A 112,084-nucleotide genomic window follows, 5' to 3' on the forward strand; every position below is an offset into this window, starting at 1 on the left:
CTCTTCAGGTGCGCCGTCGATCTGGTCGTATGCGCGGAAGTCACCAAAGTATTTGGTGATTGCTGCGGTCAATGTGGTTTTACCGTGGTCAACGTGGCCAATCGTGCCGATGTTAACGTGCGGTTTGTTACGTTCAAACTTACCTTTAGCCATAGTGGCCTCCTTAGTCTTGCGCTGGCGGGTTCACCCCGCCGGTGTTGAATCGGCGGGAGACTAATGCCCCCCGCCATTTCGCCATTAGGCGTATTTCTTCTGGATCTCGTCCGAAACGTTCTGCGGAACTGCTTCGTAGTGATCGAACTGCATGGTGAACTGAGCACGGCCGGAAGACATCGAACGCAGAGTGTTGATGTAACCGAACATGTTCGCCAGCGGCACAAACGCGTCGATAGCGATTGCGTTACCGCGGGTGTCCTGACCCTGAACCTGACCGCGACGCGATGTTAGGTCGCCGATGATACCGCCGGTGTATTCTTCCGGAGTGATAACTTCGACTTTCATGATCGGCTCGAGCAGTTTCGCCCCAGCTTTTTTCATGCCTTCGCGCATACCCATACGAGCTGCGATTTCGAACGCGAGAACCGAGGAGTCAACGTCGTGGAATGCACCGTCAACCAGTGCAACTTTGAAGTCGATCACAGGGAAGCCAGCCAGCGGACCGGAGTCCATGACCGATTTGATACCCTTTTCAACGCCCGGGATGTATTCCTTCGGAATAGCACCACCAACGATGCGGGATTCGAAGGAATAACCTTCGCCCGGCTCGGTCGGCGTCAGGATCATCTTCACGCGACCGAACTGACCGGTACCACCGGACTGTTTCTTGTGCGTGTAGTCGATCTCAGCTTCACGAGTGATCGTTTCACGATAAGCCACCTGCGGCGCACCGATGTTTGCTTCCACTTTGAATTCGCGACGCAGACGGTCAACGAGAATGTCCAAGTGAAGTTCGCCCATGCCTTTCATGATGGTCTGACCGGATTCGAGGTCAGTTTCCACACGGAAGGATGGGTCTTCAGCTGCCAGACGGGCGAGGCCTGCCGACATCTTTTCTTGGTCACCCTTGGTCTTCGGTTCAACAGCGATTTCGATAACAGGCTCCGGGAAGGTCATGGTTTCAAGGACAACCGGATCCGCAGGGTTACACAGAGTGTCACCAGTGGTGGTGTCTTTGAGACCTGCAAGCGCGATGATGTCGCCTGCAAACGCTTCGTCGATTTCTTCACGGTTGTTCGAGTGCATCATCATCATACGACCAACGCGCTCTTTTTTGCCTTTGGTCGAGTTGAGGAGGCTGTCACCCTTGCGAAGAACGCCAGAGTAGATGCGAGTGAAGGTCAGAGAGCCAACGAATGGGTCGTTCATGATTTTGAACGCGAGACCAGCGAAGGGCATGTTGTCATCTGCACGACGTGCAATGTTACGAACTTCTTCTTCGTCACCCGGTTTGAAGCCCATGTAGTCAACTACGTCGAGCGGGCTCGGCAGGTAGTCGATAACAGCGTTGAGCAGAGGCTGAACGCCTTTGTTCTTGAACGCAGAACCAGCAAGAACCGGGACGAAGTCGAGAGCAAGCGTACCTTTGCGCAGCAGAGCGCGCAGGGTCGGTACGTCAGGCTCGTTGCCTTCGAGGTATTCCATCATCGCTTCGTCGTCTTGTTCGACGGCAGCCTCGATCATCTTACCGCGCCATTCGTCAGCAAGATCTTTCAGGCTGTCACGGATGTCTTCTTGAACCCAAGAAGCACCGAGGTCGTCACCGCGCCATACCCATTCTTTCATGGTTACGAGGTCGATAAGGCCTTCGAGTTCGGACTCAGCACCGATCGGCAGAGCAACCGGAACAGCGCGAGCGCCGGTACGGTCTTCGATCATGCGAACGCAGTTAAAGAAGTCTGCGCCGATTTTGTCCATTTTGTTAACGAACACGATACGCGGAACTTTGTAGCGGTCAGCCTGACGCCAAACGGTTTCAGTCTGCGGCTCAACACCAGCGTTTGCGTCAAGAACGCAAACAGCACCGTCGAGAACTGCAAGCGAACGTTCAACTTCGATGGTGAAGTCAACGTGGCCGGGAGTGTCGATGATGTTCAGGCGGTGCTTTTCAGTGTCAGCAGTTTCGCCATCTTCGGTGCGTTCCCAGAAAGTGGTCGTCGCAGCCGAGGTAATGGTGATACCGCGTTCCTGTTCCTGCTCCATCCAGTCCATGGTGGCTGCACCATCGTGCACCTCACCGATGTTGTGGGATTTGCCGGTGTAGTAAAGAATGCGCTCGGAACAGGTGGTTTTACCTGCGTCGATGTGCGCCATGATACCAAAGTTGCGGTACCGGTCGAGGGGATAATCGCGTGCCATTGGGCTCTATCCTTAAGGCTTAGGTTACCAGCGGTAGTGGCTGAACGCTTTGTTAGCGTCTGCCATCTTGTGAGTGTCTTCCCGTTTCTTCACGGCAGAACCGCGACCGTTAACAGCGTCAAGAAGTTCGCCAGCAAGACGCTCTTCCATGGTGTTTTCGTTGCGGGCGCGCGAAGCGTTGATCAGCCAGCGGATTGCGAGGGCTTCACGACGCTCGGGACGAACTTCAACCGGAACCTGGTAGGTTGCACCACCTACGCGGCGCGAACGAACTTCGACCGACGGCTTCACGTTATCGAGGGCTTCGTGGAAGACTTCGACCGGAGCTTTTTTCAGCTTCGATTCAACGCGGTCAAACGCGTTGTATACGATTCTTTCTGCGACCGATTTTTTACCATCGATCATCAGGTTGTTCATGAATTTAGTGACAACGCGGTCACCGAACTTAGCGTCCGGCAGAACTTCACGTTTTTCAGCAGCGTGACGACGCGACATTCAAGTATCTCCTTACTTCGGACGCTTGGCGCCGTATTTCGAACGACGCTGCTTACGATCTTTAACACCTTGGGTATCCAGCACACCGCGGAGGATGTGGTAACGGACACCCGGAAGGTCTTTTACACGGCCGCCACGGATCAGAACCACGGAGTGTTCCTGAAGGTTGTGGCTTTCACCTGGGATGTACGAAATGACTTCGAAGCCGTTGGTCAGGCGAACCTTCGCAACCTTACGCATAGCCGAGTTCGGTTTCTTCGGTGTTGTTGTGTAAACGCGGGTGCAAACGCCGCGTTTCTGAGGGCAGCGCTCGAGGTGCTGCGACTTGGATCTGACGACTTTGGGCTGACGCGGCTTGCGGATCAGCTGTTGGATCGTTGGCATTGGGTTATGTCCCCTATCCTACAATAAGCGGCCCCGTAGGTCCGCGGTTTTCGACGAATGCGCGACACAAACGTCGCAGCACAAAAAGCCCGCAATCGAACCCTTACCGGAGGTGCGATGCGGTTAAAGTTACAGAGGAACAAGGCAGCATTAGCCCGGTTCATGTCCACTTCAGCTCTGATATCGGGTTAAAAGGGAATCCTCCCGTCTACCCGGATGGGCGGCGTATAGGCGGAGTCGCTGTAGCTGTCAACTGCTTCAGGCTGACCGTTCCCCAAGCGCCTTCCAGCCATTGGTAATCGCATCCACATCCAAACCAAAGCGCGACGCAAGACGGTCGGCGATCTGACCGCCAAGTGGACCCCAATCGTCGGCAAAGCGCGGACGTTTCAGAAGATCACTGTCATTCCCGAAATGAGCCCCGCGCACGAACATCAGGCGAGACGCCATCGAGACCGTCGGCATATGCGCCCAAGCCTTAATATGGTTCATATCGAGGATGCTGCGTTTGTCGTTTGGACGACGACAAAAAATCTGCGCTGGGGTCCACATCCGTTCTTTGACGTTTTGGGCCCTGACACCGTGGCGGTCAAAACCGAGCAAAATGCCATGAGCGAAATCCACACAAAGCAGTCCGCTCTGATCAGCAAGCCCATAGGACGCTTCAATCGCAGAGCGCCCCGTTTCTATGAAATCAATAGCAACGGCGTCATCATCGTCGATCCGAAACTCTGCCACGATATCCGCCGACCCATCACGATGATCGATCATCACCTCGCGGCAAATCTCACGGTGCACCCTTCCCTCTTCAGCAAAGACGATTTTGATCTGGGGCACCGACGAACAAAGCGACGTTAACCGTTCCTTGTAGGCGACAGGCATTTGATCGCCGGCAAGCAAGATCAATGTAAAATTCGGGTCGGTTTGAACTTTTAACGCTGGCAACACGATCTGTTCGAAAAAGAAAAACCGCGTTGCCATACGAGACCGGCCATAAAGTTCGGCCCGCAGTTCATTCATTGTCTGAGCAGTATGACGAAATGCCCCAACTTCGGACGGATACGAAAATCGGCACAGTCCAAGCATTTGGATGTTCAGAAGGGTCACTTGGCCTCAACCTCTGACAATTGCCGTTCACGTCTAAAGATGAATAGACCACTTCCGACCACGACCACACAACCCAAGAGAGCCAAGGTTGATGGCAATTGTCCAAAAATCACAACACCGAGGATGAGGCTGGCGAGCAAGCCGACATATCGGAACGGTGCGACAAAGGAAATTTCGCCGACGCGCATTGCCGTAACTGACATGAGATAGCCGATCAGCACCGCGGTTGCAGCACCACCCAACAATGCCGCGGAGTGCCCAGTCACAGGGGTCCATTCGATAAATATCGATCCGAAACCAGCAAATGCGGTAACGGTCCCTGCGGCAAAAGTCGCGGCGAACATCGATGGCACTTCTCTGGACATGCGCCGCGCTGCCAGATCGCGAATGACTATTAGGCCGACGGACAACAGCGCGTAGATCGAGTAGATGTTAAAACTCTCTCCGCCCGGCTGCACGATCATCAGCACACCCACAAAGCCGATGATACTTGCCGACAATCGACGCCAGCCGATGGGTTCTTTTAGGAATAGAGCCCCTGCAAAGGTCATGACCAAGGGCAAAGCCTGCAAAATCGCGGTCACATTGGCCAATTGCATGTTGAACAATGCCGTGAGGAACGTCCAAGCCGCCGCGACCTCTGCCAAGGACCGCACACAGATCAAGATGAAGTCTTGCCGCCCGAGACGAAGTCGAAGCTGGCCGAACAAACCCGCCAAAATGATCATGGCAATCGTGGTGACAATCCCGCGCAAGAAAATGGCCTGAAACAACGGCAGTTCGCCCGAGAGCGACTTCATAGCAGCGTCATTACTACTGAAGGCGAGCATGGCAACGGCCATCATCAGCGCGCCGCGAACATTGTCAGAAAGAGCTTTCATACGCCAAGCCGTAGCACCGCGATATTGGCCGCGCTAGCGCGATAATGTCAGGACACAATTTCCGATCCCCAAAACGCAAAAGGCCCCCGCAATGCGAGGGCCTTTCGTAAGATTTTGCAGTGATTACTCTTCGCGGCTTTCCGGTGTTTCGACAGCGATGTCGTCATAGCTCGGCGCGGCGAGTTTGACGGCTTCTTCTGCTTCTTCACGACGGGCTTCGAGCACCACGTTGTCACGCTTTGCAGCGATCGAACGAACGATGGCAGTTGCGCCACCGGTACCAGCCGGAATGAGACGACCAACGATAACGTTCTCTTTGAGGCCGACCAGTTTGTCACGCTTGCCCTGAACCGAAGCTTCGGTGAGGACGCGAGTGGTTTCCTGGAACGACGCAGCCGAGATGAACGAACGGGTCTGGAGCGACGCTTTGGTGATACCCAGAAGGATTGGCTCACCCTGTGCTGGACGACCGCCGCGGGCTTCTGCCTTGGCGTTTGCTTCGTCGAATTCGACCTTATCAACGGTCTCACCCTTAAGAAGCGTGGTGTCACCCGAGTCAGAGATTTCCCACTTCTGGAGCATCTGACGAACGATAACCTCGATGTGTTTATCGTTAATCTTAACGCCCTGCAGACGGTAAACGTCCTGAACTTCGTCGATCATGTAGTCAGCCAGCGCTTCGACACCCATAATTGCAAGGATGTCATGCGGCGCGGGGTTGCCGTCCATGATGTAGTCGCCCTTCTGGACAAAGTCGCCTTCCTGGACCGGGATGTGTTTACCCTTCGGCACCATGTATTCGACCTTGTGATCCGGATCGTCTGCGGACTCGATCGCGATGCGACGCTTGTTCTTGTAGTCCTTGCCGAAGCGAACGTAGCCATCGATCTCAGCGATGATAGCGTGGTCCTTCGGACGACGGGCTTCGAACAGTTCCGCAACGCGCGGAAGACCACCGGTAATGTCCTTGGTCTTCGCGCCTTCACGCGGAATACGCGCAACAACGTCACCAGCAGCGACATCCTGACCGTCTTCGATGGACAGAATTGCGTCTACCGACATCGGGTAGGTGACTGGGTTACCGTCTTCTTTGCGAACCGGTTCGCCATCAGCGCCGACCACAATGATTTCAGGTTTCAGGTCACCACCACGCGGTACGGAACGCCAGTCCGAAACGATCTTCTGGGTCATGCCAGTAGCATCGTCGGTCTCTTCACGGACGGAGATACCCGAGACGAGATCAACAAAGCGTACCTTGCCGCCCTTCTCTGCGATGATCGGCAGAGTATAGGGGTCCCATTCGAACATCTTGTCACCACGAGCGATGGTTGCGCCATCTTTAACGTGGATCTTCGTACCGTAACCGATCTTGTGCTGAGCGCGCTCTTCACCGTTTTCGTCGATGATCGCGAGAACCATGTTCCGGCCCAGAGCAATCTGTTCGCCAGCGGCGTTTTCCAGAATGTTCGCGTTACGGAACTCGACTTTACCGTTTGCAGACGCTTCAAGGAACGACTGCTGGCCACCCTGCGCAACACCACCAATGTGGAACGTACGCATGGTAAGCTGTGTACCAGGTTCACCGATCGACTGTGCAGCAATAATACCGACAGCTTCACCGATGTTGACGCGAGTACCGCGAGCAAGGTCACGGCCGTAGCAGTTTGCACATACGCCGTCGTCAGACTCACAGGTCAGCGGGCTGCGGATGCGCATTTTCTGAACGCCAGCAGCTTCGATCATGTCAGCTTTGCGTTCGTCGATCAGTTCGCCAGCTTTAACGACAACCTCGTCGGTGCCCGGACGCAGGACGTCATCAGCCGATACACGGCCCAGAACGCGCTCTGCGAGCGATGCAACAACTTCACCATCGTTAACGGCTGCTTCAGCGGTGATCGCACGATCGGTGCCACAGTCGACTTCGCGAACGATACAGTCTTGAGCAACGTCAACCAGACGACGGGTGAGGTAACCGGAGTTCGCAGTCTTAAGTGCGGTATCCGACAGACCCTTACGAGCGCCGTGGGTAGAGTTGAAGTACTCGAGAACGGTAAGGCCCTCTTTAAAGTTCGAGATGATCGGGGTTTCGATGATCTCACCCGACGGCTTAGCCATAAGACCACGCATACCGCCCAGCTGTTTCATCTGAGTAACCGAACCACGCGCACCAGAGTGAGCCATCATGTAAACCGAGTTCGGTTCCATAACAGCGCCGTTCTCGTCGCGTTTCTCAGCCGAGATGGTATTCATCATCGCGTCGGTGACTTTGTCGTTACACTTCGACCAAGCATCGACCACTTTGTTGTACTTCTCGCCCTGAGTGATCAGACCGTCCATGTACTGCTGTTCAAAGTCTTTAACCTGATCGCGGGTCTCTTCGACCAGCGTCCACTTGGAGTCAGGAATGACCATGTCGTCTTTACCGAACGAGATGCCAGCTTTGAACGCTTCACGGAAACCAAGGCCCATGATCTGGTCACAGAAGATCACCGACTCTTTCTGACCGCAGTAACGGTAGACGGTGTCGATGACCTGCTGAACTTCCTTCTTACGCAGAAGGCGGTTCACCAGCTCAAACGGCGCTTTGTTGTTCAGCGGCAGCAGGCCACCGAGGCGCAGACGGCCTGGGGTGGTTTCAGCGCGAACAATCACTTCTTGGCCGGTTTCGTCGATCTGCTTGATACGAGCGTTGATCTTAGCGTGCAGGTGAACTTCACCAGCTGCCAGAGCTTGTTCAACTTCGTCGATCGAAGCGAAGGACATGCCTTCACCTTTCATGCCGTCGCGCTGGATCGTGGTGTAGTACAGACCCAAGATCATATCCTGCGAAGGAACGATGATCGGCGCGCCGTTTGCAGGCGAAAGAACGTTGTTGGTCGACATCATCAGAACGCGTGCTTCAAGCTGGGCTTCCAGCGAGAGCGGCACGTGAACAGCCATCTGGTCACCGTCGAAGTCAGCGTTAAACGCAGAACAAACGAGCGGGTGCAGCTGGATCGCTTTACCTTCGATCAGCGTGGGTTCGAACGCCTGAATGCCAAGACGGTGCAGCGTAGGCGCACGGTTCAGCATGACGGGGTGTTCGCGGATCACTTCGTCGAGGATATCCCAAACTTCGGGACGCTCTTTCTCAACGAGTTTCTTCGCCTGTTTAACAGTCGAAGACAGACCCTTTGCTTCAAGGCGCGAGTAGATGAACGGCTTGAACAGCTCGAGCGCCATCTTCTTCGGCAGACCACACTGGTGCAGCTTGAGCTCTGGGCCGGTCACAATAACCGAACGACCCGAGAAGTCGACGCGCTTACCCAAAAGGTTCTGACGGAAGCGACCTTGCTTACCTTTCAGCATGTCCGAGAGCGACTTCAGCGGGCGCTTGTTCGCACCAGTGATGACGCGGCCACGGCGACCGTTGTCGAACAGAGCGTCAACGGATTCCTGAAGCATACGCTTTTCGTTGCGAACGATGATGTCCGGCGCACGAAGTTCGATCAGACGCTTCAAACGGTTGTTCCGGTTGATCACGCGGCGATACAGGTCGTTGAGGTCGGAGGTCGCAAAGCGGCCACCATCCAACGGTACCAGCGGACGCAGTTCTGGCGGGATCACAGGGATCACGGTGAGGATCATCCACTCAGGACGGTTGCCCGACTCAAGGAAGTTCTCAACGATTTTCAGACGCTTGATGATCTTTTTAGGCTTCAGTTCGCCAGTGGCTTCCTTCAGCTCTTCGCGCAGCTGCTCTGCAGTTGCTTCGAGGTCAATCATCGACAGCATTTCGCGGATCGCTTCGGCACCGATGTTCGCTTGGAAAGCGTCCATGCCGTAGGTGTCCTGTGCGTCGAGGAATTCTTCCTCGGTCATCAGCTGGCCGTAGGTCAGGTCAGTGAGACCCGGCTCGATCACGACGTAGTTTTCAAAGTACAGAATGCGTTCCAGGTCACGGAGCGTCATGTCGAGCATGAGGCCGATCCGCGACGGGAGCGATTTCAAGAACCAGATGTGTGCAACAGGCGAGGCCAGTTCGATGTGGCCCATACGCTCGCGGCGCACTTTCTGGAGGGTAACTTCAACACCACATTTTTCGCAGACAACGCCGCGATACTTCATGCGCTTATATTTGCCGCAAAGGCATTCGTAGTCTTTGATCGGGCCAAAGATACGAGCACAGAAGAGACCGTCGCGTTCTGGTTTGAACGTGCGGTAGTTGATGGTTTCTGGTTTCTTAATCTCACCGAACGACCACGACAGGATACGCTCGGGCGATGCGAGCGAGACTTTGATCTCGTCGAAAGCCTTAGCGGGCGTGAGCGGGTTGAACGGGTTGTTGGTCAGTTCCTGGTTCATCGTATTTCCTTACGTATCAGTGGGAAGGGGAGAGGTGAGGCGCGAACGCCTCACTCATCATCTTCCGCATCCAGGAGTTCCATATTGAGGCCAAGGCCCCGGACCTCTTTGACAAGAACGTTGAACGATTCCGGTACGCCGGCTTCGAAGTTGTCCTCACCTTTGACGATCGACTCGTAGACTTTGGTACGACCTGCAACGTCATCCGACTTAACGGTGAGCATTTCCTGCAGGGTGTATGCAGCGCCATAAGCCTCAAGTGCCCAGACCTCCATCTCACCAAAGCGCTGACCACCGAACTGTGCCTTACCACCCAGCGGCTGCTGAGTAACAAGCGAGTACGGACCAGTGGAACGAGCATGGATCTTATCGTCGACCAAGTGGTGCAGTTTCAGCAGGTATTTAACACCGACAGTGACCTTACGAGCGAACTGTTCACCCGTACGACCGTCGAAGAGTACCGACTGACCCGAGGTGTCGAAACCAGCGCGCGCCAGCGCGTCGTTTACGTCAGCCTCTTTTGCACCGTCGAAGACCGGAGTTGCGATCGGCACACCGCGAACAGAGTTCGCTGCAGTATCGATCAGCAGATCTTCGTCCAGATCAGCAAAGCCTTCTTCGTAGACTGCATCACCGTAGGTGATTTTCAGTGCATCACGAACTGGAGTCATATCGCCCGAACGACGGTATTCTTGCAGAGCCTCGTCGATCTGGAGACCCAGACCACGCGATGCCCAACCCATGTGGGTTTCAAGAATCTGACCAACGTTCATACGCGACGGAACGCCCAGCGGGTTCAGCACGAAGTCTACCGGAGTACCATCAGCGAGGAACGGCATGTCTTCGATAGGAACAACCTTCGAAATAACACCTTTGTTCCCGTGACGGCCTGCCATCTTATCGCCCGGCTGAAGCTTACGCTTAACCGCGATGAAGACTTTGACCATTTTCATCACGCCCGGCGGCAGGTCGTCGCCACGGCGGACTTTTTCGACCTTGTCTTCGAAACGTGCGTCAAGCTGGCGCTTCTGAGCTTCGTACTGCTCGTTCAGGGCTTCGACGATCTTTGCAGTGTCTTCGTCCTTCAGAGCAATCTGCCACCACTGGCCACGGCTCAGCTCAGACAGCGACTCTTCGGTTACGATAGAGTTCGCCTTAAAGCCTTTTGGACCTTTCACAGCTTCCTGACCAAGGATCATATCCTTGAGACGGGCGTAGATGTTGCGGTCCAGAATGCCGAGCTCGTCGTCACGGTCGCGAGCGAGGCTTTCGACCTCTTCGCGCTCGATCTGCAGAGCACGTTCGTCTTTTTCAACGCCGTGGCGGTTGAATACACGAACTTCAACGACAGTACCGTAGTCACCCGGTGCGAGACGCAGCGAGGTGTCGCGAACGTCAGACGCTTTCTCACCGAAGATAGCGCGGAGGAGTTTTTCTTCCGGCGTCATCGGGCTTTCGCCCTTCGGTGTGATTTTACCAACGAGAATATCGCCCGGTCCAACCTCAGCGCCGATGTAGACGATGCCAGCCTCGTCGAGGTTGCGCAGCGCTTCTTCACCGACGTTCGGAATGTCGCGAGTGATTTCTTCCGGCCCGAGCTTCGTGTCGCGTGCCGCAACTTCGTATTCTTCGATGTGAACCGAGGTGAATACGTCGTCTTTAACGATGCGCTCAGAAATCAGGATGGAGTCTTCGTAGTTGTAACCATTCCACGGCATGAACGCGACGATCACGTTCTTACCCAGAGCCAGTTCACCCATATCGGTCGACGGGCCGTCAGCGATAACTTCGCCTTTGCCAACTTTGTCGCCCACTTTCACCAGCGGACGCTGGTTGATGCAGGTGTTCTGGTTCGAACGCTGGAACTTGCGGAGACGATAGATGTCAACGCCTGGGTCACCAACTTCGAGGTCTTCGGTTGCGCGGATAACGACACGGGTCGCATCGACTTGGTCGATGATACCTGCGCGGCGTGCAGTGATCGCAGCGCCAGAGTCGATCGCAACTTTTTCTTCCATACCGGTGCCGACCAGCGGGGCTTCAGCCTGCAGAAGCGGAACGGCCTGACGTTGCATGTTCGAGCCCATGAGAGCGCGGTTAGCGTCGTCGTTTTCGAGGAACGGGATGAGCGCCGCAGCGACCGAAACGAGCTGTTTCGGCGAAACGTCGATCAGGTCCACGCTCTCCTTTGGAGCCAGCGTGTATTCGCCCGACTGACGTGTCGAAACGAATTCATTGATCAGGTTGCCATTCTCATCGAGCGTAGCGTTCGCCTGCGCAACAGTGTGGCGCATCTCTTCAGTCGCCGACATGTAGCTGACTTGGTCAGTTACTTTGCCTTCGATGACCTTGCGGTACGGTGTTTCGATGAAGCCGTATTTGTTCACGCGAGCAAAGGTTGCCAGCGAGTTGATCAGACCAATGTTCGGACCTTCCGGCGTTTCAATCGGACACATACGACCGTAGTGGGTCGGGTGAACGTCGCGAACCTCAAAGCCAGCGCGTTCACGGGTCAGACCGCCCGGCCCGAGAGCCGAAAGACGACGCTTGTGGGTCACTTCGGACAGCGGGTTGGTTTGGTCCATGAACTGCGACAGCTGCGAAGAGCCGAAGAATTCACGAACAGCAGCCGCTGCCGGTTTCGCGTTGATCAAGTCTTGCGGCATGACGGTGTCGATTTCGACAGACGACATACGTTCTTTGATCGCGCGCTCCATGCGGAGCAGGCCAACGCGGTATTGGTTTTCCATCAGCTCGCCAACGGAACGAACACGACGGTTGCCGAGGTGGTCGATGTCGTCGACTTCGCCCTTGCCATCACGCAATTCGACAAGCGCCTTGATGCACGAAACGATGTCTTCGTTACGCAGGGTGCGCTGTGTATCTTCTGCATCGAGTGCCAGACGCATGTTCATTTTCACGCGACCAACGGCCGAGAGATCGTAGCGTTCGCTATCGAAGAACAAGGAGTCGAACAGAGCCGATGCGGATTCAACGGTCGGCGGTTCACCTGGACGCATGACGCGGTAGATATCCATGAGCGCGCCGTCGCGGTTCATGTTCTTGTCGCTTGCCATGGTGTTACGGATGTATGCACCAACGTTGATGTTATCGATGTCCAGAACTGGAATATCGGTGATGCCAGCGTCGAGAAGCTCGCGCACGGTGCCGCCGATAACTTCGCCGTCTTTGTCCATCTCGAGCGTCAGCTCGTCACCAGCTTCAACGTAGATCGCCCCTGTCTCTTCGTTGATGATGTCTTTTGCGACGAACTTGCCGACGATGTGGTTAAACGGAACGAGCAGGTTCTTAACCGAACCTTCGTCGATCAGTTTCTTCACAGCGCGCGGAGTGATTTTGTCACCTGCTTTGCAGATCACTTCACCCGTTGCAGCGTCGATCAGGTCATAGGTCGGGCGGGTCCCACGCACGCGTTCTGGGAAGAACTTCGTGACCCAGCCGTTGGATTTCTTATCGAGAGAGAATTCAACGGTGTTGTAGTAGGCATCCATGATCGCCTCTTGATCCATGCCAAGAGCATAGAGAAGAGTCGTGACCGGAAGTTTGCGGCGACGGTCGATGCGCGCAAAGACGAGGTCTTTTGCATCGAATTCGAAGTCGAGCCACGAACCACGGTATGGGATGATGCGGCATGCGAACAGCAGCTTACCCGACGAGTGGGTTTTGCCTTTATCGTGGTCAAAGAACACGCCCGGCGAACGGTGCATCTGGGAAACGATAACACGCTCAGTACCGTTAACGACGAAGGTGCCGTTGGTGGTCATCAAAGGCATATCGCCCATGAACACGTCTTGTTCTTTGATGTCTTTAACCGACTTCGCACCTGTGTCTTCGTCGACATCAAATACGATCAAACGCAGGGTCACCTTGAGCGGTGCTGCGTAAGTCAGGTCGCGCTGCATACATTCTTCGACGTCGAACTTCGGCTTTTCAAGTTCGTACTTTACGAACTCAAGAACTGCCGTTTCGTTGAAGTCTTTAATCGGGAATACCGACTGGAAAACGCCTTTAATGCCTTCGCCGTCGAGCGGCATATCGGCATCGCCAGACCGCAAGAACAGGTCATAAGACGATTTCTGAACCTCAATGAGGTTCGGCATTTGAAGAACTTCGTTAATCTTACCGTAGTACTTACGCAGGCGTTTCTGGCCAAGGAAGGTCTGAGCCATGTGCTGTGTCACCTTTCGATCTCTGCGGGTCCATGTCGCCGGGGCCGCGACATTTCCCCATTGAGAAGGTTGTTCCTGTCTATTCCTGGCCCCCGTCCCAAGGGGGGCCTCCCGACTGTGGAACCTACCTGAGGAGAGCGTTTTCTAGTTAAACGTTCCGCTAAGACAGGTTTGGCTGGACCCGCGATATCGCGGATCCAGCCGAATTTGCACGACCCTAGGGGCCGAGAACAGGCGATTAGGCCAGTTCGATTTTCGCGCCAGCTGCTTCCAGCTTCGCTTTGATGTCTTCTGCTTCTGCTTTCGAAGCGCCTTCTTTGACTTTGCCGCCAGCCTCAACGAGGTCTTTAGCTTCTTTCAGGCCGAGACCAGTGATGCCGCGAACTTCTTTGATGACGTTGATTTTCTGAGCGCCAGCGTCTTTCAGGATGACGTCGAACTCAGTTTTCTCTTCAGCAGCTTCAGCAGCAGCAGCCGGGCCAGCAACCATTACAGCGCCACCAGCAGCAGGCTCAATGCCGTACTCGTCTTTGAGGATGGTTTTCAGTTCTTGTGCTTCGAGAAGGGTCAGACCAACGATCTCTTCAGCAAGTTTTTTCAGATCAGCCATTTTATGCTTTCCGTTCGATTTAAGTGTGTTCCAACGCGAGATGATTAATCCCTACGAGGGCAATTGGTTGCTTATGCAGCTTTCTCTTCGATAGTCGAAAGAATGCTCGCGATGTTCGATGCAGGCGCGCCAATGGCACCAGCGATGTTCGAAGCAGGCGCACCGATGCAGCCAACGATCGAAGCAATAAGCTCTTCACGGGACGGCATTTGTGCGACGGCTTTAACGCCGGCGACATCCAGTGCGTTCTCACCCATAGCACCGCCAAGGATAACGAGCTTGTCGTTAGCTTTAGCGAACTTGTCGACCACTTTGGCAGCTGCCACAGGGTCTTCAGAGTAAGACAACACGGTCATGCCCATCAGGTAGTTTGCGATGCTTGCGCAAGGCTTACCTTCAAGGGCGATTTTGGCGAGCTTGTTCTTGGCAACGCGTACGGAACCGCCCGCTTCACGCATTTGAGCGCGCAGGTCCTGCATTTCAGCAACTGTCATGCCTTCGTAGTGGGCAACCACTACGACGCCAGAGCTTTCAAAGATTTGGCCGAGCTCTTCGACCAGCTTCTCTTTTTGTGCTCTATCCACAGTTTCACTCCAAGTTTGGGGTTTCCCCCGGCTCAAGTTGACCCCCGAAAGTCGAGGGCCGTTCGGGTCCGTTTCAGGGTCCCGAGCCAAATCGCCCGTTCTGTAAGCGAACGGAAATTTATCTCGTTTCCCATCTCAGGAAGGAATTATTGGGGCAACCCCAACCCTCCGTCTCGGACAGGACAGGGCCGTTACAGCCCTGCCATTTCACCGCCGAAGCGGTAAAAATTCTTAGTTACCAGTCGCGGATTCAACGCTTACAGAAACGCCCGGGCCCATCGTGGAGCTGATCGAGACTTTTTTCATGTATGCGCCTTTAGCACCGGTCGGTTTTGCTTTCTGAACAGCGTCAACGAAAGCAAGCAGGTTCTCTTCGAGTGCTTTCGCGTCGAAGGAAGCTTTACCGATACCAGCGTGGATAACACCAGCTTTTTCAACTTTGAACTGAACCTGACCGCCTTTAGCTGCTTTAACAGCTTCAGCAACGTCCATGGTCACAGTGCCGATTTTCGGGTTCGGCATCAGGTTGCGCGGACCGAGAACTTTACCCAGACGACCGACGATCGGCATCATGTCCGGAGTTGCGATGCAACGTTCGAACTCGATTTTGCCGCCCTGAACGATTTCCATCAGGTCTTCTGCGCCAACGATGTCTGCACCAGCAGCTTTAGCTTCCTCAGCTTTGTCGCCACGAGCAAAAACAGCAACGCGAACAGTTTTACCTGTGCCGTTCGGCAGGTTGACAGTGCCACGAACCATTTGGTCAGCGTGACGCGGGTCAACACCGAGGTTCAGCGCAATCTCAACGGTTTCGTCGAATTTGGCAGAAGCGTTAGATTTAACCAGAGCGATAGCGTCAGCTACCTTCAGGTTCTCTTTGCCTTCGAATGCAGCGCGTGCTGCTGTGATACGCTTACCAGCCATCTTACTTCACCTCGATGCCCATGGAGCGAGCCGAACCCAGAATAATCTGCATCGCGGCTTCGATCGAGTTTGCGTTGAGGTCCTTCATTTTGGCCTCTGCGATTTCTTTCACCTGAGCAACGGTGACAGAACCTGCAACTGCTTTACCAGGGGTTTTGGAACCCGACTGAAGCTTAGCAGCTTTTTTGAGGTAATAAGATGCCGGCGGCGTCTTGATCTCAAAGGTGAAGGATTTGTCTTGGTAGTAGGTGATCACGGTCGGGCACGGAGCGCCCGGCTCCATGTCAGCGGTCTTCGCGTTGAAGGCCTTCGTGAATTCCATGATGTTGATGCCGCGCTGACCCAGCGCAGGACCTACGGGCGGGGAAGGGTTTGCTTTACCTGCAGGAACCTGCAGCTTCAGCTGACCCATTACTTTCTTGGCCATCGGCCTCTCCTTTTTCCAACACCCTCCGCACGCGTGCGTCAGGTTAATCGTTGTGTGGTCCAGCCTTACGAGCGCGCTCGCTCAGCCTCCCACGTGATAAACTCAGTACTGTTTAGTAACCTGAGTAAATTCCAGCTCGACCGGCGTAGCGCGGCCGAAGATCGATACCGTCACCTTCAGGCGCTGGCTGATCTCATCCACTTCCTCGACCATGCCGTCGAAGTCTTCGAACGGACCGTCGTTAACCTTGACCTTCTCACCCACTTCGAAGCTGATCTCGACGCGCGGCGCTTCTTGACCTTCTTCAACGCGGCCAAGGATCGCCTGAACTTCTGCATCGCGCATCGGCATCGGGCGGCCCTGAGGACCAAGGAAACCGGTTACCCGGTTGATCGAGTTGACGAGGTGATACCCCTCATCAGACATTTCCATGTGAACCAGAACGTAACCCGGCATAAACCGACGCTCAGTGGTCACTTTCTTACCGCGACGAACTTCGATCACCTCTTCAGTCGGGACCAGAACTTCATCGATTTGGGCCTCAAGACCCTGCTCTTCAACCTTGGCACGGATCTGCTCGGCGATCTTCTTCTCGAAGTTCGAGAGCACACTTACCGAATACCACCGTTTCGCCATGTCTCCGACACCTCGCCGTACTGGGCCCGTTTAGGCCGTAAATTCCATTATAACACAGCAGCTTGCGCCACCGTTCCCGGACAAAAGAAAATCGGCGCGCAACACGATTCGCCGCACGCCCATCCGGAGTTTGTGGCTATTACCGCCGTAACCCTATGATTACAAGGGGGGTTAGCCGATTTTCGCTGATGGGCGAATTAACGATTAAGGATCAAATCGTACAAACCGAAACGGATCAGCATGTCCGTTGCGGAGAAGAACAGCGCCAAAAGCACGGTCATCACAAAGACCATAACAGTCGTCAGCACGACTTCGCGGCGGGTCGGCCAAACCACTTTCGCAATCTCTGCGCGGGTCTGTTGGATGAATTGAACGGGGTTAGTCCGTGCCATGATGTATCCTCTGCGTTACGGGCCGCATTTACGCAGTTCAGGCGGGCAATTCAACCCTTGCCTTAAGCGGCACCTCAGGCGGGGCGGATCACATCAATGTCGGGAAACTGACAAATGGTGTCGAATTGCCTCTGATAATCCAAAGCCGCCGCATCCTTTGTCGCCTGATCATAAAGAGTGAACCGCGGGCGATCAGGCCCAACGGGTAACTTCTTGCGTGCGTCCATCGCCAATGCACCCTCGCGCCCCTCCTGTGCCCAAGCCATAACCTGTTCGACCGCCTGTACAGACAGACCCGCGTGCAATGTACGCCCAAACGGTTTGACCGTTCCGCCTAGCTTCCAGCGCAACATCCGTTTCATCAGGGTCGGAAAGACCTGATGGTAGTCCTCATAGCGCCACACATGCAGCGATACGTTGGGAATCGCCGAAATCGCTGCCATCATGTGAGCCCAATCAACCTGATCGGGCTGATGCTGCGCGAGAAACTGATCAGGCGGCAGAAACTTCCCAGCAAAGAGGGTTTGCGAATAAGCCGATTCTAGGAACGTGTCGGGCTGGCGGACCGCAAGGAACACGCGCACAGCCACGCCTGGAAAATTTGAGGCGAGATCCGAAATGCGTTCTGCAGCCTCACTGTAAACGGGCAACGCCAACGTGCCATCATCGCGATGCAACTGCCCCAGAAAGTTCTCTTCGGACAGCAACACGCGCCAACCCGACTTTGCTAAGAACTTGAGCTGATCCATTGGCTCACGTCGCGCTGCACGCCGCGCGCCCCAACGGGTCAAACCAAACAAATTAGGGATGTTTCGACCACGTTGACGCAAATAATCTGGACCATAAGCCCGAACGCCAGCGGCAATAATCTCTTCTTGGTGATTGAGGATCGAACGCTGCAAATGCGTCGTCGCAGTTTTGTGCGGACCGAGATGCAAGGAAAGTTCGATCTGTCGAGGCACTAAGAACTCCTCTTAGGTCCAACTAGGACCGAAGTGGCAGGGGCAGCAGGGTTCGAACCCGCGACCTACGGTTTTGGAGACCGTCGCTCTACCAGCTGAGCTATACCCCTATGGCCGAGGCGGTGATTAAAACAGGCAACAGGGGGAATCAAGGCCCCAAATTGCCTTTCGTCACAATCCTTCACTTCCGATGACGAGTAAACAACCGCCAAAGCCCTAAAAGGCTGATCTGAAGAACGAAAATTCCGACGCACCACAGGCAGAGGAGGAAGAAGGCATGAGCATTGCTTACACCCGGCATCCCGCCAACATTCACGCCAAATAGCCCCGTCAAAAACCCGAGCGGCAAGAAAACCGCTGACAACATCGATAGGACAAAGGTGTTTCTATTCACCTGATCGCTTAGTTGGCCTGACAATTCTTCACGCAACACAAGAGCTTGATCACGGAGTTCGTCCATATCTTCGGCCACGCGCGTCATCTTGAGCATTTCTTCTTCGATTTCGCGGCGCGTATCGTGATCAATCACCTTGGAGGGCGATTCTGCGATTGTCTTGAGCGCATCTCGTTGCGGCCCCACATATCGCCGCGCAGCGATCACTTGGAGGCGCAGGTTGGCCACATCCTGCCGCAAGTTCACGCCCCTCTCCCGAATAACCCGATATTCGAGGTCGTTCGCCGTCGAGTCGAGTTCGGATTGAAACTCGGAAATGCGAGCAACGAGGTCTTCTGCCAAAAGGACGAGGAACTCACCCGCTGTGGCTGGCCCCTGCCCGCCCTCCATCATCTCTTGAAGCTTCTCAATTGCCATCACCCGTTTTCGGGCAACGGTCACAATCCGATGGTCGTCGATGTACATTCGGACGGACACCATGTCCTCGGGGTCTTCGCCTTCGTTGAAATTGATCCCCCGAAGGATCACAAACATCCCGTCGCTTAGCGTTTTTGCGCGAGGGCGAGTATCGACATCCAACAACGCCTCTCTGGCCTGCAGGTCGAGATAGTCCAACTCGTGGGATATCCAATCTGCCGCATCAGGGTGTTTCCCGTCGATGTGCGCCCACGCCAGTCGATCTTCCCGCAAGGCTTGCGCGATGGTCTCATCTGCCGACGGGTCCAGCCACTGGCCGTCTTGCAAAACGCGCGAAAATAGAACGGGAGTATCTGACATGTGCGCCTCTGTTCAGGTCTGCCCCAACCAAACCAAGTCAGAACGCAAAAGAAAAGGGCCGCCCTCTTTAGGACGGCCCTTCGTGATTTTCAAATCAATCGCGAATTAAGCGAGGATTTTGGAAACAACGCCCGAACCAACGGTACGGCCGCCTTCGCGGATCGCGAAGCGGAGGCCTTCTTCCATTGCGATCGGCGCGATCAGCTCTGCCGACAGTTTCAGGTTGTCGCCAGGCATAACCATCTCGGTGCCTTCCGGCAGGATGCAGGTACCGGTGACGTCAGTCGTACGGAAGTAGAACTGCGGACGGTAGTTCGCGAAGAACGGAGTGTGACGGCCGCCTTCTTCTTTGGTCAGAATGTAGACCTCAGCTTCGAACTTGGTGTGCGGGTTAACAGAACCCGGCTTACACAGGATCTGACCACGCTCAACGCCGTCACGGTCAACGCCACGCAGAAGCGCGCCGATGTTGTCGCCTGCTTCACCACGGTCAAGCAGTTTGCGGAACATTTCAACGCCAGTACAGGTGGTGGTTTTGGTGTCGCGGATACCAACGATTTCGATCGCGTCGCCAACGTTGATTACGCCACGCTCAACACGACCGGTCACAACAGTACCACGGCCCGAGATCGAGAACACGTCTTCGATCGGCATCAGGAACGGCAGGTCAACTGCACGTGCCGGAGTCGGGATGTAGGTGTCTACGGCTTCCATCAGAGCGCGGATCGAGTTCTCACCGATCTCAGGGTCGCGGCCTTCCATAGCAGCCAGAGCCGAACCTTTAACGATCGGAATATCGTCGCCAGGGTAGTCGTAGGACGACAGAAGCTCACGGATTTCCATCTCAACCAGCTCGAGCAGCTCTTCGTCGTCTACCTGGTCAACTTTGTTCATGTAGACAACCATGTGCGGGATGCCAACCTGACGACCAAGAAGGATGTGCTCGCGGGTCTGCGGCATCGGGCCGTCAGCAGCGTTAACAACCAGGATCGCGCCGTCCATCTGAGCAGCACCAGTGATCATGTTCTTAACATAGTCAGCGTGGCCTGGGCAGTCGACGTGTGCGTAGTGACGGGTCTCGGTTTCGTACTCAACGTGAGCGGTCGAAATGGTGATGCCGCGTGCTTTTTCTTCAGGTGCGCCGTCGATCTGGTCGTATGCGCGGAAGTCACCAAAGTATTTGGTGATTGCTGCGGTCAATGTGGTTTTACCGTGGTCAACGTGGCCAATCGTGCCGATGTTAACGTGCGGTTTGTTACGTTCAAACTTACCTTTAGCCATCTGGTTGGCGCCTCGTGATTTCGGGGGCCTATCCACAGGCCCGTTTCAACATCGCGGGCGATGTATTGGCAAAAGGAACGGAAATCAAGAGTCAGTTGACGGGTTCTTGCGGAACTTCTGTCGGTGTTTCCAACGAAACCGTCCCCTCAATGATCGTCGGGTCATCCTCAAGAACCTCTGGAACGCCACCGAATTGGTCAGCGTGCTCGCGCATGTATCGCTCAATAGCCCTTGCTGCGTTGAACGCGAGCCCGTCGATCTGTTCTTCTCGGGATCGTGTCAGGCCAGAGCCCAGAATTGGCGTGCAGCACGGCTCAAAGACCGTCATTTGAATCGGCTCTTCGTTCAATTTTGATTGGGTGGCGTCCTCGATGAAGGTCACGCCAATCACCAGAACGGATTTCGGCGAATAGATCAGCGGAATGCCGGGCATGGCAACGACGTAGCCCTGAACTCCGACAGCGACATGGAACCAAGCGTCGCCATCATACCGACCGAGGCGATTCTGGATCGCGCCCTCAACGGCTGCTTTCCATTCCTCATTTGTTACATCGCGCGAAAACGGCCCTTTGGTCGGGTCATTGGCTACGGTGATATTGTACCCCATTAGGAAATTGCCGATCGGCTCGGGAGCCTCCGTAAGGTCATCGCGCATCCGCCCGCAGGCGCTCACGAGAACGCACAGGGCGAGCAGGGACAGAACTTTGCGCATCAAATGACCTCCGAATATTTCAACCTTGATCGGTAAAGGACGGGACAGCTCCACACAAGCGTGTCCAGCCTTCACATTTAGGTAAAGCGGTTGTCACGCGGGAAGCCGCGCGGCGCCATTCGACCAGACCCCGCCCGTTTGCCGAGCCACTCTGCGAGATCAGGTTCGGTGCGGGTACGGCCTGCTGGATCGCGCCACGATAGCCCTTCGGCCAGCGTAAATGTCGTCGCATCCGACAAACCACCGTCTTTGTATTTCTGCAGTCGAACGCCCTTGCCGCGACCCATTTCAGGCAGTTCATCAATCGCAAAGACGAGAACCTTACGGTTTTCACCGACAACGGCGACATGATCGCCCGCGACTGGCTTCACGACCTTTAGCACAACGCCGTCTTTGACGTTCAGCACTTGTTTGCCTGCACGGGTCTGCGCGATCACATCGTCCTCTGCGACGACAAAACCATCACCATCCGACGAGGCAACGAGGAGCTTACGCCCTGCCTTAGCCGTAAAGATGTCGACGATTTCGGCTTCGTTGGGGAGATCGATAATCAGGCGAACAGGTTCGCCCATACCGCGACCACCAGGTAGGTTCGCGCCGAGAACAGTAAAGAAGCGGCCGTTCGACCCAGCCACTATCAACTTATCGGTCGTCTCCGCATGGAATGCAAAACGCGCCTCATCACCGTCTTTGAACTTGAATTCGGAATCGAGGGCCTGATGCCCCTTCATCGCGCGAATCCAACCCATTTTCGAACAGATCACCGTTATCGGTTCACGTTCGATCATCGCTTCCATCGGTACATCTTCGACCATGCCTGCTTCGGCAAAGGTCGTTAGGCGCTGACCGCGTGGAGCGCTATTGCCGAACTGTTTGCGCGTTTCACGCAGTTGTTCGGAAATTTTCGCCCATTGTTTGTCTTCGTCACCCAACAGCTCGGCAAGCTCTTCGCGCTCTGCCAACAGCGCATCACGTTCACGGACCAGCTCCATCTCTTCGAGACGGCGCAAGCTGCGCAGACGCATGTTGAGGATAGCTTCGGCCTGAACCTCAGTGAGTTCGCCGCCTTTAGACGGCAGCGGCGACACGTAGTCTTTTTCAGAGGTCGCACGCACTCGCTTGGTCGACCAATCCTCGCCCATCAAAGCGGCTTTGGGATCGTTGTCGTAACGAATAATGTCGATCACGCGATCAAGGTTGAGGAAGGCAATGATCAAGCCTTTCAACACCTCTAAACGGTGGTCGATTTTATCCATACGGTGCTGGCTGCGGCGCTGCAGAACGTCGCGACGGTGATCGAGGAACGCCCGCAGGACTTCCTTCATCGAACACACCTTCGGCGTCAGCCCGTCAATCAGCACGTTCATATTCATGCTAAACCGAACCTCTAGGTCTGAATTGCGGAACAGCATGCCCATCATCACTTCGGGATCGACGGTCTTTGCACGCGGCTCGAGCACGATGCGAACGTCATCTGCAGATTCGTCACGCACATCAGCGAGCAGCGGTACCTTTTTAGTCTGAATGACCTCGGCCAGCTTTTCGATCAGCTTGGACTTCTGAACCTGATAGGGGATTTCCGTGACAACGATTTGCCACATCCCACGCCCTAGGTCCTCAATCTCGAATTTCGCACGCAGACGGATCGAGCCGCGGCCCGTGCGGTAGGATTCAGCGATGCTCTCACGGGTCTCAACGATCACGCCACCTGTCGGGAAATCTGGACCCGGAACGTAATTGAGCAGCGTTTCATCCCGCGCATCTGGCGCTTTGATCAGATGCAGACACGCGTCAATCAATTCGTGAATGTTATGCGGCGGGATGTTCGTCGCCATACCGACTGCAATGCCCGACGACCCGTTTGCCAACAGGTTCGGGAACGCCGCAGGTAGAACAATCGGCTCATCAAGCGTACCGTCATAGTTCGGACGAAAATCGACAGCGTTTTCGTTCAGACCATCGAGCAGCGCTTCAGCAGCAGCGGTCATCCGCGCTTCGGTGTATCGGCTCGCCGCTGGGTTATCGCCGTCGATGTTACCAAAGTTACCCTGACCATCCACGAGCGGATAACGGACGTTAAAGTCCTGCGCCAAACGCGCCATCGCATCGTAAATCGCCATATCGCCGTGCGGGTGATAGTTCCCCATCACGTCACCGCTGATCTTAGCAGACTTACGGAAACCGCCTGTCGACGACAGTTTCAGTTCGCGCATCGCAAAAAGGATTCGGCGGTGAACAGGCTTTAGACCATCACGCGCATCGGGCAACGCACGGTGCATAATCGTGGACAGTGCGTATGTCAGGTACCGTTCACCAATTGCGCGGCGAAGGGTTTCCTTATGCTCGGTAAAGCCGATTTCGGTGTTGTCTGTGCTGTCGGTCATACATGTTGTCTAACGGCTGGTCTTTTCTGTTTCCAGCGCGATTTGCGCCAAAGTCATTTTCGACCATTTTACAACACTTTCAGAGACCACTCATTCTCTGGTTTTCAATCGTGACGCTATGCGCGAAAAGTGATACATTAATCATGTTACGGTTGTGTTGGGGGATGTTTCCGTGCGTATTTTTTTGACTGCCAGTTTTCTATTTTTAGGTCTCGCGTTTTATGAATTGTCAGGCGGGGCCGATTTCGAAGCCGAAGTGCGGCCCGAACGTAGTCGCGAAGCGATTATTGACGTAACTCGCGATTCCGCTGATCTGCCAGACGGCTTTGCCTCTAGCACCGTTTTGGTGTCATTAGATCAGACCGAAGTGGCCGAAATTGCCGAGCCTACCCCAGTTCCAGAGGTTATCTTTGACGTCAGAACCGTCGCTGGTGCGGGTGTGAACATGCGGACTGGTCCGGGAACCAGCTATGGCATTTCGGCTAGGCTAGATCGCGGCACCGAGGTTGAGGTTCTCGAAACCCTCAGCAACGGTTGGGCACATTTGCGCGTTATCGAGACGGGACGCGTTGGATGGATGGCTGCACGCTTTCTTGATGAAAACGACGCTTGAGATCAGCGCGACATAAAGCGACAAGTCGGTATGACACAGAAATCCATTCTTATCACCGGCTGCTCTTCTGGAATTGGCTATGACGCCGCACATGGCCTTCGTGAAGCGGGCTGGCATGTCTTTGCCAGCTGCCGCAAAGCCGAAGATTGTGATCGCCTGAAGGCACAAGGCTTTGACGCGCCGCAGATCGACCTCGCCGATCCTGAATCGATCCGCAGTGGTCTTGCCGAAGTGCTCGCTGCCACGGGCGGCACATTGGATGCGCTTTACAACAACGCTGCCTTTGCTTGCCCTGGCGCCGTTGAGGATCTGCCCGCTGGTGCATTGCGTGAGATTTTCGAAACGAACCTCTTCGGCACCCACGACCTGACGCGCGAAGTGATCAAGGTCATGCGCGCCCAAGGCCACGGACGCATCATCAACTGTTCTTCCGTTCTCGGCCTCGTAGGTCTCAGCTGGCGGGGTGCCTACGTCTCGACCAAATTCGCATTGGAGGGATTAACCGATGTGCTGCGCATCGAAATGCGCGACACGCCGATCAAAGTCATCCTGATCGAACCCGGTCCGATCACGTCCAAGATCAGGGCAAATGCGATTCCACATTTCGAGAAATGGATCGACACCGCGAACTCCGCACGTGCCGCCCAATATGAAACGCTGAAGGCACGCCTCTATGAGGACACTGGCCCCGACACCTTCGAATTGCCCGCATCGGCCGTGACGAAAAAGATTTTTCACGCTCTGACGTCGGCCAATCCAAAGCCGCGCTATTACGTCACAACACCGACCTATCTTATGGGCAACCTCAGACGGTTACTGCCCACGCGCCTTCTGGATTGGGTGATCGCAAAAGGCTGAAACCCTTTTCTTTCCAACCTTGCGTGATACATCGGTATCAAATCACAGAGGGAGCCCGTTATGTTCAACGAGCCATTTAAGTTCATCGTCCTGATTGCGGTTGTGGCCGTAGCCCTCATTTTGATGTGGGGCCTCGGGACCTTTGGCGTTGGCAAAGCGGACTCTGGCAAGCAATCGAACAAGATCATGCGATACCGCATCTACGCGCAGGCCGTTGCGGTGGCTTTGATTGCTGCAATTTTCTACCTGCGCAAATAATTTCTACCTGCGCAAATAACAGGGGTTCAGAATGGTCGTTCTCAACAAAATCTACACTAAGACTGGCGATGCAGGTGAAACTGCTCTCGGTAACGGTAGCCGCGTGGCCAAACACTCTGCCCGCGTTACGGCCTACGGAACTGTGGATGAATTGAATGCGACCGTGGGTATGGCCCGCCTGCATGCAAGCGCCGAGATCGCGGCGCAGCTTTCAGCAATCCAGAACGACCTGTTTGACCTTGGCGCAGACCTGTGCCGCCCTGACATGGAAAAAGATGCAGACGCGCCCTACCCCGTATTGCGCATGGTCGAGAGCCAAGTTGATCGCCTTGAGGCTGAGATTGACGCCATGAACGCGCAGCTCGAACCGCTCCGCAGTTTTATTCTACCGGGTGGATCGGCCCTGTCGGCACATCTTCACCTGTGCCGCACCGTTGCCCGCCGCGCTGAACGTCTTTCGGTCGAATTGGCGAGCATGGAATCCGTCAATGACATTGGCGTGAAATACTTGAACCGTCTGTCAGACTGGTTCTTTGTTGCCGCTCGCATGGCGAATGACGCGGGCAAATCCGACGTTCTGTGGGTGCCTGGCGCGAACCGTTGATTGCCTGATTCCAACAGAATCAGTCGCCCAGACAAACTCTACGACCAATTGCTCATGCCGCGGCGCAACATAGTTGCGTCGCTAACAGTCCTATTATCATGAGCTATACGCATTGAACCGATGCAAAACGTGGCGTCTTAGCGTCTTGCCGCGTCGATTTTGCACTGTTTTCCATGTTCTGCGCTTGCTAACAACCTACCGAGAGTGTCCCTTGAGTGGCACATTTAAAAGGGAGATTACCGCCGATGAAGGTCCTCGTGCCTGTTAAGCGCGTGATTGACTATAACGTGAAAGTTCGCGTGAAAGCGGACGGCACGGGAGTTGATCTTGCGAACGTAAAAATGTCGATGAACCCGTTCGACGAGATTGCTGTTGAAGAAGCGATCCGTCTGAAAGAAGCAGGCAAAGCTGACGAGATCGTCGTTGTTTCGATCGGCGTAAAGCAAGCGCAGGAAACCCTGCGGACTGCTCTGGCGATGGGTGCTGACCGCGCAATTCTTGTGACCGCTGCGGACGACGTTCACACGGACATCGAACCTCTCGCTGTTGCGAAGATCCTCGCCGCTGTTGCGAAAGAGGAAAATCCGGGCCTGATCATCGCAGGTAAACAAGCGATCGACAACGACATGAACGCAACTGGCCAGATGCTGGCAGCGCTCTTGGGTTGGTCGCAGGCGACCTTTGCGTCGGAAGTTGCTGTTGATGGCGACACCGCAACGGTTACCCGCGAAGTCGACGGCGGCCTGCAGACCGTTAAGGTTAAAATGCCTGCCGTTATCACCGCTGACCTTCGCCTGAACGAACCGCGTTATGCGTCGCTGCCGAACATCATGAAGGCGAAGAAAAAGCCTCTCGATGAGAAAACCGCAGCAGACTACGGCGTAGACGTGTCTCCGCGCCTGACCGTTGTCAAAACCTCCGAGCCGCCGGTTCGTCAGGCTGGCATCAAGGTTGGTTCGGTTGACGAACTGGTATCGAAACTCAAAGAAGCGGGGGCACTCTAATGGCTGTTCTTCTTCTCGCAGACGTTGCGAACGGCCAATTGGCCAAAGACGCAGTATCCAAGACCGTTTCCGCGGTTGCGGCGCTGGGTGATGTGCATGTTCTCGTTGCTGGCGAAGGCGGTGACGCTGCTGCTGCCGAGGCTGCGACCATTGCAGGCGTGGCAAAGGTTATCTTTGCTGGCGACCACGGCTTCTGCCACCTTATGGCCGAACCGACCGCTGACCTGATCGTGTCGATGGCTGGCGCATACAGCCACATCGCAGCACCTTCGGCGTCGGATGCGAAAAACATCCTGCCGCGCGTTGCAGCCCTGCTAGATGTGATGATCCTGTCGGACGTGACGGCTGTTGTTGACGGCGACACATTCGAACGCCCGATCTACGCAGGCAACGCCATCCAGACCGTGAAATCGGCTGACAGCGTGAAGGTCATGACCATCCGCACCACCTCGTTCGAGGCAGCGGCTGACGGCAACTCTGCCCCTGTTGAAGGACTGAGCACTGCAGCCTCCACCGGCCTGTCAGAATGGGTTGAGGACAAAGTTGCAGCAAGCGACCGTCCAGAACTCACCTCGGCCAAGATCGTCGTATCGGGTGGACGTGGTGTTGGCTCCGAAGAGGACTTCAAAATCATCGAAGCTCTCGCAGACAAACTGGGCGCAGCTGTTGGCGCATCGCGCGCAGCGGTCGACTCTGGCTTTGCACCGAACGACTGGCAGGTTGGTCAAACGGGCAAGGTTGTGGCTCCTGAAGTATACATCGCTTGCGGTATCTCGGGCGCGATCCAGCACCTTGCTGGTATGAAAGACTCGAAGATCATCGTTGCAATCAACAAAGACGAAGAAGCCCCGATCTTCCAAGTCGCAGACTTCGGCCTCGTCGCCGACCTCTTCGACGCCGTGCCGGAACTGACCGGGAAGGTTTGATCCTTCGGGACAAATGACATAAGAACAAAACCCGCGCTTTTAGCGCGGGTTTTTTCATGACCGATTGATCAACGGAACAATCTTCTGAGCCGCAATCGCATGGGCCCTGACAGGAAGACGTTCAGCAGCGGCGGGCATCTCACCGTCTGGCACAATCAGCCCCGCGCATCCGTCTGGAAGCATGGGTTCAACCTCAACAATCCCTTTCACCAGCGGCCGCAACATTTGCACCATCGATCGCGTAATAAACATCGGGTCGCCGCGAAACGGGTCTGATCGCTGATACCAAGGGGCATTCGTGAGCGGCCGATCCGACCACCAGAGCAGCACCACACGCCGCCCGACCGTCGTCAACATTGTCCGCATCCGCGACAACCACGCCAATTCGAGCTCCGCTTGAATCGTTGCAAACCGTTTCGGTGATCGCAGGAACAGCGCGGACAGCATATGCCGCGTAAAACTATACTCGGTGAAATCGATATCAGGATAAAGCGCGCGCAACACAGTCGACGCCTCAATGAGGCGATCATTCCTGCGGGGGTGAACGCGGTAAAATCTGTTCGATAGGTTTTGAGCACCTGTAATTTGGATCACGGAAAGCTCCGCACGACGACAAAGCTCCATCATCGTGGGATCATTCAACTGAACGTCCACTGAACCGTTCGGAACCCCTAAGTTAACACAACTGCGCTTTGTTTCACGCTCGACCAAAACTGGAAGCGGCCTCTCGACATACTTCCCAAAGACATCCGTGCCGCCCACAAAAGTGATATACGGCTTGTCGGTCGGACGCTTGGGCCCGCGAAACAGTAATCGCGACCCACCATACCTACACACAGCATAATCGAGGCCCGCTGCCTCCAGTTTTTCATGTCTCATGGCTCCCACCAGTTTTCACTCACCACTGCTGAGAGTCGGCCCCAAACCTTGCCAAATGGATAAACTTGGGAATTAGAACAATGTTTAAGGAAACTGCCGCCTTGAACGTTTGCCCATTGCGGACATATGGTTCCCCAGAACAGATCAGAGGGCAAAGCCATGGCGATTAACAAAGTAGGCGTTGTCGGCGCAGGACAGATGGGCAACGGCATTGCTCACGTGTTTGCGTTGGCCGGATACGATGTGATGATGACTGACATCAGCGCGGACGCCTTGGCCGCTGCCGTCGCATTGATCGACAAGAACATCACGCGTCAAGTGTCCAAAGGTGTTGTCACCGAGGAAGACAAAGCCGCTGCGATGGGCCGTATTTCGACGACGCAAACGCTTACCGATCTTGGACCTTGCGATCTGATCATCGAGGCAGCGACTGAACGCGAAACGGTCAAGCAAGCGATTTTCGACGAACTGCTCCCTCATATCACGCCGACAACGATCCTCGCATCAAACACGTCGTCCATTTCGATCACGCGCCTCGCCAGCCGCACTGATCGACCCGAAAAATTCATCGGCTTCCACTTTATGAACCCAGTGCCAGTGATGCAGCTGGTCGAATTGATCCGTGGCATCGCAACCGATGACGAGACTTACCAGCAATGTCAGGAAGTCGTTGAAAAGCTCGGCAAAACCTCCGCAACGTCCGAAGATTTCCCCGCATTCATCGTGAACCGCATCCTGATGCCGATGATCAACGAAGCCGTCTATGCCCTTTATGAGGGCGTGGGTAATGTGTCCTCCATCGACACATCGATGAAACTGGGCGCCAACCACCCGATGGGCCCACTGGAGCTCGCCGATTTCATCGGCCTCGACACGTGTCTGGCGATCATGAACGTTCTGCACGAAGGCCTCGCGGATACGAAATACCGCCCTTGCCCGCTGCTGACCAAATACGTTGAAGCGGGTTGGTTGGGTCGCAAAACCAAACGTGGTTTCTACGATTATCGCGGCGATAAGCCCGTTCCGACCCGTTAATCACATGCGTTCAATCCCGCTATGATCGAATGGCAGGACGAAGGCGCTCTTCTTGCTTCGCGCGTGCATGGCGAGACCTCGATGATTATCGAGGTTTTTACGCTGTCCAGAGGGCGTCACGCGGGCGTAGTGCGTGGAGGTGCAAGCCGCAAAATGGCGGCAACGCTTCAGCCCGGCTCGCAGGTTTCAGTGACATGGAAAGCCCGCCTCGACGATCACCTCGGTAGTTTTACGATTGAGCCACTGCGCAGTCGGTCGGCGCAGGTAATGTCAGATAGACTTGCTCTCAGCGGACTTGGGGCGGTTTGCGCCCTACTATGCCAATCCTTACCAGAGCGTGAGAAACATGAACCGCTCTATAACCGGACTGTGCAACTTCTTGATCTACTAGGTCAGAACGACGTTTGGCCGCTCGCTTACCTGCATTGGGAAATGTCACTCCTCGATGAGCTCGGCTACGGATTAGACCTTTCCGCATGCGCTGTGAGAGGGGTGAACGAGGACCTTTCCTATATTTCACCCAAATCTGGCCGAGCGGTAAGTAAAGAGGGTGCTGGGGAATGGGCGAACCGCCTATTGCCCTTGGTGCCCGTGATGAAGGGCGAAGGCGATGCATCTGGCGGGGAAATCGCGCGCGCCCTCGGAACGACCGGATATTTCATCGAAAATCGTCTATTCGGAACGCAAACGAGCCGCGAAGTTCCCGCGGCTCGTCAGAGATTGATCGACGCAATAGCGCGTCTTGATTAGCCCAAGATACGGCGTGCGATAACCTGCGCCTGAATTTCGGCAGCACCTTCAAAGATGTTCAGGATGCGAGCATCACAAAGGATACGGCTGATCTTGTATTCCAGAGCAAAGCCGTTGCCGCCGTGGATTTGCAGACCGTTATCCGCACAGGCCCATGCAATACGCGCACCGAGAAGCTTTGCCATACCAGCTTCGAGGTCACAGCGACGATCCGCGTCTTTCTCGCGAGCCGAGAAGTAGGTCAACTGACGCGCGATCATAATTTCAACGGCCATCATCGCCAACTTGCCCGACACACGCGGGAAGTTGATCAACGATTTGCCGAACTGTTTGCGGTCAATCGCATACTGCATCGCCACATCCAGAGCGGACTGTGCAACACCGATCGCACGCGCGGCAGTTTGGATACGCGCAGATTCAAACGTCTGCATCAACTGTTTAAAACCGTTGCCCTCTTCACCGCCGAGAAGGTTTTCGCCCTTAACTTTGAAGTTATCAAAGCCAAGCTCGTATTCCTTCATCCCGCGATAACCGAGAACCTCGATCTCACCGCCCGTCATGCCTTCGGTCGGGAACGGATGTTCGTCAGTTCCCGGTGTCTTTTCAGCGAGGAACATGGACAGACCTTTGTAGTCCGTCGTGTTCGGATCGGTGCGGGCCAGCAGGGTCATCACATGCGTACGAGCCGCGTGGGTGATCCATGTTTTGTTACCAGTGATCCGATAGTCGCCGTTTTCGTCTTTCACAGCACGGGTGCGGAGCGAACCAAGGTCAGAGCCCGTGTTAGGCTCAGTGAATACCGCAGTCGGAAGAATCTCAGCAGACGCAAGTTTTGGTAGCCAGTTTTCCTTCTGCTCTTGCGTACCACCTGCAAGGATCAGCTCAGCGGCGATTTCGGAACGAGTGCCGAGCGAACCGACGCCAATGTAACCACGGGACAGTTCTTCGGAGACGACGCACATGGACGCTTTGGACAGGCCAAAACCGCCGAACTCTTCGGGGATGGTGAGACCAAAGACACCCATTTCCGCGAGTTCTTCGATGATCTCCATCGGGATCAATTCGTCCTTGAGGTGCCATTCGTGGGCAAACGGCTCCACTCTTTCCAACGCGTAACGGCGGAACTGGTCGCGGATCATCTCCAGTTCTTCATCCAGACCGGATGCACCAAACATGGTCGAACCGGCTTGATCCTGCATGATCTCGACCAAGCGGGAGCGAGCCGCTTGCGAGTTCCCAGCACACACGAGTGCAACGACTTCTGGCTGGGCAAGCGTATCCGCAACACCGAGATCAGAGAGGCGCAGAATTTCACCCTGCGACATTGGGATGCCGCCTTTGATCTGCGCGAGGTATTCGCCAAATGCGATCTGGAGAATGATCTGTTCGACTTCGCCGAATTTGCCCTCGGCATTCAAACGATCAGCCCAGCCGTGCATTTCTTTCAACGCTTCGACATATGTCGCCAACCACGCGAGGCCATGCGCAACCGACTGATGTTCCTCGACCAAACCGCCAGACACGCGACCATCGACGCTCACCTTGGATCGCACTGTGTCTTTGGCCGTCGAAAGAAGTTCTTCGAGGGGTGCAAGCGTTGCACCAGTTAGACCCAAAAGGTTCTCAAGAATGGGCGAGGTTGTCATAACGATATCCTGTCCGTCGTGGGGCATGTCGCGCTCCTTATTGTGCTAGTGCAGAGATAAACTCTTCGCAACTGCAGCGCAACTTAATTTCGTTTAGACAAAAGTCAAAGAACATAAATGTCGCGCGGGATTTTTCGTGCGAAGCGAACAACTTAGCGATATGCACCTAGCCTATGGATAGTATTTTTTCCCTGATTTCGCCCGAACTTCTGGTCTTTGCCTTCGCTGTGACGCTCGTTGCGGGCGTCGTTAAGGGGGCTATCGGATTCGCGATGCCGCTCATCATGATCTCTGGAATGGGCATTCTCATTGACCCGAAAGTCGTGGTGGCGGGGATCATTCTGCCTATCGTGATGTCCAATATTTTGCAGATCGCAAAGGCGGGTTGGGCAGAGGCAAGAGACGCGCTGCGCGAGTATGGCCTGTACGTTCTGATCGTCTGCGTGATGATCCTAATCACCTCGCAATTCGTGGCCTATGTTTCGCCTGACACGATGCTCTTGGGCCTTGGCATCGTCGTGACCGTGCTCTGCATCATTCAGATTTCTGGCGTTAAGCTGCATATCAAGCCCGAACATCGGCGGAGCGCGTCCATCGTTGCTGGGTTCTTATCAGGCACGCTTGGTGGTTTTGCGGGCACGTGGGGCCCAACAACAGTTCTTTATCTGGTTGCCGTCAACACGCCCAAGGCACGGCAATTCGTTGTTCAAGGCGTGGTGTACGGATCTGGCGCTTTCATGCTTCTAGCTGGGCACCTCAAGTCTGGAATTCTTAACATGAATACACTGCCGTTTTCCGCGATCTTGCTCTTGCCCGCATTCGCTGGCATGTGGATCGGGTTCCGTATCCATGATCGCATTGATCAGGCCTTGTTCCGCAAGGCGACCCTATGGGTGCTGCTCATAGCAGGTGTAAACCTAATCCGTCGCGGCTGGATGGGGTGACTAGGACAGAAGTCCCTCACCCGAGCAAAGCGCATCAATTGTCAGCCCAGCCGGCGGCGGCACGACATCGAATTCAGCGATGAAATGCGTCTGGCCGCCCTGCTCGACAGAGAATGACCATGTTCCGACCAGCAACTCATACGGAAAATCGAAGCGATACATACTCAGTGAATAGGTCTGATCGTTAAAGTTCGGATACCAACGCTGTTCTGTCACGCCCTCTGCCCCCATCGGCGGATGACGCACGACAATCTCAGCACCAGGGAGCGTGACGCCTTCGGCCAGACGAAGCTGCACCCCAAACCCAAGGTCAGGAATAGCTGGAACAGTCGTTGTATGCGCAATGACCTGCGGTTCGCCGCTGATGGTATCAATGACACCATTTTCGGTATTTGGCGCAGGTTCGCTGCCCGTAATCTCGTACGGGCAATGCAACCCAATGTCCCCAACAACGATGGTGGGCTTTGACCGATACCCTTCGGCAAAGGAAACGGCAGGCATACAGAACAAAGCAACAAGGGGCACATATTTCATCATGGCTGCATGGTGCCCTTTCATTGGGCGAAGTCAATAAAAAGGGCCGGACAGTTTCCCGTCCGGCCCCTCAATTTTCTGCAACGTGGCATTAGCCGATTGCAGCTGCCTTCACGTCCTCATCAATGTAAGGAACATACTGAGCAAAGTTCTCAGCGAACATTTCAACCAGTTTGTGAGCTTGCGCATCAAACGCAGCCTTGTCGCCCCAAGTCGCGCGCGGATCGAGAAGTTTCGCATCAACGCCTTCAACAGTGACAGGCACGTCAAAGCCAAAGTTTGGATCCTTACGGAAGGTTGCTTCGTTCAGCGAACCGTCCAGCGCAGCGGTGAGCAGAGCGCGGGTTGCTTTGATCGGCATACGGCTACCTGTGCCGAATGCACCACCAGTCCAGCCAGTGTTCACCAACCAGCAGGTCGCGCCATGGGATGCGATTTTTTCCTGCAGAAGCTTACCGTAGACTTCCGGACGACGCGGCATGAACGGCGCACCGAAACAGGTCGAGAAGGTCGGGATCGGTTCGGTCACGCCAATCTCGGTGCCTGGGGTTTTCGACGTGAAGCCCGACAGGAAGTGGTACATCGCCTGAGCAGGTGTCAGACGCGCGATCGGAGGAAGAACACCATATGCGTCGCAGGTCAGCATGATGATGTTTTTCGGGTGACCGCCCAGCGCAGTATCAGATGCGTTGGAAATGTAGTGCAGCGGGTAAGCGCAGCGCATGTTGTCGGTGATCGAGTTGTCTTGGAAATCAAGAACCTTGGTCTCGTCGTCATAGACCATGTTTTCGATGACGGTGCCGAACATTGAACAGGTCGCGTAGATTTCAGGCTCAGCTTCTGCCGACAGATTGATCGTTTTTGCGTAGCAACCGCCTTCGAAGTTGAAAGTGCCACGATCCGACCAGCCGTGTTCATCGTCGCCGATCAGAACGCGGTCAGGGTCAGCGGATAGGGTGGTTTTGCCAGTGCCCGACAGGCCAAAGAAGATCGCAGTATCCACTGGGTTGCCAATCGCGTGGTTGGCAGAGCAGTGCATCGGCATGATGCCTTTTTCAGGCAGCAGGTAGTTTAGAAGGGTAAAGACCGACTTCTTGTTCTCACCTGCGTATTCAGTGCCACCGATCAGGATCATCTTCTTGTCGAAGTTCAACGAGATAACGGTCTCGGTGCGGCAGCCGTGCTTTTCAGGGTTCGCCTTGAAGGTCGGGCAGTTGATGATGGTCCATTCAGGGGTGAAGTTATCAAGCTCTTCACGCTCTGGACGGCGCAGCATGGTGCGGATGAACAGCGAATGCCATGCAAGCTCGGTCACCATACGAACGTCCAGACGATGCGCAGGATCGGCACCACCGAAAAGGTCCTGAACAAAGTAGTTCTTGCCCTTCATGTGCTCTAGCATATCGGCGTAGAGAACGTCGAATTTGTCGGCTTCCATCGGAGCGTTGTTTTCCCACCAAATGGTGTCTTCGACAGACGCGGTGCGAACAACAAATTTGTCTTTGGGCGAGCGACCAGTGTGTTTACCAGTAGACACGAGAAGCGCGCCGCCGTTGCCAAGTGTGCTTTCACCTGCCTTCAACGACTGCTCAATCAGCGCCGGCTCCATCAGGTTATAATAGACATAGCCCAGTCCAGTGATGCCCTGATGTTCAAGCTTCATGGTTGGGTTGACCCGTCCGTGGTCCATTGTCTCTCTCTCCTGATTGCGGGCGATGCGCCCTAGATAGAGGTCCACATAGCACTATGATTTTTCATCAGAAAAGGCGGCTTTGTCGCAGTTAGCGCAATCATTTTCGTGTTAGCGCAACCATTTAGCGCGACCATAGTCGAGTGTGACCCGAAAGTCCTCGAACGGGTTTTTTTGGCACAATCATGTTGCCGCAAACATAGCCGAATTCAGTTTCTGATTGATTCGCTCAGCCAAAAAAGGGACAACGGTCTCAAAAAAGAGCAGTATAAAAAATCAGGCTGAAGAGGCGACACCCCATGCATCGTATTGCGTTGGTCGATGACGACCGGAATATTCTAACTTCTGTAGCAATGACCCTCGAAGCCGAAGGCTTTGAGGTCGAGACATATAATGACGGCCAGCAAGCGCTGGACGCTTTCAACAAAAAATTGCCCGACATGGCAGTGCTGGACATTAAGATGCCCCGCATGGACGGCATGGACCTCTTGCAGCGTCTCCGCCAGAAAACCACGATGCCGGTGATTTTCCTCACCTCCAAAGATGACGAAATCGACGAGGTATTGGGGCTTCGCATGGGCGCTGACGACTACGTCAAAAAGCCCTTCAGCCAGCGTCTTCTGGTCGAACGCATCCGAACCCTTCTGCGCCGTCAGGATGCCATGAACGGCATCACGCCCGAAGAGGTCGACGAAAGCAACAAGGTGATGGAACGTGGCCCGCTGACCATGGACCCCCTGCGGCACGCCGTAAAATGGAAGGGTCGTGATGTATCGCTGACCGTTACCGAATTTCTGTTGCTGCAAGCACTGGCCCAGCGCCCCGGCTTTGTTAAGTCGCGTGACCAGTTGATGGACGTTGCTTACGACGATCAAGTCTACGTCGACGACCGGACTATCGACAGCCACATCAAACGTCTGCGTAAAAAGATGCGTCAGGTAGACGACGAGTTCGGTGCGATCGAGACCCTCTACGGCATCGGTTACCGTTACAACGAAGAATAAGACATGAACTCGTCTCCCAAAATTGACGTTCGTGATCTCCGCTCGGTTCGAAAGGCCGCAGCGGACACGGATGTCTATTTGGGTGATGAGTATGTTTCGCCAGAAACAACGCTCGACCGAGAGATCGTAGACAGGCGACGCCGTCGTGGCGTGATTACCCTGAACCGATCACCGCTCGCCCGCAAAATTATCACGTTTAACCTGCTGGCTATTATGGTGCTGGTCAGTGGTGTGCTTTGGATGAACCCGTCCCGCGACAACCTCGCGTTTCAGCGGGCGAACGGGCTGGTCAATGAGGCCGAACTCATCGCTGATGTGTTCGAAGCTCAGCTCCCCGATGCGGCCCCCGTTAACCTACTGACAGGTGACGGTATCGACGCGACCGCGACCTTGCAGGGCTTGGACCTTCGCGGCGGTGTTAAGGTCTATATCTTTGATCCGTCGGAAACCTTAATCGTGACGGCGACCGCCACGATGGGCCCCGACGTGACGGGCCTCAATACCAAAGGCGGCGGCACCATCATCACCGACTTCCTCAACGGCGCGTGGGAGGGGCTTGCAAGCCTTATTTCACCCCGTTCCGCTGAACAAACGGTTGTAGACCCCGAAGTCGCAGCGCAGACTTCGGTCGCGGATGCGCTTGCCAATGGCACACGCGTGCATTCCGAACACGATAGCGCAGGCCGCACGGTGTTCCGCGTGAGCACGCCAATCCTTCAGGGCAAAACCCCCGTGGGAGTTGTCGTTCTGCAAGGAGCCGCTGGCGAACTCGACATCTTGGTCCGTCGCGAACGTGAACAAGTTTTGCAGATGTTTGTGATCGGCATCTTGGTGTCCATCGGTCTATCGCTCATCCTCGCATCCACAATTGCGAACCCGCTTTCAGACCTTGCCGCGGCGGCAGAGGCAGGACGTGACCGCAACGCACGGAAAATGTCACCCGGCAGGGTCCGCATCCCCGACCTGACCGCCCGCCCCGATGAAATTGGTCGCCTGTCGGGCGCACTTCGCGGCATGGTCGCGGCCCTTTACGATCGGATTGAGGCCAACGAACAGTTCGCCGCCGACGTTGCGCATGAGATCAAAAACCCGCTCGCGTCACTCCGTTCCGCCGTGGGCACGATGCGCGTTGCGAAACGCGACGATCAGCGGGAAAAACTGCTCGAAGTGATTGAGCACGACGTGATTCGCCTTGACCGTCTGGTGAGCGACATCTCCAACGCGTCACGTCTGGATTCCGAACTCGTCAAAGAGGACGAAGAAGATTTTGATCTTCTCAAAATGCTCGGCAACCTTAATGAATTCTTGGGTGATCAGGCACGTGACAAAGGGATCGAATACCTCACCGACCTCCCCAAAGAGTCCATCACCATCACTGGTCTCGAAGGCCGTTTGGCACAGGTCTTTGTGAACCTCATCACCAACGCGATTTCGTTCTGTGAAGACGGTGACGCGATCCGCGTATGGGCCCGCAAACGCGAAAACCGCGTTCTTGTAGTGGTCGAGGATACCGGCCCTGGCATCCCTGACGGCGCGTTGACCAAGATATTTAAACGCTTCTATTCCGAACGCCCCGAAGGCCAATTCGGCAACAACTCTGGCCTCGGCCTCGCGATTTCGAAGCAGATCGTCGAAGCACATGGCGGCGTGATCTGGGCCGAAAACATCCGCCCGACCGATGCAGATATCACCTCTGAGCCGCTCGGTGCGCGGTTCGTGGTTGGTCTTCCGGTTTAAGAGGTGTCTGACTCGCTTTGCCTCCACGCATCTTGCGTCGCTTATGATGGCCGTGCGGTTCTCATCCTCGGGAAATCTGGCACTGGAAAATCTAGCCTAGCCCTCCAACTTCTCGGTCTTGGGTGTGATTTGGTGGCGGATGACCAAACCCTGATCGATCCAGACCTGACGGCACGGTGCCCCGATACCATTGCTGGCAAAATCGAGGCAAGAGGTGTCGGAATTTTAGCTGCACCTCATGTCACGGCTAAGATCACGCTCGCCGTGGATTTGGATACGGAAGAGACCGAGCGTCTGCCCGCATGGCACAACCTACACCTTCACGACGCAGACATACCACTTTTGCGCAAGTCAAACGCCATTCACTTCCCTTTTGCGATCCTGCAGTATCTCAAACATGGGCGGACCGACTAAGCGAGATATGACATGACGTCGAAGCAGAGCATTATCCTTGTCACTGGTCCATCTGGTGCAGGTCGCACGACAGCTGTTCGCGCACTCGAGGATATCGGCTTTGAAGTCATCGACAACATGCCCCTCTCACTCATCGATCGCGTGATCGAAGGCCAGCCGCTTGATCGCCCACTCGTTCTTGGCCTCGACGTACGGAATCGCGATTTCACCGTAAATGCGGTCATCGGGGTGATTGACCGTCTGGGACATGATGAACGGTTCGACCTTCAGGTGGTTTATATGGATTGCTCGGACGACGTGCTGATCCGCCGCTTTTCCGAAACCCGTCGGCGCCACCCCCTATCGGTCGAGACTGCCCCGACAGAGGGTATTATCAAAGAAAAAGACCTGCTGATTCCGATCCGAAGCCGCGCGGACATCCTGATCGACACCACGTCGATGACCCCGCATGATTCTCGGGCGGAAGTGCAAAGCTGGTTCCAAAAACCTGACGGCCACCCCCTCGCGATTACGTTGCAGAGCTTTTCGTACAAACGCGGATTGCCTCGCGGGTTGGATATCGTGCTCGATTGTCGGTTCTTGCGTAACCCACACTGGGAACCAGAACTGCGTGCACTGAACGGCCAAGATGCTGCCGTCGTGGAATATATTGCAAAAGACGAACGTTTCGACGCATTCTTCACGAGCGTCAAAGCCATGGCTGCACTATTGCTGCCTGCCTTTGAGGAAGAAGGGAAAACGCACCTCTCTGTTGGCTTTGGATGCACCGGAGGGCAACACCGTTCTGTCGCAATGACAGAACTCCTTGCGAAAGCCCTTGCAGAAGACGGATGGCAGGTGTCAAAACGCCACCGAGAAATGGAACGCCACACGGACAGTGGGGCGGCAGATCGGGGTTAAAACGCGTGATCGGAATCGTGATCGTTGCTCATGGTGGCCTAGCAGGTGAATACCTCGCGGCGATGGAACACGTTGTGGGCCATCAAGCGGGTGTCGTTGCTATCGCAACTCGCCCCGAAGACGACCGTAGCGCCAAACAAGCCGAAATCTGCGATGCCGCCGATTCCGTTGATACCGGTGCAGGCGTTGTCATCGTCACCGATATCTTTGGCGGATCGCCCTCAAACCTTTCGCTGATGGCCTGCGGGCCAAGCAACCGCCGTATTCTCTACGGCATGAATCTTCCCATGCTGATCAAGCTCGCGAAAAGCCGTCAACGTGACGTGCCAGACGCCGTCGAGGCCGCATTGACCGCTGGACGTAAATACATTGATTGCCATCAAGTACAGAGTGACTGACTTCTATGACTGTTTCCCGCCGGCTCCAGATTGTGAACATCAAAGGGCTTCACGCCCGCGCGTCCGCGAAATTGGCCGAAGTGGTCGAAGATTTTGATGCCACTGCCACCGTCTCTAAAGATGGCATGAGCGCATCAGGCGACAGCATCATGGGTCTTTTGATGTTGGCAGCTTCCAAGGGAAGTTTTATTGAGGTCCAAACCGATGGGCCGGCAGAACTTGAGCTTGCCGATGCGATTGAGGCGCTGGTGGCTGACATGTTCGGCGAAGGCAACTGACCTAGGTCAGCCCATCAATTCAAGGACGTGAACTTTGTCAGACGTAACCCCGGACCAAACAGCGGATGAATCCAACGTGCAGGATGGGCAAAAGTTCTATGACCGCCGTAGCCTTACCTACTCCAACACATTCGACAGCGGCCTAAAGCGTAACTTTATCCGCGCGGTCGAATGGCTGACGGGCAAGATCACGATCATCCAGCGTGTTAAAAAATTCGAACGTCTTGGCGCTCCAACGGGTCAAGCATTTTGGCCTGCAACCATGGAAGCCATGGGGATCGAGCTGCAAACCCCGCAGGATCAGATCGATCGCATTCCCGCTGAAGGCCCTGTTGTGTTTGTCGCGAACCATCCGCATGGGCTCGTCGACGGGATGATCCTTGCAGACCTTATTGGGCGTCGCCGCGATGATTACCGCATTCTGACACGCTCTTTGCTGACAGGCATCGACGAGAGCGCAGCGAGCTACATGATCCCCGTGCCCTTTCCGCATGAGGAAGACGCGCAGCGTAAAATGATCGAGATGCGCAAAATCGCGATGGAGCATCTGGCGAAAGGCGGGTTGATCGCACTATTCCCATCGGGCGTCGTCGCTGCAGCGAATAAACCCTTCGGTCCCGCGATTGAGGCGGAATGGAACGTCTTTACCGCAAAGATGATCCGCACGTCGGGCGCTACGGTCGTGCCTTGTTATTTCCCGGGATCAAACTCGCGAGCCTACCAAATCGCGAACTGCATTTCGCCTACGCTTCGTCAGAGCTTGCTTTTGCACGAAGTGGCACATGCGTTCGACAAACCGCAAAAACCAATCATCGGAGAGCCGGTCTCTGCCGCGGAAGCCGCCGAGCGCAGCAAAGACCCGCGTGCGTTTATGGCGTGGCTGCGTGAACGGACACTGTCTCTCAAGGAATGAGCCTAGCTCAAACCGTCCTCGTCCAATAACGTTCGGCCCTGACGGTCCTCAACCTCGATCACCCAAAGATCGCTGTCAAAACTGCGCTGTTTCGCGACAGATACATCCACGTCTTGCTCAGTACCCTCGGCCAGCACCATCCATGTGCGCTCTCCGGTCATCATATCGAACGACCGTTGAAACGCTTTGGCATTGCCATCCAGCGTATTAAGCTTAATCAGAACAGCGCCCGCGGTTTCGTCACCGCGTGCCACGACAAACGCAGGAATATCAGCCAGCCTGAGCCGCGTTAGATAGGCCGAAACCCAAACGCCGCTGGCCAATCTCACGCGTTGCCGTCCTTAAAGTCGAGGCCCATTTCGGTGTAACGGTCTTTCTCTTCGAGCCAGTTCGGGCGCACCTTCACCTGCAGGAACAGGTGAACCTTACGGCCCAAGAACTCTTGCAGCTCTTCGCGTGACGCTTTGGATACGGCCTTAGCAGTCTCGCCACCCTTGCCCAGAATGATGCCCTTGTGGCCATCGCGTGACACATAGACCACCTGATCGATGCGGGCGGTCCCATCAGGACGTTCCTGCCAATGCTCTGTCTCTACGGTCAACTGGTAGGGCAATTCCTGATGCAAACGCAGTGTCAGCTTTTCACGGGTGATCTCTGCCGCAATCATGCGGAGCGGCAAATCCGCGATCTGATCCTCGGGATACAGCAACGGTCCAGCAGGCACCTGATCCGACAACCATGTCTTCAGCGCCGCACAGCCGTGGCCCCGCTCTGCCGAGATCATAAAGGTCTCTTCGAACGGAAATGCCTCGTTCATTTTCTGCGACAGTTCCAACAGGTCTTCGGCTTTGACGCGGTCGATCTTGTTGATGGCAAGAGCCACTTTGGCTTTGCCAACCCGTTCAGCGAGCGCCTCAAGGATCGCTTTAACACCGTCGGTCAATCCGCGATGCGCCTCGATCAAAAGCACGACGACATCGGCGTCAGATGCACCACCCCATGCAGCGGCAACCATCGCACGGTCCAGCCGACGACGCGGGCGGAACAGGCCAGGGGTGTCGACAAACACGATCTGTTTGTTGTCGCCTTCCATCGCAACACCGCGGATGCGGGCGCGGGTGGTCTGAACCTTGTGCGTCACGATCGACACTTTCGCGCCAACCATCCAGTTCAGAAGCGTGGATTTTCCAGCGTTCGGTTCGCCAATCAGCGCGACAAAACCTGCGCGGGTCTGAGTTTCGGTCATGATGATACCTTTGCAAGCAGCGACTTCGCTGCGGCCTGTTCGGCTTGTCGTTTCGAGCCGGCGGTTGATCGCTCTGCTTCACCGCTCTCCAATTGGACTTCGATGGTGAAGATCGGCTGGTGATCGGGTCCGTCGCGGCCCACCTCTACATATTTTGGCGGGGTCTGACCACGTCCTTGTGCCCATTCCTGCAAAGCAGTCTTTGCATCGCGTGCGTCTTCTTCAACGGAGTTGATACGTTCACCCCAAAGCCGCAAGATTGTTGCCCGCGCTACGTCGAAACCCGCATCTAGGTAAACCGCAGCAATCACGGCTTCCATCGCATCGCCCAAAAGCGCCTCTTTGCGACGACCGCCAGACTTTTGTTCAGAGCGTCCGAGTTTCAGCACAGCCCCGATATCCAGTTCGCGTGCTACGGCGGCGCAGGTCTCTTTGCGGACCAGCGCGTTAAACCGAGGAGCGAGAACACCTTCGGAGGCAGTCTTATCCGCAAGGAACAGCGCCTCAGACATGACGAGCCCCAGAACGCGGTCGCCGAGGAACTCCAAACGCTGGTTGTTATCGCGATGGGGCGACGACATCGACGGATGCGTCACCGCCCGAACCAATAGTTCAGGACGCGAAAACCGGTGTCCCAGTCGAGCGCTGAAGGACTCCAATTCACCAGACAACTTCATCGTACAGCTTTCAAAAAACGCCCAAGGCGCCAATTCCAGATCAGGGCGGGGCTCTGCCCCTCAAAGGAGTAGAGTATCCGAACAGCGCGCCCAACAACAGAGCCTTGGCTCACCATCCCAACACCGCCCGCCAAAACAGCGATCCGGCTATCCGCAGAGTTGTCGCGATTGTCACCCAAAACAAAATACCGACCCACAGGCACGCGGTAAATTTCTGTTGCGTCTTGGGGGCCAGCGGGCAGAATGTCCAGCACTTCATACGAGCGCCCTTCTGGCGTTGTCTCGATCAACCGCTCCTTGCGACAGGACGCACCTTGCCCAACCGCACCATTGGCACAGCGCGGCAGGAGCCGGAGAGGCCCTTGGGGAACCATAGACTCTAAGAACGGATCGGTGGTCGACTGCGCCCAAGCAATGCCATTCACCACAACCCGCCCATCCGCGATCTGCACCTCATCACCGGGCAGACCTATCACGCGTTTGAGGTAGACGTCGGTAGATCCATCAGGGCGAAATGCGATCACATCTCCCCGAGATGGATGACGTGACAGGCGGTTCACCGCGATGACGTCCCCAACGTAGAGCGTCGGCTTCATCGATCCCGCGACGATTGTGTATGGGCTCCACGCAATACGGGAGAAAGCGATTGCCGCGAGGCCAAAGGCGAGCACGTATGCCGCCATCCGCAAAGGCGTCATTTCATAGAGGCGACGCTGCCCCTGACCTTTCAAAAGAACGACCAGCATCACAACGGTGCTCACATAGGGCACGAACAACAGTGCAATCACCCAGAACGGCCAACGCATCTCGTTTAATCGCCGGACCGTATGCCCGAGGACAGGAACGACGAGCATCGACAACGCAACCCATGTGGTCACTTCGACGAGGCGGGCGCCTGCACCAAAAAGGTCGAGCAGAAGCAGCGGCGCGGCCACCAAAGCCCACACGCCATAGACTACAAACAGACGCGGGCGCGAAGTGCGCCCGGTCCAATCATAACCGTCTAGGTAAATGCGTATTGGATTATAGGATTGCCGCATCGGTCCTATTCAATTGCTTTAAAGAACCGATCGCTGCGCCATGTCCAAAACGCCAAGATAGACCGCCCAGCAGACGAAAAGATGACCCGATCCGCGCGGCCGACGATATCTTCGCGACGCACAAAGCCTACGCCAGACCCACGCACAGGATCCCATGCAACACGACTGTCGATAGAGTTGTCGCGGTTATCGCCCATGAAGAAATAGTGATCTTCGGGCACGACATAGATTTCGGTATTGTCGGTATCGACGGCTGCCGACACACGGTTTCCATCACGAACGTTTAGGATGTGGTGCGAAACGCCGTTCGGGAGAGTTTCGATATACATATCCTTGATACAGTCGGTGCCTTGCACGTCCATACACTGCGGACGTAGCTGCTGTGGACCCTGCGGACCCGCGACTTCGATGAACTGACCTGCGGGTTCGAGGCCGACAGGCTCCCCATTGATTTGGAGGTGACCGTTGATCACTTGGATGCGATCTCCGGGCATACCAATCAGACGCTTGATGTAGTCTTCGCCCTTGCCGCGATGGCGGAATACGACAACGTCACCACGTTCAGGTTCGCTGCCGAACAGACGGTCGTCAGCCCCCATAAAGGCGCCACAGAAATCATCGGGGCCAAGGTCAATGCCAAGGCTCGGCACTTTAACCGCAGGGCACGACGCATAAGAGTAGCCGTAGGCCATCTTATTCACGAACAAGAAGTCGCCGATCAGCAGCGTGTCTTTCATTGAACCCGACGGGATCCAAAACGGCTGGAACAGAATGGTACGGAATGCGCCTGCGATCAAAAGGGCATAAACAACGGTCTTTACCGTCTCTTTGATGCCCGCCCAGAGGCTGCTTTCTTCGGACATAGTCTGCTCCTGCCAGTTTGTTGAGGTTACATGCTGCCGTGCGTGGGAGGTGTCAACCCGCTGATCGGGCGGGCTTCGATCACGACAAAGGCCTGTGCCCAAGGATGATCGTCAGTGAGAGTGACGTGAATGACGGCTTCGTGACCCTCTGGCGTCATCGCCTGAAGCCGCTCTGCCGCCCAACCCGTCACACGCATAATCGGTTGTCCCGTTCCGAGGTTGGACACGGACATATCTCGCCACGAGATCCCCATCCGAAGCCCCGTGCCCAGCGCCTTTGAGCAGGCCTCTTTCGCGGCCCAGCGCTTTGCATAAGTACCAGCGGTGTCGGCGCGACGTTCGGCTTTGTTCTGCTCTTCGGGCGTAAAAACACGGTTCCGAAAACGGTCACCAAACCGTTCAAGGGTGTTTGCGATACGCTCTATGTTCGCAAGATCAGTTCCGATACCAAGGATCAAGCGCGCGCCTCATCCATCAGGCGGCGCATCTCACCGATCGCATCCGCTAACCCGAGGAAAATCGCCTCGCCGATCAGGAAGTGACCGATGTTCAGCTCCATGATCTGCGGAAGGGCGGCAACTGGCTGCACCGTTTCATAGGTCAAACCGTGGCCAGCATGCACTTCGAGCCCGAGGCCGTCGGCAAACGCGGCCATATCCGTGAGGCGTTTCAGTTCGTCGTCGCGCTCCGCGAATTTACCCTCGGCGTGATAGTCACAATACGCGCCTGTGTGCAGTTCGATGACCTCGGCACCGATGCGGTGCGCGGCTTCAATCTGACGTTGGTCTGCGGCGATAAAGATCGACACACGCGAACCCGCCTCCCGCAGTGGCGCAATGAAATGAGCTAGGCGGTTTTCCTCACGCGCCACCTCAAGACCACCTTCGGTCGTGCGTTCCTCACGTTTTTCAGGGACGATGCAAACCGCGTGCGGCTTATGACGCAAAGCGATGCGCTGCATTTCTTCGGTCGCGGCCATTTCAAAGTTCAGCGGCTTTGTCAGCGCGGCCATCAACCCTTCTATGTCAGCATCCGAGATATGACGCCGATCTTCACGCAGGTGCGCTGTAATCCCATCAGCACCGGCCTCTTCGGCCAGACGCGCAGCACGCACGGGATCAGGATATGCGCTCCCTCGAGCGTTACGCACCGTTGCGACATGATCGATGTTTACGCCAAGGCGCAGTTTACCTTTGCTCATCGGGATCTCCTGACTCGAACCGTTTGGCCGAACCCTAACGACAATTCCGACCGCCGTCAGTGCGATTTTTAGCTTATTTTGTTCAATTGCTTGAGACGGGATTTCAGACGCTTTCGACGGCTGTTCTGATAGACCTTAATCACGGGTAATGTCACGTAATACATGACGACGGCAGCGGTGAGGCCAGGAATAATGGACCCGACCGCAAACGGCAGAAACACATCCTCAAAAAAGATAGAAAGAGCATGCCAATCGGCCTTGGCGTCAGTGAATATCGCTAGAAAATTGTGCCAGAGATCGCTCCACGCTCCGCTAAACTTACCCATGAGCGACACATGAACCGTGCGATCTGGACGCGTTCCAAGCAGGAAATGCCCCATCGTCAGTGACGAAACCGCAATTGGCACATAGGTCAGCGGATTGCCGAAAAACGTCCCGAGCAAGGCGGCAGGCACGTTGCCACGCAATGTCCGCGCAAAAAGCCACGCCATGATGAAGTGCATCCCGAAGAACGGCGTGAAACTGGTAAATACGCCTGCGCTGATGCCGCGCGCGATCTTTTCAGGGGTGTCAGGCAGACGGCGCAAGCGGTGCTTTACATATTCAAACGCGCGGACCCAGCCACCTTTCGGCCAAATCAAGTGCCACAGCGACTGCCAAAGTGGTTTTCTATCGCGCCGCTTGAACACTATTTCCGATCCTCTGACGGCTTGCGGTTTCGGGACGGATCCCGAAGCCGTGCGATCGAAGATACATTACTCTCTGCCTCTAACGCCGTCATGACGCGGTGCAAATGTTCGATGTCGCGTAGGTCGACATCCACAAACAAACGGTAGAAGTCGGGCTTGCGATCGATGAAGTTGAGGTCCGAGATATTCGCAGCCTGCTCCCCAATAATCGTGCAAATCCGCCCCAAAACACCCGCATCGTTGCTGATCGTAAGATCAAGAGTAACGGTATGTTTCGGTTCGTGGCGTCCGTCTTGCCAGTGCAAGTCAACCCAACGTTCTGTCGTGTCCTCGAAATCTACCAGCGACGGACAATCGATCGTATGGATCACGACGCCCTGACCACGATAGGCGATCCCGACAATGCGCTCCCCCGGCACGGGCTGGCAGCATTGTGCGCGGGTGTAGGATTGATCACCTGTTAGACCGACGACCGCCTTGGCGCGCTCAATCTCGTCACCCTTGCGTTCGGCCAAATCGGGATAAATCGCCCGAACGACCTCGCGCGAGGTAACTTCCGCACTACCCAACCGAGCGAGCAGTTCATCAACGCTCTCAAGCGCGAGTGTCTTTGCCGCCGTGCGAAGCGCCTTTTCGGTCGCTTTTTTGCCAACGTTTTCAAAGGCAACGCGGGCCAATTCTTGGCCGAGTTTAATGTAGCGCTCACGATCTTCTTCGCGGAGCGCACGCCGAATAGCCGTTTTCGCCCGCCCAGTGACGGCAATATCAATCCATGTTGCTTCGGGCTTTTGACCTTCAGCAGTGATGATCTCGACCGACTGACCGTTTTTGAGACGAGTCCACAGCGGAACGCGCAAACCGTCCACCTTCGCTCCGACGCAGGCAGCGCCGATCCGCGTGTGGATCGCATACGCAAAGTCGATGGGCGTGCCGCCGCGTGGCAGTTTGTAAACGTCACCCTTGGGCGTGAAGCAGAACACTTGGTCCTGATACATCTCGAGCTTCACAGCTTCGAGGAACTCATCGTGATCCGTGTCATCATCCAGACGCTCGGACAGCTGCGAAATCCAGCGCACGGGATCAACGGCAAAGCGGTTCTCGACACGTTCACCGTTCTTGTACGACCAGTGCGCCGCGACGCCCGTCTCAGCAACCTCGTGCATTTCGCGGGTGCGGATTTGCACCTCAACCCGTTTACCATCACGGCCCGAAACCGTCGTGTGGATCGAGCGATAACCGTTCGATTTTGGTTGGCTGATGTAGTCCTTAAACCGTCCGGGAACCGCGCGCCAACGTTGGTGGATTGCGCCAAGGACACGGTAACAGTCAGACTCCCGCTCGGTCAGGATACGGAATCCCCAGATGTCGGACAGACGGCTAAAGCCCTGATCCTTCTCCTGCATTTTACGCCAAATCGAATAGGGGCGTTTCGCGCGGCCATAGACCTCGGCCTTAATGTCCGCCTTATCCAATTCAATCCGCATGTCGGTGGTGATCTTTTCGATCACGTCGCCGGATTCTTTTTCCAGCATAACATAGCGGCGAAGGATCGATTGGCGTGCATCAGGGTTGAGAACCTTGAACGCCAGATCTTCGAGTTCCTCGCGCATCCACTGCATACCCATACGGCCAGCGAGTGGTGCGAAAATCTCCATCGTCTCGCGGGCCTTTTGGGCCTGCTTTTCTGGACGCATGGATTTAATCGTCCGCATGTTGTGCAGACGGTCGGCAAGTTTGACCAAGATAACGCGCAGATCGCGCGACATCGCCATGAACAACTTGCGGAAGTTCTCAGCTTGTTTTGTCTGGGTAGAAGTCAGCTGAATATTGGTCAGCTTTGTAACGCCATCGACGAGTTCGGCGATTTCACGGGTAAAGAGGCGTTCTACCTCAGAAAAGCTGGCTTTGGTGTCTTCGATCGTATCGTGCAAAAGTGCCGTCACGATCGTCGCGTCGTCCATCTGTTGATGAGCGAGAATACCTGCGACGGCCACGGGGTGGGTGAAATACGGTTCCCCAGAATGACGAAACTGCCCCTCGTGCATTTCGGCGCCAAAGGCAAATGCATTACGGAGCAGTTGTTCATTAGTTCTAGGGTTGTAAGCGCGGACCAGCGCGATCAGTTCCTCGACTGTCGAAATCTGGTCCTGCCCCATAGTTGACTAGAGCCGCGATTAACGCTGGCCCTGCGCCTCCATCAATTGACGAAGAAGTTTCTCTTCGGACATGTCGTCATCAGACGGTTTGTCAGCTTCTGCACCCATCAGAAGCGCCATCGCGTCATCTTCAGGTTCGTCAACTTCGATCTGGGTCTGGTGCGATTCGATCATGCGCTCACGCAGATCGTCAGCCAGCTGGGTTTCGTCAGCGATTTCGCGAAGCGAAACAACGGGGTTCTTGTCGTTGTCGCGATCAACAGTGATCGGGGAACCAGCCGCAATTTCACGTGCACGGTGTGCAGCAAGCATCACCAGTTCAAAGCGGTTAGGAACTTTATCAACGCAATCTTCTACCGTTACGCGGGCCATAAGCGCACTCCACTCTCTGTCGTGTGGTCCTAGGAAGCCCTCCGTTTAGTCGGTCGCCCCCCAAAACACAAGTCGATTCCGAAACGTATTAGGTCACGAGATAGGGACAACTTGATCGATTTCGTCCCGAGGCAATTGTTCAAGCATTTCAAGGACGGTTTTCCCGAGGATCGGGTGTTTCCAGTCGGGTGCAACATCGACCATCGGCACCAAGACAAAGGCGCGATCCTGAAGACGAGGATGTGGTAGCAATAGCTGATCAGGCGCTTCAGCCATCTGTCGGTCGAGTGGCAGGTTGATCCACTGGCTCACTGTCGTTTCATCAGGGCACACCACGTCATCAGCCGCCAGCAAATCGAGGTCGAGCGTCCGCTGCCCCCACCGCACCGTCCGCACGCGACCAAAGTCAGCCTCAATCGCATGAAGCGCGTCCAGAACGCCTTGGATATCGAGTTCGGTTTCCACCCGAATCACCGCATTCGCAAAATCGGGGCCTGCTCCTACTGGAAAACACGGCGTACGGTAATTTTTACTTCTTAAGAATATTTTACCTACACTTTTGGATATTTCACCCATCGACTCATTGAGTAGCTGGTCTGGCGACGTAGAAAGTGACGTTACGTTAGAACCAAGGGCGATGAGCACGTTTCGACGCATAAGTGATCGTATCCTGACTTGCGATAGACAGCCAAACATCTACGTTTGTGCAAGTTTCGTCACAATACATTTCACTCACGGACTTTAGACGGAACGAATTCGGAAGGATTTATTATGTTTTATCGTGACGAGCGATTGGCGCTCTTCATCGATGGATCAAACCTATACGCGGCCGCAAAATCGCTCGGGTTTGACATCGACTACAAGCTATTGCGGAGCGAATTTATGCGCCGTGGTAAGCTGCTTCGTGCGTTTTACTACACAGCCCTGCTTGAAAACGACGAGTATTCACCGATCCGCCCGCTGGTTGATTGGCTGAACTACAACGGCTTCACCATGGTGACCAAGCCCGCCAAAGAATACACCGACAGCATGGGACGTCGTAAGGTCAAAGGTAACATGGACATCGAACTCACTGTCGATGCTATGGAACTGGCCCCTCACGTCGATCACATCGTCCTTTTCTCGGGCGATGGCGATTTCCGTCCGTTGGTTGAGGCCATCCAGCGCAAGGGCGTGCGCGTCTCTGTTGTATCGACGATTCGTAGCCAGCCGCCGATGATCTCGGACGAACTGCGCCGCCAGGCCGACAACTTTATCGAACTCGATGAGTTGAGAGATGTGATTGGTCGCCCTCCGCGTGAACCGCGCGATGACCAACCCGCATCGGCAGACGTTGAATAAAATTGGGCGGGGATTTCCCCGCCCTCTCTTTTTCATCATTCACTTATGCCGCGCCGCTGGACAGGGCCCCACCGTGCGACTACCTCTCTGACTATGACCAAATCGCCTTTGACACTGTATCTCGCTGCACCCCGCGGATTTTGCGCTGGTGTAGATCGCGCCATTAAGATCGTGGAAATGGCGATCGAAAAATGGGGGGCGCCTGTCTATGTGCGCCATGAGATTGTCCATAATAAATTCGTGGTCGACAGCCTACGCGATCAAGGTGCGGTCTTTGTCGAAGAACTAGACGATTGCCCGACAGATAGACCCGTCATCTTCTCAGCCCACGGCGTCCCCAAATCCGTGCCCGCCGACGCCGAACGTCGAAACATGGTCTATGTCGATGCCACCTGCCCTCTGGTGTCTAAGGTTCACATTGAGGCCGCCCGCCATGCGGATGATGGCCTGCAGATGATTATGATCGGCCATGCGGGACACCCTGAAACCATCGGCACCATGGGACAATTGCCCGAGGGTGAAGTCCTCTTGGTCGAAACCGTAGATGATGTCGCTACGGTTGAGGTGCGCGATCCTGCCAAACTGGCCTACGTGACGCAAACCACGCTGTCCGTTGACGACACCAAAGATATCGTCGCTGCGCTGCATACCCGCTTTCCAGCGATTGTCGGCCCCCACAGAGAAGACATTTGCTACGCAACAACCAACCGCCAAGAGGCGGTCAAAGCCATCGCCCCGAAATGCGATGCTCTTCTGGTTGTTGGCGCACCAAATTCATCGAACTCCAAACGCTTGGTCGAAGTCGCAGCAAAGAACGGGTGTTCTTATGCCCAACTCGTCCAACGCGCGTCTGACATTGATTGGCGTGCGCTCGATGGCATTCGCACCATCGGCATCACCGCTGGCGCCTCTGCGCCCGAAGTATTGATCAACGAAGTCGTCGATGCCTTTAGCGACCATTACGACGTGACGGTCGAACAGGTTGTCACGGCCGAGGAAAACATCGAGTTCAAGGTTCCACGTATCCTAAGGGTCCCAGCATGAACCGCATCCCATTCGCGCCTCTTGCTCTCGGCCTCGCGGGCCTGATCCCCTTTATCTTTGGCGCGCTAACGTCGCTCGGTTGGCTGCCATCGGTTTGGGGCATGGGTGGACCGATGTTCACTCTGGCCTACGGGTCGGTCATCCTCTCGTTCATGTCTGGTGTGCTGTGGGGCTTTGCTACAAAGACCACAGGCGCACGCGCCGCTGCGGGCTTTGCCCTCTCGGTGCTCCCCGCACTTTGGGCATTCTTCATGCGCGGTGACACGCTGTTTTCTGCGGCAACCTATCAAATAACGGGCTTTATCGGGCTTCTACTGCTTGATTTTCAGTTCTCGAAATGGGACCTGACCCCGACGTGGTGGATGCGCCTTCGCGTACTCCTCTCCACCATCGTCATTGTCTGCCTTGCGAGCCTTCTACTCTAATGCCTGATCTCTTTGCCTACACAGACGGAGCTTGCTCTGGAAATCCCGGTCCTGGCGGATGGGGCGCTCTCCTTCAGGCGAAATCGGATGGGGCCATTATCAAAGAGCGCGAACTCTTTGGCGGTGAAGCCGACACAACCAACAATCGGATGGAGCTCTTGGCCGCGATCAACGCGCTCGAAGCGCTTGAGCGTCCGTCATCCCTAACTGTCGTAACCGATAGTGCCTATGTCAAAGGCGGGATCACGGAATGGATGTGGGGTTGGAAGAAAAAGGGATGGAAAACATCCACCAATAAACCCGTTAAAAACGAAGACCTCTGGAAGCGTTTAGACGAAGCTGCCCGCCGTCACAAAGTCACGTGGGAATGGGTCAAAGGCCACGCAGGCCACCCAGAAAATGAACGCGCCGATGAACTCGCTCGTCGCGGCATGGCACCATTTAAATCCTGAACTCTGCCTTTGTGCCTCAAATATCCCGGGGGTGAATGGCCGTAGGCCAGAGGGGGCAGCGCCCCATCTTACCGTTTTTTCACCCCGACATGCCGCCCAACTGTTTGACTCTACCTGCTGATCAGGGTGATGTGAGGTATAGCGCAACGCTGGACGAGCCATGCAGATCTACCTGCCAATTGCCGAAATTTCGGTGAACATTTATCTCCTTTTGGGGATCGGGGGCCTTGTCGGGGTCCTCTCGGGCATGTTCGGTGTTGGGGGTGGCTTTCTTATTACCCCGCTCTTGTTCTTTGTGGGCATTCCGCCGGCTGTTGCTGTAGCGACCTCGGCCAACCAAATCGTTGCCTCCTCGGTGTCCGCACTTATGGCGCATATCAAACGCAAAGGCGTTGATTGGTGGATGGGCACGGTCCTCTTGATCGGCGGCCTCATCGGATCCGCAATTGGCGTCCAAGTCTTCAACCTGTTGAAAGAACTTGGTCAGGTCGATCTGCTCGTGAACCTTTGCTACGTCGTCTTTCTTGGCGTCGTGGGCGGCTTGATGATGGTTGAGAGCCTACGCGCGCTCCGCCGCAGCAAGAACGCACAACCCGCAAAACGCAAACGCCACAACTGGGTTCACAACCTACCATTCAAGGTCAAATTCCGCGTCTCTGGCCTGTATATCTCGGTCATTCCACCGCTGTTGGTGGGAATGTCAGTTGGTGTTCTGGCCGCGATTATGGGCGTTGGCGGGGGCTTCATTATGGTGCCTGCCATGATCTATGTGTTGGGGATGCCAACCAAAGTGGTGATCGGCACCTCGCTCTTTCAGATCATTTTCGTCGCTGCTTTCACGACAATGATGCACGCGATTACCAACCAGACCGTCGATATTGTCCTCGCGCTGCTACTCTTGATCGGCGGTGTGATTGGCGCCCAATTTGGCACTCGTATCGGGATGAAACTGAAAGCCGAACAGCTTCGTATTCTGTTGGCAGGTCTGGTGTTGCTGGTCTGTCTGAAGCTCGCGTTCGACCTGCTCATTGAACCGTCCGAATTGTTCTCGATCGGTGACGCGCTATGATCCGGCTGGTCACTTTCCTTCTCATGCTTTTGCCATCGCTTGCCTTGGCTCAAGAAAAACTGGTGTTGGGACTGAGCCAAGACGAGGTTTCGATCACCGCGACGTTTACAGGGTCCGAACTGTTGATCTTTGGTGCGATCAGCCGCGAAACGCCACCACCACAGAATTCTGAGTTAGGTGTCATTATCGCCGTTGCTGGTCCGAATGTTCCAGTCACGATCCGACGCAAGGAACGGGTCGCGGGCATTTGGATCAATACTGAATCCGCAAATATCGACATCGCGCCGTCCTTCTATGCTGTCGCGACCTCTGGCCCGTTGAACGAAGTTCTGCGCCCGCTCGAAGACCTTCAACATGCAATTACGTGGGACCGCGTGGTGCGCTCCGCAGGGCAAGACGCCTTTTCCACGACGGAGTTTTCCGAAGCCTTTGCACGCATCAAAGAAAGTAGCGACTTGTTCCAGATGCTCGAAGGTGCTGTCGCGCTTGAGGATGATACGCTGTTCCATACGGCCATTACGTTGCCATCGAACTTGACCGAAGGCCCCTATCGCACTCGAATTTTCCTGACGCGTGGCGGGCAAGTGATCGATACGCTGGACACCAATATTCCAGTGTTCAAGGTGGGGATGGAGCGTTGGCTGTATAACCTGAGCCGCGAACAATCCGCGCTCTATGGTCTACTCGCACTGCTGATCGCGATTATCGCGGGTTGGACCGCATCTGCTGCATTCAACGCGATGCGCCGTTAATCATCGTCGCTCTGCACGGTGAGTTTCAGTTCGGCGGCAGGCATATGCAGGTCATCCACGCCCAACGGCGCTGATGGACGCGCGAGGCGATTTCGAACAACCCAGCGCAGTTCACGTTCCGCCCGTGTGATAGCCACATAGGCCAATCGTTTCCAAAGCGGCTGCCCCGACTCTGACCTCCCCATTTTGGCGGCAACTTCGATGTCTGGCGCAAAGACTTGAACCGTGTCCCACTGGCTACCTTGCGCCTTGTGGATCGTGACCGCAGCGCCGTGCAAAAATGCAGCGCCCATGCGAGCGGCGTATGGGATAAACGGTTCCTCTTCGCCTTCTTTTTCGATCTTAACGATGCTGGCGGCTGATAGCTGAGGTTCTTCCGCGCCCATCACCCATAGCTTTGAGAACCCAGGTTTTGAGCCTGGCCCACGGTAGATCACCTGCGCACCTTTGATCAGCCCTCGCGCCTCTAGGTCGAGCCGTTTTTTGCGATGCTTCATCGGCAATTCGATGCCGTCACAGATCAGCGGCTCTCCCGGGATCAATGCATCTTCGGGCGCGCCATACGCTCCGCGAAACGCGTGGATCAATCGGATGCGCGTGGCATTCCGCCAAACAAGGACTGGTGACCGCGCCATCAGATCGGACTCAACTCGCTGAGCCAAAACGACCCTCGGGTCTTTTTCCGCTGCTTCCGCGACAAGCCGTTCGAATTTGTAAAAATCGACCGACGGGTCGGCGAGCGCGTGGGCCAAATCGAGGATCGGGTTACCCGCCTCTTGGCGGTGGATACGGTTCAGGATCAGTCGATCCTTTTCGGGCAGTTTTTCAAAGACCATTCCGCCCGTCCCTTGGACAGGTGGCAACTGCGCAGGATCGCCAAATAGCACGAGCGTCGGGAAAATCTCCTTGAGATCATCAAGCGCCTTTTGATCCAGCATCGAGCTTTCATCAATGAACCCGATATCAAGCGGGTCCTCACGACGTTTCCAACCCGTGATAAAGTCAGAGCCACGCAGCCCAGCAGCAGCAAGTGCCGCAGGGACCGAGGTGTTTATCTGATACGACGCCCAAGCGCGATCTAGCGCCACATCCGTGAGCCCCTCAATCTCGGGCCGTGTGCCTTCACCGGCGAGCCATTCGGCAATCCGCTCATATTCCGGATCATAGACGGGCGTGTAGAGGATGCGGTGGATCGTCGTTGCGGGCACACCGCGATTTCGCAAAACCGCTGCAGCTTTGTTGGTCGGAGCGAGGACCGCGAGGGTTCGACGATCTTTCTTCCGTTTACCTTCCCAGTCACCAGAGACTATTGAAACCCCCGCCTCTTTCAGCGCCTTGGTCAACTCTGCCAAAAGCAAGGTCTTACCCGACCCTGCCTTCCCGATAACGGCCATGACGGCGCTGATGTCCCCCATCGGTGGGGTCAGCAACGCGTCCGTCAGATTCACGCCGTTTGCAGCGAGCAAATCAGCGATACTATCCCAAGCCTGCGCCTGATCTTCGGAAAATTGGAGTGCCGGAGTTGTCATGGCGGGACCCTATCCTTAACCCAAGAAAGGGACCAGAGGGGTTAGGCCACCAACTGCAATCGTGGTTCAAACCCAAAGCTTTTGAGGAACCATTTTTCGGATAGTTCGGGCGAGATCCCTGCGCGATGTGCCACGCTTTCGCGCGCTTTATCATCGTAGCCCCAAAGACCCACAGCAATCATATCGCGGCCTTTCCCCGTTTGCCCCAGTATTTCGGGCGACGAACCAATCATCCGATAAATGCGCACCATCCGCGCATCAAAGACCCCGACGAAATGTCGAACGTCGAAGGCCCGCATAAGCTCACCCCCAGCCAACATAAGGGCCGCAGCCACACGACTTTCAGCATTTGGGTTCAAACAAAACCGAGTACATTCCCAGATAAAGGGACTTTGCAATTCGACCCCATCCATCAGGTCGACAAAATGGTCATTCACCATCGTCTGGCCAGTTGACGGCAAGAAACGCATTGAACCACCGTGGCTGCCATCCTCGGTTTCCCAGATAACGTAAAGCGGGTTGAGGTCGTCATACGCGTCCCTTTCCCATCCACGGTCATCGACGGTAACGTCCCAGCCTAGCCGTTCATGAAATTGAGCAGCTCGATCGCGGAACATGCTGTCCGCCAATTTCGGGTAATTGCAGAGTTGATCGCCGTATAGGTACCGCAGCATGACACATCCCTTTTCTGATCCAAGGAACAGTCTGCCGTAAAATGGTTAAACTTCGGCCTATGCACCGTTCGGTGCCTTGCCAGGCCAATCACCTGACGTTCCACGAGCGGCGCCGCCAATCACAATCAACCCTTCGGTTATTGCCTTTGCAACGGCGTGAGTTGTGTTGGTCGCACCCAATTTGAACCGCGCACTTTCGATATAGACCCGCAACGTATGTTCTGAGATCGACAACATCTCTGCCACTTGCCCACGGCCATACCCCATCGCCAAATAGGTCAGTGCATCGGTTTCACGGCGCGACAGGGACTTCACGATTTCGGGCTTACGGCCCTTCGCAATCTTCAGGGCACTTTTGTTGAAATAATGCGCAAGAAGGATCAGATCGCGCTGATGGCTCTCGGTAAATACCTCCCACTCTTCGTCCGAGCAGGTGTGTGAAACCGTAAAAAGCGCATATTGCCCGTTCGGTCCACGGATGGGGATAGACATGCCTTGATTGCCCACACCTGCCGCAATCGCTTCTTTCTGAAAGGCCCGCGCTTGTTTAGAGGACCAGTCGAGCCGTTTCCAATTCACTGGGTGAAACCGCTGATAACAACCGATGACGACGGGATCGACGCGTAGGTAGTCATTGTCTACGTAAGTCTGAACCCAATCGGTCGGATAGGTCCCGCATCCAAACTGCTCACCATCGCTGCTGATCCAATGGTAAACCGCGTGGTCAATGCGGAATTGATCACGCAGTGTCAGGATGATCGATTGTAGATCATCCAGTGTGTCCGCCTGATCCAGTTGCCCAATCAGGCTTTGTATGTTTTGCCCCATGCCCCATCAGCACTGTCTGTGCCGTCCCGATTTTCGACGCCAATTCGCGTCGCGCCACATCTGACGTGCGATCCAGTTCAGTGACGAGAGCCGGCATCCCATTGAGGTCTGCAAAGGCCCGTAGATCGTCAAGAACGTCGAGTATCCACGTTTTTCCCATGACCAGACTCCTCTGCGATGGTTAATGGAACATTAACAACCAAGCCTAGCACACAACTTCTGAACGAATTATTCGCACATTCGCCCTCCCCACAAATAGGGAGGCACATAATTCGCAACTATTTGTTCTGAATGTGACTAAAATAAAGAGGCGACCCAATCGGATCGCCTCTCGGTTGATTGTCCTAGGCCGAATCAGAGTTAGGCTTTGGACTCTGCGATAACCTCGGCAAAGGTGGTCATCCCTGTTTTCTGCGCCTGAACCAATACCGCCATGTTGCCCGGCAGGTGCTGGTTTTTCAGCATCTTCATGTGCGCTGTCGGGATTTCATCCCACGGGAAGACTTCGGACATGCAAGGATCGATGCGGCCTTCACAGACCAAACGGTTGGCCGCCGCGGCCTGCTTCAGGTGCGCAAAGTGCGAACCCTGCAAACGCTTCTGGTGCATCCATGTGTAGCGCACGTCGAAGGTACAGTTAAAACCAGAGGTGCCTGCGCAGATCACAACCATACCGCCTTTTTTGCAGACGAGGTTGGACACAGGGAAGGTGGACTCACCCGGGTGTTCGAACACGATGTCGACGTTGTTGCCTTTACCCGTGAATTCCCAAATGGCTTTGCCAAAACGGCGGGCTTCTTTGAACCATGCGTCATATTCTGGGGTGTTTACCTTCGGCAGTTGGCCCCAGCAGTTAAAGTCTTTGCGGTTGATGACGCCTTTCGCGCCCATCGACATCACAAAGTCACGCTTGGATTCATCAGAAATTACACCGATCGCATGAGCGCCCGCTGCCTTCGCCAGCTGAACAGCAAACGAACCCAGACCACCAGATGCGCCCCAAACCAGAACGTGCTGACCCGGTTTGATGTCGTGCGGTGCGTGGCCAAAGAGCATGCGGTAGGCGGTCGCCAAAGTCAGAGTGTAGCAAGCCGACTGTTCCCAAGTCAGGTGCGCAGGACGTGGCAGAAGCTGCTGCGCCTGAACCCGCGTGAACTGAGCGAACGAACCGTCAGGTGTCTCATAGCCCCAAATACGCTGGGTCGGAGAGAACATCGGATCGCCGCCGTTGCATTCCTCGTCGTCGCCGTCGTCTTGGTTACAATGGATGACGACCTCATCACCGACTTTCCAGTTTTTGACTTTGTCGCCAACAGCCCAAACGATACCCGCCGCATCAGAGCCCGCGATATGGTATTCGGCACCATGGCCGTCGAACGGAGAAATCGGAACGCCAAGACCGGCCCAAACGCCATTATAGTTAACGCCAGCAGCCATAACGAGCACGAGAACTTCGTGCGCATCAAGCTTGGGGGTTTCTACAACTTCAACCTGAAAAGACTTGTCTGGCTCGCCGTGGCGTTCACGACGAATGGCCCATGCGTACATTTTTTCAGGAACGTGGCCGAGAGGGGGGATTTCACCAACTTCGTACAGATCTTTTTTAGTCGCGGTATAGTCGAGTGCCATCGATCTAACTCCTCCAGAGGATAATTTTTGCCGCGCCGCAGAATCGGCGGGATTACCCAAGAATTATGATCGAGAGAGTAACTTTGCAACCCCACCAAAGTGCAAATTGTAATTTTATTACCTTGCGGATGCAGAAAATCCTGAAATTTACGCTGCGTCTGCACAAAAATGATGCGCAATCGAGGCTGCATAGTAGTCGAGCAGGGACCGTTCATCAGGGACGATCTCATAGGTATCACCCGTTTTTCGGATCATTTTCCGAGCCAGCATGAGCGCCAAACCTTCGGTGGCGAGCTCGGCTGCTGACCGTCGTGGCAGCGTTACACCCCGTGACCGAAGAGAGGCCAAATCAGATGCGATGGCTTCGGTAATTGAATCTTTGGAAAAGTGCCCGTTCAACATCGCACGAGCGACGAGAGGGACCGGGACGAGAGGGACCACCTTTGCAATTTTTTCCATCAACACGTCGGCTAGTTCATCAATCGAGCGATCTGGCGACGTCGCAAGAAACTCTGACAATACAATCGGCGACCCGAAGCCTACGGATGCGGTCCCAAACGGCGTGAACTTTAGCCTCACGGCCCGCCACAGTGTCGCAGGCAAGGCCAAGAGCGCTGACCATAGCGACGGCCGGAACTTGCGTTCTCCCGTTATCGCCGCGCGGATCAGTAACCGATCCTCGGGCACGCGATCATAGTTCAGCGCGACGGGCACAAAGATCACATCGCGTCCATCTGGTTTAGACGCATCCACGATGTAGCTGAGCAGCCCCATTTTAGGTTTCGCTATCGCTCCGGTAAGGCTGAGCCCGCCTTCGGGAAAGAACGCTTGAGTCACGCCGTTCTCAGTCGCCATCCGAACATATCGAGATAAAACAGCACGATAGAGCTGCCCGCGAGAGCCTCGCCGAATGAAATAGGCCCCCATTGCGCGAACCAACCACGACAAAGGCCAGACACGCGCCCACTCCCCGACAGCATAGGCAATCGTGCTCGAACTGCTGATCAGGTGGGTCACTAGCATGTAGTCCATATTGCTGCGATGGTTGATCACAAAAACAAGTGTAGCGTCGCGATCAATGGCACCGAACTCATTCTGGTCCATCGCGCCCAATCGGATTTTATACATCGACCGAGAGACCAATTTCGCGAGCCTCGCGCCGAAGCCGAAATAGACCGAAGCCGAGAAGGATGGGACGATCTCGCGGGCGTAACGTTTCGCGCGTTCAAAGGCCACGTTGTCAGGAATGCCTTCAGCCGTCGCCGCTTTGTGGATCGCTTTTGCAACATCGGGATCATAGATCAGTCGCTGGATCGTATCGAAGCGCCGGGCCAATTTGAACGGCTCAATCGGCCGCGCGAGGCGCTCATTTAGTCGCGCCACAGCACGCTCCATCCGTTTACGGAAAAACCAGCGGACGGACGGGAAAAGAAAATGCGAAGCAAAAGTGACCGCTGCAAACAGCAGGATCAGAACCAAAAGCCAAAGCGGGAGAGTAACGGGGGCATTCATGCGCCGACAGTGACCTGAACTGAGGTATAGGACAATAGGCTCACGCCGCAACGCAGCGAATTGACAGGGATGCAATCTTTCCGTTATCCATTCCCCGACGAAATAAAATTACCCGACCGGATTCTCTGGAGGCCCATATGTCGCAACCGCAGAAAGATCGCCCGTGGCTGTTCCGCACCTATGCGGGGCACTCGACCGCTGAGGCGTCGAACGCACTGTATCGTTCAAACCTCGCAAAGGGTCAGACCGGCCTTTCCGTGGCTTTCGACCTTCCCACCCAGACGGGGTACGATTCAGATCATCGCCTCGCTCGCGGTGAAGTGGGCAAAGTTGGCGTTCCTGTCTGCCACCTCGGTGACATGCGCGCATTGTTCGACAATATCCCGCTCGAACAGATGAACACTTCGATGACGATCAACGCGACGGCTCCTTGGCTTCTGTCCCTGTATATCGCCGTGGCAGAGGAACAGGGCGCCGATGTGTCTGCGCTTCAAGGCACGGTCCAAAACGACATAATCAAAGAGTATCTTTCGCGCGGCACCTACATTTGTCCGCCGAAGCCATCCCTGCGGATGATCACGGACGTTGCGGCCTATACCCGCGAAAACTTGCCCAAATGGAACCCGATGAACGTCTGTTCCTACCACCTTCAAGAGGCTGGCGCGACACCCGAAGAAGAACTGGCCTTTGCATTGGCGACCGCGACTGCTGTTCTCGATGATCTTAAGGGCAAGGTTCCAGCAGAGCACTTCCCGAACATGGTTGGCCGCATCTCGTTCTTCGTGAATGCTGGCATCCGCTTCGTGACCGAAATGTGCAAAATGCGGGCGTTCGTCGAACTTTGGGACGAAATCTGCCAAGAGCGCTATGGCGTCGAAGACCCCAAAATGCGCCGCTTCCGCTATGGCGTTCAGGTGAACTCTCTCGGCCTGACCGAGCAGCAACCAGAAAACAACGTCTACCGCATTCTGATCGAAATGCTGGCTGTGACTTTGTCTAAGAATGCACGCGCTCGTGCGGTTCAGTTGCCAGCATGGAACGAAGCATTGGGCCTTCCGCGCCCGTGGGACCAGCAGTGGTCGCTCCGCATGCAGCAGATCATGGCCTACGAGACCGATCTTCTGGAATACGATGACCTGTTCGACAACAACCCTGCCGTGGACCGCAAAGTTGCGGCCCTTAAGGCAGGCGCTCGTGAAGAGCTCGCAACCATCGACAGCATGGGCGGCGCAGTACAAGCCATCGAATACATGAAGTCTCGTTTGGTCGAATCGAATGCGAAACGCATCAACAATATCGAAGCGGGCGAAACAACCGTCGTTGGCGTGAACAAATGGCAGAATGGGGAACCATCGCCTCTCACCTCGGGCGAAGACGCAATCATGACCGTCGATCCTGCCGTAGAAGCTGCACAAATCTCTCGCTTGAACGCTTGGAAAGCAGGCCGAGACGAAGCAGCCGTTGCCAAGGCGCTAGCTGCCCTCACAGCGGCTGCGAATGACGGCACCAACATCATGATCCCGTCGATTGCGGCAGCAAAAGCGGGTGTCACGACAGGCGAATGGGCAGAAGCGATCCGTCAAGCGTTCGGCCAGTATCGCGCACCGACTGGTGTTTCAAAGAACCCATCTAACCGCACCGAAGGTTTGGATGACATTCGAGACCGCGTTGCGACAGTGACAGGTAAGTTGGGTCGTCCGCTGAAATTCATTGTCGGTAAGCCTGGCCTAGATGGTCACTCTAACGGCGCTGAACAAATCGCAGCGCGTGCCCGCGATTGCGGCATGGACATCACGTATGAGGGCATCCGCCTCACGCCCGACGAAATCGTCGAAGCCGCGAAACGCGATGATGCGCACGTCGTTGGCCTGTCAATTCTGTCCGGCTCTCATTTGCCGCTGATCGCCGAGGTCATGGAAAAAATGAAAGCGGCTGGATTGCACCACATTCCAGTTATTGCGGGCGGCATCATTCCAGATGAAGACGCGAAAAAGCTGATTGGAATGGGGGTTTCGCGCGTTTATACGCCTAAAGACTTCGAATTGAACCGAATTATGGGCGATATCGTAACGCTCGTCGATCCAGCAGAAAAAGCCGCTTAATTAAAGGCAAAATCTTTAACCAATACCCCGATTGCCAATTGTCGCATTCGGGGTATTATGCGTTTCGTATTTTAATCTTGCATTAAAGGCTCACGGAATGACCCTCAATCTTGATACCCTATCCCGTAAAGAACTCGAAACGCTTCGTGCTGATGTTGAGAAAGCACTGAGCCGCGTTGGCGCGCGCGAATTGAAAGCAGCCCGTGACGCAGCGGCCAAAGCCGCAGCTGAATTCGGGTTTTCGCTGGACGAACTGACAAGCGGAGCAAAAGCACCAAAGGCCAAAGCTGCTGCGAAATATCGCAACCCTGCGGATGGCTCCCAAACTTGGTCCGGCCGTGGTCGCAAACCCCAGTGGATCAAAGACGCCGAAGATGCAGGCAAAGACATCGCATCTTTCGCGATCTAATTTCAAAACAGCGGCGCGGTAATCCCGCGCCGTTTTGCTTTTAGGGTTCCCAGAATGACTGTTCATATCGGCGCCAAGAAGGGCGATATTGCCCCCACAGTTTTAATGCCTGGCGATCCCTATCGTGCAAAATGGGCTGCGGAGACATTCCTCGATAACCCTCGCTGCATTAACGAAGTGCGCGGTATGCTCGGATACACAGGGACGTGGAACGGCAACCCAGTGACCATCCATGGTTCGGGCATGGGGATGCCGTCGCTGTCGATTTACGCGAATGAGTTAATTCGCGATTACGATGCACAGACGCTCATTCGGATCGGATCAGCAGGTGGCATGCAAGACCACGTCAAAGTGCGCGACGTTGTATTGGCGATGACCGCTAGCACCATTGGCACGCCGTCCTCTTCGATTTTCCGTGAATTGAATTACGCGCCCTGCGCTGATTTCGGCCTGTTATCTGCCGCCGAAAAAGCAGCAGCTGAATTAGACATTACCCATCACGTTGGCGGCATTTTTTCGTCCGATACATTTTACGATGAACGGTCCGATCTGACGGAACAATTAATGCGGCATGGAACGCTAGCAGTCGAAATGGAAGCGGCCGAGCTTTATATTTTGGCTGCGCGTTACAAACGTCGTGCGCTGGCTGTTCTCACGATCTCGGACCATCTGGTCACACATGAGGCACTCCCCAGTGACCAACGTGAACGTAGCTTTGGCGATATGGTAGAGATTGCACTTCGCGCTGCTTTCACATCCTGATCGGCGCGATAAGTGCCCTGTTCATGATGGACGCTAACACGCACCTGCGCTAAGACGCTGTCGAAGCTGAAAGAGGTGTTACATGTCAGGCCACGGCAATCCTATTCCAATGATTTCCCGCAAGTGCGGACCGCTCAAGGGCGTGGCGAATGTGCCTGGCGATAAATCGATCTCGCATCGGTCACTCATTCTTGGCGCATTGTCGGTTGGTAAAACCGAAATTACGGGCCTGCTACTGGGCGAAGACGTGCTGGATACGGCTAAAGCGATGCGTGCCTTTGGCGCGACCGTCGTTGATCACGGCGAATGCAACTGGAGCGTCGAGGGCGTAGGCGTCGGCGGGTTCAAAGAGCCTGAAAACGTCATCGACTGCGGCAACTCTGGTACTGGCGTGCGCCTGATCATGGGCTGCATGGCGACCTCTCCGATCACCGCAACATTTACTGGCGACGCATCCCTGAACTCTCGCCCGATGGGGCGCGTCACAGATCCGCTGGCGCTCTTTGGTGCGAAATCTTACGGACGCAAAGGTGGCCGCCTACCGCTCACCATCGTTGGCGCAGAAAACCCCGTGCCCGTGACATACGCGACGCCAGTCCCGTCCGCTCAGGTGAAATCGGCTGTTTTGCTGGCTGGCCTGAATGCCCCGGGCAAGACTGTCGTTATCGAAAAAGAAGCCACTCGCGATCACACTGAACGGATGCTGGTTGGTTTTGGCGCTGAACTCACGGTCGAAACGACCGAAGAAGGGCGCGTTATCACCTTGACTGGTCAGCCTGAACTGAAGGCCCAAAAAATTGTCGTCCCTCGTGACCCCTCTTCGGCTGCATTCCCTGTCTGCGCGGCGATCATCACCGAAGGCTCTGACGTGCTCGTCCCGAATATCGGCTTGAACGACACCCGCGCTGGTTTGTTCACAACACTGCGCGAAATGGGCGCCGATCTGGAATACGAGAACCTGCGCGAAGAAGGCGGCGAGCCCGTTGCCGACCTGCGTGCAAAATACTCACCGAACCTCAAAGGGATCGAAGTTCCGCCTGCTCGCGCTGCCTCGATGATCGACGAATACCCTGTTCTGTCCGTTGTCGCGTCCTTCGCTGAAGGCGACACAGTGATGAAGGGTGTTAAGGAACTGCGCGTCAAAGAATCCGACCGCATTGATGCGATGGCCAAAGGTCTACGCGCTGCTGGCGTCGAAGTTGACGAAGGTGACGATTGGTGGATCGTCAAAGGTCGCGGCTTTGGTAACGTTGAGGGCGGCGTAACGGTTGAATCTCGCCTCGATCACCGCATCGCGATGTCGTTCATGGTGATGGGCATGGCGACGAACAAACCGATGTCGGTTGATGACGGCTCGCCGATTGCGACCTCGTTCCCGATCTTTGAACCCCTCATGGCGGACTTGGGCGCAGCGATCGAACGGTCCAATTCCTAATGAGCGAAAAGCCACAACGGAACTGGCGGACCATCTTTGTGACAGGCATTCTGATCGCATTTGGTGCTGTCCGCTTGTTCGAGATGTGGGTGCAAGGCGGCGCACGGCTCCCTTAAGTAAGAGGCGAACATGACTTTCACAGTAGCCATCGATGGCCCAGCCGCTGCAGGCAAAGGGACGATTTCCAAAGCCGTCGCTGCGAAATTCGGCTTTGCACATCTTGATACCGGATTGCTCTACAGAGCCGTGGGCGCGAAAGCTGCGGATGGCGTTGATCCGATTACTGCGGCCCAAACGCTGAATAACGATGACCTGAGCCGCGATGATCTGAGGTCGCTGGCGGCTGGGCAAGCGGCATCCAAGGTCGCAGTTATCCCAGAAGTCCGCGCTGCTTTGGTAGATTTTCAACGTCGCTTTGCCACGCAAGACGGCGGTGCGGTCCTCGATGGTCGCGATATTGGGACGGTCATTTGCCCTAATGCTGATGTAAAACTCTTTGTTACTGCGAGCGCCGAAGTTCGCGCCCACCGTCGGTGGCTGGAGGTCGGTGGCGACGAGGCACAGGTATTGGCCGAGGTGCGGGAACGCGATGACCGCGATATGAATCGTGCCGATGCGCCGTTGAAACCTGCCGACGATGCCCTTCTGATCGACACAAGTGATCTGTCGATTGAAGACGCTATTGCCGCCGCCGTGAATGCGATCAACGCCGCACGTTAAGCTGCGTTTTTCCGATCATACTCTGCGCGAGCACGGTCAATCTCTGCCAAGTGCTCAACAGCCCATTCGCCCATCACACCGATCGTTTCTGCAAAAGACTGGCCCAAATCGGTCAATTCATATTCGACCGTCGGCGGCACCGTTGCATAAGCCGTACGGTTCACGAGCCCGTCACGCTCTAGCTCCCGCAAAGTCAGGGAAAGCATGCGCTGAGTAATGCCCAGATGTCGCTTTAACTCGTTGAAACGCATGACCTGACGACCTTTGAGAGCGATCATCACAAGGATGCTCCATCTGTCACCGATCCGGGACAAAACACTATTGATTTTCTCGCATTGAAGCGGGCAGTGGCCGACGTCCTTCATGGTTCCCTCTTTGATACTGAGTATCCGAAATGTGCCTTCTTGAAGGCCATATTGGTCACAAATATATACCCAGTATCGAATTTATACCACCCTCCTCGAAAGGTAATAGGATGTTCTACGAAAAACTCGACTGGCGCTACGCAACCAAAGCTATGGATGCGTCCAAGGTTGTTCCCGCTGAAAAAATCGAACGCATTGTTGATGCGGCCCGCCGCGCGCCGACATCGTCTGGCCTGCAGCCGTTCCAACTGATCCTCGTGACCAACGATGATGTGCGCGCAAAGCTGTCTGCAGCCGCATTCGGTCAAAAGCAGATCACTGATGGGTCTGCAGTTCTCGTTTTTGCTGCGTGGGAAAACTACACCGACGAAAATATCAGCAGTGTTGTTGACCTTCACGCAGAAATTCGCGGCGAAGAAACCCGTGAGGCGCTAAATGGCTACTATGATAACCTCAAAGGCATGTATTTGGCTCGCGATGCTCAGACCAACTTTGAACATGCGGCACGTCAGGCCTACATCGCACTCGGTTTTGCCTTGATGGCAGCTGCCGAAGAAGGCGTCGACACGACACCGATGGAGGGCTTTGACCCTGCGCAATTCGACGAAATTCTCGGCCTCAAAGAAAAGGGCCTGAAGTCCGTCGTCACGCTCGCAATCGGCTACCGCGATGAGCCGAACGACTGGCTCGCCCCGCAGAAAAAAGTTCGCCGTTCGCGCGACAGCATCGTCACCGATGTAAAGTAAGCTGCACCTGACGGGGCAAGGTTGGATTCCGTCCTTGCCCTGTTGGGGTTTCTGCGGTAAATGCGCCCTTGTCTAAAAGCAGGGGTTACACCTGTGGACGCAGGATCAGGCAGGGTCGGACATTCCGGCCCTCTTTGTTTTGCGTTTACCGACGCCAATCAAAAGACCGGCGGATCCAACCGCTAGGCCAGAAAAACCGTGAAAAGGATTAACGCCAGATGGCTAACGTATCGATGGAGGAATTCGAAGCCCTCCTACAAGAAAGCTTCGAAATTGACACCCCGGCTGAAGGTTCGGTTGTCAAAGGTAAGGTTATCGCGATTGAAGCCGGTCAGGCTATCATCGACGTCGGCTACAAAATGGAAGGCCGCGTAGACCTCAAAGAATTCGCAAACCCGGGTGAAGCTCCCTCGATCGCTGTTGGCGACGAAGTGGAAGTGTTCCTGCGCGCGGCTGAAAACGCCCGCGGCGAAGCTGTCATTTCCCGCGAAATGGCTCGCCGCGAAGAAGCATGGGATCGTCTGGAAAAAGCATACGCTGCAGAAGAGCGCGTCGAAGGCGCAATCTTTGGCCGCGTCAAAGGTGGCTTTACTGTCGATCTGGGCGGCGCTGTTGCGTTCCTTCCGGGTTCGCAGGTTGACGTACGTCCCGTACGCGACGCTGGCCCGCTGATGGGTCTGAAGCAGCCGTTCCAAATCCTGAAAATGGACCGCCGTCGTGGCAACATCGTTGTATCGCGTCGTGCGATCCTCGAAGAGTCGCGCGCTGAACAGCGTGCTGAAGTCATCGGCAACCTCACTGAAGGTCAGGCTGTTGAAGGCGTGGTCAAGAACATCACCGAATACGGTGCGTTCGTTGATCTGGGCGGCGTTGACGGCCTGCTGCACGTCACCGACATGGCATGGCGCCGTGTTAACCACCCGTCGGAAATCCTGTCGATCGGCGAGACCATCAACGTTCAGGTCATCAAGATCAACAAAGACACCCACCGTATCTCTCTGGGCATGAAACAGCTTCAGGACGATCCGTGGGATGCAGTTGAAACTCGCTACCCGCTGGAATCGGTACACACTGGCCGCGTAACCAACATCACCGACTACGGTGCATTTGTTGAGCTCGAAGCAGGCGTTGAAGGTCTGGTTCACGTTTCCGAAATGTCCTGGACCAAGAAAAACGTCCACCCGGGCAAAATCGTTTCGACCTCGCAAGAAGTCGAAGTCATGGTTCTCGAAATCGACTCGTCCAAGCGTCGCGTTTCGCTCGGCCTCAAGCAGACCCAGCGCAACCCGTGGGAAGTCTTTGCTGAGACCCACCCAGAAGGCACACAGGTTGAAGGTGAAGTTAAGAACATCACCGAATTCGGTCTGTTCATCGGCCTGCCTGGCGACATCGACGGCATGGTTCACCTCTCCGACCTGTCGTGGGACGACCGTGGCGAAGACGCAATCCAGAACTACCACAAGAACGACGTTGTTAAGGCTGTCGTTACCGAAGTCGACGTTGAGAAAGAGCGCATCTCGCTCTCGATCAAAGCAATGGAAGGCGACCCGTTCGCTGAAGCCATTGGCGGCGTAAAGCGTGGTTCGGTGATCACCGTTAACGTAACCGCAATCGAAGATGGCGGCATCGAGGTTGAGTACGAAGGCATGAAGTCGTTCATCCGTCGTTCGGACCTGTCGCGTGACCGTGCCGAACAGCGTCCTGAGCGTTTCGGCGTAGGCGATAAAGTCGACGTTCGCGTGACCAACGTAGACAGCAAGACCCGCAAACTGGGTCTGTCGATCAAAGCACGTGAAATCGCAGAAGAGAAAGAAGCAGTAGAACAGTACGGTTCGTCCGCTTCTGGCGCTTCGCTCGGCGATATCCTCGGTGCAGCTCTGAAAGGTTCGGACGAATAAGTCCCCTTTTGAGTGAAAAAATGAACCCCGCTGTCGTAAGGCAGCGGGGTTTTTCTTTGGCGAATCGCTGCGTCAGTGCTGCGATGCAGCGTTTGTGCCCAACCTGGAAGTCGCTGCCGAAATTCCTCAATCACCAGCCAAAGGCCCGAAATTGATGCAATTTTCGCGATTTACACCCTATGACGGCTATTCCCCGATGGGTTCTGTTTTCCTATAGTCGTGCAGTGAGCAGGGTGAACCTGCCGTCTGTTTCATACCCGGGGGGTCCACGCCTATGATCAGGTCAGAACTGATCCAAAAGATCGCCGACGAAAATCCTCACCTCTACCAGCGTGATGTAGAGAAGATCGTGAACACGGTCTTTGACACCATCACCGAAGCGATGGCCGCTGGTCATCGGGTGGAGCTGCGCGGTTTCGGCGCATTCTCTGTCAAGAAACGCGATGCAAGAACGGGCCGTAACCCGCGCACCGGCGAATCTGTCGACGTCGAAGAAAAGCACGTGCCGTTCTTTAAGACAGGCAAGCTGCTGCGCGATCGACTGAACGACGAATAAGAGAACCGAATGAAAACGCTTCGCTACGCCTTTTGGGGCATTGTTGCCCTTTGTCTTGTGCTTGTTGGTTTGGCAAATCGTGACATCGTGACGATCCACGCCATGCCGAACTTGCTCGCTGACTTCATCGGCGTAGCCCCGACCGTTCAGGTGCCTTTGTTCATTGCCATTTTCTTAGGTGTCGGTGTTGGTTTGCTCATCGGATTCCTTTGGGAATGGCTGCGCGAACACAAAACCCGTTCCGAAGCCCGTGCACGTGGCAAAGAAGCAAAGCAACTTCGTCGTGAATTGGACCGTCTCCGCGATGCGGATGGCGACGGCAAAGATGACGTTCTTCAACTGCTCGAACGTTCGTAATTATGCCTGATGTCAGAGTGAAAATCTGCGGGCTGCGCGATGCGGCCAGCATTCAGGTCGCCTGCGATGCTGGAGCGGCTTACCTTGGGTTCGTCTTCTTTCCAAAGAGTCCACGCAACGTCACCATCGGCGAAGCAGCAGCCTTGGCGCTTGAGGTCCCACTTGGCGTCGCAAAGGTAGCGCTCGTTGTTGATGCGAGTGACGAATTCTTGGATGAATTAACAGCCAAAGTGCCGCTCGACATGTTGCAGCTTCACGGCAAAGAAAGCCCAGAGCGCGTGACCGAAGTGCGTGAACGCTATGGCCTACCTGTTATGAAAGCTATCGGCATTTCGTCCCCAGACGATCTGTTCCAGATCGACCTTTACGCCCAAGTCGCCGACCAAATCCTCGTTGAACCGAAACAGCCCAAGGACTCTGACCGTCCAGGTGGGAACGGCGCAGCGTGGGATTGGAAAATGGTACGGCGCAAGTATTGGACCCGTCCGTGGATGCTGGCGGGCGGCTTAAATGCTGACAACGTTGCGCAGGCAATCGATATGACTGGCGCGCGTCAGGTAGATGTATCGTCAGGCGTGGAATTGGCTGCAGGCGTAAAAGATGCCGAAAAAATCCGCGCATTTATCGCAGCAGCACAAGCGTAACGGTTCCTCCCTTTACCCCTTAGCGCATAGGCGCTAACTGTTCTGCTGAACTTCGGGGAGGCCACGATGGCAGACGATCTATTCAACAGCTTTATGAACGGTCCGGACGAACAAGGCCGCTTTGGCAATTTCGGCGGTCGGTTCGTTGCTGAAACACTCATGCCTCTGATCCTTGATTTGCAGGCAGAGTACGAAAAAGCAAAAACCGATGCGACCTTCTGGGCCGAGATGGACGATCTGTGGAAACACTACGTCGGCCGCCCTTCCCCGCTGTATTTTGCAAGCCGTATGACCGAAGAGCTAGGTGGCGCGAAAATCTACCTCAAGCGTGACGAGCTGAACCACACTGGCGCGCACAAGATCAACAACGTTCTTGGTCAGATCATCCTTGCTCGCCGCATGGGTAAATCACGGATCATCGCTGAAACGGGCGCAGGTCAGCACGGCGTTGCAACGGCAACTGTTTGTGCCAAATTCGGCCTGAAGTGTGTGGTCTACATGGGTGCGCATGACGTTGAACGTCAGCAGCCGAACGTGTTCCGCATGAAGCTGCTTGGTGCCGAGGTCATTCCAGTGACCTCTGGCCGTGGCACCCTGAAAGACGCAATGAACGACGCGCTTCGGGATTGGGTCACTAACGTCGAAGATACCTTCTACTGCATCGGCACCGTTGCTGGCCCGCACCCCTACCCTGCCATGGTTCGCGATTTCCAATCGATCATCGGCAAAGAAGTCCGCTGGCAGCTGCCCGAACAAGAGGGCGAAGGCCGGCTGCCCGATACCGTGATTGCCGCGATTGGTGGTGGTTCGAACGCGATGGGTCTGTTCTATCCGTTCCTCGATGATCCATCGGTCAATATTATCGGCGTCGAAGCTGGTGGAAAAGGCGTGAACGAAAAGATGGAGCACTGTGCGTCGCTGACAGGCGGTCGTCCGGGCGTCCTGCATGGCAACCGCACCTATCTTCTCCAAGACGAAGATGGTCAGATCCTCGAAGGTTTCTCGATCTCCGCTGGCTTGGACTATCCGGGCATCGGGCCAGAACACGCGTGGCTGCATGACATCGGTCGCGCAAAATATGTGTCGATCACCGACAAAGAAGCGCTCGAAGCATTCCAGTTCTCGTGCCGAACTGAAGGCATCATTCCTGCTCTGGAACCGTCTCACGCGTTGGCTCACGTGATGAAAATCGCGCCGACTCTGCCCAAGGACCATATCATCGTAATGAACATGTGTGGTCGCGGCGACAAAGACATCTTTACCGTTGCGCGCCACCTAGGAGTCGATATGACCAGTGGCAACGAAGGTCGCAACAGCGACTAAGTGTATGCAATACTATGATAAATCAAAGCCCCGCCATTGTGCGGGGTTTTGATTTTCGGCGCATAAACTCTGGTTTATAGCCATACAACCTATGGATCACTAGGCTGTAATAAACTCTGCGCGGATAGATCGACGGTCATTTTTCAGGCGACGCTGTCTCCACGGATTACCGTTAATTAGGGAGAGTATTATGAAAAAGATAACCTTTGCCGCTGCGATTTTGATCGCCGCATCCACACTGACCGTCAAAGCCGATCCACTGATCGACAACATCATCTCTGCTTACCAAAATGGTGGCTTCACTGGCATTGAAATCTATAACTCGGCCAGCACTGTCAAAGTCGAAGCCTATCGTGATGGCATGAAATACGAGGTTATTTATGACCGCGCGACAGGCGCAGAGATTTCGAGCGAAGTCAGAACTCGAACAGAACGCGATGGCGAACGTGGTGCCTCGGGTCGGGTTCGTGGAAGCGATGACGGCCCTTCGCACGATCTAAACGACGATCACGGTCGGAATGGTGGTCACCACGGCCGCGGCCATGACGACGATGATCACGATGATGACCACGACGACAGCCGTGATGATAGTGACGACGACAGCAATGACGACTCGTAACGCTTCGTGCTAACATATTTGGGTTCTGGCATTTTGTCAGAACCCCCTTCTGGTGAACAAATGAAATTCGGGACCCAATCTCTTTCGATTATGATCACAAGCGCCCTTTTGGCGTTTGGGGCGCCTGTGCATGCGCAGTCGATCCAAGACAGCATCGTTATGCAGCTGCAGGAGCAGGGCTATACCGACATCGTGGTAAATCGCACCCTTCTGGGCCGCGTTCGAGTCGTTGCGCGCAATCAGACCCATGAAAGAGAGCTAGTGTTTAACCCAACCACGGGCGAACTGCTGAGGGACTATTGGCGTGCGATTGGTGAAAGCAAACGATCCAATATGACCATCATCCCCCGCATTGCGGAGCTCGAAGAAATTGAATCCGACGACGATCACGACAGACACGGAAATGACGATGATCGAGAAGATGAAGAGGACGATGATCATGATCGTGGCCGTAATCGAGGTGGCAACGATAACGACAGCAAAGACGACGAAGATAGTGGCGATGATAAGGACGACGATGATTAACGGGATAGGTTCCAATTAATGGACAAGCGGGCAGTCACAGCTGTCCTCGTGGTGCAAATCATTTGCGCCACCTTTTTCCTATGGAACATCCTGTCGTCGGTCTTTGGCGTTGCTGCATTTTCGTGGCAAGTCTCGGAATATATCGAACTCGGCGCCGCATTCGGCCTTTTGATCGGTGTCGGCTTTGGTGCGGTCATCTTGCGACGGTCCTCCGCACGTGCTCGACTGGCAGAAAATCGTCTACGCGCAGCGTCGGGTGCTTTTATGGAACTCATGCACGAACGGTTCGATGCATGGGGCCTCACCGCCGCGGAACAAGACGTCGCGTTGTTTGCCATCAAAGGGCTGAATACCGCTGAAATCGCCGCGCTTCGCAATACGTCAGAAGGCACGGTTAAAGCGCAGACGAATGCAATTTACAGGAAGGCTGGCGTTACGGGACGCCCTCAGCTTCTCAGCCTGTTTATTGACGATTTGTTAGATGAAACAGCCTTTGCTGTTCCCGCTCAAGCGGCAGAGTGAGCCTCTAGGACAGCCAAAGGCACAATCTCAAGCGCCCGCATGTGAGTGGCATTCAGATTGACCAAAGGCGCGCACCCTTCGTCGGCGGCTTGCAAAAAGCGTCCAGCGCAAAGGCACCATTGATCGCCAGCTTTCAGGCCTACGAAATTGAACTCGGGCCTCGGTGTCGACAAGTCATTCCCCACGTATTTCGAAAACGCGAGGAATTCATCGGTCATGACTGCGCAAACGGTGTGGCTCCCTTGGTCCTGCTCGCATGTATTGCAGAACCCGTCGCGGAAAAATCCGGTCATCGGATCGGTGGAGCACGGAATAAGCGGTGCACCGTAAACGTTAACAGATTGGTCCATTTGAGTCATCGGGGCCTCATCACACAGGTGGGGTCCACTTAACCCAGCGGCCATGAAAATCAACACGACCCATTTTGAACCGCAGTTCACCAGGCCAAATGCGCAACGTCAGGGCTGCGCTCCCGCTTTGACCGTCAGCTTCCATCTGGAACCATGCAAGCGGACTTTCTGCAGTCGCTGCACGACCCACAGTTTCGATAATCGACCGACCACGCTCTTGGGCATCGGCTGGCAAATACTGCCAAGCCACCGTCGAATAGACCATCGTCAGGGCGCCACACGTCGTTTGAAGACTGGCATTCAACCACTCGACGGCGTCACCCTGTTCAACGCTGACATCACACAACCTGATTGCTGCCTCTGTGAGTGCCACGCGCTCGAACTGATCAGGCCAAATGTACGACTTGAGGCGCAACCGATCTAGCGGGTTCTGAACATCAATCGGGCTCAGGTCCACACCACGCCGATCTAATATCCGCAGCTCTGACCTCGGCGGATAGGGCCCTGTCCACTCAGGAGCCAACCGAACGGGACTATCGCCGTCACCATACACAGTCTCTCCCAAATACAATGCGAACCTATCCCACATGAGGTTCAAACCAGCGCTCGCACCGACTTCGAAAACGTTCATCGGGAGTTTGAACCGCTTTGTCAGCCAGTGAGAGACCGCAATGAGAACGGCAGAGCGGCGGACTTCATTTGTTTGCGGGGGACTATCGATAAACGTCGATATGAAAGGGGCTTCTTCGGTCAAAGCACGTTCTACAGCCACCCAAAGCGCATCAGGATCGGTTGCATAGTTTTCGTAGGCATCTTCCAACCCACAGCGCCCCAACATTCGAAGCGCATTCAACGCACCCACGAGCCGCAACGGAACTGAGTCTGCCGATGGCCCCATGTCACCCGGCCAATTAAACAAACGCACAGTGAGCGGGGAATTTGGTGTGAGCCTCTCGGCCAGCAGGTGCAATAGATTCGCAGTCAACGGTGACCCAAGAGCCTCGCAGGCCTGCGCCTGTGTTAAAAGAGCCTCGGGTAAGCGACCTGTCATCTGAACCTATCCACCAACTTTTCCATCGGGCTGCGGGTATCTTCCTCAACCGTCGGTTCGTTTTTAACGAGCTTTTCGGGCTTGTTCTTCGACTTCGGGGCCTGAGCCGTCCCTGTGCCAGAGCGAGGCGGAGCAACACGTAGTGCAACGGCATTTAGGAATTTAGGGCCATCACCCTCTGCCAGAGCACCTGCCCCGTCACTGATTCCACGCATCATATCATCGAGCCAATCCTGCTCTGCTTTCGCAAAATCCGACAGAACATAGCCCGCAACGCGATCTTTGTGCCCAGGGTGACCGATGCCAAGTCGAACGCGGTCATAGGCTTCACCGATATGTTGGTGGATCGAACGAAGTCCGTTGTGGCCCGCATGACCGCCGCCCGTTTTCAAACGACACTTGCTCGGCGCAAGATCAAGTTCGTCGTGGAACACGACTACATCTTGGGGCGTGAGCTTGTGAAACCGCATCGCCTCGCCAACAGACTGGCCAGATAGGTTCATAAAGGTGTCCGGTTTCAGCAGGATAACCTTTTCGGACCCCAGTCTACCTTCGCTCGTTTGGCCTTGGAATTTGGCGCGCCACGGCGAAAACCCGTGATCGCTCGCGATACGTTCCACGGCCATAAAGCCGATGTTGTGACGATTTTGGGCGTATTTCACACCCGGATTTCCGAGGCCGACAAATAGTTTCATATGTTATCCATACCGACAGGTCATAGCAGAGCCAACATATTTGCTATATACTTAGCGTGTCTGCCCGTGTAGACGGCCACCTTCGACCTTTTTTGAAAGCCTCCCTGATGATCCCGACTATTTCCGCCGCGCTATCCGAGCGTGGGTATACAACGCTGACCGATGTTCAGGAGGCTGTGCTAAATCCCGAATACGAGGGGAAAGACCTTCTGGTTTCCGCTCGTACTGGTTCTGGCAAAACAGTTGGCTTTGGTCTCGCTATCGCATCCGACCTTTTGGACGATGACGGCTCTGCTGGTCGCGCTGGCCTCCCTGTCGCGCTGATCGTTGCGCCAACCCGCGAACTTGCATTCCAAGTGAGCCGTGAGCTTGAATGGCTCTACGAGAAAACGGGTGCCGTGATTGCATCCGCTGTTGGTGGTATGGACCCTCGTAACGAACGTCGTGCTCTCGAACGTGGTGCGCACATCGTCGTCGGTACACCAGGCCGTATTCGCGACCACATCCAACGCAACGCGCTTGACCTCACGATGGCACGCGCTGTTGTCTTGGACGAAGCGGACGAAATGCTCGACCTCGGGTTCCGTGAGGACCTTGAGTTCATTCTGGCCGAAGCACCCGAAGATCGCCGCACGCTGATGTTCTCCGCAACCGTTCCGCCACTGATCGCGAAATTGGCGAAAGACTTCCAAAAGGACGCGCTGCGCGTAGAAGTTTCGGCAAAAGAACAGCAGCACTCTGACATTTCCTATCAGGTTCTAAATTGTGCACCGCATGACGCTGAACACGCGATCATCAACGCGCTTTTGTTCCATGACCCCGATAACACCATCATCTTTGCGAACACGCGCGCAGCCGTGGCCCGTCTGACGGCCCGCCTGTCGAACCGTGGTTTCCAAGTTGTATCGCTCTCGGGCGAGCTGACCCAAACCGAACGGACACACGCGCTGCAAGCGATGCGCGATGGTCGCGCCAAGATCTGTGTTGCGACCGACGTTGCCGCTCGTGGTATCGACCTTCCGGGACTTGAGTTGGTTATCCACGCTGAAACGCCGACAAACACTGAAACCCTGTTGCACCGCTCTGGCCGTACCGGTCGCGCTGGACGCAAGGGTATTTCCGCGCTGATCGCCACACCGCGTGATCGTATGAAAATCACCCGTTTGCTCAAATGGGCAAAGCTGGAAGCAGAATGGACAGAGCCGCCTAGCGCCGAGGCTGTTCAAACACGTGAAGAAGAGCGTCTGATCAACCACCCTGCATGGTCCGAAACCATCAACGAGGATCAGGCTGCGTTCGCCAGCAAACTGCTAGAAAAATACAGCGCTGAACAAGTCGCTGCTGCCTATCTGCGCCTCTATCAAGAACGTCGCTGCCCGCCTGAAGAACTGGGTGGCGTGTCTGTTGATCGCGAGAAGAAGAAACAAGAATTTGGGCCGTCGGTTTGGTTCAAGCTCTCGATCGGTCGCAACGAACGTGCGGAACCGCGCTGGCTGTTGCCGATGCTGTGCAAACAGTCTGGTCTTAACAAGAATGCGATTGGCCGTATCCGCATCAACGATACGGACACCTACGTCGAAGTTCAGGAAGAAGCTGGCAAGGCGATGGTTGCGCGCGAAGGTGCGAACCTCGAGTTGGAACAGGGCATTTCGCTGGTCGTCATGGACCAAGCACCAGAAATGGACGCACGTAAACCGCGCGGCCCACGTCCAGACCGTCCTGAGCGTCCTTCCCATCGTGGAGGTCCGTCGGACCGTCCTCGTCGCGAAGAACGTGGTGAGCGTGGTGAGCGTGGTGAGCGTGGTGAGCGTGGTGAGCGTTCGCCTCGTCCAGAACGTTTCGAACGTCCAGAGCGCAAGGACAAACCCGCAAAGTTTGATCGCCCCGCGCGTTTTGACAAACCCGATACTAAACCTCGCAAAGTAGAAGCCAAATCCGAAGGCGAAACTGGCTCTGAACCTCGCATCAAAACGCGCTGGAAGAAAGAAGACATGAAGCGCCGCGACGATGGCCGCGTTGATCGTCCGTCTTTTGCTAAGCCGCGTGCTCGCGCTGGCGACGACGCAGCAAAGAAGCCCGCAGGAAAACGCACATTTGGTGACAAACCAGCTGGTAAGAAATTCGGTGGCAAGCCTTCTGGCGACCGCAAGTCGTCGTTCAAAGGCGGCAATCCCAAAGGTGGTTTTAAGAAGAACCCAAAGAACTAAGAAAATAGGCCTCTCTTTTCGTGATCATATGTCTACGATCACCTCAAGAGAGGTTTTCTTGACGCGACCACACGGCTAAAGAGACCCAACTCATTCGAAAAATGGTGCTCTGATGTCTGTCTCGATGCTATCGACCTTTGTAAAACCCATGCACCCCGAAGGGCGCAAGTTTGTAGCAATCGCTGCAGCGATTACGGTTCTGTTGTTCCTTCTGTGGGAGCCGCTCGGCTGGATTGGCGTCGGCCTGACGGTTTGGGTCTATTACTTCTTTCGCGACCCCGTACGCGTCACGCCTGACCGCAAGGGCATTATGGTTTCTCCAGCGGACGGCGTTGTGTCGCTGCTGGAACCTGCTGTTCCACCTGCAGAGCTAGGCCTTGGCGACGAAGCCATGACCCGCATTTCCGTGTTCATGTCGGTGTTTAACTGTCACGTGAACCGCGCACCTGCTGCTGGCACAATCACAGCGGTTGCATACCGTCCCGGTAAATTCCTGAACGCGTCACTCGACAAAGCGTCCGAGGACAACGAGCGTAACGGCATCACCATCGAGCTTCCCGATGGTCGGAAATTCGGCACCGTTCAGATCGCGGGCCTCGTCGCGCGTCGCATTCTGTGCTGGTCCAAAGAAGGCCAAGAGATCGGCATTGGTGAACGTTTTGGTCTCATCCGTTTCGGGTCTCGTCTGGATATCTATCTTCCTGAGGGCGCAAAGCCGATGGTATCGATAGGCCAGACAATGATCGCTGGCGAAACTGTTATTGCAGATTTGGGCGAAGCGCCCCAAGCCTAAGGCACCTCATGAGCGAGCACGAAAACAATCGGGACACCAAGGGCCGCGTTCCTTTCGTCCAAATGGTCCCCAATATGGTGACCCTGACAGGAATGTGCTTGGGTCTCACGTCCATCCGCTTTGCCGTCGACGAACGTTTCATGCTCGCCACGTTCCTGATCATGCTCGCTGCTGTCATGGATGGCCTTGATGGCCTCATGGCGCGTCGGCTCAACTCTACGTCCGAATTGGGCGGCGAACTCGATTCGCTTTCGGATTTTGTGTGCTTTGGCGTCGCACCGTCGATCCTGATTTACCAGTTTTTCCTGAGCTCTCTTGGCGGCCTCGGCTGGATTTTCGCGCTGGTTTACGCTGGAGCGGCCTGCCTTCGTCTTGCTCGCTTCAACGTAATGAAGGACAAGCCAAAGACGGACGACGGCGAAACGCCTCATTTTGTAGGTGTCCCGTCACCAGGTGGCGCGATGCTCGCGCTGATGCCTGCATTCCTTGTATTCGGCGGTTACTTCGACGCCCACTCGATTCCTATGGTCATAGCAATTTGGCTCGGATTTGTTGGCGTACTTATGATCTCAACAATGAGGACGCTATCGCTCAAGGCCATCCGAGTTCCACGCAGCCTCTCTCGGGTCGTGCTCGTGCTTACTCTGCTCGTCGTCGGTCTCGTATTTTTCCGCCCTTGGCTACTGCTCGTATCCGTGAACGTGATCTATATCTTCATCTTGCTTGTTAGCATTGTGAAGGCGCGCGGTAACCTGTTCGCTCAGTCTTGAAGCCTGCCACGGATCAATCCTAACATCGCACTAAGTAGCAAAAGAAAACGGGGCCCGTCGGACCCCGTTTCCCTAATTCTGATGTGAAGAAGAGAATTACTCTTCTGCACCCTCTTCGTCTTCGTCAACGCCAGCCGAACGCAGACCCGACGGAGCCGAGATGTTCGCAATAACGAAGTCACGGTCGATGGTCGGCGAAACGCCTTCCGGCAGAGTTACGTCAGAGATGTGGATCACATCACCGATTTCGCGGCCTGTCAGATCAACAACGATCTGCTCAGGAATGTCGCCAGCGATAACGCTAAGCTCGACTTCCGGACGAACAACGGTCAGAACGCCGCCTTTTTTGATGCCCGGTGCAGCTTTGTGGTTTTCGAACTCAACGTGCACGAACAGGTTCACACGGCTGGTGCGCTTCAAGCGCATGAAGTCGATGTGAGTCGGCAGGTCTTTTACAACATCGCGCTGAACGCCACGGCAGATCACACGTACATCTTCCTGACCTTCAACTTTCAGGTTGAACAGGGTGGACATGAAACGGCCCTGCTTCAGTTTCTGAAGCAGTTTGTTGTAGTTGAAGTTCAGCGGAAGCGGATCTTGTCCACCACCGTAAACGATACCCGGAACGAGCCCATCACGGCGAGCTTGACGAGCGGCCCCCTTGCCTGTCCCCGTACGTTCCGTGGCGATAAGATCAGGAATCTCACGTGCCATCTTGATAATCTCCATAAGATGAGGGGCCGCCCTCCAAGGGTGTGCGACCCGATGAAGCCGCGCTCTTACACGCGAATCCCCTTTTTGGAAAGGCCAAAATCGCTCCTTGGTAAAGAGAAAACACCTTGGATTATCTTGCTATTTAAAATGATTCTAAATTTAATGCGCGTAAATTCTGGGAGCGCATTTATGGAAACCATTCTCAACGGCACACTGGGCGGTCTGGTCGCAGGCATTGCGACGGCCTTGGGCGCTGTTCCGGTGTTAATTGGGAAGACACTGAGCCAACGCGCCAGCGATACGCTTTTAGGTTTCGCAGCAGGCGTGATGCTCTCGGCATCCTACTTCTCCCTGATCCTGCCAGGGATTGATATTGCGACAGAGCAATACGGCTCTACCTTGATCGCCTCCCTCATCGCTGGCCTTGGGATCGCCCTCGGCGCTGCATTTGTCGCTTGGCTGAACTCGTCGTTGCCCCATGAACATTTCATCACAGGGCAAGAAGGCGCCGACACTGCTGCGATGGGACGCATCTGGCTCTTCGTCATTGCAATCACCATCCACAACTTCCCCGAAGGCATGTCGATCGGCGTAGCCTTTGGTGACGGCACAACCAGCGGCATATCGGTTATGACAGGTATCTCGCTCCAAGACATGCCCGAAGGCCTTGCTGTTGCCGTTGCGCTCATCGGGCGCGGCTATTCGAGGTGGAAGTCTTTCCTCGTTGCCGCCCTGACCGGCATGGTCGAACCTATCGGCGCACTGATTGGCGCTAGCGCAGTTTCCGTCACCCACGAAATCCTACCGCTAGGACTGACATTCTCTGCAGGGGCAATGCTGTACATCATCAGCCACGAAATCCTCCCTGAAACGCACCGCAACGGGCATCAGAACCGTGCTACCACTGGTCTTCTCTTCGGTCTGATCTTGATGATGATCCTAGACGTTACTCTGGGATAAAGAGACGGGCACTGTGACCGCACCGCCCTCGAGCGCAAGTAAAATCCGCCATACTGCCTTTGTGCTTTAAATATCCTGGGGGTCTGGGGGCAATGCCCCCAGCGACGCTTGCGTCGAAGCGCCTTGCAGCCTAGAAGCCAATCGAGCAATTTCAGGAGGGTCCGATGGGATTCAAGATGGGTATCGTGGGTCTGCCGAACGTCGGCAAATCGACCCTGTTTAACGCGCTGACGAAAACGGCAGCGGCACAGGCTGCAAACTTCCCCTTCTGCACCATCGAACCGAACGTCGGCGAAGTGGCCGTCCCCGATCAGCGCCTTGATGCTCTGGCCGAAATCGCTGGCTCCAAACAGATCATCCCAACACGGATGACATTTGTAGACATCGCTGGCCTCGTCAAAGGCGCATCCAAAGGCGAAGGTCTTGGCAACCAATTCCTTGCCAACATCCGCGAATGTGATGCTATCGCCCACGTTCTACGCTGCTTTGAAGATGATGACATCACGCACGTTGAAGGCCGCGTGGACCCTGTCGCCGACGCAGAAACCATCGAGATGGAATTGATGCTCGCGGACCTAGAGTCGATCGAGCGTCGCCTACAAAACATCGTCCGCAAGGTTCGCGGTGGCGACAAAGAGGCTGTTGAACAGGAACGGCTCCTGAAACTCGCGAAGGACGCAATCGAAGCAGGCAAACCAGCCCGCACCGTCGAGATTTCGGAAGACGACCAGAAGCAGTGGAAGATGCTGCAACTGTTGTCGACCAAACCTGTCCTTTATGTTTGCAACGTCGAAGAAACCTCTGCTGGCGCAGGCAATAGCCAATCGGCTCGCGTAGCTGAAATGGCAGCGGCTCAGGGCAACAGCCACGTTGTCATTTCCGCTCGCATCGAGGAAGAAATCAGCCAGCTCGACAACGAAGAACAGGAAATGTTCCTCTCTGAACTAGGCCTCACCGAGGCAGGTCTCGACCGTCTCATCCGCGCTGGCTATGAACTGCTTCACCTGCAAACCTACTTCACTGTTGGCCCGAAAGAAGCCCGCGCATGGACCATCAAAGAAGGCACGGGCGCTCCCGCTGCTGCTGGCGTGATCCACGGCGACTTTGAACGTGGCTTCATCCGCGCTGAAACCATCGCATTCAATGACTACATCCAGTTCAAGGGTGAAACTGGCGCTAAAGAAGCTGGTAAAATGCGTGCGGAAGGCAAAGCATACATCGTCCAAGACGGCGACGTGATGCACTTCCTCTTCAATACGTAAGATTGGCCGAAAAATCCGTTCTATCGTTTGAGGGCGCGGGGCAAACCTGCGCCCTTAACCATTCATACCAGTCAGAATGCATCGTATCGCGCAGCAACTCTGGCCGCTCAGGCGCCTGCGCTATTGAGACATTGCCCTGAGTGCAACGAACCATCCTCTGGGGCGTATAAATAACCCAATCAAATTCGGAAAACTGGCGCTGATACTTTGGCAGCGCCAATTCCAAAGGATCATGCGGCACATCGCACCACCCAGCAAAAATACGCCGCCCAGCCTGTCGCCCCACCTCATGCAAACGAAGATCGCGGCCCAATTTTCGATGCGCTCTCAATACGTCATTTTCCATTTCGAGAAGCCGTAGGACGTCTGGGTCGCAACGATCTCCGACCAACGACGGCTGGAGGCGTAACCGCCACGCCAAACGATATAGCAGGTCAAACCTTGCTGGATCCGAATGCCACACGGCGGTTTCAGTCAAAATGACAAAGCGTTCCGGCACCCGAGCCTTGTAACGCTCATCAGGCAATGTCGGCACCATCTCCGTCGCCCCAACCGCCCACTCCACAAATTCAGGTGCGATGCGCGCCGACAGCAGGCGCCGTGCAATCCGACGCCATGCTATGGCCGTTCCAGAAAATGGGAGGGTAATCGAATACATGGCGGCATACATTTTTGTTCATGATATGTTCTTTTAAGCTATACGCAAGATGTCTTAACCATTTCGGCCACGAAAACTTTCTGCCAGAGGTGCCTTGTTTTCCTTCAAAGCCATCGCTAAACGGGTCGACGGAGACGTGGCCGAGTGGTCGAAGGCGCTCCCCTGCTAAGGGAGTAGGCGAGGAATCGTCTCGAGGGTTCGAATCCCTTCGTCTCCGCCATTATCTGGCATCGTTATTTGGACTTACTCTTTGGTCCCATCGCAGCAAATCTGTGCTACGACAGACCGAGGAGGAGCGATGTCATTTCTTGAAATTCTCGAATACTCGTCTGTGTTTATCTTTGCGCTGACTGGTGCGCTGGTGGCCAGTCGTGCGCAGCTCGATCCAGTTGGGTTCTTTTTTATCGCTGCTTTGACTGCGGTCGGCGGAGGTACCGTTCGAGACCTTTTGTTGGATCGAAACCCTCTGTTTTGGATCGACAAACCAATCGTTCTCGTGATTGCCGCGGTCGCAGCAATGGGCACTTTCTTTACAGCTCACCTACTTGAAAGCCGTTTAAAAACATTAACTTGGCTAGATGCTGCCGCTCTCGCGGTCGCCGTTCCAACGGGAGTTGGCGTGGCCGTGAACCAGTCTCAGGAATGGCCAATCGTTTTGATTATGGGCGTGACGACAGGATGTTTCGGCGGCTTGATGCGCGATGTAGTTTGCAATGAGGTCCCGTTGGTCCTCAAACAAGGCGAACTATACATCTCAGCAGCATTTATCGGGGCCGCGGCGGCGATGCTTGCGATTGGCGCAGGGATCACGCAACCCATCGCGCTGATGTTGTGTGCTGGCGTAACGTTTGCGCTGCGGGCTGGGAGCCTCGCTCTTGGATGGTCGATGCCTGCCTACAAGAGCCGCCCACCCCGCCAGTGATTATTCTGGATTCACCATACCCCAGAGTTCGGGCGGAAGTGTTTTGACCGCAAGCACCACGGCAACACAGGCGAAAAGCCAACCACCTGGTCGTGTAAACATCCAGATAAGAAACCAAATCATGAAATTCAGCGCCATGCGCGGCAATCCCATGAGAAGGAACATCAGATGTGCTCCGGCAAAGTCATGCCGCGGAGGGCATCTTCGGTGCTAACGGGCTTTTTGCCTTCACGTTGAAGGCGGGTGATCTCTACCGCGCCCTCACCACATGCAATGGTGAAGCCGTGCAGCACTTGCCCAGCTTTGCCGTTGCCGTCGGCCAGTTTGGAACCGAGAAGTTTAACCCGTTCGCCATTCACGTCGCACCACGCGCCAGGGAACGGCGACAGGCCACGTATCTGTCGGTCGATCACTTCGGCAGGCTGCGACCAATCAATGCGCGCCTCTGCTTTGTCGATTTTGGATGCGTAAGTCACGCCATCTTGTGACTGGACCTCAAGGGTCAGTGTATCCAATCGTGACAGAGCCTCAACGATCAGTTTTGCGCCCATATCGGACAGCCAATCATGTAATTGCCCTGTCGTCTCTTCGGCACCGATCGCGGTAGTCTGACGCATCAGAACTGGACCAGTGTCCAATCCAGCCTCCATCTGCATGATACAGACGCCCGTCTCAGCATCACCCGCCATAATCGCGCGGTGAATGGGAGCAGCGCCACGCCAGCGCGGCAGCAAAGACGCATGGATATTGAGGCAGCCGTGTTTCGGGGCCTCCAAGAGGCTTTGCGGAAGGATAAGCCCATAGGCAACCACAACAGCAACGTCTGCCTGTAGCGCCGCAAACGCCGCTACATCCTCTGCGTCTTTAAAGTTCACAGGATGACGAACGGGGATACCGAGTTCTTCTGCACGAGCCTGAACGGGGCTTGGACGATCCTTTTTACCACGACCTGCTGGGCGCGGAGGCTGAGAATAAGCTGCGACAACCTCGTGGCCCGCATCGACCAGCGCCTGCAAGACTGGAACCGAGAAGTCAGGGGTCCCCATAAACACAACGCGCATTGGATTATCCGTTCAGTTTCTTTGCCTTACGGATCAGCATATCACGCTTCACCTTCGACAGATTGTCGAAATACATTTTGCCGTTCAGGTGATCGATCTGATGCTGAACCGAGGTTGCCCATAGGCCAACAAAGTCGCGATTTTCCATTTCGCCATGCTCGTTCAGGAACCGAACAGTGACCGCACGCGGTCGCGTCACCTTGGCCGAAACACCGGGCAAATTCGGAGAGGCTTCTTCATGGTCGCGGGGCTGAACGGAAGCATGGAGCACCTCGGGGTTCGCCATTTTCACAGCTTTGCCACGCTCGTCCGAACAATCAACGACAGCCAAACGCAGGTCGATACCCAACTGAACTGCAGCGAGGCCAACGCCCGGCATTGCATCCATCGCCTCGACCATCTCAGTCCAAATGGCGCGGATGTCATCGGTAATGGCTTCGACAGGTGAAGCAGGCGTGCGCAATGACCGATGCGGCCACATGACGAAAGGACGATGCGCCATCAGCCGCGCGCCAATTCGCGTTTTAGTTTTTGCATTTTGCGCGTGATCATCTGCCTTTTGAGCGGCTTCAGGTAGTCGATGAACAGCGTGCCGTTGAGGTGGTCGATTTCATGCTGAACGCAGGTCGCCCAGAGGTTATCGAACTCTTCCTCAACCGTCTTACCGTCCAGATCGAGCCAACGGACGCGCACCATTTTCGGGCGTTCAACTTCGGCGAACTGGTCGGGGATCGAAAGGCAGCCCTCTTCGTAGACGTTCTTTTCGTCCGACTCCCAAATGATTTCAGGGTTGATCAGAACCATCGGATTCGGCTTTGCCTCTGGATCACGCTGTGCATCCATGACCAGCAATCGGTTCAAGATACCAATCTGCGGTGCCGCTAGCCCGATACCAGGGGCATCATACATGGTTTCAATCATATCGTCGGCCTGCTTGCGGATTTCTTTCGAAACCTCTGCAACAGGGTCAGCAACCTTTTTCAGGCGCGGGTCGGGATGGATCAAGATGGGTCGCAATGTCATGCTCGGCATGTAGCGTTTCCCGTGCGATCCCGCAAGGATTGGCTCACCACTGGACCTTTGGATCAGATCAAAGCAAACATTGGCGCAAAGCTGGCCTGAACTCTGGAGATCCCAATGAATTTCGACGAAATCATCGACCGTCGCGGCACCCATAACGTCAAATGGGACGAGATGCAGGCCATCTATGGCGTATCTCCTGATGATGGCCTCGCAATGTGGGTCGCCGACATGGACTTTGCCGCGCCCGATTGCGTGCGTGACGCAATCCGCAATCAGGCAAACCACGGCGTGATGGGATATTTCGGAAACGACGGCCCTTATCGCGACGCGATTTGCTGGTGGATGGAAAACCGCCATGGGTGGAGCGTCGATCCGAAATCGATTTTCACCACACATGGTCTGGTCAACGGCACAGCGCTGTGTGTTGACGCGTTCACCAATGTCGGCGACGGCGTTGTCCTCTTTACCCCCGTTTACCATGCCTTTGCCCGCGTCATTCGTGCGGCTGGGCGCAACCTGGTCGAATGCCAACTGGTGAACAACAACGGTCGGTATGAATACGATTTCGACGCCTATGATGCTCAGATGACAGGCTCGGAAAGAATGGTCATTCTTTGCTCTCCTCACAACCCGGGCGGCCGCGTTTGGTCAAAGGCAGAGCTAGAAGCCGTCGCAGCCTTCGCAAAACGCCATGACCTCATCCTTGTATCGGACGAGATTCACCACGACCTGATTATGCCTGGTCACACGCACATCCCAATGACCAAGATCGACGGAATTGAAGACCGTCTCGTCATGATGACCGCGACGACCAAGACGTTTAACATCGCGGGGAGCCATTCTGGAAATGTGATCATCGCTGACCCTGACCTCCGCGCAAAATTCGCCGCTCGGATGGCTGCGCTTGGCCTTTCGCCCAACTCATTCGGATTGTTCATGGCCATGGCCGCCTACTCACCAGAAGGCGCCGCGTGGGTTGATGAGCTTTGCGTCTATTTGGACGGTAATCGCCGCCTCTTTGACGAAGGCGTAAATTCGATCCCTGGGGTCAAATCGATGGCGCTGGAATCGACTTACCTCGCTTGGGTCGATTTTGAAGGCACAGGCATGGCTCGGGACGAATTCACAACTCGCGTCCAGTCCGTCGCCAAAATCGCACCGAACCATGGACCAAGCTTTGGCCTCGGCGGTGAAACCTTCCTACGCTTCAACTTAGCGACACCACGGTCGCGAATTGAAGACGCGGTAAAGCGTCTCAAAGCAGCGTTTTCAGATCTGCAGTGACGATTCGGATAGCTGGGGTAAGGGCACCTCGCCCCAGCTTTGCACCTACAGCTTAGCTGCTGGTCAAATAACCAGCGGGCAATTCACGAGCGCGTACGAAATCGGCGGCGGGGCCGTCAGCAGCAGCCTGGTGCCATTTAAAGTCGAACACTCGTTCGCCTTCTTCTTCGCGCGACGTGACCACTAGGGCTTGGTACATATACTTGGGGCCGTCATAGATCTTGACGTGACCACGCAACTTTGGCGCGTCTTTAGCATCCATAGCAAAGCCAGTGTCCCACATGCGAAGGATACGATAGACGTCATCACCGTCATGAACACAGAGGCGCGACGACCGCAACAATGCGGCGCGGCGAGCATCTTCAAGACCTTGGCGAACGGCTTCGGGTAGAAATTCGGACATGGGCGTCTCCTCCAGACATGCATAGGATGATGAGCTTAATAAAAAGCAAATCAACCTATCCATTTGTGCCTGTTGCAAAATTTCCACAGGAAACGTCGCGTTATGCCTTCGCTTTGGGCCGTAGAACGTGCGGACGCGCCGCGTCATAAAGGGCCGAGTCTGGGAAACCATGCCCCCCACCAAGGGCAGGTCCAGCAAGGATCAGAGCCGTCCGCGTGATCTTTGCATCGCGCACTTTGGCATGGATGTCAGAGATTGTTCCACGGATGATCATCTGGTCTGGCCAACCAACGCGATACACAACCGCAACGGGACAATCGGCGCCGTAATGGGGCGCAAGCTGGCGTTCGATTTCACGAAGCGCACGAATGCCAAGGTGGATCGCAAGCGTCGCACCCGTCTTTGCAAAGTTCTCCAGCGTTTCGCCCGCAGGCATCGACGTCGACTTCATCGACATGCGAGTGAGCACGATCGACTGCGCAAGCTCAGGGATCGTCAACTCTTGGCCAAGAGCAGCAGCAGCGGCGGCATAGGCAGGCACACCGGGCACGATCTGATAGTCGATATTGTCCGCCTTCAAACGGCGGATCTGTTCGGCGATCGCACCATAGAGCGACGGATCACCAGAGTGGACGCGCGCGACATTCTCTCCACGCTGATGAGCGGCCAGAATCTCTGCGTGCGTTTCATCCAGCGTCATCGGCGCGGTGTCCATGACACGCGCACCTTCAGGCGCACAGGCGACGACTTGCTCGGGAACCAACGAACCCGCGTAGAGACATACTGGGCATTCACCAATCAAACGCTGCGCTTTGATCGTGAGCAGTTCTGGATCACCCGGTCCAGCACCAATGAAAAATACGGTCATTTGGAATTCCTTTCACCGCTCAGGTCGCCATCAATTTTGCGAGCGTACCCACGGGGCGTGAACATACGTGGGCCTTCGCCCAGTTGAGCCAGACGGCTATTTGACGAACCAACCAGAACAACAGTCAGCATATCGACTTCATCCACCTCAAGGTCGGCAAGACGGCGATAGCGAACATATTCTTCGGGACGGCCAAGCGAGGACGCCAGCATCACGGGCGTATCCGCAGGGCGGTGCTGCAACAGGATATCACGTGCTTCAGCCAACAATGTGCGGCGTGTTTTCGAAACGGGATTGTAGAAGGCGATGACAAAGTCGCCCTCGGCGGCGGCGTGGAGACGGCGCATAATGTCATTACGCGGTGTCAGAAGGTCAGACAGCGAAATTGTGCAGAAGTCATGGCCTAGCGGCGCCCCAGCCCGAGCTGCCGCACCCTGAAGCGCAGAAACACCCGGCGAACAGACGACATCAACGCGACGTGCAGCATCAGAAACGCCGAGAGCTTCTGGCGAACGGTCCAGCAATTCGAACGTCAGCGCACCCATCGCATAGATGCCTGCATCGCCCGAACAAACCAACGCAACGTTGCGCCCTTCGCCAGCGCGTTCTAGCGCATAACGGCAACGATCCTCTTCACCGCCGAGCGGGAAATCGCTGCGAATTTTTCCATGTGCGAGGGGGCCGAGAAGATCAATATACAATCCGTAACCAACCAGTTCATCGGCCTCCGCGACCAATTTGGACACTTCAGGCGTCCTCCATGTCGCCTGACCAGGCCCGATGCCAACGACCGATAGACGACCACGGGAACGGCCCTTCATTTCGGTAATCGGAGCATCCGCCCGCGCAATCGCACAAGTCGTATTTGCGGTCTTTGTCTTCTCAACAACGAGCTTACCGTCAGATGCCGCCAGAGCGGCACCTTCGGACACGCCGTGGCAACCGACTTCGGCGAACACAACTTCAGACGGGTTCGCGACCTTCTGTGCTTCGAGTTGTTCCGCCGTGAACAAACGCAGCGGCACGCCGAGCCGTTTGGCGACTGTGTTCATCGCAGGCTCATCACCTTTGAGGTCAATAGTCGCGACGCAGGCCACCGCACCCTGTGCGATACCTGCGTTTTGCAGGGTCGTCGTCACAAGAGACCAAAGTTCTTCAGTATCGGCATTGCGCGCGCACCCGACCCCGACGACATAGGTCTGAGGATGGTAAACCAGCGTTTTCGCGTTTCCTTCCACAGGTGCCTCAGACACGACGAGATTGACTGCACCCCCATTGGCTTCGAGGTCGAAAATGTTCTCGCCAGTCAGCGAAATCCCTTCGCCTGCCAGAATAGCCGCCATCGCGTCTTTGGCGTCCAGCGGGTTGGCCAGACGATAGCCAGCGGGCGGCGCGTCAAGCGCAACACCGATCGCAACGTCACCTGCGGTGGTGACAGCGGCCTTAGCTTCCAAGACTGTCGCAATCTCTTGCGCCAGACGGTTCGCGCCACGATGACCACCCAACAACGGAATAACGACCGAACCGTCATCGCTCACCGAAAGAACGGGAGGTTCGTTGCGCTTATCAGACAACAGCGGCGCCACCGCGCGGATCAAAATACCAGAGGCGCAGACACCGATGATTGGAACACCCCCCGCAAACAAATCACGCGCATGATCCAACGCATTTCCGAAATATGCATCCGCTTGATCGACGCGGCCTTCGCGACCGTGAACGGCCAAACCCAAGGCAGACGCGACCTTATGCGCCACGGCCTCACCAGAGCGCGAAAGCGCCATCACAACAGGTTTTACAGCCACGGGTCGGCTCCCTTTGTCAGTAGTATCATTGAGAAGTAAGGCGCATTTTCCGGCGCATCGCGCAGCGGAAGGACGACTTGATTTTGTAAGGTCGCGCGTTCGATGTAGGTGGCATGTTCGGCCAACCCCAGATCGCTAATTACCGCACGAATTTTGGCCAAGTGACGGCCAACTTTCATAATTGCCACACTTTCGGCGCCAGCAATTCGCGAACGAAGTTCATCTTCGGGTAGCGGACCAGGCAGCACGGTTAAGCGTTCATTGCGGGCGACCAAGGGCCGACCAGCAACCGAAGCGCAGGCCGTGATCGACGTCACACCGGGAACGACTTCGCATTTAAATCTGTCGGACAAGCGAGCGTAGAGATACATGAAGGAGCCGTAGAAAAACGGATCGCCTTCGCAGAGAACGACAACGTCCTGCCCTGCCTCCAACGCCTCCGCAATCTGCGCGGAGCCTACGTCGTAGGCCGCTTGTGCAGGGCCCCGTTCAGTCGTCATCGGGACTTCCATGACGATTTCTTTTGCATCCGCTGAAATCAAATCAGCAGCGATCGAACGCGCGAAGCTCTCGCCACCAACAAGCGCAGGATAGGCGACAACGCGTGCTCCCTCGATCAGGCGAGCGGCGCGCAAGGTTATCAAGTCGGGCGCGCCCGGCCCGAGGCCAACACCGTAGAGAGTTCCGGTCATGATTTAACGATACTCCATTGGGTCACGGTCATTGCCGGTCGCCAGCCCGTTAGGCGGCCGACTGGCTCTGCTCGTTCAACCGAGAGGCGGATCAATTGCCCGCCAAATTTCGAATGTAGGTCACGCAATACGGCTTCGGTTTCGAGGGTAACTGCATTCGCCACGAAACGACCGTGGCTGGACAATGCGTCCCACGCGATTTGAAACGTCTTTTGGGTCAAGCCACCGCCAACGAACACCGCGTCTGGCTTAGGCAATCCAACCAAACTCTCAGGCGCGCGGCCCTCAATTAGGGTCATTCGCGGCGCACCCAACGCCAGTGCATTCTGGGTCGCGAGGGCGATGCGATCCGCCCGAGGTTCAACCCCAAATGCCACCGCATCCCGTGCGCCACGCATCCACTCAATCGCAACCGAACCGCTTCCGCAGCCGATGTCCCAAAGGACCGCACCGCGCATCGGCATGAGTTTGGCCAAGGTGATTGCACGGACTTCTTGTTTCGTCATTGTTCCGTCAGAGGCGAACGCATCATCAGGTAGCCCCATCAGCGGCAACACTTGCGCGCCCTCGCCCGCAATGCATTCAACGGCCATACTGTTAAAGTCAGGCACAACGTGATTCCACTCAGAGGCAATCCCGTCAAATCGCGCTTCCCTATCACCACCCAGCGCACCGAACACCGTGATCCGAGACGCACCATAGCCACGCGCTGTCAAAATCTCGGCAACCTCAGACGGCGTTTGTCCGCCTGTGGTCAACAGTAACAGACGCGCATTCGGCCGAATAAACGGGATCATCTGTTGAACAGGTCGCCCGTGGACGGTCAGCGTTTCGAGGTCGGCAAGGCTCCACCCCATTCGAACGGCGAGCCATTGAAATGCGGAAAGCTGAGGGTGAAAAACCACCTCTTCCGCTTCGAAAAACTTCGCGATTTTTGGCCCCACCGAATACCAAAGCGGATCACCCGTTGCCAAAACAACGACCTTCTTACCGCGATGTGTGCGAATAGTGTCGATCAACGCATCGAACGGCGACGGCCACGCTATCCGCTCTGCCTTGAGGTTAGGGGTCAGCCCATGATGACGTTCACCGCCAATCACGACGTCGGCCTGCTCCACCGTCGCACGTGTGACAGGCGTCAAACCGTCCATCCCGTCTTCACCGATCCCAACAATGTTGAGCCAAGCGGTCATATCCGTTCCTCTGGCAGCCCTGCAGCGAGGGCGTTGACCGCAGCGGATGCCATTGCAGATCCACCTTTGCGGCCCTTAAGGGCAACAAAATCAATGCCACGAGAATTAGCAGCGAGTTCTGCTTTTGACTCAGCAGCGCCAATGAAGCCAACGGGGAAGCCGAGGATGACAGCAGGTTTTGGAAAACCCTCATCGATCAGTTCAAGAAGGTGAAAAAGCGCAGTCGGCGCGTTGCCGACGGCGACCACGGCGCCCTCGATATGAGGTTCCCAGAGGCGAACCGCAGCGGCGCTGCGAGTGTTCCCAATCTCTTGGGCCAATTCAGGCGTCCGAGGATCGTTCAGCGTCACGATCACGTCGTTCTGGGCGGGCAGATAGCGACGGATAATCCCCGCGCCGACCATCTCGCAGTCACACAGGATCGGCTTGCCCGACTGAAGCGCCGCATGACCCACGGAATACACAGACGGAGTAAACGCAAGACGATCTGCGATTTCGACCATGCCACAGGAATGGATCAACCGCGTCACCAACGGCTGCATATCCTGCGGAAATCGATCAAGGCGCGCCTCTTTGCGCACAGTGGCAAAGCTCTGCGCGTAAATCGCGGATGGGTCTTTTTCGTATGGGCGCATATGTCGGTTCCCTGTCAGGGCAGCGGCCGCCCCGACGCCTCGATCAGAGGGGTGGGGCGGGTGTGATAGTCAGGGCCTCTTGGATTTCAGCGCGCTCTTTGGACCCAATGGGTGATCGGCGTGCGGATAAGGAGCATGGTGATGGTCGTGCCCGTGATCATGCCCATGATGGTGGTGGTGATCGTGGTCATGATGGTGATGATGCCCATCATCGTGATGGTGGTGGTGCCCATGGTGATGATCGTGATCATGGTGGTGATGATGATCATGGCCATAGTGGTGATGACCGTGGTCGTGATGGGTGTGTCCTTGCAGACGGCACAAGCCTGTACAGAAGGTATCGCACAGCGAACAGTCCGCAACGTTCGAACCCGGTGCGCTTGCCCCTTGGCCCTCGACGTGGTGATGGTGGCTTTCTTGCACGGCACCCACTTCGGCCTCAAAGCCGATCACTTCGGTGCGGTATTTGCACAATACGCAGGTCGGCGGCGGGACTTCGCCGTAGGCAGGGTGGCCGCTCGCCTCTAATGCCGCGCGACGTTCTTCTGGGGAAATCTGGCTCGCCTCGCCGTCCTCAACCGCGAGCACCTGCGCGCGGAACGGGCATATACCGCAGTTCGGAACAGGAACGCTGCCTGTCTGCTCTTTGATACGCTCTGCAAAGGTTTCGAGAACCTTTGGATGATCATTCAAATAGCCTGCTTTGACGAATTGGATGTCGGTGTGTTCAGCCGCAACCTGATCGGTAAAGCCGTAAATGCGGTCGATCAGAATACCTGTGAACAAGAAGTATGGGAATACAACGACGCGCTTGTAGCCTAGCTTTGCGACGTGCTGCAGGGCTGGTTCGACCAGCGGGAATGTGACGCCGGAATACCCGACCTCACACCAGCCAAATCCCATACCTTCCCAGAGCATACGAGCAATCTTGGACACGTTGCTGTTCGCATCGGGGTCAGATGCACCGCGCCCAATCACGACCAAGCAGGTTTCATGCATCGGCACATCACCAAGGTCCGCGTTGGCAGCGTCAACGGCAGTCTGAATGCGATCTGCTGCCGCCGCGATCATCTTAGGATCGACACCCAATTCACGACCATATTTCACGTCGATACCGTGCTTGGCCGCGTAGGTGTTCAGCACGGTGGGAATGTCGTTCTTAGAGTGCATCGCCGCAAAGAGCATACCCGGAACAGCGAGGATACGTTCGCAGCCAGCGTTCCGCAGGTTATCGAGACCATCACGGATCACTGGGTTCGCAAATTCGAGGTAGCCGTAATCAACCATCCAGTCCGACGGCAGATAAGCGGGCAGTTTCTCGGCCAGCACTTTGAACTCATCAACTGCCGACTGGCTCCGCGAACCGTGGCCGCAGATCATTACACCCGTTTTCATGCTGGCACCTCTTCGCCTTCGACTTCTTCTTCGGTCTCTTCTTCAGCCTCTTTTGACGCCTTTTCAGCGTTTTCTTTACGCGCCTTCAAAGCCTCACGAAGCCCAAGGAGGATCGCAAGACCCAGCGCCGCACCTGCCACCCAATGATCGTGACCAGCCATCTCGCCCAAATGGCCCACGTGGGCCGAGGCGGCATTTGCCGTCAGCAAAAGGATAAGAGTAAGCGCGCTGCGCATGGCGTGACCTCCGTTCCGATAAAGACCAGAGGACCGCGAAAATGCGGGGATCGGACGACGTGAGCTTTGGTCCCAATTCAGGTCGACCGCCGCACCACCAACCGCTCTGGCCTAGTTTAGGCTTCGTCTCGGGACTTCCTACAGGGGTAGGGCATAGGGGGCAAACGGTTAAACGTCGCAGGGTAGATCGAAAACGACCTGTGCGGTGACGCAAGGGACATGTTCGAACAGTTCGGTTGCCTGCGCAGGCCATTTGCCTATCTTTTAGTCGAAACACGAAAGGGCATAGGATGGGTTTTCTCGACAACGGCACATGGCGCGACGAATGGTACGACACCGAATCGACGGGCGGTAAATTCGTGCGCACGACGGCTGCCTTTCGAAACTGGATTACGGCTGATGGATCGGCTGGACCAACTGGCGAAGGTGGGTTCAAAGCCGAAAGCGGTCGCTACCACCTCTACGTGTCCTACGCCTGCCCCTGGGCGCACCGCACGCTCGTGTTCCGTGCAATCAAGGACCTGACCGATCACATCAGCGTCTCTGTCGTGCACCCCCATATGCTGAGCGATGGCTGGACCTTTGACACCGATTTTAACGGCGCGACGGGCGATACCCTCTTTGGCCTGCCATTTCTGCGCGACATCTACACACGCACTGATCCAACCATCTCTGGACGCGTTACGGTGCCGATCCTCTGGGACAAAGAACGTCAGACGATTGTCTCTAACGAAAGTTCAGAGATCATTCGGATGCTCAATTCCGCATTCAATGACATCACTGGAAACACGGACGACTACTGGCCCGAAAGCCTTCGCGATCAGATCGAGGCGTTGAACGAACGCATCTACGACACGGTAAACAACGGCGTCTACAAGTCAGGCTTTGCCACCAGCCAATCCGCGTATGAAGAAGCCGTAGGCCCTTTGTTCGACAGCCTCGATTGGCTCGAAGGCATCCTCTCGACCAACCGTTATTTGACAGGCGACACCCTGACCGAAGCCGATTGGCGCCTCTGGACGACACTCGTGCGTTTCGACGTTGTCTATCATGGCCACTTCAAATGTAATCGTCGTAAACTGATCGAATATCCGAACCTCTGGGCCTACACCCGCGAGCTCTATCAGATCGAAGGCGTGGCAGAGACGACCCATTTCGACCACATCAGCCACCACTATCACTACAGCCACGACACGATTAACCCGCACCGCATTGTCCCCGTCGGGCCTGATCTGGACTGGAACGCACCACATGGACGCGGATAGTGGCATCTTGGTCGTGTCCTGACCTGTGCAGACGAAGTTGACGTCCTACTCTTGTTTCGCGACGCCCAATCGGGTTGAAAAGGCGCGAAGCAAGAGGATGATCAATGACCAGCTGGATTACCATATGTGCAGGGTGCAAGCGCGCTGATTGGGGCGAGCGCGGCATGGACAAAACAGACGGTGAAGCCTTTGCTGAACTGATCGAAGCCGCTGCGCAACCTGCTGGCATCAACACTCGCCGCGTTACCTGCACAATGGGATGCGAACGTGCCTGCAACGTGATCGTTCAAGGCGCAGGGAAAATCAGCTACTCCCTCGGCATGTTTGACGCCACACCGTCCGATGCTCAGGCAATCGTCGACTACGCCGTCATGCATTCAGAAAGCGAAACGGGCCAAGTTCCTTTCCGCCAGTGGCCTATCGGCGTCAAAGGACACTTTGTCTCCCGCCACATCCCCTTGCCGGAGCAGAACTGATGGCCCGCGATCACGGTGGTGGCGTCGATGCCGCTGTCGCAAAATGGGGCGGCAATCGCTCTGACTGGGTTGATCTGTCGACAGGGATAAACCCAGTCCCCTACCCCGTTCGTGATATTTCGGCGGTTGCGTGGAATACTCTTCCTGACAGCGGTGCTATGGATCGGCTCATCACCGCCGCGCGAGAGTTTTGGAACGTGCCCGACGGTGCCGATATCCTACCCGCCAATGGTGCCTCTGCGCTCATAGCTCGAATGCCCAGCCTGTCAGATAGCAACAGCGCCTACATCCCAACGCCCACATACAACGAGCATGCGGCAGCTTTTGATGCAGCGGGCAAGCTCGGCAATGGCGATACCGTACAAGCGTCGAGCCATGTTTACGTCCATCCGAACAACCCCGATGGCAAACTCTGGTCCAGTGACATTTTCGGAGACCGCTCTCTAACCGTGATCGACGAAAGCTTTTGTGATGTTTGGCCCGAACAATCCCATATCGCCCAAGCCGCGGACGAGGGAATTGTCATTCTCAAGAGCTTTGGCAAATTCTGGGGCCTCGCAGGACTACGCTTGGGGTTCATGATCGCTGCCCCGTCGTTCATCGATCGGATGAAAGCGCTACAAGAACCGTGGTCCGTGAATGGCCCAGCTCTCGAGATTGGTGCGAGAGCTTTGCGAGACACCTCATGGGCCGTCGAAACGCGGGTCAGGTTGAATGAGGACGCACAACGCCTCGACAATCTTATGCTGCGCAAAGGAGCAAAGCTGGTCGGCGGAACGCCACTCTTTAGGCTCTACAATGTCGATGATGCCGCCAACTGGCAAAATCGTTTGGCCCAAAACCATGTCTGGTCACGCATTTTCCCCTATTCGAAAACGTGGATCCGTCTTGGTCTCCCTGCGCCTGATCAATGGGAACAGCTCGAGGCCGCGCTATGAGCGTTCTGTTGGCCATGGTGTTGGACGCGATTTTCGGAGAGCCAAAGTGGCTCTGGTCGCGCTTTCCCCATCCTGCGGTTTTGATGGGGAAATGCGTCAGTTTCATCGACACGTCGTTTAACAAAGGCACGCATCGCAAAGACAAAGGCATCGCGTCCTTCGCCATTCTCGTCGTGATGTTCGCACTATTGGGCATGGGCCTTCAGGATTTACCTGGCTTCTGGGCCGAAGCGATCGTCGGCGCGATGCTCCTCGCGCAGAAGTCGTTAGTGGAACACGTTGCTGACGTAGCCAAAGGACTGCGTACCTCGGTCGAGGCAGGCCGTGCCTCTGTTGCCATGATCGTGGGGCGTGACACCGCCGAACTCGACGAACCCGCCGTCGCTCGCGCGGCAATCGAAAGCGCTGCCGAGAATTTTAGCGACGGCGTTCTGGCTCCGTTGTTCTGGTTTGCGGTTGGCGGGCTGCCCGGCCTTTTAGTCTACAAGATCACGAACACCGCAGACAGCATGATCGGATACCGAACCCCGCGCCATGCACAATTCGGATGGGCTGCAGCGCGGTTCGATGACCTCCTGAACCTCATTCCAGCCCGTCTGACGGCAATTCTGTTCGTCGCGCTCAAACCGGACCTATGGCAATTCTCACCGATCCGTAAGGATGCAGGATTGCACCGTAGCCCGAACGCTGGATGGCCGGAGGCAGCCCTTTCTCGTGTCCTCGGGATCGCCCTTTCAGGTCCACGCGCATACCACGGCGAAATGCGCGATTATCCGTGGGTCAATGCAGACGGACGGAAAGACGCCACCGCCGAAGACGTAGACCGTGCCGTGCGTGAACTATGGTGGGCATGGGGCATCGCATGTGTCGTGATTTTGGGCATCACTTTTATCTAAGGTTGCATGCGCTGATCCGACTGATACCCTCTCGCCAAACTGTCGGAGGTCCCATGCGTTTTGTTTTGCCTTTCATCGCTGCCCTTTGCGCAACTTCGGCACAGGCCACGACTTGCGGCGGTTCTTTCGCGAATTTCGTCGAAGGTCTCAAACAAGAAGCCGTTGAGAGCGGCCATGATCGCGCAACGGTCGATCAGTTCTTTGCGAACGTAACCCAAGACGATGCCGTTCTTCGGGCTGATCGTCGGCAAGGTGTTTTCCAGAAGGACTTTATCGATTTCTCGCGCAGTCTCATTTCCCAAAATCGGGTCAACAACGGCGCGATCTATTCAGACCGTTTCGATTCCGTTTTCGACCGCATCGAACGCGAATATGGCATCAATCGCGGGGTTCTCTTGGCGTTTTGGGCGTTTGAAACCGATTTCGGTCAGGTCCAAGGCGATTTTAACACACTCAATGCTCTTGTGACTCTATCTCACGACTGTCGCCGACCAGAACTGTTCCGCCCACAAGTCTTTGCAGCTCTCACCCTTTTTGAACGCGGAGATTTTAGCCCGACGAACACCAGAGGCGCTTGGGCTGGCGAAATCGGGCAGGTGCAGATGCTACCCAAAGACATTCTTGAAAACGGTCGCGATGGCGATGGGGACGGTCACGTGGACCTTAAAGGGTCTTCGCCTGATGCGCTAATGTCTGGTGCTGCCATGCTGTCGTCGCTCGGCTGGCGCGCCAATGAACCGTGGCTGCAAGAAGTCACCGTTCCCGCGGACCTAGATTGGTCGCTCACGGGCCTAAATCACGAAATGTCAGGGCGCGACTGGGCGAATTTGGGTGTTCAAGCTCGCAGCGGGTCCATCGCCAATTTGCCTGCGTCGGTCCTCTTACCAATGGGCCGTAAAGGGCCAGCCTTCCTCGCCTATCCGAATTTCCATGTCTATTTCGAATGGAACAAATCGATGGTCTATGTGACCACCGCGGCTTACTTTGCAACCCGCCTAGAAGGAGCCCCAGCCTATAACGCAGGAAACCCCGACCCTGCGCTGAACGGCGAAGAAATCATGACACTGCAGCGTCGACTAGAAGCCCGCGGTTACGATGTAGGCGGGGTCGATGGGATCATCGGTGAAATGACCCGCGAAGCCGTTCAGACAGAGCAAGAACGGCTCGGTTTGCCAGCTGACGCTTGGCCAACGCGCGATCTGTTGAACCGCCTCTAATCGATGGCTGACTGGGGAATATGCACGACGATAAAAGCCCCACTGGCCGAGGTGGAGGCCTTTGTCGCCTATCACTTGTCCATCGGGGTTGCGCATATTTGGCTCCACTTCGATGATCCGGCCGACCCAGCCGCCACTGCGTTTGAGGGTCATCCACAGCTGACAATTATCCGATGCGACGAGGCGTATTGGATCAACCTCTTCGGTTCACGCCCTGACGCGCACCAGCCCCGCCAAGCTGCTAATATGAAGCGGGTCTACGACGCCGCGCCATTGGAATGGCTCGCGCATATCGACGTGGACGAGTTTATCTATACCGACGAATTGATAGGCTCTGTGCTGGGTACAGCATCCGATTGCATGGTCCGCATGCGCCCATGGGAGGCCGTCCATTCCCCTAAAGGGCTTCCTGTTTTCGATGCGAACCTGTTCCGCGCACCGCTCAAAGGCAAAGATCTGCGCCAACGCTGGCGGCAGTCGTTTCGGCAGTTTGCCCCCGCCCTCCGCAAGGGCGCGTTGAGCCATGTCGCTGGAAAGTCATTCTTCCGAACAGGGCGCGATGATCTTGAACCGAGAATTCATGGGGCTTGGGTGAATGGCGAGCAATTGCGCGGCATCCCATTTAACGATGATATCAAACTACTACATTTCCATGCCCAAAATCGCGCTGATTGGATTGCGCGCCTCCCCTATCGGCTCGAACACGGTGGGTATCGCGGCAATCAGGAAATGAAGCGTCACCTTGACGGCGCTAGTGTCGAAGAAATCGCCGCATTCTACGATCAGGTGATGACGATAAAGCCGTGGCTCGCCCTGAAATTGGCCGAGGAAAACTTGCTCATTGAGGCAAACTTAGACCTGCCAGCCAAGGTCGCTGCCTTTAGGCAACCATAGCTTCAGCCTTTTTCAGATCGACACTGACTAGCTGGCTAACCCCTTGTTCCTGCATTGTAACGCCGAACAAACGGTCCATCCGCGCCATCGTCACCGCGTGGTGCGTGATGATCAAGAAACGCGTGTTCGTCTGGCGTGTCATTTCATCCAAGAGGTCACAGAACCGCGTCACGTTGGCATCGTCCAATGGCGCGTCAACTTCGTCGAGAACACAGATCGGCGCGGGGTTCGCGAGGAACACCGCAAAGATCAGCGCCATCGCGGTCAAGGTTTGCTCACCACCCGACAACAGGGAAAGCGTCGACAGCTTTTTACCGGGTGGCTGGCACATGATCTCTAGACCAGCTTCGAGCGGGTCATCAGACTCAACTAGAACCAGCTTTGCCTCGCCACCACCAAACAGGTGGGTGAACAGCATGCCGAAGTTCTCATTCACCTGCTCGAAGGCAGTCAAAAGGCGTTCGCGACCCTCGCGGTTCAGACCAAAGATCCCCTGCCGCAGGGCTTTGATCGCTTCTTCCAAATCCACTTTGTCGCCAGTGAGTTTGTCGTATTCGGTTTGAACCTCAACCGCGTCTTCTTCGGCCCTAAGGTTAACAGCGCCCAGCGCGTCGCGCTGACGTTTATAACTATTCACCTGAACTTCGATTTCTTCGGCAGGTGGCATTTTATCTGGATCAACGCCCAGCGCATCGAGGAGCTTATCAGGCGTCGTTTCCTGCGCCTCCATGATCCGTTCGGCCGCGTAAGCTACAGTTTCGCGAGCGGCCTCGTTTCGGGCCTCAGCGCGGGCGCGGGCCTCGCGCGCCTCAGATGCAAGACGTTCACAATCTCGTTCAGCCATTTGCGCGTCACGCAGTGCGGTCTCAGCTTCTGCCAGATTGTCTGCAGCCCCTTTGCGCCGCTCCTCTGCTTCTTCGATTGCGTGGGCGAGTTCATCACGCTTGGCAGCAATTTCCTCTGGCGCCTCATTGGCCTCATAGAGTGCCTCTTCGCTCTCCGCCTTGCGCTCTTCCAATTCGGACGTCCGTTTCGTCGCCGTATCCAAACGGTGGCGCCAACCACTGATCTCTTTGGTGATTTCCTGAGACCGCTTTAGACGCGCGTCACCTTCACGCCGCACTTCATCAAACGCCGCGCGTTTGGTCATCATCATCATGCGGGCGGCTTCGACGGTCATCTTGACGTCCTCAACCGCTGCTCTCGCATCCGCCAAATCTGGCAAAGCCCGAGCGGTCGCCTCGGCCTCTGACAGCGCCTTGCGCGAAGCCATCGCTTCTTCTTCATGGCGACGCAGAGCAAGGCCAGAACTTTCCCGTTTCCCCTCGGACAGGTTGCGCTCCGCTTCAGCACGCGACAGGGCACGAGCGGCATCCGCAACCTGTTGATCTGCGGCACGACGCGCGGTGCGCGCCATTTGGTCCGCTTGCGTCAGCTTCTCGAGCCGCATTGTCACGTCTTCGTGGGCGATACGCGCGGCATCTGCACGCTCGGTCGCAATCTCCAAGTCCGCACGCAACTCATTCAATCGGTTGATCTGTTGCAAACGAAGCGCCGCCGCCGAAGGGGCATCTTCGGCCCCAGCGCGGAACCCATCCCAGCGCCACAGATCGCCTTCAACGCTGACCAGTCGTTGCCCAGGCTGCAGATCGACTTGGAGCCGAGCACCATCTGCCGCATCGACCAGACCGACCTGCCCCATACGGCGAACCAGAACGTCAGGGACATCAACGTAAGTGGTCAAAGGCTCCACACCTGACGGTAAAGATTGCGGCGTCGCGTATGCAGGCAAAGCCGCCCAGCCAGATTTAGCATCAGCACCAACCGCAGGCGCGCGCAGGTCGTCCGCCAATGCGGCACCCAGCGCCTTTTCGTAACCAGACTTCACCGACAACAAATCGAGGATCTGACCGCCCTCTTTCGCGTCCCGTTCGACCAATTTCGACAATGCCGCCACTTCGGCACGCAGCGCATTAGCCTCACCCTCAGCCGCCGACCGCAAGGCCCGTGCATCAACCTCATGCGATTGACCCTCTGCACGGGCAGCTTCGGCCTCAATCAGCGTTTCTTCGGCATGTTCAGCCGTCGCGCGGGCAATCTCTTCGGCCTCTTGTGCCATTTCGAAATCAGCTTCGGCTTTTTCCAATGCAGCCTCAGCGTCAGCCATGGCCGTGCGGGCACGAGTTGCGTCTTCTTCTGCCTTTGCCAAAGTTTTGCGGCTGTCTTCAATCAAACGCTGCGCAGACTGGTGACGAGCCGCCAAACGGGCCACATCCTCTGTCTGCTCAGACATCATCGTTTCGCGATCCTGCAAGGTCGCCGCGGCCTCACGCGCAGCGGCCTGCGCAGCCTCAAGGCGGCCTTCATGACCCTGCCCAGCTTTCGCGATTTCACGCTGCTCCCATTCGAGCCGTTCAATCGTTTCGCCCGCGTCCTTATTCAGGCCCGCCTCGCGTTCGATATCCCGCGCCAATTGATCGATGCGGTTTTTTAGCGTCTGTATTGTTTCAAGCGCCCGCGCCTCTTGATCCTTTAGCGCATCGCGCTGAACCTGAAGGCGTTGCAACACCGCTGATGCGATGGCTTCTTCTTCGCGTAGGGCTGGCAGCGTATCTTCTTTTTCCGTGCGCAATTTCCCTGCAGAACGCGCGTTCCCTTCGGCCTGAGACGCCTCAACGGTCCGCTCTCGCAAAACCTCCACCGCTTTCATGCGAGCTTCTTCGGCTTCCTTCCAGCGACGATAGAGCAACATGCCTTCGGACTGACGTAGCTTCTCACCGATTTCACGGTAGCGCGCCGCCTGACGTGCCTGACGCGCCAATTGCTGTAACTGGTTCGACAATTGCTCAATCACATCATCAACGCGTTCGAGGTTCGCCTCTGCGGCCTTCAGCTTTAACTCGGCCTCGTGGCGACGTTGATAAAGCCCAGAAATGCCTGCCGCTTCTTCGAGGATACGACGGCGTGCCTTGGGTTTCGCGTTGATCAGTTCTGAAATCTGCCCTTGGCGAACCAAGGCAGGGGAATGAGCCCCCGTCGACGCGTCTGCAAACAGCATCTGCACATCGCGAGCGCGAACGTCTTTGGTGCCAACCTTATAGGCAGAGCCGATGTCACGCGTGATCCGACGAACAATCTCTAGGTTATCCGCATCATTAAACGCCGCGGGCGCCAGCCGCTCTGCGTTATCGATCACCAGCGACACTTCGGCAAAGTTCCGAGCGGGCCGCGTCGCAGCCCCCGCGAAAATCACGTCTTCCATCCCGCCGCCCCGCATGGCGGTCGGGCGGTTTTCACCCATAACCCAGCGCAAGGCCTCAAGCAGGTTAGATTTACCGCAACCGTTCGGCCCAACAACGCCCGTTAGACCGTCCGCAATGATCAGATCGGTCGGATCAACAAAGCTCTTAAAGCCATTGAGACGCAGCTTGGTAAACTTCACGCGGAAAACTCATGTGATTCTGAACGTTTCGTAGTTTGGCGACCCTTGCCCTCTAGAGTCAACGAAACCACCCTGCATATGGCGGATTTGGGCGAGTTATCCACAAAATATCGAAATCACACAGACCTATATCCTTTGCGATCGCGACGTTTGGACCATCCAACATATCGCGAATCCGCCTTGACGAGGGGGCCTTCAAAATCGCACAAAGAGATGTTCGGTGCCTCACCACGTACGCAAAGCGTCAGAGGATAACCGGGAATGCGGTAAGGCCGGATCCCATCCGGAGGGCCAATTCCGCAGCCGCCCCCGCGACTGTATGCGGCGAGCGTGCCCCTAAAAACCACTGGGAAACCGGGAAGGTAGGGGAAACGCAGCGACCCGCGAGCCAGGAGACCGACCGAGCAAAGTTAGAAACCATCCGTCGGGTGTGACGGAACAGGAGAAGAAATATGACCAAAGTTTTCGCTATCGCGCGCATCAACTCTGAAGTGATGTCCATCGCTGCTGCTGCAATCCTCGGCCTCGGCCTCGTTTTCGCAGCTGGCCTGAGCCACTCGGCTACCGCGCACGATCTGACGCACGACTCGCGTCACTCGATCGGCTTCCCCTGCCACTAAGGCAGCGCTGCTGATCCAATGAGCAAAAAGATTTTAACCAGCGCGTTGTTCGCTGGTCTGGCTGCGGGGGCTCTCGCAGCCCTTCTACAATTTACCTTTGTCGTCCCTGTGATGATGGAAGGTGAACTTTATGAATTTGGTGATCGGGTTCACTTTACTGACCTCGGCCCCATGTCGCCTGCCGGCCGTCCAGATGTCTGGGCAGAGTTGCCACGGCACTTTTCGACCTTCGCAAGCAACCTTGTGACATATACGGGCCTCGCCTTTATTATGGTCGCGCTGTTCGCAATCGTATCTAAGCGGGGCGTAAAAATTTCTGCTCGCGCTGGATTGGTTTGGGGGCTTTGCGGATTTTTCGCAATGAACCTTGCGCCAGCGTTCGGTCTGCCACCTGAACTCCCTGGTACAGCGAGCGCAGACTTGGACATCCGTCAATACTGGTGGCTTGCCACGGTTGCTGCAACGGCAACGGGTCTCGGTCTTTTCGCGTTTGGGAAGATGAATGCCCACTATGCCCTCGCAGTTATCCTGATCGCGCTTCCGCACCTCATCGGCGCACCGCACTTGGATACCTACTATGGCTATGCGCCGCCTGAACTCGGGTCACTGTTTGTTGCCCGCAGCCTCGGGGTCGCAGCAATCGCTTGGCTATCGCTCGGCTATTTCGCGGGCGCCCTCTGGGAACGCGATTAGGCGGGAATACGTCCGATCAAACAGAACCGCAGTTGGCCGATGGACCTGACATCATTCACGATGCCATCCTCGGCCTCTGCATAAAGTCGGGCGAACTCTGCGATCTCTTCGGCCTGCGTGTCAGGATCAACGCCCGAGAACAGATACGCGGCCTTACCCGTTGCACGAAATGAAACGGTGACGGGTTTGCCACAGACGATCATGCAGTCTGTTGTTGCGACCTCGGCCTGCACCATAGACCGCAGCTGATCCGCCAACGCGGCCCCTTTGGGCGCAGTGCCGGATTGGCAACTTTCACAAATGGTGATGCGATCCGCCATCGCCTTTCCTTTCCCGCCCATTCGGGCCAAATATATGCGACCCATAACGGAGCCCGCCATGCCTGCCAAGATTCCCGCTACCGTCATCACCGGCTTTCTCGGTGCTGGTAAGACCACGTTGATCCGCCACATCCTGCAAAATGCCAAGGGCAAACGTATTGCTCTCATCATCAACGAATTCGGTGATTTGGGCGTTGACGGTGACATCCTCAAAGGCTGCGGCGAAGAAACCTGCACCGAAGACGACATCATGGAGCTGTCGAACGGTTGCATTTGCTGCACCGTTGCCGATGATTTTATTCCGACCATGGAAAAACTGCTGGAACGGGACAACAAACCCGACCACATCGTGATCGAAACCTCTGGCCTCGCCCTGCCCCAGCCCTTGGTACGTGCGTTCAACTGGCCTGGCATCTCGACCAAAGTGACTGTGGACGGCGTTGTAACCGTAGTCGACGGCAAGGCCGTCACTGAAGGTCGTTTTGCGCACAGTGTCGAAGCTGTCGATGCCCAGCGCAAATTGGACGAAAACCTCGATCACGAAACACCGCTGTCTGAACTCTTCGAAGACCAGATCGCCTGCGCTGACATGATCGTTGTGAACAAAACCGATCTTTTGTCCGCAGAAGAGGTTGATGCGCTCACCGCTCAGCTCAAGTCAGAGAGCCGCGATGGTGTTCAAGTTGTCAAAGCGACTATGGGTGCACTCCCCGTCGATATTTTGCTCGGTCAGGGGATCGGCGCTGAATCCGACCTCGAAGCGCGTCATGAAATTCACCACCATCATCACCACCATGATGACGACGATCACGATGACGACCATGATGATCACGACCACGAACATGAGCACGGCCATGACGAGTTCGAATCCTTCGTTGTCACCCTGCCAGAAGTGACCGACGCAAAGGCCTTTGCGGCACAGGTCGTGGACGTGATCAAAGCGCACGACATCCTGCGTCTCAAAGGGTTCGTCGCTGTTGAAGGCAAACCGATGCGCATGACCCTTCAGGCCGTCGGCCCGCGCATCGAAACCTATTTCGATCAGCCTTTCTCGGGCGCTCGTGAAACCCGATTGGTTGTCATTGGCGAAGCAGGTCTCGACCGTACGGCGATTGAGGCAGCGCTGTCCGCATGATCATCGTCGAACGGAATAGCCCCAAAGCCCCACAGGCGAGTGCGCTGCTCAAACAGTCGCACGCCCTGATGGAGGAGTTGTTCCCACCAGAGGATAACTTTTTCCTCGATATCGATGAGCTTTGTGTTCCGTCGATCCGATTTTTTACGGCGCGGATCGGCGACACAATTGTCGGCACAGGGGCGCTATCTATCAAAGAGGGATATGGTGAGGTGAAATCAATGTTCACGTCATCAGAGGCCCGCGGCAAAGGCGTAGCCTCTGCTCTTCTTCGGCAGATCGAAGACGAAGCACGGGACGAAAAGCTAGAATGGTTGCGGCTGGAGACAGGAAACCTCCTCCACGCCGCGCACCGTGTGTATGAACGCCACGGGTTCACCCGCTGCGGTCCGTTTGGGGATTACCCCGATGCGGCCTCCTCCATCTTTATGGAAAAGCCGCTTTGACCTTACTCGGCCTTCTTTTCAGCAGCGGCTTTTTTCATCCGTTCCAAAAGTGCGGCTTTGTCGTTCTTTCCGCCAAACGGGTTCTTATCTGTTCCCTTGGCGTTATGCTCTTTGTGACGCGGTTGACCCTTCGGTCCCTTAGCGCCACCCGATTTACTGTAATCCATGATGCGGCTCCTTTGCCGCGCTGATGCCCGAAACCAAGGCTTTAGACAATGCACCTCTTGGCAGCGACCCCCGGAAATATCGATGACAAAGAGCCTGTCGATCTAGGCCAAACCCCTGCTGATGTAGTGGTCATCTCTGCCGCTGACACCGAATTGGCTGCTTTGTCAGAGGCGCGGGCGGAAATGACCGATGCACCATCGCTGCGGCTCGCATCGATGATGAACCTGATGCACCCAATGTCAGTAGACCTGCATTTGGATGATTGCGCGACGAAATCCCGAATCGTGATCGCGCGGGTGTTGGGTGGCGCGGGTTACTGGAAATACGGGTTGGAACAGTATGCGGCTCGTTTGCACGAGGCTGGCATTCCGTTCGCCGCTCTGCCCGGTGACGACAAACCAGACGCAGAACTGCGGGATATTTCGACCGTTCGCGGCGCAGATTACGACGCATTGTGGAGCTACCTTGTCGAAGGCGGCCCGCAGAACGCGGTTAACTTCCTCGCCTATGCAAAATCTCTCATCGATGGCGGCGAAAAACCTGCGGCGGCCTCCCCGCTCTTGCGTGCGGGTATTTACTGGCCTGGCCTTGGTATTTCGAATCTTACCGATCTGAAAGCATCATGGACTCTTGATGCGCCAGTCGTGCCGATCGTGTTTTACCGTGCATTGGTTCAAGGCGCTGGCCTCAACCCGATCAATCGACTGACAAAGTCGCTGATGCGCGCGGGCCTCAACCCGATGCCCATTTTCGTGGCCTCGCTCAAAGACTCCGTTTCTGTCGCGACCCTCGAACAATTGTTCACCAGTTATCCGCCAGACGTCATCCTGAACTGCACCTCTTTTGCAGTCGGCAGCCCTCACGCTGATGAATCTGCGCCTAATCCTCTCGCCGCGCCATTTTCGAACGACGCCCCCGTGTTGCAGGTCGTTCTGTCCGGTGGTTCCGAAGAAGCCTGGGCTGACGGCCTGACTGGCCTTTCGGCACGAGACATCGCCATGAACGTCGCCTTGCCAGAGGTTGATGGCCGCATTCTATCACGTGCGATTAGCTTTAAGGGCCAAGCTTATTTCGACGAAGCCACGCAATGTCCCGTTGCGGCCTATCAAGCACGCGGTGACCGGATCGATTTCGTCACTCAACTGGCCACCAACTGGGCCATCCTTCGCCGCACCGCGCCCAAAGACCGCAAGATCGGCATCGTCCTCGCAAACTACCCGAACAAAGACGGTCGTCTTGCGAACGGGGTTGGCCTCGACACACCCGCGGGCACAACTCATACGCTCGCACTCCTTGCTGCCGCTGGATACCAAACGGAAACGCCAGACAGTCGCGTGCTGATGGATCGCATCACGGCGGGTCCGACCAACTGGCTCACGGATCGCGCTGAAAAGGCAGGCGGCGAAGCGCTTTCGCTGCCCGATTACCTTTCGCACTTCAACGCGCTGCCTTGGGACGTGAAACAACGCATATCCGACCGCTGGGGCACGCCCGAAAGTGATCCCTTTGTCACTGACGCTGGCTTTGCTTTGTCGATCCACAGCTACGGCAACGTCGTCGTCGGCATCCAGCCTGCCCGCGGCTACAACATCGATCCGACAGAGACTTACCATTCTCCTGACCTCGTGCCGCCGCACAACTATCTCGCCTTCTATTTCTGGCTCAGACACCACATGGGCGCTCATGCGATCGTGCACATGGGCAAGCACGGAAACCTAGAGTGGCTTCCGGGGAAATCACTCGCCCTGTCCGAATCCTGCCTCCCCGAAGCGATTTTCGGTGCGACGCCCCACGTTTACCCGTTCATCGTAAACGATCCTGGTGAGGGTACGCAGGCCAAGCGGCGGACAAGCGCGGTGATTATCGACCACCTGACGCCGCCTCTCACCCGCGCCGAGAGTTACGGTCCCCTTCGCGACCTCGAAGCACTGGTGGATGAATACTACGAAGCGGCAGGTGTAGATCCCCGTCGTATCGACACCCTGCGTCGTGAAATTCTGTCGCTCTCAGACGTGACGGGCCTTTCAACTGATGTCGGAATGACGGGCGATCAGGACACGGACCTAGCCAAACTCGATGCGTATCTTTGCGAACTTAAGGAAGCGCAAATCCGCGATGGGCTCCATATTTTCGGGCAATCCCCGACGGGGCAACAGGCGCTCGACCTCGCTATCGCTCTGGCCCGCGTACCGCGTGGTGATGGGGTGGGGCCAAATGGGTCGCTCCTGAGAGCGCTGGCTGACGATCTCGCGCTTGGTTTTGATCCACTCAGCGCTGACCTTGGCACCGCTTGGGACGGCCCGCGTCCTGAAGTTTTGAATACGGGCGGAACATGGCGGACGACAGGCGATACCGTCGAACGCCTCGAAGAACTAAGCCAAAAGCTGCTCCGTGATGGGGGCTGGGGTGATGAGGCCCCAGAACAGATTGACCCCATCGGCCCTGCCTCCTCAGCAGTCGTGGCTGAAATCCTGAACACCATTCGTCCGATCATTAACGCCTGCGGTCCCGACGAAGGCACGGCGCTTCTCGCAGCACTGGACGGTCGCGCGGTCGCTCCTGGACCTTCTGGCGCCCCGACCCGCGGACGGTTGGACGTTCTGCCAACGGGTAAGAACTTCTACTCAGTCGATAGCCGCGCTGTCCCGACACCGACCGCATGGAAGCTCGGCTGGAAGTCAGCGAACCTGCTCATCGAAAAGCACCTACAGGATCACGGCGACTGGCCGCGCACCATGCTTGTGACCGCATGGGGTACAGCAAACATGCGGACTGGCGGTGATGATATCGCCCAAGCGCTGGCGCTCATGGGCGTCAAACCCACGTGGGACAGTGCGAACCGCCGCGTGACTGGGTTCGAAGTTCTTCCAGAGGGCGTTCTTGGCCGTCCCCGTGTGGATGTCACCCTCCGCATTTCGGGCTTCTTCCGCGATGCGTTCCCGCAGTTGATCGCATTGGTGGATAGCGCCGCGCGCGCCGTTCAGGCCTTGGACGAAAGCGACGACCAAAACCCCGCCGCAGCCCGCGCACGCCGTGGCGAAGGTCAATCGCGCGTGTATGGCTCCAAACCGGGGGCCTATGGCGCGGGTCTGCAGGCTCTTATCGACGAACGTGTCTGGAATGACAAAGCCGACCTTGGGAACGCTTACATCGAATGGGGCGGCTACACCTACGGCGCAAAGGACGAAGGAACCGCCGACCATTCAGGTTTCCGTCAACGCCTCTCGCAGACGGATGCAATTGTACAGAACCAAGACAACAGAGAACACGACCTGCTCGACTCTGACGATTACTACCAATTCGAAGGCGGTGCGGCGGCGGCGATCAGCGCCCTGCAGGGTCAAGACCGACCGATCTATCACAACGACCACTCACGTCCCGAACGGCCGGTCATCCGCACGCTCGAGGACGAAATCGGTCGCGTGGTCCGCAGCCGCGTCGTGAACCCCAAATGGATCGAAGGCGTCAAACGCCACGGCTACAAGGGCGCGTTCGAGATCGCGGCCACTGTCGACTATATGTTCGCCTTTGCCGCAACGACTGGTGCGGTGCGTAACCATCATTTCGATCTGGTCGAAGCCGCATTTCTAGAGGACGATGACACCCGCGAGTTTATCGAAGACGTAAACCCTGCGGCCCTGCGCGAAATCGCAGATCGGCTTCAGGAAGCGATAGATCGTGGGCTGTGGCAACCGCGCTCTAACTCTGCAAGGGCTCGCATCGCAGAGCTAAGAGCGTAGGGATTAGATCGTAGAAAGTGCTGCAACGCCGATATAAAGAACCAAAACGGCTAAAGAAAAATACTGCATACTTGCCCCCAAGCAGAACTATGGCCGCGCTATGCCGCAGGTGCGAAAGAACTTGTAGATCAAAAATCTCCATCGCGTGATCCGCTAGTGGTCTGTGTATTTATGGTCACATGACTGTGCACCATTCAACACTGCCGCCGTCCAAACTACACATAAATCAATATATCTCAATGTTGACATTAATTGAGCGCACCATGTATCAAATCGCATAACAGATTCTTGATATGTATGGAGGGCACGATGTCCCAACTCATGAAACGTCCGGCAGACAATTGGTCTCCACTCTACTTCCTAGCTTCGGTGGGCGCAGGCGGATTGGCTGTCACTTTCTTCATGTATCTGATGTTCTGGGTGCCGCACCCCAACGCGCCCGTTCCCGTTTTTGAGGACATCATGAACGCATGGGCTAAAGGAAATCCCTTCCAACAGTTCGCGATCGTCGCGGCGATGGCTGGCGTTGCCTTCTTTGTCATTCAAAACCTGCGCTACTTGATCTGGAACTTCGGCAAACTGTCCGAATTCAAGAAAACCGAAGCCTATCAAAAGCTACGCCACTCGAACGGCGAAACCCAACTGCTAGCTATACCACTCGCGGTGGCTATGTCGATCAACGCGATGTTCATTGTCGGCTTGGTTTTCGTTCCGCAATTGTGGAGCATCGTTGAGTATCTCTTCCCCGCCGCTCTCGTCGCGTTCTTCCTGACGGGCGTCCTCGCTCTGCGCATGATCGGTCACTTCTTGGGCCGCGTTCTGTCCGAAGGAGGATTGTTCGACGTCACGGCGCATAACTCCTTCGCACAGCTTCTCCCCGCTTTTGCTCTGGCAATGGTCGCTGTCGGCCTCTCCGCACCCGCTGCGATGTCGACCACACCGCTGACCGTCGGAACCGCGCTCGTCGTGTCCACCTTCTTTGGCCTGATCGCGACAATCTACGCAATCGTCGCCGCTGTGACCGCTTTCAACTCCATGCTGCACTACGGCACCCACAAAGAAGCTGGCCCGACCCTAATGATTATCATCCCTCTGATGACCGTCCTTGGGATAATGGTTCTGCGCCAAGAGCACGGCCTGCACACCACCTTCGA

The 112,084-nt window shown here is 55.7% G+C and carries 116 protein-coding genes, 2 tRNA genes and 1 riboswitch (1 of these 119 only partly in view); of the genes, 56 read left to right on the forward strand and 62 right to left on the reverse strand.

What is annotated here, in order from left to right; genetic code table 11:
• The 20 genes from AC07ED_RS13140 to parC form a co-directional block, all read right to left on the reverse strand.
• A partial coding sequence (locus tag AC07ED_RS13140; protein WP_478242451.1) for a GTP-binding protein occupies window positions 1-153 on the reverse strand: 153 nt, incomplete at its 3' end.
• An 84-nt stretch (window positions 154-237) separates the two neighbouring features.
• On the reverse strand, window positions 238-2,355 hold the full coding sequence (gene fusA, locus AC07ED_RS13145) for an elongation factor G (RefSeq protein ID WP_105234119.1): 2,118 nt from the start codon (window positions 2,353-2,355) through the stop codon (window positions 238-240).
• A gap of 24 nt (window positions 2,356-2,379) precedes the next feature.
• Complete coding sequence (rpsG, locus tag AC07ED_RS13150; protein WP_067548419.1) at window positions 2,380-2,850, reverse strand: 30S ribosomal protein S7; 471 nt, start codon at window positions 2,848-2,850, stop codon at window positions 2,380-2,382.
• Between the two features lie 12 nt (window positions 2,851-2,862).
• Window positions 2,863-3,234, reverse strand: coding sequence for a 30S ribosomal protein S12 (gene rpsL / locus AC07ED_RS13155; RefSeq protein ID WP_067548416.1), 372 nt, complete (start codon window positions 3,232-3,234; stop codon window positions 2,863-2,865).
• A 258-nt stretch (window positions 3,235-3,492) separates the two neighbouring features.
• Window positions 3,493-4,320, reverse strand: a complete 828-nt coding sequence (locus AC07ED_RS13160; protein ID WP_245918153.1) for a glycosyltransferase — start codon at window positions 4,318-4,320, stop codon at window positions 3,493-3,495.
• 17 nt (window positions 4,321-4,337) lie between these two features.
• Window positions 4,338-5,222: a DMT family transporter gene (locus AC07ED_RS13165; protein WP_105234117.1), complete on the reverse strand. Its 885-nt coding sequence runs from the start codon at window positions 5,220-5,222 to the stop codon at window positions 4,338-4,340.
• 123 nt (window positions 5,223-5,345) lie between these two features.
• Entirely contained in the window at window positions 5,346-9,566 is a 4,221-nt protein-coding gene (rpoC, locus tag AC07ED_RS13170) for a DNA-directed RNA polymerase subunit beta' (RefSeq protein ID WP_105234116.1), read from the reverse strand.
• 50 nt (window positions 9,567-9,616) lie between these two features.
• Window positions 9,617-13,756 carry a DNA-directed RNA polymerase subunit beta gene (gene rpoB, locus AC07ED_RS13175; RefSeq protein WP_105234115.1) on the reverse strand — a complete coding sequence of 1,380 codons (4,140 nt, stop codon included), beginning with the start codon at window positions 13,754-13,756 and terminating at the stop codon, window positions 9,617-9,619.
• A gap of 238 nt (window positions 13,757-13,994) precedes the next feature.
• Entirely contained in the window at window positions 13,995-14,366 is a 372-nt protein-coding gene (gene rplL, locus AC07ED_RS13180; protein ID WP_067548400.1) for a 50S ribosomal protein L7/L12, read from the reverse strand.
• Window positions 14,367-14,437: 71 nt separating this feature from the next.
• The gene (rplJ, locus tag AC07ED_RS13185) at window positions 14,438-14,950 is read right to left on the reverse strand and encodes a 50S ribosomal protein L10 (protein ID WP_105234114.1); all 513 of its coding nucleotides are present in this window, start codon (window positions 14,948-14,950) and stop codon (window positions 14,438-14,440) included.
• A gap of 231 nt (window positions 14,951-15,181) precedes the next feature.
• Window positions 15,182-15,874: a 50S ribosomal protein L1 gene (rplA, locus tag AC07ED_RS13190; protein ID WP_067548396.1), complete on the reverse strand. Its 693-nt coding sequence runs from the start codon at window positions 15,872-15,874 to the stop codon at window positions 15,182-15,184.
• Window position 15,875: 1 nt separating this feature from the next.
• On the reverse strand, window positions 15,876-16,301 hold the full coding sequence (gene rplK, locus AC07ED_RS13195; protein ID WP_067548392.1) for a 50S ribosomal protein L11: 426 nt from the start codon (window positions 16,299-16,301) through the stop codon (window positions 15,876-15,878).
• A gap of 102 nt (window positions 16,302-16,403) precedes the next feature.
• Window positions 16,404-16,937 (reverse strand): transcription termination/antitermination protein NusG, encoded by a 534-nt coding sequence (gene nusG, locus AC07ED_RS13200; RefSeq protein ID WP_067548389.1) that lies wholly within the window; start codon window positions 16,935-16,937, stop codon window positions 16,404-16,406.
• 197 nt (window positions 16,938-17,134) lie between these two features.
• Window positions 17,135-17,329, reverse strand: a complete 195-nt coding sequence (secE, locus tag AC07ED_RS13205) for a preprotein translocase subunit SecE (protein ID WP_105234113.1) — start codon at window positions 17,327-17,329, stop codon at window positions 17,135-17,137.
• 74 nt (window positions 17,330-17,403) lie between these two features.
• Entirely contained in the window at window positions 17,404-18,291 is an 888-nt protein-coding gene (locus AC07ED_RS13210) for a hypothetical protein (RefSeq protein ID WP_105234112.1), read from the reverse strand.
• A 34-nt stretch (window positions 18,292-18,325) separates the two neighbouring features.
• Window positions 18,326-18,401: transfer RNA gene (locus tag AC07ED_RS13215), tRNA-Trp, on the reverse strand.
• Window positions 18,402-18,472: 71 nt separating this feature from the next.
• Window positions 18,473-19,462 (reverse strand): zinc transporter ZntB, encoded by a 990-nt coding sequence (locus tag AC07ED_RS13220; RefSeq protein ID WP_105234111.1) that lies wholly within the window; start codon window positions 19,460-19,462, stop codon window positions 18,473-18,475.
• Between the two features lie 105 nt (window positions 19,463-19,567).
• On the reverse strand, window positions 19,568-20,743 hold the full coding sequence (tuf, locus tag AC07ED_RS13225; protein ID WP_105234110.1) for an elongation factor Tu: 1,176 nt from the start codon (window positions 20,741-20,743) through the stop codon (window positions 19,568-19,570).
• Between the two features lie 91 nt (window positions 20,744-20,834).
• Window positions 20,835-21,455 carry a hypothetical protein gene (locus AC07ED_RS13230; RefSeq protein ID WP_105234109.1) on the reverse strand — a complete coding sequence of 207 codons (621 nt, stop codon included), beginning with the start codon at window positions 21,453-21,455 and terminating at the stop codon, window positions 20,835-20,837.
• Between the two features lie 77 nt (window positions 21,456-21,532).
• Entirely contained in the window at window positions 21,533-23,839 is a 2,307-nt protein-coding gene (gene parC, locus AC07ED_RS13235; RefSeq protein WP_105234108.1) for a DNA topoisomerase IV subunit A, read from the reverse strand.
• Between the two features lie 172 nt (window positions 23,840-24,011).
• Here parC and AC07ED_RS13240 point away from each other — a divergent pair, with 172 nt between their 5' ends.
• From AC07ED_RS13240 to AC07ED_RS13265, 6 genes are all read left to right on the forward strand, one after another.
• A complete protein-coding gene (locus AC07ED_RS13240; protein WP_245918103.1) occupies window positions 24,012-24,452 on the forward strand; it encodes an SH3 domain-containing protein in 441 nt (146 codons plus the stop codon).
• A 30-nt stretch (window positions 24,453-24,482) separates the two neighbouring features.
• Window positions 24,483-25,310 carry an SDR family NAD(P)-dependent oxidoreductase gene (locus AC07ED_RS13245; protein WP_105234107.1) on the forward strand — a complete coding sequence of 276 codons (828 nt, stop codon included), beginning with the start codon at window positions 24,483-24,485 and terminating at the stop codon, window positions 25,308-25,310.
• Between the two features lie 60 nt (window positions 25,311-25,370).
• Window positions 25,371-25,568, forward strand: a complete 198-nt coding sequence (locus AC07ED_RS13250; RefSeq protein ID WP_067548148.1) for a twin transmembrane helix small protein — start codon at window positions 25,371-25,373, stop codon at window positions 25,566-25,568.
• A gap of 31 nt (window positions 25,569-25,599) precedes the next feature.
• Window positions 25,600-26,172, forward strand: a complete 573-nt coding sequence (locus tag AC07ED_RS13255; RefSeq protein ID WP_105234106.1) for a cob(I)yrinic acid a,c-diamide adenosyltransferase — start codon at window positions 25,600-25,602, stop codon at window positions 26,170-26,172.
• A 245-nt stretch (window positions 26,173-26,417) separates the two neighbouring features.
• A complete protein-coding gene (locus AC07ED_RS13260; protein WP_067548142.1) occupies window positions 26,418-27,176 on the forward strand; it encodes an electron transfer flavoprotein subunit beta/FixA family protein in 759 nt (252 codons plus the stop codon).
• The gene (locus tag AC07ED_RS13265) at window positions 27,176-28,102 is read left to right on the forward strand and encodes an electron transfer flavoprotein subunit alpha/FixB family protein (protein ID WP_105234105.1); all 927 of its coding nucleotides are present in this window, start codon (window positions 27,176-27,178) and stop codon (window positions 28,100-28,102) included. Before AC07ED_RS13260 ends, AC07ED_RS13265 begins: the two co-directional genes overlap by 1 nt.
• A gap of 54 nt (window positions 28,103-28,156) precedes the next feature.
• Here AC07ED_RS13265 and AC07ED_RS13270 read toward each other — a convergent pair whose 3' ends face one another.
• Window positions 28,157-28,981 carry a DUF6473 family protein gene (locus AC07ED_RS13270; RefSeq protein ID WP_105234104.1) on the reverse strand — a complete coding sequence of 275 codons (825 nt, stop codon included), beginning with the start codon at window positions 28,979-28,981 and terminating at the stop codon, window positions 28,157-28,159.
• A gap of 159 nt (window positions 28,982-29,140) precedes the next feature.
• Here AC07ED_RS13270 and AC07ED_RS13275 point away from each other — a divergent pair, with 159 nt between their 5' ends.
• Together AC07ED_RS13275 and recO are read left to right on the forward strand one after the other, a co-directional pair.
• Window positions 29,141-30,016, forward strand: coding sequence for a 3-hydroxybutyryl-CoA dehydrogenase (locus tag AC07ED_RS13275; RefSeq protein ID WP_105234103.1), 876 nt, complete (start codon window positions 29,141-29,143; stop codon window positions 30,014-30,016).
• 21 nt (window positions 30,017-30,037) lie between these two features.
• Window positions 30,038-30,766, forward strand: coding sequence for a DNA repair protein RecO (gene recO, locus AC07ED_RS13280; protein WP_105234102.1), 729 nt, complete (start codon window positions 30,038-30,040; stop codon window positions 30,764-30,766).
• Here the strand turns inward: recO and AC07ED_RS13285 are convergent.
• Entirely contained in the window at window positions 30,763-32,439 is a 1,677-nt protein-coding gene (locus AC07ED_RS13285) for an acyl-CoA dehydrogenase family protein (protein WP_105234101.1), read from the reverse strand. The genes recO and AC07ED_RS13285 overlap by 4 nt on opposite strands.
• 146 nt (window positions 32,440-32,585) lie before the next feature.
• Between AC07ED_RS13285 and AC07ED_RS13290 the strand changes: the two genes are divergently transcribed.
• Window positions 32,586-33,356, forward strand: coding sequence for a sulfite exporter TauE/SafE family protein (locus AC07ED_RS13290; RefSeq protein ID WP_105234100.1), 771 nt, complete (start codon window positions 32,586-32,588; stop codon window positions 33,354-33,356).
• On the opposite strand, the gene AC07ED_RS13295 is transcribed toward AC07ED_RS13290, so the two are convergent.
• Complete coding sequence (locus tag AC07ED_RS13295) at window positions 33,357-33,893, reverse strand: DUF3859 domain-containing protein (protein ID WP_158664460.1); 537 nt, start codon at window positions 33,891-33,893, stop codon at window positions 33,357-33,359.
• 88 nt (window positions 33,894-33,981) lie between these two features.
• The gene (locus AC07ED_RS13300) at window positions 33,982-35,580 is read right to left on the reverse strand and encodes a phosphoenolpyruvate carboxykinase (protein ID WP_105234098.1); all 1,599 of its coding nucleotides are present in this window, start codon (window positions 35,578-35,580) and stop codon (window positions 33,982-33,984) included.
• 299 nt (window positions 35,581-35,879) lie between these two features.
• Between AC07ED_RS13300 and AC07ED_RS13305 the strand changes: the two genes are divergently transcribed.
• From AC07ED_RS13305 to AC07ED_RS13335, 7 genes are read left to right on the forward strand one after another with little or no spacing between them, the layout of a single operon-like run.
• Window positions 35,880-36,584 (forward strand): response regulator transcription factor, encoded by a 705-nt coding sequence (locus AC07ED_RS13305; protein WP_105234097.1) that lies wholly within the window; start codon window positions 35,880-35,882, stop codon window positions 36,582-36,584.
• 3 nt (window positions 36,585-36,587) lie between these two features.
• Window positions 36,588-38,321 carry a sensor histidine kinase gene (locus tag AC07ED_RS13310; RefSeq protein ID WP_105234096.1) on the forward strand — a complete coding sequence of 578 codons (1,734 nt, stop codon included), beginning with the start codon at window positions 36,588-36,590 and terminating at the stop codon, window positions 38,319-38,321.
• 3 nt (window positions 38,322-38,324) lie between these two features.
• Window positions 38,325-38,735, forward strand: a complete 411-nt coding sequence (locus tag AC07ED_RS13315; protein ID WP_105234095.1) for an HPr kinase/phosphorylase — start codon at window positions 38,325-38,327, stop codon at window positions 38,733-38,735.
• Between the two features lie 12 nt (window positions 38,736-38,747).
• Window positions 38,748-39,635, forward strand: a complete 888-nt coding sequence (rapZ, locus tag AC07ED_RS13320) for an RNase adapter RapZ (protein ID WP_105234094.1) — start codon at window positions 38,748-38,750, stop codon at window positions 39,633-39,635.
• A 5-nt stretch (window positions 39,636-39,640) separates the two neighbouring features.
• Entirely contained in the window at window positions 39,641-40,033 is a 393-nt protein-coding gene (locus tag AC07ED_RS13325; protein WP_067548106.1) for a PTS sugar transporter subunit IIA, read from the forward strand.
• 5 nt (window positions 40,034-40,038) lie between these two features.
• Window positions 40,039-40,311 (forward strand): HPr family phosphocarrier protein, encoded by a 273-nt coding sequence (locus AC07ED_RS13330; protein ID WP_067548103.1) that lies wholly within the window; start codon window positions 40,039-40,041, stop codon window positions 40,309-40,311.
• Window positions 40,312-40,345: 34 nt separating this feature from the next.
• Window positions 40,346-41,224 carry a lysophospholipid acyltransferase family protein gene (locus AC07ED_RS13335; protein ID WP_158664459.1) on the forward strand — a complete coding sequence of 293 codons (879 nt, stop codon included), beginning with the start codon at window positions 40,346-40,348 and terminating at the stop codon, window positions 41,222-41,224.
• 2 nt (window positions 41,225-41,226) lie between these two features.
• Here AC07ED_RS13335 and AC07ED_RS13340 read toward each other — a convergent pair whose 3' ends face one another.
• The 11 genes from AC07ED_RS13340 to folK all read right to left on the reverse strand — a co-directional run bounded on the left by AC07ED_RS13340 (window position 41,227) and on the right by folK (window position 50,164).
• The gene (locus AC07ED_RS13340; protein WP_105234093.1) at window positions 41,227-41,553 is read right to left on the reverse strand and encodes a DUF1491 family protein; all 327 of its coding nucleotides are present in this window, start codon (window positions 41,551-41,553) and stop codon (window positions 41,227-41,229) included.
• Window positions 41,550-42,470, reverse strand: coding sequence for a GTPase Era (gene era / locus AC07ED_RS13345; RefSeq protein WP_105234092.1), 921 nt, complete (start codon window positions 42,468-42,470; stop codon window positions 41,550-41,552). The genes AC07ED_RS13340 and era overlap by 4 nt, the downstream gene beginning before the upstream one ends.
• Window positions 42,467-43,147 carry a ribonuclease III gene (gene rnc / locus AC07ED_RS13350; protein WP_105234091.1) on the reverse strand — a complete coding sequence of 227 codons (681 nt, stop codon included), beginning with the start codon at window positions 43,145-43,147 and terminating at the stop codon, window positions 42,467-42,469. The genes era and rnc overlap by 4 nt, the downstream gene beginning before the upstream one ends.
• Complete coding sequence (lepB, locus tag AC07ED_RS13355) at window positions 43,144-44,187, reverse strand: signal peptidase I (RefSeq protein ID WP_105234090.1); 1,044 nt, start codon at window positions 44,185-44,187, stop codon at window positions 43,144-43,146. Before lepB (AC07ED_RS13355) ends, rnc begins: the two co-directional genes overlap by 4 nt.
• Before the next feature lie 5 nt (window positions 44,188-44,192).
• Complete coding sequence (gene lepB, locus AC07ED_RS13360) at window positions 44,193-45,050, reverse strand: signal peptidase I (RefSeq protein ID WP_105234089.1); 858 nt, start codon at window positions 45,048-45,050, stop codon at window positions 44,193-44,195.
• Window positions 45,051-45,076: 26 nt separating this feature from the next.
• On the reverse strand, window positions 45,077-45,508 hold the full coding sequence (gene acpS / locus AC07ED_RS13365) for a holo-ACP synthase (RefSeq protein WP_105234088.1): 432 nt from the start codon (window positions 45,506-45,508) through the stop codon (window positions 45,077-45,079).
• A complete protein-coding gene (locus AC07ED_RS13370) occupies window positions 45,505-46,251 on the reverse strand; it encodes a pyridoxine 5'-phosphate synthase (protein ID WP_105234087.1) in 747 nt (248 codons plus the stop codon). The genes acpS and AC07ED_RS13370 overlap by 4 nt, the downstream gene beginning before the upstream one ends.
• Before the next feature lie 68 nt (window positions 46,252-46,319).
• Window positions 46,320-46,892 (reverse strand): DUF2062 domain-containing protein, encoded by a 573-nt coding sequence (locus tag AC07ED_RS13375; RefSeq protein WP_353958936.1) that lies wholly within the window; start codon window positions 46,890-46,892, stop codon window positions 46,320-46,322.
• A gap of 47 nt (window positions 46,893-46,939) precedes the next feature.
• Window positions 46,940-49,096 (reverse strand): RelA/SpoT family protein, encoded by a 2,157-nt coding sequence (locus tag AC07ED_RS13380; RefSeq protein ID WP_478242286.1) that lies wholly within the window; start codon window positions 49,094-49,096, stop codon window positions 46,940-46,942.
• An 18-nt stretch (window positions 49,097-49,114) separates the two neighbouring features.
• Window positions 49,115-49,468, reverse strand: coding sequence for a DNA-directed RNA polymerase subunit omega (rpoZ, locus tag AC07ED_RS13385; RefSeq protein ID WP_067548079.1), 354 nt, complete (start codon window positions 49,466-49,468; stop codon window positions 49,115-49,117).
• A gap of 93 nt (window positions 49,469-49,561) precedes the next feature.
• Entirely contained in the window at window positions 49,562-50,164 is a 603-nt protein-coding gene (folK, locus tag AC07ED_RS13390) for a 2-amino-4-hydroxy-6-hydroxymethyldihydropteridine diphosphokinase (protein ID WP_478242288.1), read from the reverse strand.
• A gap of 75 nt (window positions 50,165-50,239) precedes the next feature.
• Here folK and AC07ED_RS13395 point away from each other — a divergent pair, with 75 nt between their 5' ends.
• The 6 genes from AC07ED_RS13395 to AC07ED_RS13420 all read left to right on the forward strand — a co-directional run bounded on the left by AC07ED_RS13395 (window position 50,240) and on the right by AC07ED_RS13420 (window position 54,551).
• Window positions 50,240-50,809, forward strand: a complete 570-nt coding sequence (locus AC07ED_RS13395) for a LabA-like NYN domain-containing protein (RefSeq protein WP_067548076.1) — start codon at window positions 50,240-50,242, stop codon at window positions 50,807-50,809.
• Window positions 50,810-50,902: 93 nt separating this feature from the next.
• Window positions 50,903-51,853, forward strand: a complete 951-nt coding sequence (gene ispH / locus AC07ED_RS13400) for a 4-hydroxy-3-methylbut-2-enyl diphosphate reductase (RefSeq protein ID WP_105234085.1) — start codon at window positions 50,903-50,905, stop codon at window positions 51,851-51,853.
• Window positions 51,850-52,278, forward strand: coding sequence for a DUF3429 domain-containing protein (locus AC07ED_RS13405; protein ID WP_105234084.1), 429 nt, complete (start codon window positions 51,850-51,852; stop codon window positions 52,276-52,278). Before ispH ends, AC07ED_RS13405 begins: the two co-directional genes overlap by 4 nt.
• Window positions 52,278-52,730, forward strand: coding sequence for a ribonuclease HI (rnhA, locus tag AC07ED_RS13410; RefSeq protein WP_105234083.1), 453 nt, complete (start codon window positions 52,278-52,280; stop codon window positions 52,728-52,730). Before AC07ED_RS13405 ends, rnhA begins: the two co-directional genes overlap by 1 nt.
• A gap of 160 nt (window positions 52,731-52,890) precedes the next feature.
• The gene (locus AC07ED_RS13415; protein WP_067548066.1) at window positions 52,891-53,799 is read left to right on the forward strand and encodes a sulfite exporter TauE/SafE family protein; all 909 of its coding nucleotides are present in this window, start codon (window positions 52,891-52,893) and stop codon (window positions 53,797-53,799) included.
• Window positions 53,796-54,551, forward strand: a complete 756-nt coding sequence (locus AC07ED_RS13420; protein ID WP_105234082.1) for a TIGR02186 family protein — start codon at window positions 53,796-53,798, stop codon at window positions 54,549-54,551. The genes AC07ED_RS13415 and AC07ED_RS13420 overlap by 4 nt, the downstream gene beginning before the upstream one ends.
• Here AC07ED_RS13420 and AC07ED_RS13425 read toward each other — a convergent pair.
• The 6 genes from AC07ED_RS13425 to AC07ED_RS13450 form a co-directional block, all read right to left on the reverse strand.
• Window positions 54,548-56,080, reverse strand: a complete 1,533-nt coding sequence (locus tag AC07ED_RS13425; RefSeq protein ID WP_105234081.1) for an ATP-dependent DNA helicase — start codon at window positions 56,078-56,080, stop codon at window positions 54,548-54,550. The genes AC07ED_RS13420 and AC07ED_RS13425 overlap by 4 nt on opposite strands.
• Window positions 56,081-56,121: 41 nt before the next feature.
• On the reverse strand, window positions 56,122-56,754 hold the full coding sequence (locus AC07ED_RS13430) for an acyl-homoserine-lactone synthase (protein WP_105234080.1): 633 nt from the start codon (window positions 56,752-56,754) through the stop codon (window positions 56,122-56,124).
• A 57-nt stretch (window positions 56,755-56,811) separates the two neighbouring features.
• On the reverse strand, window positions 56,812-57,582 hold the full coding sequence (locus tag AC07ED_RS13435) for a helix-turn-helix transcriptional regulator (protein ID WP_105234079.1): 771 nt from the start codon (window positions 57,580-57,582) through the stop codon (window positions 56,812-56,814).
• On the reverse strand, window positions 57,524-57,742 hold the full coding sequence (locus tag AC07ED_RS13440; protein ID WP_105234078.1) for a hypothetical protein: 219 nt from the start codon (window positions 57,740-57,742) through the stop codon (window positions 57,524-57,526). Before AC07ED_RS13440 ends, AC07ED_RS13435 begins: the two co-directional genes overlap by 59 nt.
• Window positions 57,743-57,942: 200 nt before the next feature.
• Window positions 57,943-59,211, reverse strand: a complete 1,269-nt coding sequence (gene ccrA, locus AC07ED_RS13445; protein ID WP_105234077.1) for a crotonyl-CoA carboxylase/reductase — start codon at window positions 59,209-59,211, stop codon at window positions 57,943-57,945.
• A gap of 147 nt (window positions 59,212-59,358) precedes the next feature.
• Window positions 59,359-60,723 (reverse strand): 1-acyl-sn-glycerol-3-phosphate acyltransferase, encoded by a 1,365-nt coding sequence (locus AC07ED_RS13450; protein WP_105234076.1) that lies wholly within the window; start codon window positions 60,721-60,723, stop codon window positions 59,359-59,361.
• 137 nt (window positions 60,724-60,860) lie between these two features.
• On the opposite strand from AC07ED_RS13450, the gene AC07ED_RS13455 reads away from it, so the two are divergent.
• The 5 genes from AC07ED_RS13455 (at window position 60,861) to AC07ED_RS13475 (ending at window position 66,151) form a co-directional block, all read left to right on the forward strand.
• Window positions 60,861-62,825: a protein meaA gene (locus AC07ED_RS13455; protein WP_105234075.1), complete on the forward strand. Its 1,965-nt coding sequence runs from the start codon at window positions 60,861-60,863 to the stop codon at window positions 62,823-62,825.
• Between the two features lie 97 nt (window positions 62,826-62,922).
• Window positions 62,923-63,234, forward strand: a complete 312-nt coding sequence (locus AC07ED_RS13460; RefSeq protein ID WP_105234074.1) for an H-NS histone family protein — start codon at window positions 62,923-62,925, stop codon at window positions 63,232-63,234.
• Between the two features lie 54 nt (window positions 63,235-63,288).
• The gene (deoD, locus tag AC07ED_RS13465) at window positions 63,289-63,996 is read left to right on the forward strand and encodes a purine-nucleoside phosphorylase (protein ID WP_105234073.1); all 708 of its coding nucleotides are present in this window, start codon (window positions 63,289-63,291) and stop codon (window positions 63,994-63,996) included.
• A gap of 82 nt (window positions 63,997-64,078) precedes the next feature.
• Window positions 64,079-65,431 (forward strand): 3-phosphoshikimate 1-carboxyvinyltransferase, encoded by a 1,353-nt coding sequence (gene aroA, locus AC07ED_RS13470; protein WP_105234072.1) that lies wholly within the window; start codon window positions 64,079-64,081, stop codon window positions 65,429-65,431.
• A 129-nt stretch (window positions 65,432-65,560) separates the two neighbouring features.
• Window positions 65,561-66,151 carry a (d)CMP kinase gene (locus AC07ED_RS13475; protein WP_105234071.1) on the forward strand — a complete coding sequence of 197 codons (591 nt, stop codon included), beginning with the start codon at window positions 65,561-65,563 and terminating at the stop codon, window positions 66,149-66,151.
• Here AC07ED_RS13475 and AC07ED_RS13480 read toward each other — a convergent pair.
• The gene (locus AC07ED_RS13480) at window positions 66,148-66,516 is read right to left on the reverse strand and encodes a winged helix-turn-helix transcriptional regulator (RefSeq protein ID WP_067548032.1); all 369 of its coding nucleotides are present in this window, start codon (window positions 66,514-66,516) and stop codon (window positions 66,148-66,150) included. The two genes, AC07ED_RS13475 and AC07ED_RS13480, sit on opposite strands and share 4 nt — an antisense overlap.
• A 110-nt stretch (window positions 66,517-66,626) precedes the next feature.
• Here AC07ED_RS13480 and AC07ED_RS13485 point away from each other — a divergent pair, with 110 nt between their 5' ends.
• The 9 genes from AC07ED_RS13485 (at window position 66,627) to AC07ED_RS13525 (ending at window position 73,706) form a co-directional block, all read left to right on the forward strand.
• Complete coding sequence (locus AC07ED_RS13485; RefSeq protein WP_105234070.1) at window positions 66,627-67,262, forward strand: NAD(P)H-dependent oxidoreductase; 636 nt, start codon at window positions 66,627-66,629, stop codon at window positions 67,260-67,262.
• A gap of 218 nt (window positions 67,263-67,480) precedes the next feature.
• Window positions 67,481-69,160, forward strand: a complete 1,680-nt coding sequence (rpsA, locus tag AC07ED_RS13490) for a 30S ribosomal protein S1 (RefSeq protein ID WP_067548027.1) — start codon at window positions 67,481-67,483, stop codon at window positions 69,158-69,160.
• 274 nt (window positions 69,161-69,434) lie between these two features.
• A complete protein-coding gene (gene ihfB, locus AC07ED_RS13495; protein WP_105234069.1) occupies window positions 69,435-69,716 on the forward strand; it encodes an integration host factor subunit beta in 282 nt (93 codons plus the stop codon).
• Window positions 69,717-69,725: 9 nt separating this feature from the next.
• Entirely contained in the window at window positions 69,726-70,073 is a 348-nt protein-coding gene (locus tag AC07ED_RS13500; RefSeq protein ID WP_067548021.1) for a LapA family protein, read from the forward strand.
• A gap of 2 nt (window positions 70,074-70,075) precedes the next feature.
• Complete coding sequence (locus tag AC07ED_RS13505) at window positions 70,076-70,717, forward strand: phosphoribosylanthranilate isomerase (RefSeq protein ID WP_105234068.1); 642 nt, start codon at window positions 70,076-70,078, stop codon at window positions 70,715-70,717.
• Window positions 70,718-70,783: 66 nt separating this feature from the next.
• Complete coding sequence (gene trpB / locus AC07ED_RS13510; protein WP_067548015.1) at window positions 70,784-72,040, forward strand: tryptophan synthase subunit beta; 1,257 nt, start codon at window positions 70,784-70,786, stop codon at window positions 72,038-72,040.
• Between the two features lie 190 nt (window positions 72,041-72,230).
• Window positions 72,231-72,659, forward strand: coding sequence for a hypothetical protein (locus AC07ED_RS13515; RefSeq protein ID WP_105234067.1), 429 nt, complete (start codon window positions 72,231-72,233; stop codon window positions 72,657-72,659).
• 60 nt (window positions 72,660-72,719) lie between these two features.
• Complete coding sequence (locus tag AC07ED_RS13520) at window positions 72,720-73,184, forward strand: hypothetical protein (protein ID WP_158664458.1); 465 nt, start codon at window positions 72,720-72,722, stop codon at window positions 73,182-73,184.
• Window positions 73,185-73,202: 18 nt separating this feature from the next.
• Entirely contained in the window at window positions 73,203-73,706 is a 504-nt protein-coding gene (locus tag AC07ED_RS13525; RefSeq protein WP_105234065.1) for a helix-turn-helix transcriptional regulator, read from the forward strand.
• Here the strand turns inward: AC07ED_RS13525 and AC07ED_RS13530 are convergent.
• The 3 genes from AC07ED_RS13530 to pth are packed head-to-tail and all read right to left on the reverse strand — an operon-like array spanning window position 73,691 to window position 75,802.
• A complete protein-coding gene (locus AC07ED_RS13530; RefSeq protein ID WP_105234064.1) occupies window positions 73,691-74,065 on the reverse strand; it encodes a DUF2237 family protein in 375 nt (124 codons plus the stop codon). The two genes, AC07ED_RS13525 and AC07ED_RS13530, sit on opposite strands and share 16 nt — an antisense overlap.
• Before the next feature lie 10 nt (window positions 74,066-74,075).
• The gene (locus tag AC07ED_RS13535) at window positions 74,076-75,107 is read right to left on the reverse strand and encodes a DUF2332 domain-containing protein (protein WP_105234063.1); all 1,032 of its coding nucleotides are present in this window, start codon (window positions 75,105-75,107) and stop codon (window positions 74,076-74,078) included.
• Window positions 75,104-75,802 (reverse strand): aminoacyl-tRNA hydrolase, encoded by a 699-nt coding sequence (pth, locus tag AC07ED_RS13540; RefSeq protein WP_105234062.1) that lies wholly within the window; start codon window positions 75,800-75,802, stop codon window positions 75,104-75,106. The genes AC07ED_RS13535 and pth overlap by 4 nt, the downstream gene beginning before the upstream one ends.
• A 107-nt stretch (window positions 75,803-75,909) precedes the next feature.
• Between pth and AC07ED_RS13545 the strand changes: the two genes are divergently transcribed.
• From AC07ED_RS13545 to pssA, 3 genes are all read left to right on the forward strand, one after another.
• On the forward strand, window positions 75,910-78,009 hold the full coding sequence (locus AC07ED_RS13545) for a DEAD/DEAH box helicase (protein ID WP_105234061.1): 2,100 nt from the start codon (window positions 75,910-75,912) through the stop codon (window positions 78,007-78,009).
• A gap of 112 nt (window positions 78,010-78,121) precedes the next feature.
• On the forward strand, window positions 78,122-78,802 hold the full coding sequence (locus tag AC07ED_RS13550) for a phosphatidylserine decarboxylase (RefSeq protein WP_105234060.1): 681 nt from the start codon (window positions 78,122-78,124) through the stop codon (window positions 78,800-78,802).
• Window positions 78,803-78,810: 8 nt separating this feature from the next.
• Window positions 78,811-79,572 (forward strand): CDP-diacylglycerol--serine O-phosphatidyltransferase, encoded by a 762-nt coding sequence (gene pssA / locus AC07ED_RS13555; RefSeq protein WP_105234059.1) that lies wholly within the window; start codon window positions 78,811-78,813, stop codon window positions 79,570-79,572.
• A gap of 96 nt (window positions 79,573-79,668) precedes the next feature.
• Here the strand turns inward: pssA and AC07ED_RS13560 are convergent, their stop codons facing one another.
• Window positions 79,669-80,286, reverse strand: a complete 618-nt coding sequence (locus tag AC07ED_RS13560; protein WP_067547991.1) for a 50S ribosomal protein L25/general stress protein Ctc — start codon at window positions 80,284-80,286, stop codon at window positions 79,669-79,671.
• Window positions 80,287-80,475: 189 nt separating this feature from the next.
• Between AC07ED_RS13560 and AC07ED_RS13565 the strand changes: the two genes are divergently transcribed.
• Both AC07ED_RS13565 and ychF read left to right on the forward strand, forming a co-directional pair.
• Entirely contained in the window at window positions 80,476-81,246 is a 771-nt protein-coding gene (locus tag AC07ED_RS13565; RefSeq protein ID WP_105236259.1) for a ZIP family metal transporter, read from the forward strand.
• Window positions 81,247-81,410: 164 nt separating this feature from the next.
• Window positions 81,411-82,508: a redox-regulated ATPase YchF gene (ychF, locus tag AC07ED_RS13570; RefSeq protein WP_105234058.1), complete on the forward strand. Its 1,098-nt coding sequence runs from the start codon at window positions 81,411-81,413 to the stop codon at window positions 82,506-82,508.
• Here ychF and AC07ED_RS13575 read toward each other — a convergent pair.
• Entirely contained in the window at window positions 82,498-83,178 is a 681-nt protein-coding gene (locus tag AC07ED_RS13575; RefSeq protein WP_105234057.1) for a DUF4130 domain-containing protein, read from the reverse strand. The genes ychF and AC07ED_RS13575 overlap by 11 nt on opposite strands.
• Window positions 83,179-83,296: 118 nt before the next feature.
• Between AC07ED_RS13575 and AC07ED_RS13580 the strand changes: the two genes are divergently transcribed.
• Window positions 83,297-83,386: transfer RNA gene (locus AC07ED_RS13580), tRNA-Ser, on the forward strand.
• A gap of 78 nt (window positions 83,387-83,464) precedes the next feature.
• Window positions 83,465-84,088, forward strand: coding sequence for a trimeric intracellular cation channel family protein (locus tag AC07ED_RS13585; protein ID WP_105234056.1), 624 nt, complete (start codon window positions 83,465-83,467; stop codon window positions 84,086-84,088).
• Here the strand turns inward: AC07ED_RS13585 and AC07ED_RS13590 are convergent, their stop codons facing one another.
• Genes AC07ED_RS13590 through def (AC07ED_RS13605) form a run of 4 tightly spaced genes read right to left on the reverse strand, consistent with a single transcriptional unit; the run spans window position 84,089 to window position 86,172 of the window.
• Complete coding sequence (locus AC07ED_RS13590; protein ID WP_158664457.1) at window positions 84,089-84,253, reverse strand: hypothetical protein; 165 nt, start codon at window positions 84,251-84,253, stop codon at window positions 84,089-84,091.
• Window positions 84,253-85,149 (reverse strand): methionyl-tRNA formyltransferase, encoded by an 897-nt coding sequence (fmt, locus tag AC07ED_RS13595; protein WP_105234055.1) that lies wholly within the window; start codon window positions 85,147-85,149, stop codon window positions 84,253-84,255. The genes AC07ED_RS13590 and fmt overlap by 1 nt, the downstream gene beginning before the upstream one ends.
• A 4-nt stretch (window positions 85,150-85,153) precedes the next feature.
• Window positions 85,154-85,651, reverse strand: coding sequence for a peptide deformylase (gene def, locus AC07ED_RS13600; protein ID WP_105234054.1), 498 nt, complete (start codon window positions 85,649-85,651; stop codon window positions 85,154-85,156).
• Window positions 85,651-86,172 (reverse strand): peptide deformylase, encoded by a 522-nt coding sequence (def, locus tag AC07ED_RS13605; protein ID WP_105236258.1) that lies wholly within the window; start codon window positions 86,170-86,172, stop codon window positions 85,651-85,653. The genes def (AC07ED_RS13600) and def (AC07ED_RS13605) overlap by 1 nt, the downstream gene beginning before the upstream one ends.
• Before the next feature lie 114 nt (window positions 86,173-86,286).
• Here def (AC07ED_RS13605) and AC07ED_RS13610 point away from each other — a divergent pair, with 114 nt between their 5' ends.
• A complete protein-coding gene (locus AC07ED_RS13610; protein ID WP_105234053.1) occupies window positions 86,287-87,456 on the forward strand; it encodes a MalY/PatB family protein in 1,170 nt (389 codons plus the stop codon).
• A gap of 52 nt (window positions 87,457-87,508) precedes the next feature.
• Here the strand turns inward: AC07ED_RS13610 and AC07ED_RS13615 are convergent, their stop codons facing one another.
• The 8 genes from AC07ED_RS13615 to AC07ED_RS13650 form a co-directional block, all read right to left on the reverse strand.
• Window positions 87,509-87,859 (reverse strand): hypothetical protein, encoded by a 351-nt coding sequence (locus AC07ED_RS13615; RefSeq protein WP_067552149.1) that lies wholly within the window; start codon window positions 87,857-87,859, stop codon window positions 87,509-87,511.
• A gap of 100 nt (window positions 87,860-87,959) precedes the next feature.
• Window positions 87,960-88,727, reverse strand: coding sequence for a precorrin-4 C(11)-methyltransferase (gene cobM, locus AC07ED_RS13620; RefSeq protein ID WP_105234052.1), 768 nt, complete (start codon window positions 88,725-88,727; stop codon window positions 87,960-87,962).
• Window positions 88,724-90,529, reverse strand: a complete 1,806-nt coding sequence (cobJ, locus tag AC07ED_RS13625) for a precorrin-3B C(17)-methyltransferase (RefSeq protein WP_105234051.1) — start codon at window positions 90,527-90,529, stop codon at window positions 88,724-88,726. The genes cobM and cobJ overlap by 4 nt, the downstream gene beginning before the upstream one ends.
• On the reverse strand, window positions 90,520-91,221 hold the full coding sequence (gene cobI, locus AC07ED_RS13630) for a precorrin-2 C(20)-methyltransferase (RefSeq protein WP_105234050.1): 702 nt from the start codon (window positions 91,219-91,221) through the stop codon (window positions 90,520-90,522). The genes cobJ and cobI overlap by 10 nt, the downstream gene beginning before the upstream one ends.
• Window positions 91,218-92,414 (reverse strand): precorrin-6y C5,15-methyltransferase (decarboxylating) subunit CbiE, encoded by a 1,197-nt coding sequence (gene cbiE / locus AC07ED_RS13635; protein WP_105234049.1) that lies wholly within the window; start codon window positions 92,412-92,414, stop codon window positions 91,218-91,220. The genes cobI and cbiE overlap by 4 nt, the downstream gene beginning before the upstream one ends.
• A complete protein-coding gene (locus tag AC07ED_RS13640) occupies window positions 92,411-93,049 on the reverse strand; it encodes a precorrin-8X methylmutase (protein WP_105234048.1) in 639 nt (212 codons plus the stop codon). Before AC07ED_RS13640 ends, cbiE begins: the two co-directional genes overlap by 4 nt.
• 69 nt (window positions 93,050-93,118) lie before the next feature.
• The gene (locus AC07ED_RS13645; protein ID WP_105234047.1) at window positions 93,119-94,444 is read right to left on the reverse strand and encodes a sirohydrochlorin chelatase; all 1,326 of its coding nucleotides are present in this window, start codon (window positions 94,442-94,444) and stop codon (window positions 93,119-93,121) included.
• On the reverse strand, window positions 94,441-94,680 hold the full coding sequence (locus AC07ED_RS13650) for a DUF6732 family protein (protein ID WP_105234046.1): 240 nt from the start codon (window positions 94,678-94,680) through the stop codon (window positions 94,441-94,443). The genes AC07ED_RS13645 and AC07ED_RS13650 overlap by 4 nt, the downstream gene beginning before the upstream one ends.
• A 290-nt stretch (window positions 94,681-94,970) precedes the next feature.
• Between AC07ED_RS13650 and AC07ED_RS13655 the strand changes: the two genes are divergently transcribed.
• From AC07ED_RS13655 to AC07ED_RS13680, 6 genes are all read left to right on the forward strand, one after another.
• Window positions 94,971-95,945 (forward strand): glutathione S-transferase family protein, encoded by a 975-nt coding sequence (locus tag AC07ED_RS13655; protein WP_105234045.1) that lies wholly within the window; start codon window positions 94,971-94,973, stop codon window positions 95,943-95,945.
• Window positions 95,946-96,049: 104 nt separating this feature from the next.
• Window positions 96,050-96,421, forward strand: a complete 372-nt coding sequence (locus AC07ED_RS13660; RefSeq protein ID WP_105234044.1) for a DUF1636 family protein — start codon at window positions 96,050-96,052, stop codon at window positions 96,419-96,421.
• A complete protein-coding gene (locus AC07ED_RS13665; protein ID WP_105234043.1) occupies window positions 96,421-97,359 on the forward strand; it encodes a threonine-phosphate decarboxylase in 939 nt (312 codons plus the stop codon). The genes AC07ED_RS13660 and AC07ED_RS13665 overlap by 1 nt, the downstream gene beginning before the upstream one ends.
• Window positions 97,356-98,255: an adenosylcobinamide-phosphate synthase CbiB gene (gene cbiB / locus AC07ED_RS13670; RefSeq protein WP_105234042.1), complete on the forward strand. Its 900-nt coding sequence runs from the start codon at window positions 97,356-97,358 to the stop codon at window positions 98,253-98,255. Before AC07ED_RS13665 ends, cbiB begins: the two co-directional genes overlap by 4 nt.
• A gap of 53 nt (window positions 98,256-98,308) precedes the next feature.
• A complete protein-coding gene (locus tag AC07ED_RS13675; protein WP_105234041.1) occupies window positions 98,309-99,472 on the forward strand; it encodes a lytic murein transglycosylase in 1,164 nt (387 codons plus the stop codon).
• A gap of 3 nt (window positions 99,473-99,475) precedes the next feature.
• Window positions 99,476-100,366 carry a glycosyltransferase family 2 protein gene (locus tag AC07ED_RS13680; RefSeq protein WP_105234040.1) on the forward strand — a complete coding sequence of 297 codons (891 nt, stop codon included), beginning with the start codon at window positions 99,476-99,478 and terminating at the stop codon, window positions 100,364-100,366.
• On the opposite strand, the gene smc is transcribed toward AC07ED_RS13680, so the two are convergent.
• Window positions 100,353-103,808: a chromosome segregation protein SMC gene (gene smc, locus AC07ED_RS13685; RefSeq protein ID WP_105234039.1), complete on the reverse strand. Its 3,456-nt coding sequence runs from the start codon at window positions 103,806-103,808 to the stop codon at window positions 100,353-100,355. The genes AC07ED_RS13680 and smc overlap by 14 nt on opposite strands.
• Window positions 103,809-104,009: 201 nt before the next feature.
• A riboswitch (cobalamin riboswitch) is annotated at window positions 104,010-104,227 on the forward strand.
• 33 nt (window positions 104,228-104,260) lie between these two features.
• Between smc and AC07ED_RS13690 the strand changes: the two genes are divergently transcribed.
• Entirely contained in the window at window positions 104,261-104,428 is a 168-nt protein-coding gene (locus tag AC07ED_RS13690) for a CbtB domain-containing protein (RefSeq protein ID WP_067552109.1), read from the forward strand.
• An 18-nt stretch (window positions 104,429-104,446) separates the two neighbouring features.
• Entirely contained in the window at window positions 104,447-105,121 is a 675-nt protein-coding gene (locus AC07ED_RS13695) for a CbtA family protein (protein WP_105234038.1), read from the forward strand.
• Here the strand turns inward: AC07ED_RS13695 and AC07ED_RS13700 are convergent.
• Window positions 105,118-105,441, reverse strand: coding sequence for a DUF1636 family protein (locus AC07ED_RS13700; protein ID WP_478242301.1), 324 nt, complete (start codon window positions 105,439-105,441; stop codon window positions 105,118-105,120). The two genes, AC07ED_RS13695 and AC07ED_RS13700, sit on opposite strands and share 4 nt — an antisense overlap.
• A gap of 58 nt (window positions 105,442-105,499) precedes the next feature.
• On the opposite strand from AC07ED_RS13700, the gene cobW reads away from it, so the two are divergent.
• Both cobW and AC07ED_RS13710 read left to right on the forward strand, forming a co-directional pair.
• Window positions 105,500-106,576, forward strand: coding sequence for a cobalamin biosynthesis protein CobW (gene cobW, locus AC07ED_RS13705; RefSeq protein WP_105234037.1), 1,077 nt, complete (start codon window positions 105,500-105,502; stop codon window positions 106,574-106,576).
• The gene (locus tag AC07ED_RS13710) at window positions 106,573-107,022 is read left to right on the forward strand and encodes a GNAT family N-acetyltransferase (protein WP_105234036.1); all 450 of its coding nucleotides are present in this window, start codon (window positions 106,573-106,575) and stop codon (window positions 107,020-107,022) included. The genes cobW and AC07ED_RS13710 overlap by 4 nt, the downstream gene beginning before the upstream one ends.
• A gap of 2 nt (window positions 107,023-107,024) precedes the next feature.
• On the opposite strand, the gene AC07ED_RS13715 is transcribed toward AC07ED_RS13710, so the two are convergent.
• Window positions 107,025-107,189 carry a hypothetical protein gene (locus tag AC07ED_RS13715; RefSeq protein ID WP_167668761.1) on the reverse strand — a complete coding sequence of 55 codons (165 nt, stop codon included), beginning with the start codon at window positions 107,187-107,189 and terminating at the stop codon, window positions 107,025-107,027.
• A gap of 48 nt (window positions 107,190-107,237) precedes the next feature.
• On the opposite strand from AC07ED_RS13715, the gene cobN reads away from it, so the two are divergent.
• A complete protein-coding gene (cobN, locus tag AC07ED_RS13720) occupies window positions 107,238-110,930 on the forward strand; it encodes a cobaltochelatase subunit CobN (RefSeq protein ID WP_105234035.1) in 3,693 nt (1,230 codons plus the stop codon).
• Between the two features lie 309 nt (window positions 110,931-111,239).
• A protein-coding gene (locus AC07ED_RS13725) for a TsoY family (seleno)protein (protein WP_105236256.1) crosses the window boundary here: on the forward strand, window positions 111,240-112,084 show its 5' portion. 367 nt of this gene lie beyond the right edge of the window; the window shows 845 of its 1,212 coding nt (coding positions 1-845); it begins with the start codon at window positions 111,240-111,242; its stop codon lies off the right edge, out of view.

The organism is Aestuarium zhoushanense (assembly GCF_056431045.1).

What these genes read in the sequence shown, in the direction of transcription:
- deoD (WP_105234073.1), top strand. Translation starts at nt 63,289, where the DNA reads ATGACTGTTCATATCGGCGCCAAGAAGGGCGATATTGCCCCCACAGTT.
- AC07ED_RS13420 (WP_105234082.1), top strand. Translation starts at nt 53,796, where the DNA reads ATGATCCGGCTGGTCACTTTCCTTCTCATGCTTTTGCCATCGCTTGCC.
- AC07ED_RS13700 (WP_478242301.1), bottom strand. Translation starts at nt 105,441, where the DNA reads ATGGCGGATCGCATCACCATTTGTGAAAGTTGCCAATCCGGCACTGCG.
- AC07ED_RS13455 (WP_105234075.1), top strand. Translation starts at nt 60,861, where the DNA reads ATGTCGCAACCGCAGAAAGATCGCCCGTGGCTGTTCCGCACCTATGCG.
- lepB (WP_105234089.1), bottom strand. Translation starts at nt 45,050, where the DNA reads ATGTCCGAAGAAAGCAGCCTCTGGGCGGGCATCAAAGAGACGGTAAAG.
- AC07ED_RS13560 (WP_067547991.1), bottom strand. Translation starts at nt 80,286, where the DNA reads ATGGCACGTGAGATTCCTGATCTTATCGCCACGGAACGTACGGGGACA.
- AC07ED_RS13610 (WP_105234053.1), top strand. Translation starts at nt 86,287, where the DNA reads ATGAATTTCGACGAAATCATCGACCGTCGCGGCACCCATAACGTCAAA.
- ccrA (WP_105234077.1), bottom strand. Translation starts at nt 59,211, where the DNA reads ATGGCACTCGACTATACCGCGACTAAAAAAGATCTGTACGAAGTTGGT.
- AC07ED_RS13380 (WP_478242286.1), bottom strand. Translation starts at nt 49,096, where the DNA reads ATGGGGCAGGACCAGATTTCGACAGTCGAGGAACTGATCGCGCTGGTC.
- AC07ED_RS13395 (WP_067548076.1), top strand. Translation starts at nt 50,240, where the DNA reads ATGTTTTATCGTGACGAGCGATTGGCGCTCTTCATCGATGGATCAAAC.
- AC07ED_RS13695 (WP_105234038.1), top strand. Translation starts at nt 104,447, where the DNA reads ATGAGCAAAAAGATTTTAACCAGCGCGTTGTTCGCTGGTCTGGCTGCG.
- rnc (WP_105234091.1), bottom strand. Translation starts at nt 43,147, where the DNA reads ATGAAGTTGTCTGGTGAATTGGAGTCCTTCAGCGCTCGACTGGGACAC.
- AC07ED_RS13565 (WP_105236259.1), top strand. Translation starts at nt 80,476, where the DNA reads ATGGAAACCATTCTCAACGGCACACTGGGCGGTCTGGTCGCAGGCATT.
- AC07ED_RS13285 (WP_105234101.1), bottom strand. Translation starts at nt 32,439, where the DNA reads ATGCCCCACGACGGACAGGATATCGTTATGACAACCTCGCCCATTCTT.
- AC07ED_RS13220 (WP_105234111.1), bottom strand. Translation starts at nt 19,462, where the DNA reads ATGTCAGATACTCCCGTTCTATTTTCGCGCGTTTTGCAAGACGGCCAG.
- AC07ED_RS13515 (WP_105234067.1), top strand. Translation starts at nt 72,231, where the DNA reads ATGAAAAAGATAACCTTTGCCGCTGCGATTTTGATCGCCGCATCCACA.
- nusG (WP_067548389.1), bottom strand. Translation starts at nt 16,937, where the DNA reads ATGGCGAAACGGTGGTATTCGGTAAGTGTGCTCTCGAACTTCGAGAAG.
- AC07ED_RS13370 (WP_105234087.1), bottom strand. Translation starts at nt 46,251, where the DNA reads ATGAGCAAAGGTAAACTGCGCCTTGGCGTAAACATCGATCATGTCGCA.
- AC07ED_RS13535 (WP_105234063.1), bottom strand. Translation starts at nt 75,107, where the DNA reads ATGACAGGTCGCTTACCCGAGGCTCTTTTAACACAGGCGCAGGCCTGC.
- AC07ED_RS13675 (WP_105234041.1), top strand. Translation starts at nt 98,309, where the DNA reads ATGCGTTTTGTTTTGCCTTTCATCGCTGCCCTTTGCGCAACTTCGGCA.
- pth (WP_105234062.1), bottom strand. Translation starts at nt 75,802, where the DNA reads ATGAAACTATTTGTCGGCCTCGGAAATCCGGGTGTGAAATACGCCCAA.
- lepB (WP_105234090.1), bottom strand. Translation starts at nt 44,187, where the DNA reads ATGCGGCAATCCTATAATCCAATACGCATTTACCTAGACGGTTATGAT.
- AC07ED_RS13290 (WP_105234100.1), top strand. Translation starts at nt 32,586, where the DNA reads ATGGATAGTATTTTTTCCCTGATTTCGCCCGAACTTCTGGTCTTTGCC.
- rpoB (WP_105234115.1), bottom strand. Translation starts at nt 13,756, where the DNA reads ATGGCTCAGACCTTCCTTGGCCAGAAACGCCTGCGTAAGTACTACGGT.
- AC07ED_RS13295 (WP_158664460.1), bottom strand. Translation starts at nt 33,893, where the DNA reads ATGATGAAATATGTGCCCCTTGTTGCTTTGTTCTGTATGCCTGCCGTT.
- rpoZ (WP_067548079.1), bottom strand. Translation starts at nt 49,468, where the DNA reads ATGGCCCGCGTAACGGTAGAAGATTGCGTTGATAAAGTTCCTAACCGC.
- AC07ED_RS13680 (WP_105234040.1), top strand. Translation starts at nt 99,476, where the DNA reads ATGGCTGACTGGGGAATATGCACGACGATAAAAGCCCCACTGGCCGAG.
- ispH (WP_105234085.1), top strand. Translation starts at nt 50,903, where the DNA reads ATGACCAAATCGCCTTTGACACTGTATCTCGCTGCACCCCGCGGATTT.
- ihfB (WP_105234069.1), top strand. Translation starts at nt 69,435, where the DNA reads ATGATCAGGTCAGAACTGATCCAAAAGATCGCCGACGAAAATCCTCAC.
- era (WP_105234092.1), bottom strand. Translation starts at nt 42,470, where the DNA reads ATGACCGAAACTCAGACCCGCGCAGGTTTTGTCGCGCTGATTGGCGAA.
- fmt (WP_105234055.1), bottom strand. Translation starts at nt 85,149, where the DNA reads ATGCGCGTTGTGTTTATGGGGACCCCTGACTTCTCGGTTCCAGTCTTG.
- AC07ED_RS13650 (WP_105234046.1), bottom strand. Translation starts at nt 94,680, where the DNA reads ATGCGCAGCGCGCTTACTCTTATCCTTTTGCTGACGGCAAATGCCGCC.
- rpsL (WP_067548416.1), bottom strand. Translation starts at nt 3,234, where the DNA reads ATGCCAACGATCCAACAGCTGATCCGCAAGCCGCGTCAGCCCAAAGTC.
- ychF (WP_105234058.1), top strand. Translation starts at nt 81,411, where the DNA reads ATGGGATTCAAGATGGGTATCGTGGGTCTGCCGAACGTCGGCAAATCG.
- folK (WP_478242288.1), bottom strand. Translation starts at nt 50,164, where the DNA reads ATGTTTGGCTGTCTATCGCAAGTCAGGATACGATCACTTATGCGTCGA.
- cbiB (WP_105234042.1), top strand. Translation starts at nt 97,356, where the DNA reads ATGAGCGTTCTGTTGGCCATGGTGTTGGACGCGATTTTCGGAGAGCCA.
- AC07ED_RS13530 (WP_105234064.1), bottom strand. Translation starts at nt 74,065, where the DNA reads ATGACTCAAATGGACCAATCTGTTAACGTTTACGGTGCACCGCTTATT.
- AC07ED_RS13690 (WP_067552109.1), top strand. Translation starts at nt 104,261, where the DNA reads ATGACCAAAGTTTTCGCTATCGCGCGCATCAACTCTGAAGTGATGTCC.
- AC07ED_RS13305 (WP_105234097.1), top strand. Translation starts at nt 35,880, where the DNA reads ATGCATCGTATTGCGTTGGTCGATGACGACCGGAATATTCTAACTTCT.
- AC07ED_RS13160 (WP_245918153.1), bottom strand. Translation starts at nt 4,320, where the DNA reads ATGCTTGGACTGTGCCGATTTTCGTATCCGTCCGAAGTTGGGGCATTT.
- AC07ED_RS13270 (WP_105234104.1), bottom strand. Translation starts at nt 28,981, where the DNA reads ATGAGACATGAAAAACTGGAGGCAGCGGGCCTCGATTATGCTGTGTGT.
- AC07ED_RS13435 (WP_105234079.1), bottom strand. Translation starts at nt 57,582, where the DNA reads ATGGGGCAAAACATACAAAGCCTGATTGGGCAACTGGATCAGGCGGAC.
- AC07ED_RS13715 (WP_167668761.1), bottom strand. Translation starts at nt 107,189, where the DNA reads ATGGATTACAGTAAATCGGGTGGCGCTAAGGGACCGAAGGGTCAACCG.
- rpsG (WP_067548419.1), bottom strand. Translation starts at nt 2,850, where the DNA reads ATGTCGCGTCGTCACGCTGCTGAAAAACGTGAAGTTCTGCCGGACGCT.
- AC07ED_RS13520 (WP_158664458.1), top strand. Translation starts at nt 72,720, where the DNA reads ATGAAATTCGGGACCCAATCTCTTTCGATTATGATCACAAGCGCCCTT.
- AC07ED_RS13460 (WP_105234074.1), top strand. Translation starts at nt 62,923, where the DNA reads ATGACCCTCAATCTTGATACCCTATCCCGTAAAGAACTCGAAACGCTT.
- AC07ED_RS13310 (WP_105234096.1), top strand. Translation starts at nt 36,588, where the DNA reads ATGAACTCGTCTCCCAAAATTGACGTTCGTGATCTCCGCTCGGTTCGA.
- AC07ED_RS13590 (WP_158664457.1), bottom strand. Translation starts at nt 84,253, where the DNA reads ATGTTCCTTCTCATGGGATTGCCGCGCATGGCGCTGAATTTCATGATT.
- AC07ED_RS13710 (WP_105234036.1), top strand. Translation starts at nt 106,573, where the DNA reads ATGATCATCGTCGAACGGAATAGCCCCAAAGCCCCACAGGCGAGTGCG.
- AC07ED_RS13525 (WP_105234065.1), top strand. Translation starts at nt 73,203, where the DNA reads ATGGACAAGCGGGCAGTCACAGCTGTCCTCGTGGTGCAAATCATTTGC.
- def (WP_105236258.1), bottom strand. Translation starts at nt 86,172, where the DNA reads ATGACATTGCGACCCATCTTGATCCATCCCGACCCGCGCCTGAAAAAG.
- AC07ED_RS13275 (WP_105234103.1), top strand. Translation starts at nt 29,141, where the DNA reads ATGGCGATTAACAAAGTAGGCGTTGTCGGCGCAGGACAGATGGGCAAC.
- rpoC (WP_105234116.1), bottom strand. Translation starts at nt 9,566, where the DNA reads ATGAACCAGGAACTGACCAACAACCCGTTCAACCCGCTCACGCCCGCT.
- rnhA (WP_105234083.1), top strand. Translation starts at nt 52,278, where the DNA reads ATGCCTGATCTCTTTGCCTACACAGACGGAGCTTGCTCTGGAAATCCC.
- parC (WP_105234108.1), bottom strand. Translation starts at nt 23,839, where the DNA reads ATGACCGACAGCACAGACAACACCGAAATCGGCTTTACCGAGCATAAG.
- AC07ED_RS13475 (WP_105234071.1), top strand. Translation starts at nt 65,561, where the DNA reads ATGACTTTCACAGTAGCCATCGATGGCCCAGCCGCTGCAGGCAAAGGG.
- AC07ED_RS13575 (WP_105234057.1), bottom strand. Translation starts at nt 83,178, where the DNA reads ATGTATGCCGCCATGTATTCGATTACCCTCCCATTTTCTGGAACGGCC.
- AC07ED_RS13640 (WP_105234048.1), bottom strand. Translation starts at nt 93,049, where the DNA reads ATGCGCCCATACGAAAAAGACCCATCCGCGATTTACGCGCAGAGCTTT.
- AC07ED_RS13645 (WP_105234047.1), bottom strand. Translation starts at nt 94,444, where the DNA reads ATGAAAACGGGTGTAATGATCTGCGGCCACGGTTCGCGGAGCCAGTCG.
- AC07ED_RS13165 (WP_105234117.1), bottom strand. Translation starts at nt 5,222, where the DNA reads ATGAAAGCTCTTTCTGACAATGTTCGCGGCGCGCTGATGATGGCCGTT.
- AC07ED_RS13440 (WP_105234078.1), bottom strand. Translation starts at nt 57,742, where the DNA reads ATGGGAAAAACGTGGATACTCGACGTTCTTGACGATCTACGGGCCTTT.
- AC07ED_RS13425 (WP_105234081.1), bottom strand. Translation starts at nt 56,080, where the DNA reads ATGACAACTCCGGCACTCCAATTTTCCGAAGATCAGGCGCAGGCTTGG.
- AC07ED_RS13585 (WP_105234056.1), top strand. Translation starts at nt 83,465, where the DNA reads ATGTCATTTCTTGAAATTCTCGAATACTCGTCTGTGTTTATCTTTGCG.
- AC07ED_RS13260 (WP_067548142.1), top strand. Translation starts at nt 26,418, where the DNA reads ATGAAGGTCCTCGTGCCTGTTAAGCGCGTGATTGACTATAACGTGAAA.
- rplK (WP_067548392.1), bottom strand. Translation starts at nt 16,301, where the DNA reads ATGGCCAAGAAAGTAATGGGTCAGCTGAAGCTGCAGGTTCCTGCAGGT.
- pssA (WP_105234059.1), top strand. Translation starts at nt 78,811, where the DNA reads ATGAGCGAGCACGAAAACAATCGGGACACCAAGGGCCGCGTTCCTTTC.
- rapZ (WP_105234094.1), top strand. Translation starts at nt 38,748, where the DNA reads ATGACGTCGAAGCAGAGCATTATCCTTGTCACTGGTCCATCTGGTGCA.
- AC07ED_RS13330 (WP_067548103.1), top strand. Translation starts at nt 40,039, where the DNA reads ATGACTGTTTCCCGCCGGCTCCAGATTGTGAACATCAAAGGGCTTCAC.
- rplA (WP_067548396.1), bottom strand. Translation starts at nt 15,874, where the DNA reads ATGGCTGGTAAGCGTATCACAGCAGCACGCGCTGCATTCGAAGGCAAA.
- AC07ED_RS13480 (WP_067548032.1), bottom strand. Translation starts at nt 66,516, where the DNA reads ATGAAGGACGTCGGCCACTGCCCGCTTCAATGCGAGAAAATCAATAGT.
- rpsA (WP_067548027.1), top strand. Translation starts at nt 67,481, where the DNA reads ATGGCTAACGTATCGATGGAGGAATTCGAAGCCCTCCTACAAGAAAGC.
- secE (WP_105234113.1), bottom strand. Translation starts at nt 17,329, where the DNA reads ATGGCACGGACTAACCCCGTTCAATTCATCCAACAGACCCGCGCAGAG.
- recO (WP_105234102.1), top strand. Translation starts at nt 30,038, where the DNA reads ATGATCGAATGGCAGGACGAAGGCGCTCTTCTTGCTTCGCGCGTGCAT.
- AC07ED_RS13300 (WP_105234098.1), bottom strand. Translation starts at nt 35,580, where the DNA reads ATGGACCACGGACGGGTCAACCCAACCATGAAGCTTGAACATCAGGGC.
- AC07ED_RS13660 (WP_105234044.1), top strand. Translation starts at nt 96,050, where the DNA reads ATGACCAGCTGGATTACCATATGTGCAGGGTGCAAGCGCGCTGATTGG.
- AC07ED_RS13500 (WP_067548021.1), top strand. Translation starts at nt 69,726, where the DNA reads ATGAAAACGCTTCGCTACGCCTTTTGGGGCATTGTTGCCCTTTGTCTT.
- AC07ED_RS13405 (WP_105234084.1), top strand. Translation starts at nt 51,850, where the DNA reads ATGAACCGCATCCCATTCGCGCCTCTTGCTCTCGGCCTCGCGGGCCTG.
- cbiE (WP_105234049.1), bottom strand. Translation starts at nt 92,414, where the DNA reads ATGACCGCTTGGCTCAACATTGTTGGGATCGGTGAAGACGGGATGGAC.
- rplL (WP_067548400.1), bottom strand. Translation starts at nt 14,366, where the DNA reads ATGGCTGATCTGAAAAAACTTGCTGAAGAGATCGTTGGTCTGACCCTT.
- AC07ED_RS13255 (WP_105234106.1), top strand. Translation starts at nt 25,600, where the DNA reads ATGGTCGTTCTCAACAAAATCTACACTAAGACTGGCGATGCAGGTGAA.
- AC07ED_RS13550 (WP_105234060.1), top strand. Translation starts at nt 78,122, where the DNA reads ATGTCTGTCTCGATGCTATCGACCTTTGTAAAACCCATGCACCCCGAA.
- cobM (WP_105234052.1), bottom strand. Translation starts at nt 88,727, where the DNA reads ATGACCGTATTTTTCATTGGTGCTGGACCGGGTGATCCAGAACTGCTC.
- AC07ED_RS13545 (WP_105234061.1), top strand. Translation starts at nt 75,910, where the DNA reads ATGATCCCGACTATTTCCGCCGCGCTATCCGAGCGTGGGTATACAACG.
- AC07ED_RS13245 (WP_105234107.1), top strand. Translation starts at nt 24,483, where the DNA reads ATGACACAGAAATCCATTCTTATCACCGGCTGCTCTTCTGGAATTGGC.
- fusA (WP_105234119.1), bottom strand. Translation starts at nt 2,355, where the DNA reads ATGGCACGCGATTATCCCCTCGACCGGTACCGCAACTTTGGTATCATG.
- AC07ED_RS13250 (WP_067548148.1), top strand. Translation starts at nt 25,371, where the DNA reads ATGTTCAACGAGCCATTTAAGTTCATCGTCCTGATTGCGGTTGTGGCC.
- AC07ED_RS13430 (WP_105234080.1), bottom strand. Translation starts at nt 56,754, where the DNA reads ATGCTGCGGTACCTATACGGCGATCAACTCTGCAATTACCCGAAATTG.
- AC07ED_RS13505 (WP_105234068.1), top strand. Translation starts at nt 70,076, where the DNA reads ATGCCTGATGTCAGAGTGAAAATCTGCGGGCTGCGCGATGCGGCCAGC.
- AC07ED_RS13450 (WP_105234076.1), bottom strand. Translation starts at nt 60,723, where the DNA reads ATGAATGCCCCCGTTACTCTCCCGCTTTGGCTTTTGGTTCTGATCCTG.
- AC07ED_RS13265 (WP_105234105.1), top strand. Translation starts at nt 27,176, where the DNA reads ATGGCTGTTCTTCTTCTCGCAGACGTTGCGAACGGCCAATTGGCCAAA.
- AC07ED_RS13665 (WP_105234043.1), top strand. Translation starts at nt 96,421, where the DNA reads ATGGCCCGCGATCACGGTGGTGGCGTCGATGCCGCTGTCGCAAAATGG.
- tuf (WP_105234110.1), bottom strand. Translation starts at nt 20,743, where the DNA reads ATGGCTAAAGGTAAGTTTGAACGTAACAAACCGCACGTTAACATCGGC.
- cobI (WP_105234050.1), bottom strand. Translation starts at nt 91,221, where the DNA reads ATGACCGGAACTCTCTACGGTGTTGGCCTCGGGCCGGGCGCGCCCGAC.
- AC07ED_RS13485 (WP_105234070.1), top strand. Translation starts at nt 66,627, where the DNA reads ATGTTCTACGAAAAACTCGACTGGCGCTACGCAACCAAAGCTATGGAT.
- cobN (WP_105234035.1), top strand. Translation starts at nt 107,238, where the DNA reads ATGCACCTCTTGGCAGCGACCCCCGGAAATATCGATGACAAAGAGCCT.
- AC07ED_RS13655 (WP_105234045.1), top strand. Translation starts at nt 94,971, where the DNA reads ATGGGTTTTCTCGACAACGGCACATGGCGCGACGAATGGTACGACACC.
- def (WP_105234054.1), bottom strand. Translation starts at nt 85,651, where the DNA reads ATGGCGCATCGTCCTTTCGTCATGTGGCCGCATCGGTCATTGCGCACG.
- cobW (WP_105234037.1), top strand. Translation starts at nt 105,500, where the DNA reads ATGCCTGCCAAGATTCCCGCTACCGTCATCACCGGCTTTCTCGGTGCT.
- AC07ED_RS13415 (WP_067548066.1), top strand. Translation starts at nt 52,891, where the DNA reads ATGCAGATCTACCTGCCAATTGCCGAAATTTCGGTGAACATTTATCTC.
- trpB (WP_067548015.1), top strand. Translation starts at nt 70,784, where the DNA reads ATGGCAGACGATCTATTCAACAGCTTTATGAACGGTCCGGACGAACAA.
- AC07ED_RS13615 (WP_067552149.1), bottom strand. Translation starts at nt 87,859, where the DNA reads ATGTCCGAATTTCTACCCGAAGCCGTTCGCCAAGGTCTTGAAGATGCT.
- aroA (WP_105234072.1), top strand. Translation starts at nt 64,079, where the DNA reads ATGTCAGGCCACGGCAATCCTATTCCAATGATTTCCCGCAAGTGCGGA.
- AC07ED_RS13230 (WP_105234109.1), bottom strand. Translation starts at nt 21,455, where the DNA reads ATGCGCAAAGTTCTGTCCCTGCTCGCCCTGTGCGTTCTCGTGAGCGCC.